The sequence below is a fragment of the Parcubacteria group bacterium genome (assembly GCA_016181765.1).
Taxonomy (GTDB): Bacteria; Patescibacteriota; Patescibacteriia; order UBA2169; family UBA2169; genus CG10-46-32.
This window is the reverse complement of sequence record JACOYR010000001.1, coordinates 112,804-228,146: the sequence shown is the minus strand read 5'-3', so window position 1 is coordinate 228,146 and position 115,343 is coordinate 112,804. Positions and strand designations below refer to the sequence as shown.

The window sequence follows — 115,343 nt, the reverse complement described above, 5'->3', positions numbered from 1 at the left end:
GATTTGTGTGGCCAGGCATGGCTGCGGCAAGCGCGGTCATGATCGGCGCGGTGTTCGGCATTGCGCGCACCGAGTACATTGCCATCGGCCTGCTTGTCCTTACGGGCCTCTTGTTCACGCTCGGGCCCGTGCTCTACCACGTGGTGGAAAAATTCCAGAAAACAGTCATTGGCATATCAGTGCCATGCATATTTATTTTGACGATATATCTCGCGGAGAGGGCGGACTGGGTTGCCCTGGCAAACGGCCTCATAGGAAGGGGAGATGGGTATCTATTCCTGCCGGAAGGCATTGCTTTGGCAGTGTTCCTTTCGGCATTTGCATACTCGGGCGCCGGCGGCAACTTGAACCTCGCGCAATCGTTCTACATCAAGGAAAAGGGGTATGGCATGGGCAAGTACGCGGCAGCCATTACCAGCCCGGTTACGGGCGCATCCCAATCTCAACACACCCCGAGCAGCCGCGCGCGCGTTGAGCCGACCGTTGAAAACGTAAAGCAGTTCAGAGCGTGGTGGAGGAAGATCAACGCGGAGCACGCCCTGGTGTTCTGGATGACCGGAGCCGCGACCATGGTGATGCTCGCGTTTTTGGCGTACCTCACCACGTACGGCGCGCCCAACACCTCCGCAAGCATCAACTTTGTGCTTGCCGAAGCTCGCGGCATTGCGAGCGTTGCGCCGATTTTGGGCACCCTGTTTTTGCTTGCGGGCGGCATTATGCTCTTGGCCACCCAGATCGTGGTGTTTGAATCAAGCTCGCGCATCATTTCCGAAAACATTGCCATACGCCGCGAGTCGCAAGGCAAGGTTGCGCACTCGCGCAGGCTGTTCTATTCCGTGCTCTGGGGCTTTATCGGGCTCGGCGCCATTGTGCTGCTTGCAGGCTTTACGGAGCCGCGCGCCCTTTTGGTGCTTGGGGCGGTCATCAATGCCTTTGCCATGCTCGTGCACGTGACTCTGACGCTCATCCTGAACAAGACGCAACTGGCGAAAGCATTCAGGCCCGCGTGGTGGCGGCAGGGAATTGTTGTGGTTATCATACTGTTTTTTACGGCATTTACGGGAATCGTATTCTGGGACCGCTTTTTCATGTAGTTCAGTTTCGGCTTAACAATGCACACAGCACGAGAGTGGGGCGCTTTCTTTTTGGTTTTTGCAAGCAAAAAGTGGTATACTAACTTTGTTTAATATTCAGACTAGATCCCTCGGCTCGCGAGTACGCTCGCTCGGGATGACAGTCTAGACGTATGCCTCAAACAAAAACACACACCAAGGCGCACCAGGCATGGATTGTTGCGGTTGATATGGGATACGGCCACCAGCGCGCGGCATACCCCCTGCGGGAGCTTGATCACCAAGAGGTCATCAATGCAAACGCGTACCCGGGCATTCCGGAGACGGACCGCAAGCGGTGGCAGCAGTCCCGCACCGTGTATGAGGCGTTTTCGCGCTTTAAAAACATCCCCCTCATCGGCGAGTGGGCGTGGAACCTGTTTGACCGGTTCCAGCGCATTGATTTTTTCTACCCGCGCCGCAACCTCACGCGCCCGAGCCTGCAGCTCAAGCAGACCTATGCGCTCATCAAGCGCAAGCAGTGGGGCAAGCACCTCATTGAGAAGCTGGGAAAAGACCCACACCCGCTTGTTGCCACGTTTTTCATTCCGGCGTTCATGGCCGAGGTGTGGGAGTACCCGGGAGACATCTACTGCATTGTCACGGATGCGGACATTTCGCGCGCCTGGGCGCCTCTTGATCCGGCTGCGAGCCGTATCCACTACTTAACCCCCACCAAGCGCGCGAGCGAGCGGCTCAAGCTCTACGGCGTGCCCGAGAAGAACATCACGCTCACCGGGTTTCCGCTTCCGGAGGAAAACATCGGCCCCCATGAGTCAGTGCTCAAAAAAGATTTGTGGCGCAGGCTTCGGGTGCTGGACCCTTCAGGCACGTTCCACAAAAACTACGGGGACACCCTGGAGCAGTTCCTCGGCAAAAAGCCTGCGTCCGTTGGCGGGGAAGACAAGCGCGTGTGGGTGATGTTCGCAATCGGCGGCGCAGGCGCCCAGCGGGCGCTCGGGTGCCAAATCCTTGAGAGCCTTAGCGTGCACATCAAAACCGGGCGCATCGGGGTGTGTTTGGTTGCGGGCATTCACAATGACGTGCTTGAGTTCTTCAAGCGCAGCATCAGCGAGTTCAGGCTGGACGATTACGTGGGGCATGGCATCAAAATCATTTCTGCGGACCGGAAAGAGGAATACTTCCACAAGTTCAACCTTGCCCTGCGCGAAACAGACATCCTCTGGACCAAGCCGAGCGAACTCTCGTTCTATACGGCCCTCGGGGTTCCCATTGTCATAGCTCCTCCCATCGGCTCACAGGAGTTTTTTAACCGGTACTGGCTTGAGGTGATTGGCGCGGGCATTACACAGGAAAATCCAAAGTACAGCCATGAGTGGCTTTTGGATTATTTGGATAACGGCTGGCTCGCGGAAGCCGCTCTACAGGGGTATTTGGAGGTGCCCCGGGACGGGGTGGAACATATTAAAAAAATTATTTTTGGCACATGAACTGGATTGCCATAGTTTTAGCCGGGCATTTCCTGAACGCGCTCGCGTTTTTGATGGACAAGTTCCTCTTGTCGTCAAAGCGCATTCCTTCGCCGTTTTTGATTCCATTCGGCGTTGTCATTCCGTCAAGCGTTGAAGTTATACGTGCATTGGTTGCGGGCGCCACGTTCATTCTTGCCCTGGTGTTCTTTTTTGCAGGCTTAAAAGAGAATGAAGCTTCGCGCGTTGTTCCGCTCACAGGCGGGTTTGTGCCTGCATTCACATTTGTACTGGCATATTTCTTTTTGGGCGAGCGGCTCGGCCAAACTGAAATTCTCGCGTTCGCGGCTTTGGTCGCGGGCAGCGTGTTAATCACGCTTGAGCGCCGCGGCCGCGGGAGAGCCTTAGGATATGCATATGCTGTCATGGCCGCGTTCGTGTTTGCGGCGTCATTTGTCATCACCAAGCAGGTGTACCTGGAACAGGCGTTCATCTCCGGGTTTGTGTGGTCCAGAATCGGCGGATTTTTGATGGCCTTATCATTTCTGCTGATTCCTTCGGCGCGTTATGGCATATTTCATCAACCCAAACAAAAGGGGACTGGCACCACTGCTGTGTTATTCTTCACGGGCCAGGCGGCAGGCGCTTTGGGGTTTGTTCTGGTCAATTACGCGATTTCGCTCGCATCCGTATCACTGGTCAATGCCATGCAGGGCGTTCAGTATGCATTCTTGCTTATCATGGTTGTGTTATTGTCAAAGAAGTTTCCACGGGTATTGTCAGAACGCTTAACCGGCGGCGTCTTAGCACAGAAGATCGCGGCTATTGTGTTGATTTCAATCGGTATAGGATTAATCGCGTTTTAATTTTTTTTGACAAGGTCGTTGATTGTGGTATACTTATTAACGTTAATCAATGTTAATCAATCATTATATGGTACATCACATACCACTCACCAAAGCGAGAATTAATTTAGGCCAAATTGTGCGCCGTGCGCATGTAAACAAAGAGCACTTTGTGCTGGAAAAAGACGGCATCCCGGTCGCCGGGATTGTTGGCATGGAGGACCTGGATGAGATTTTAGAGATGCATGATCCGGAAATAAAAAAACAGATCAATGAGGGGTACCAAGAGTACCTGCACGGCGAGACAAAGGATACACACGCGCTTTTTGGTAAAAAGAAGAAAAAAGAACACACCGAAGATATTTTGGATTTAGCCGGATTTCTCAAACCGAAAAAGGTGATTTCCGCACTCAAGGCTCGCGAGCTTTTCGAAAAGCACTATGAACGGTTCTAGCGAGTACTTTATTGATTCAAACATTTTCTTGCGCGTCTTGATTAGAGAAGACGAAAAAACATACCAAGAGTGTTCCCGCGTACTGTCGTTGATAAAAAACAGCGATGTGATGGCGTACACTTCTACACTGGTTATGGCAGAGATCAATTGGGTGCTTGCGAACGTATATAAGACGCCAAAGCAGGCAGTGGTGCGGTCTCTGAATGGCATATCCAGGCTTCCCCAGTTGCATATTGTCGATCAGTATTATTTTGAGTGGGGCATGGCTCTGTATGAGGCGCATTCCATCAAATTTATTGATGCCATGATAGGGGCGCATTACTTGATTGCCATTAACCATCTTACTCTCATTTCATACGACAAAGATTTTGACAAGCTCGGGGTTAAGAGAATCACCCCGGCTGAACTCATTAAAACAAAATAACATGCTCAACCACGCAATCTATCTGTTCATCACCGCACTCCTGCTCGCGTTCCTTGAGGTGCAGATTGAGGGCAAGCACGGGTGGGCGAGCAAGCTGCCCACCTGGAAGCCCGGGGAAAAGTGGTATGCAAAGCTCTACCGTAAAGCAATGGGCGGCAAAGAGCTTACGGGCTACCACATCGGCGTATTCGGATTGGTGCTCTTGTTTCTGCACTACCCGTTTTTTGCGGGAAGCGCGTGGTCTCTTGCCGGAGAGCTCTGGGTAATTTCCACGTTCTTCGTCTTCAGCGCAGTGTGGGACTACCTCTGGATTATCATCAATCCGCACTATGGAGTCATCCGCAGGAGGCCAAAGAATGACGTGTGGTGGCACAAGCGCTGGTTTGGCCCGTTTCCGGTTGACTACTATGTCGCATTTGTTTTGTCAGCCGCGGTATTGTACCCCATCTGGTCAGGCGCGGTCGCGCGGGAGTGGGGGATGCTCTGGGGCGTGTTTGCCGCGGGCACTATTCTTACGCTCATTGTGGTAGAATTATTCAGAGGAGACATTGAACGGTAGCGCCACATGCACCCACTCAAGCGCCAGAAGTATCTTAAACGCACGCTGAAAATCACGGGCACCGCAATCATTGTGCTGTTGGTGGGGTTTGTGATTTGGTTTTTGTCCGGGGAGGGGGTAGAGGAGCCGGGCGACATCACGTGGGGGGTTTCGTTTTTCCCGCAGCAGGCAGAGGATTTGGGGCTTGATTGGAAAGAGGTCTACATCGCGCTCTTGGATGATATGCGCGCCAAGCGCTTAAGGCTCGCCGTACCCTGGAGCCAGGTAGAGCGCAACCAGGGTGAGTATGATTTTTCGGATATCCACTGGATGCTTGATGAGGCCGAAAAACGCGGGGCTACTGTCACGTTGAACGTGGGCAGGAAGCTCATGCGCTGGCCCGAGTGCCATGATCCGGGCTGGGTGTACGGCACGCCGCACGAGGAGCTGGACGGCTTGGTGCTCGGATTCCTTGAAGCCACCGTCAACGAGCTCAAGCGCCACGAAAACATCGCTCTCTGGCAGGTGGAAAACGAGCCTACGTTCCTGTTCGGGGAGTGTTATGGCCACGCGCCAACCACAGGGCTGTTTCGCGCCGAGGCAGAGCTTGTGCGGTCCCTGGACGGCCGTCCCATTGCCACCACTGACTCCGGGGAGCTTGGGGGGTGGCTCTCGCTTTCCCGCTCTGTTGACCGCTTGGGGGTGAGCCTGTACCGCGTGACCGACAATCCGATGTTCGGCAGGTTCTACTACCCCCTGCGCCCGGGCTTTTACCAGAAGCGTGCGGCTTTTACCCGCGCAATCAACAAAAACCTTGATGGCGTGTTCCTCTCGGAACTCCAGCTTGAGCCTTGGACGCTGATCCCGCTCCCCCTCACCCCGCTTGCGGAACAGTTTGAGAGCATGAACTACAGCCGGACCTTGGCCACTGTTGATTTTGCCAGGAAAACCGGCTTCTCGGAGATTTATGTGTGGGGAGTTGAGTGGTGGTACTGGCTCAAAGAGGAGCAGCGGGATTCAAGATTTTGGGATTTGGGAAAACAATTGATGTATTCTCCTGAATAGCCTATACTGTGATGGCGGGAGAAATTTCCGCCTTTTGTATGGGCGTAGTAACTAAAACAGGCGACAAAGGCGAAACAGGCCGGTTCGGCGGGGCACGGGTTCCCAAAGACGACCCTGGCGTATGCGCGAACGGGGACATTGACGAGCTTAATAGCGCAATCGGGCTGTTTTTGGCGCGCCCTGACATGTCAGAGCAGGTTATGCATGACCTAAGGGCTGTGCAGTCCGCGTGTTTTACTATTGGCGCTGAAATCGCGACTCCCCCGGATGCGCCGGACGAGTCGCGCTCCTACATCCCAAGGATCGCCGAGGCTGACGTTTTTTTGTTGGAGGAGCGGATTACGGCCATTGAATCTCTGCTTTCCCCGCAGAAGCACTTTTTGCTTCCCGGCGGCGTCCCGGCGGCTGCCATGGCCTACTGGATTCGGACCATAACCCGCCGGGCAGAGCGCTCCGTGGTGCATGCGCATGGTGCGGGGCCGTTCAATCCGCTCATTATCAAGTACCTGAATCGGCTCTCGGACTACTGGTACGTGTTGGCGCGGTTTTTGAACCAGCAGAGGGGCATTGCCGAGCCGGAGTGGCGCGGCGGAATAGGGCCGATTCCTCCGCAGTCCCCGCGCCGCGCGCCCGGAGCCTGACTTATCCACACGGCGTTTGTTTTAGGCTAACCTTGCATGTTTAACAAACACAATATCTAGTGGTATAATCCACAGTGCAAGCACAACCTATTGTGTTTGCGCCTATCTTAGCAACACACTAAGTTGTGCCTATGGACGAACAAAAACAAAAACAAAACTACACCGTGGCTCCCGTAAAAACAGGGGAGTCTTTGGCTGCCAGAGAGGTTGAATCAATCAATGGTTTTTACAAAAAAGTGGTCCTGGAAAAGACCGAGGAAACGCCGTACGGACTTACCGAGCTCGGGAGGAAAGTGTTTAATGACCGCTACAGCCTCAAAGACAGCGCCGGGAATCCGCTTGAGCTCGCTCCCGAGGAAATGTGGCGCCGCGTGGCCCGCACCATTGCCGCGGTTGAGAAGCCGGACGCGCAAAAGGAGTGGGAGGATAAGTTCTACTGGGCCTTGCAGGGGTTCAAGTTCGTGCCTGCCGGCAGGATTTTAACCGGAGCCGGCGCCAAGACCGATGTGACGTTCTACAACTGCTACGTGCTGCCGTACCCCGAAGATTCGCGGGGCGGCATCATGGAGAGCGTCACCACTATGATGGAGATTATGGCGCGCGGCGGCGGGGTGGGCGTCAACCTGTCTTCACTGCGCCCGCGCGGCGCGTACGTAAAAGGCGTGAACGGGCGCGCTTCGGGCGCGGTTTCGTTCGGCGCTTTGTACTCGTTCGTGACGGGCTTGATTGAGCAGGGCGGAAGCCGGAGAGGAGCCCTGATGCTCATGATCAACGACGACCATCCGGACGTTGAGGAATTCATCACCGTCAAGCGCCAGATGGGCCAGATTACGAACGCCAACCTCTCGGTGTGCGTCTCGGACCGCTTTATGGACGCCGTTGCGCGCGATGCGGATTGGGATCTCAAGTGGGACGGTAAGGTGTTCAAGACGGTCAGAGCCGCGAAACTCTGGGATCTCATCACCGAATCAGCGCACGCATCAGGAGAGCCCGGGTGCGTGTTCATGGAGCGCTGCAATAAGGAATCCAATACCTGGTATTTTGAGGACATCATCAGCGTGAACCCGTGCGGGGAGCAGCCTTTGCCCGCGTGGGGCGTGTGCAATTTAGGGGCCATCAATTTGGTGCCGTTCGCCAGAGACGACAACACGGTTGACTGGGAAGCTTTGGGAAAGGCAGTCCGCATTGCCATGCGGTTCGCGGACAACGTGGTGGACGCGACTCCGTATGCGTACGAAGAGAACCGCAGGGCGCAGATGAACGTGCGCCGGACCGGCTTGGGCACCATGGGGCTCGGGGATTTCCTCATTAAGCTCAAGGTCCGCTACGGCAGCGGCGAGGCTCTCGCGCTCGCGGAGCAGGTGTACCGGTTTATCCGGGACGAATCCTACCGCGCGTCCGTTGAGATTGCCCGCGAAAAAGGATCGTTTCCGGATTTTGATAAAGAGAAGTACCTGCAGGGCGTCTACATTCAGCGCCTTCCCGAGGATATTCGGACAAGTATTGAGCAGTATGGCATTCGCAACGGCGTTCTCCAAACCCAGGCTCCGACCGGAACCACGAGCCTCTTGGCAGGGGTTTCTTCCGGCATTGAGCCGGTGTACGATTTTTCGTTTAAGCGAAAGGACCGGATTGGCGAGCATATTGTGTACCACCAGATGTATAAGGAGTACCTAGAACAGCACCCCGGGGAGCCGGTTCCGGATTACTTTGTGAATGCCAAGCAGCTCACTCCCTTGGAGCATGTTACCATGCAGGCAGTCATCCAGAAGTACACCGATGCCTCAATATCAAAGACCGTGAACGCGCCCGAGAACCATACGCACGAGGACGTGAAAGAGTTATACCTAAAAGCGTACGAGCTCGGGTGCAAGGGCGTAACCTATTTTCGGGAGAACTCCCGTGATGTTTCAGTGCTTGAATCATTGGATGCATCCGCGAAAAAACAGGAACAGGCGCATACCGAAGCAGCAACGCCGCACCGCGAGCCCAAGGCGCGGCCCGAGGTGGTGAGCGGAAAGACATACAAGGTAAAGACCGCGTACGGCTCCTTGTACGTGACCGTGAACGAAGGAGAGGACGGCGCGCCGTTTGAGGTGTTCGCGCAAATCGGCAAGGCAGGCGGATTCTTTAACGCGAAATCGGAAGCCGTGTGCAGGCTTGCGTCCCTTGCCTTGCGCAGCGGCATTGCTGCGGAAGCCGTGATTACCCAGCTCAAAGGCATCCGCGGGCCCATGCCCAGCTTCGGCACGAACGGTGACAAGATTCTTTCGCTTCCGGACGCTATCGCAAAAGTTCTGGAACGCCACATCAGGGGCGAGCAGACCCAACTTGCCTTGCATCATGGCGCCGCGGCGCACGGCACTCACGCAGCTTCCACCTCAATGGCGGACCATGGCCACGCGCCCGAGTGCCCGCAGTGCGGGGGCGTGCTTGAAATGGGCGAAGGGTGCCAACTGTGCCGGAGCTGCGGGTATTCCAAGTGTTAGTATTTTCATGCTTGTCGTGACCCCCCATGGCCGAGAAAGGTTCGGTTGGCCATGGGGGAACGTTATCCACAACCGTATGCTTGAATCGCAACTCGGATGTGGTAAGGTAACACTGCGTAACAATTAAATAAATCCTTTCAGGGAAGTCCGGTGCAAATCCGGCGCTGTGCCGCAACGGTGACCCGCCTCAAGGGCGGGGAGTCCGAGTACTGAAAGGTCGTTCGCCGATTCGGCGGACGGTTCCTCGAGTAAGGAAGTGAGCGTTTTGCGCCCATTAAAGACCCTGCTTGAGGAAGCAGGTATTTTTATATGAAAACACTCGCTTCCTATATTGTAGCCGCCATGCTTCTGGTTTTGCCGGTGGCAGGGATTTTTGATTCCACGCGCGCCGCGGTCGCTCCGGAAGTTGGGGCCTATCTCGCGGGCATTAACCCGCAGACCGACTGGTCAGTCATGGCGCGCTCGGCCATCGGCGCAGGAGGCGTTGATGCCTCATTTTTGAAGGCGCTGGACGGGAGTACTGCCAATGATTATGCGACCTATATTCTCGCAATCACGGCCTTGGGCCGCGACCCGCGTTCATTTGGCAACGAAAACTTGGTGTACGGGCTTCGCCAGAAAGCGAGCAACGGACAAATCGGAGATGCGAGCATGGTGAGCGATGATATCTTTGGGCTGCTCGCGCTTCATGCAGCGGGCGTTCCGTCCAATGATTCCTTGGTCGTGCAGACAGTCAATTACCTCAAAACCAACCAGCTTGCGGACGGAGGATGGGATTGGTCCGCTGGTGCCACTGAATCAAGCATTGATTACACGGCCATGGGCATCATGGCGCTTGTTGCCGCCGGAGTTGCGCCGAGCGATGACGCGGTTCTTGGGGCTTCGGAGTATTTGCTTGCGAGCCAGAATGATGATGGCGGATTTCCCCTGGCTTTGGGAGGCGCTTCCAATACGCCGTCAACCGCCTGGGCGCTGTCCGCGCTGTATGCGCTCGGAGAGGATGTCAGTTTTTGGTCGCGGGCCGGGAAAACGCCGGTTGATTATTTGAACGCGCGCCAGCACGCGGGTGGATACTTTTTGTTTGATGCGCAATCTTTAAGCGCTGATTTATTCACGCTGGTCTCCACGTCCTACGCGGCAATAGCGATGGCCGGAAAATACTACCCGGTCGCGTCAATTGCCGCGCCTCCGACCGTTACGTTGCGCATTGAGGGCCAATCGGAAACGATCTGTGATACAGAGGCGCAAGGCAGAACCAGCCTTGACGTCATCAAGTCCGCGGCGGGCCCGTGCGGGTATACGTACGTCATTCAAGATACGCAGTACGGGCCCTACCTTACCACCATCGCGGGCGAGGCAGCTGCTGGCCCGGACGGCTGGTCGTACCTGCCAAACTACGAAATGGCCCAAGTCGGAGCAGGCGATTACGTTATGTCCGAAGGAGACGAGCTTGTCTGGTACTACGGAGCATGGGATGATAAACCCCTGCGCGCGGTGCATGACGTCTCATCAGTCGCGGCAGGGGACGCAACAACCGCGGTTGTGCAGGAGTACTCAAGCGGCTCATGGCAGCCGTTCTCGGGCGCGACCTTAAAACGCGGCAGCGAGTCATTCACCAGCAATGCCGCGGGCCAGGTCAGTCTTGTTTGGAATCAGGAGGGTGCCTTCTACTTGGTTGCGGAAGCGGATAACCGCGTGCGCAGCGGCGCGATTCTCGTTGTCGTCGGGGATGCTCCGGAGCAGGCAAGTTTGCCGCTCTCGGTGACCATTGGCAGCAGTGGCGCCGGCGGCAGCCCGGGGCCCGGATCAACGCCTACGGGCGGCGTGAGCTTCGGCGTGTCCGGAGATTTGAACTTCGGCACCCTGCTTCCGGGCCAGTCCGGAACCCGTCAGGCTACGATTACCAACAGCAGCGCGGGAAGCATCATCACTACCGCATCTGTGTCCGGATCATCGCTGTTCACCGGCAACCTGACCTTGGATAACGTGGCTCCGCCCCAGTGGCAGAAGAGCGTTGCCGGGAACAGGAACGCGCCAGTCGGCGTCACGCTATCCGTGCCCGGCTCCTATGCAAGCGCCGGAGCAGAGAGCGGAACCTTAATTTTTTGGGCGCATAGCGCGAATTAGGTATGAAGCATGCGATCATTGCAATACTGCTGCTCATTCCGTCCGCCGTGCTTGCCGGAAGCTCTTCGGTTGATGTTTCGCGCATTGCGGTGCAAGGGATTACCGGAGAAGTGGCCACGTCCCGCGTGCGGGTCACCAACACAGACACCATCCCCCAGCGCTATGGGCTTTCGGTGCCTGGCGCGTTCAGAGAACGCGCGAGCATGAATCCGGCACAGTTTAGCCTGGCTCCCGGAGAGTCGCAGGACGTGGTGCTGCGGTTTCGTATGCCCGCGGAATCCCAAAAAACACACCTTGCGATTGTTTCTTTGGACAGCCGCCAGGGTTCGGCTCTGAAAGTCGCGGGCGGCATCCGCATCCCCCTTGAGTTCATTGCGCCGCGTGTTGCGGGAGCGTCCACGCCGCGTGCGCCGATCACGCTTCCGAACCTTTGGCATGTTGCGGTATACGCGGTTGACGGCACGTTGATTATCATTGCGGCATACCTGATTCGCCGCCGGAAAGGCGAGAGCCACGGCCATAATTATCAAATCAGTTTTGTATGAAGCAGATTAAGTTTCTTGTTCTCGGAATCCTATTCTTGGTTGCCGGGTTTTTGCTCGGGCTCGGGTTTGATGGCCAATCCGCAACCGGCGAGAGGGGCGAGTACGCGCAAACCGAGCAACCGACCAGCATCATGATTGACACCGGCTCGGAGCTGCTCGGATTTTCTGATCGTTCCGTCGCCGAAGGAGATACGGTATGGTCGTTGCTGGAACGGACCGCCGCCGCATCGGGCGAGCTTTCCGTGGCCGCAACTGACTATGGCGACCTCGGCATCCTCATTGGGAACATCAACGGCTATGAGAACGGCGCTGACAAAAAGTACTGGCAGTACTGGGTGAACAACAAATATGCCGAGGTCGCGGCGGACGCGTACGCGGTGCGGCCCGGAGATGTGATTATGTGGAAATTCACTTCATCCTTATTCAAGAACTATGAATAAAACAAACCTGGTTTTTTTTGGCGCGTTCGCCGCCATGCTCGCGGTTATCGGCCGCATCATCCCGCATCCGTGGAACTTTACGCCAATGGGCTCCCTGATGCTGTTTTTTGGATTTTTGCTTCCGCGGAAGTGGCTCTGGCTTCCGCTCGCGGCCCTGGCTCTCTCTGATGTTATCATCGGGCCGTACCAGTTCTCGGTCATGGCTACGGTGTACGCGTCCTACGCGTTCACGCTCGGCGCATCCTACGCGGCACGGCAGCGCTACTCATTCACGACCGCGCTGGGCGCGAGCATTGCGTCATCGGTCATCTTCTATCTCACCACAAATGCGGCGGTCTGGGCTGCGAGCGGCATGTATTCGCCTGATGTTGTAGGGCTCATGGCGTCATATGCCGCCGGGATTCCGTTTTTTCGGAATTCATTCGCGGGTTATGTCGCGTACAGCGCTTTGTTTTTCGGCGTGTATGAATTCAGCCGGTACGCGCTACAGTACAAGCAGCGAGGGTTTCAAGAGCAGTATCAAGCCGAGCGCTGCCATCAGTAACCCGCCAATGAGGTGGGAGATGCGCGAGTATTTTTGCGTGACGCCGATTTTTTCAAAACTATACAAGGCAATGCCGAACACGATGAAATCATCCAGCATGTAGCCCAGGATGTAGATTGCGTTGTAGAGCTGCTTCGCTGCCCAGGAGAGGTTTGCGAGATCCAGGATTTTGGTGAAGGTCTGGGGAATGCCGATGGAGCACGCGAACTCAAAGATGTTCACGGAAAATGCGATTGCGATGATGCCGAGTGCGCCGAGTATGGTGAGGGGCTTGCTCGCGAAGTCTTTGATTTTTTCCGAAATCCGTTTGCGCTGTTGCGGGTTTGCGATGCTGCAGGCAACCTCGCCGCGGTGAAATTCACGCAAAAAGTAAGCCCCCGCAGCGATTGCAACGAGCCCCACGAGCGGAGTGACGATGTGGTCCAACCCGATGAAATCCCAGGCATACAGCCACAATTGATGGCAACCAGGGCCGCGAGGAACATCACGAGCACCCACATGGCGCAGGGATTGAATCCGTCCACGGTTCCGAGGATCGCGGCGAGCACGGGCAAGGAGTACTGGCCCGGATCAATTATTCTATCCGTGAACGGGATGCGCACGGTTGCGGCAGGGGTTTGCACTGTGCACAACGTTTTGTCATCACAGATCGCGCCCGAGGGGAGCACGGGCTGGTCGGTTTTCCCGCTCTTAGCCGCGTCAACAACTTCGCGCAAGGATAGGGAGGCTGTTTGGTCATTCGCGTCAAGAAGCGCGGTGATTTGCGCGCCCGTGGTTTCTGCGGTGTCAAACCCTTGGATAATAGTACCTTTGAGGTAGATGATGGGCGTGCCTTTTACAAGTTGCAGCGCATTTGTTGCTTCATCAAAAAAAGTCTTTCCTTCCGGGGTGTAGAGATCATACGAGCGCACTACAAAATCATCCCGCTCGGCCGCGAGATCATCAATAAATGCGAAAAAGTCCCTGCAGTGGCTGCAGTCATCCCGCTCAAACACCTCAATCACGGTTCGCTCCGGTTTGGGCGCCTCTTGGGCGCCTGCTGTGAGCGCGGGCAGGCCCAGAACCACAACCAGGGCAAGTACGGCAAGGATTTTTTTCATGTTACTCGCTCTTGGATGTGCTTACCAGCGCCACAATCAGAATCAGCACAAACGCGGAAAACGCCATCACCGGAATAGTGATGTACCCGAAGTGGAAGATGGGGGTTGCGGCGCAGGATACGCCGGAAAGGTCGCACGGAGCGAGCGGATCAAGCGGAGAGAGGCGAGCGCGGATTTGTTCGGTGTAGTGCAACGTTGAAATCAGCGCGCCAATCAAAGAGAGGGGGATGAGGTAGCTCGCGATGCCTTTTGCTTTGCGCGCGAGCGCCGTTCCCACCAGAATCACCTGCGGGTACATAGCTATGCGTTGGTACCAGCAGAGCTTGCACGGAGTCCAGCCCTTGATTTCGGAGAGGTAGAGGCTACCAAGAGTTGCAATCAAGGGTATGATGAAGAGCAGTTCCAGGCTGTACTTACGGACTAATTGCTTGACTGGGTTCAAAAACCGGAGTTTATGGAATCGTTCCACGATCCAGGCAAGGATTGCGAGCACGATGATGATATCCGCGATAAGCGTTAAAACCGAAAGCGTAGTAACCATAGAGTAAAGCGCGAGTGAATAATATGTCAGTATATCAAAAAAAGAGGCCAGATGGAACTGCTGTGTTCCACCCGGCCCCAACTCCGTCTGCGGCGCATTTAGCCGATGCAAGAGACAATTCCGTACTCTTCCCAGCCGAGTGCCACGACGAGCGGGTGCTCGGAAAGAACCGCGAGCAGGCCCTCCTGCGCTATATGGCGGAACGCGCCCCTGTGTTCCGCCTTGAGCCTTTCCAGACCCGCTTCACTCCACGGAAGCGGTATGGGCGGCTCGCCGTTCGGCCGGATGCACACTCTGAATTCCGTTTCTTGGATTCTGGCAAAGGCGAGCGTGCACGCCAGTAGCAGGGGTGTTTTGTTGCTACTAAGAGCCATCGCAGGCCTCCTCTGCGGTGAAGTTGTGAGAGAGCGCTAGGATTTCTTGATTTCAATGGAGTTGCCCCGGTAGTCAATGGTTACCGAGTCTCCATCTCCAATTTTACCCTCAATAATGGAAAGCGCAAGCTCATCCAGGATTTCGTTCTGGATCAGGCGCTTTAACGGCCGCGCGCCAAACGCCTTGTCATAGCCTGCCTCTGCGAGGTGCTTTCTGGCGCTGTCAGCCATAGCCAGTGTAATGCCTTTCTGCTCAAGCCGCTCTTTTACTTGTGCCAGCTGCAAATCAACAATGTCCGCAATCTCGGCTTCAGTCAGATGCTGGAAGATGATGACATCATCCAAACGATTCAAAAATTCGGGGCGGAACATTTTGTGCAAAAGCTTTTCAACTTCCGCTTCCTGGCGCTTCCGGTCGTCCATGTGCTCTTCAATGATGTCAGAGCCCAGGTTTGAGGTCATAATAATGACCGTGTTCTTAAAATTAACAGTCCGGCCCTTGGAGTCGGTCAAGCGCCCCTCGTCCAATACCTGCAAAAGCACGTTGAACACGTCCGGATGGGCTTTTTCAATCTCATCCAGCAACACCACAGTGTACGGCCTGCGGCGCACGGCCTCGGTCAGTTGCCCGCCTTCATCATACCCAACATACCCGGGAGGCGCGCCAATCAAACGGGCGACCGCGTGCTTTTCCATGTACTCACTCATGTCAATGCGGACAATCTGCTTCTCGTCATTAAACAGGAAACTGGCCACTGATTTCGCGAGCTCGGTCTTGCCCACGCCTGTCGGGCCCAGGAACATAAACGACCCAATAGGTTTGGTTTCTTCGGAAATGCCCGCGCGGGAGCGGCGAATGGCATTTGAGACCGCATGAATCGCGTCTTTCTGGCCGATGACGCGCATGGAGATTTCCTCTTCCATGCTTGCGAGGCGCTTCTCTTCTTCGGTCACCAGGCGGTTCACTGGAATGCCGGTCCAGCGGGACACCACCTTTGCAATGTCTTCCTCGTCCACCTCTTCCTTCAAGAGGGGATTGCCCTTCTGCGCTTCCGCCAATTTCAGCTTGGCGCCTTTCACCTGCTTCTCAAGCTCCGGAATCTTGGCATAGTTAATCTCGGCAACGCCCTGCAAGTCGCCGATGCGCTCCTTGCGTTCTGCCTCGCGCTTTAAGCCGTTAATTTCGGACTGGGCGTGCTTAATGGCGTCAATGTGCTGCTTCTCGTTCTGCCAGGCAAGCTCCAGGGACTTGTTCTCTTCCTTGATTTCCGCGATCTGCTTTTCAATCTCCGCAAGGCGCAGCCGGGATGCATCGTCCTTTTCCTTTTTCAGGGCCTCGCGCTCAATTTCAAGCTGGCGCAGCTTGCGGTGGATCTTGTCAATCACTGTTGGCTTGGAATCAATTTCCAAGCGCAACACAGAAGCTGCTTCATCCATCAAGTCAATTGCCTTGTCCGGCAAAAACCTATCCGTCAAGTAGCGGCTGGAAAGATGGGCCGCAGCCACGAGCGCGTTGTCGCGGATGGCAATGCCGTGGTGCACTTCATAGCGGTCTTTGATGCCGCGCAAAATGGAAATAGTATCGGAAACCGAGGGCTCTTCAACGTACACAGGCTGGAACCTGCGCTCCAGGGCTGCGTCTTTTTCAATGCGCAAGCGATACTCCTTCAAAGTCGTAGCGCCGACCGCGTGGAGCTTGCCGCGCGCGAGCGCGGGCTTGAGAATGTTTCCCGCATCCATGGCGCCTTCGGCAGATCCAGCCCCAACCACGGTGTGCAATTCATCAACAAACAAAATGATGCGGCCTTCGGCTGCCTCTACCTCCTTAATCAACGCTTTCAGGCGGTCTTCAAATTCGCCGCGGTACTTGGTGCCTGCAATCATACTTGCCAAATCCAAACCCAGCACGCGCTTGCCGCGCAAAGGCTCGGGCACGTCCTGGTCCACAATCTTTTTTGCAAGGCCTTCAACAATGGCGGTCTTGCCAACCCCTGGCTCGCCGACGAGCACGGGGTTGTTTTTGGTGCGGCGCGTGAGAATCTGCATGATGCGCCGGATCTCATCATCCCTCCCGATCACCGGATCAATCTTGCCGTCACGCGCGAGCGCCGTAAAATCAGTGGTGTACTTTTCCAGCACCTGGTACTTTCCCTCGGGGTCCTGGTCCGTGACGCTCTGGGAACCGCGCACATCTTTCAAAACTTTTTCCGCGTCACTTTTGGAGATGCCCGCAAGCTCTACTATGTCCTTGTCATCCAAAAGCGCGAGCAACAAATGCTCAACAGACACGTACTCATCCTTTAGGCGCTCTGCCTCTTTTTCCGCGCCATCAAAAACCGCTTTCAATTCCGGGGTCAGGTGCTGGGATGATGTTCCGCTCACTTGCGGCTGCCTGGTTAAATTTTCCTGCACAGCCTGTGCCAACTCACCCGGATTTTTGCCCATTTTGGAAAGGATGACCGGCACCAGCCCGCCCGCTTGCCTGAGCAATACCAAAAACAGGTGCCCTGGCAAGAGTCCCTGGTGGTTGAGCGTGCCTGCCAACTGCAAGGCGCTCTCTAAAGCCTCCGCGGCTTTGGTTGTGTAGTTATTGAAATTCATACTCGTTCGGCTGCGGAACAAGAATCTGTACGATATACGGGCTTACTCTAACTCCTGTGGTCCTGCAAATACTGTCTGACTGGTGATTCTAGCGCCCGTATCTCGTACAAATCCCTGTTTCGTAGGATAGGGTATGATATCATATCCTTGATAATTTGTCAATATTATGGCGTGGTTTTAAAAAAAAGAAGCCCCCGCGAGCACCGATGGGTTGGTGTGCGGGGGCGCGGGGAAGATGGCCGAGCGAGTTCATTGCCCGCCTTATTGGCGAGGCGCAGCCATTCCTGGGCCGGCTTGGACTCTTTAGGATCGGGCATACAGAACGTCCGCTTCAGGACGCTCTCTCCTTGTTCGCGGTATCGGCCCGTGTACCTGATCCCATCATGTTCGTACTCTTTTCCGCCGATGAAGTGCCACGTGCTGTGGTTCTCGGTCATGAGCTGCCTCCTTTGTTGCGGCGGTTCCAGGTGAGTGCTTCCACGGCCATCCCCATCATAGCTCCGATGCTCGCGAGGCCAATGACCGCGAGTGCTACAATGATCACCAGCCCGGGAAGCGAAACAGCGGACAACCACTCATGGAGCGTTGTGAGTTCCATACCTGCCTGCCCTGGTTTGAGAAGAACTGCAAGTTTCAGTTTTTTACTATTGCAGATTTTTTATCAATTGTCAATGCATGTTTCTTGGGCATCAGGTCTTTTTTTGCAAACAAGCAGTATTTCGGTATATGATAAGGGCACACCCCTATGCCTAAAACATTAATCTTCATCCTGCTCTTTATTTTCACGGCCGGCATGGCCAAGGGCGTTTCCGACACGCTCCAGTTCCATTACGGCCGCAGCGTGTTCGCGTCACTGCCAAATCAAGAGTGGTGGAATCCGGAAGTAAGCTGGAAGAATAAATACCGGGATTACGATAAAGGCGATACGCGGGAAGCGTACCTCTTTAGCCGGAGTTTATTGGTATGGCGGACTGATGCCTGGCATCTGGCCCAGACCATTGAAACCTTGGGGTGGGTGTTTGCGCTTTTGCTCGCCATCAGTTTGGGGTGCGCGCACCGCCCCGGCCGGGCGCAACTGGCTGGGTTGTTTGTGATGATGCTGGCGGCTTTTTACCTCGGTTTTCTGTTGCTGTACGGCTGGCTGCTGGTGCGGTGATTATAAAAAGAGCCCCCGCCACTTGGATCGTGGCGGGGGCGTGAAGGGCGTGCTAGGCGGTTCGCGAGCGGCGTTTCCGCTTGAACTGCGCGGCCCGTCTGATGCGCTCTACCGTGATGATGCCGTCTCTGGTGAGCGCGTTGAGCAGTATCAGGTTGGGCTGGTGCGCATCACACGCGCCGACTTTGACCTGCACATAGTCCGGCTCGTGTTCGCGGTAGTCCAGACGCGCGCCGCGCGCGAACATGGCCACCACGCGCTCGCCCGCCTCCTTGCACCGCACGAACGCCGCGATATTGTTGAGCATGTAATGACCTTTTCCATCGCGATCGTGCGTGCCACAGACGAAGCAGGAACAGTTGTCCAGGCCCATGCCGCGGGAGCGGAAGAATTCTCCGCCGCCTTCGGGTCTGGTGTCCGGCTGGCCGTGGCTCGGAATGCCGCGCCGCGGATGGTCTTGGAGCTGCGGGTAGATGTTGTTGATGCCGACGGGCGACTCGGTGATGTCCTCGGCGAGCACGAGGCAGCCCTTGTTGCATTCCGGACTCCCGCACTCCACGAGGGTAGCTCCGCCGCAGGACATACGGGGGTAGCCGGAACGGTAGCCGCAGTACGGACATCCGAACTGCTTCCATTCGGCAGCCGACACCGCGATGATGGGTTGCTGCTCCATCGTGGCCACCATGTGATGACCATCCTTTCCTGTTGCGAGGCGCTGCGTTTTCTATAGAGCGTTAACTCAACTTTTGAGTCAAAAGTAAACTACTATAGATCTCGTAGAAAGTCAAATAAAAACGGTTTTTTATCTGACTTTCTTTGTCACGCTAAAGCCCAGGTACTTTCCTATCGCCAACCTGGTTTGGGCTTCAATGGCCGGGATGGAACCGAAGAGAACCATATTAAACGGAAACAATATCCATTGCAAGAGCATGTTCAGAAAAGGAACCAGCGCGGATATACGCGGGTACGTGGCAAGCGAAGCAGACCTTTCGGGTTGGATGGACCCTGAATCCCTCCCGGTTACGGTTGGAGAATGAGGTCGGTTTTACCATCAATTGAGATGGCCACTTCGCGAACAGTCGGGAACTGCAAGAGGGTTTGCGTAATTTGCGCCCGGATGGCGGTAACGCGGCAGGAGCCGCCCATGTTTTCATCAAGCCGGGGGCTGAAGTCAGCTAGAGCTTTGCCGTCCTGGATGGTGAGGCTCTGAATTTCAACCCCGCTATTCAAGGACGTCATAAATCCGGCTTCCTGTTCAACCGGGTTCGGGCCTTTGAGGAGTTCAAGGAGCGCGGCCCGTGCAGAGGCCTCGGTTTTGTGGATGGTGCGCGTTACCGGGAACACTTTTGCGCAGTCAAGTATATCCGGGTCAAGAGTTGTGTTGCTGAAAAAGGCTTGTACGCTCATCTCCTCGCTCTCTGGGTTGAACCGAACCGGAATTTTGATTTCCGCGTCAAACTCCGGCAAGCCCGAGGGGTTGTCTTTTTGCAGAACCAGCATTCCGGTCTCTGTGGCAGGGGATTCAAATTCCAGTGTTGCGAGAAAAGGCACAAAGTTTTCAGTCATCCAATCGCCCTGGGCCTGTGCCGGAGTCACGGCAATCTGGTTGTTGTTCGCATCAAGCAGTTTCATTGGGAATGAAGCTTCAAAGTACCACGCGCCGCGCGCTTCGCCGCGCAAAGTGAGGGGAGAGGAAACAATAGCGTTGTTCTGCGGTTCAAAGAGCTTCACCGGCGTTTCTTCGGCAGTATTGCGGCCATTGTTCGGCGTTTGGGCTTGCGGCGCGCGTAAAAATATTACCCAGACAACGATTGCGATGGCCACAACAACAATGCCGGAAATGACATGTTTAGCACTCATATGTTCGTACTATACCATGCGGTTATCGCAGAGAGAAAGGCGGCAATCCGGAGGTGTGGATTACTTTTCAAACTCCCGGGAGTATACTAGAAGCAGTATGGAGCGAGAAGTCGCACTTCACGTCTATGGGGAGAACCCGGACATGCACAACGAGAGAGTAAAGTTGCGCGAGGAGATCGCGGAGCTTGCTTTTGCAGTTGGTGCTGATCTCTCCGAAGACGAACTGCGGATTGCGGCCGAGGGGGCGCAGCCACAGTCTGATACGGAGGAGGAACACAAAGAGCAGGGGGAAGCGTATGAGCCATTCAGGCTTGCGGAGCGCGCGGCGCGGTATGGATCGCGCGCCCAGGACGCGCCCGAGGACAGCGATGAGCGGCGTATCGCCGGAACCCGGCATCTCGCGCTCCTTGCGGCGCACTACCTGCGCGATTGGCCCGAGCTTAGCCGGGAGTGCCTGGAGTATGCGCGCGACTTAAGGGGCCGCACCCGCGAGTGGCGCGAGCAGGATATTCCAAGGCCGCAGCCAGCTGCAGCGCAGGAATCCATGCGCAGAGCAGCGTGACTTTGTGTTTGGTGCCCTGCCGGGTTTCGTGCTCGGCAGGGTTTTTTCGTCTAAAAGCCCCCAATAACATCCACTATTGACACATGGACCTATCCATGCTAGTATAGGGGTGCCTTGTTTTTCGCATTCTCTTGGCCCGCCGCGAACTCTATAGGCGGGTTTTCTCGTTTGGATGCGGATCGTCGAAAACAGGTGATAAGATAGATGCCAGGCGCCTCCGTTTATTTATTTCTGACGGACTCCTGCATCCAGACTATGGCAAAGAAACTATACGTGGGCAACCTGCCGTACCAGACCACTGAAGACGATCTGTCTCAGGCGTTTGGCGCACATGGCCAGGTTACCAGCACTGCCATCATCACGGACAAGTTCTCGGGACGGAGCAAAGGCTTCGGATTCGTGGAAATGTCCTCTGATGAGGAAGCGCAAAAAGCCATTGACGCGTTGAACGGCACCGATTTCGGCGGCCGCAACATCGTAGTCAATGAAGCTCGCCCTCCTCGTGAGCGCGAGTAATATCGCTTAACGTAAAACCGCTCCGGGTTTGTCCCGGGGCGGTTTTATGGTGCATACTTTCGCTCTGTCGGGCTGGCGGGGCTCGAACCGCTACAGCCCGGCAGAGAGAACGTACGTGTTTAATTGTACAGATAATGCGGGGATTGGTACAATAGTCATACTATGACCGAAGAAAAATGGCAAGCAGTGGTGGGGCGCCTCAAGGATGACTGCGAAATCCTGGAGCATCAAACCGTAAACGGAGAGATGGAAGGAGAAACAACTGAAGAAATTGTATTTGTAAATCCCATGGGAAAGATGAAGCTACGGCGCTCTGTAAAGCCGCGGCTCTTGGAAGAGAAAACCCATTACTCGGGCAGGGTAGGGCAGAGCACGGGAATTGAAAGGGTTTACTCGGATGACGAGTTTGTTGATACCGTGGAGTTGTTTAAAGATGAGTATGGCGAGTGGGTGCCTGTGGATAACTCTAGCTTTGCCTGATTCCCCGCTCCAATATTGTGCGACACAAATATATGGTTTGATGTATGGCACACTTCGGTGCGTTGTTTTGGATTGATGGATGGTTTGATGATTCGCTGTTTTTGCTGAAAATCAATTTTTGGAATTTTCTGATTTTTCCGCTTCCCTAAAAAAAGGAAGCCTCGCATCTCTCATTCCTTGGGTTCAAAGTGAGAGACGCGAGGCTCGTGTGCGGACTCGCCGGGTAGTGGGTCAGCAGTGGTCCGGACACAGTCCGAACCGCCAATTGTCCCGTTTGATGATGTTTGCGGCCGATGTTCCGTTCAGCCACCGTTCCAAGTGCGGCACGCGCGCAAGGCGGCTGTCATAGGCTCTGGCGCAACCGGGCGCGTTGCACACAACATCCGGGAACATGTGCTGCGACAAGTCGCAGACATGCACGTTTCCGTCCGCGAGCCTTATCACAGCCCTGCCGGTTGCAATGGCCTCTCTGATGAGTTGCTCTGATGTGGCCACTCAATTTCTCCCCAGGATTGAGTGCTGCTTGTTGAAGGACGATGCATCTCAATGAGATGGCTCTGCTGACAGTACGTTCATCAGCAGCGCCATTCCATCAAGAGAGTTTTTCCCACAGGTGCCTGAATATCATGACTTGGGTTTGGTAGGTGTTCTGGTCCTCCATGACCACGCCGTGCGGAGAGATGGATTCGTCAAGCGAGATGAGGGCTATCTTTCCGGCGTAGATCAGGGTGTAAGTGGGGCTTGATTCTTCCTGGGAGAGCCACTTGCGCTCGTCCAGGCCGCGCAGGATGCCCCCCGGGCCGATTGAGATGGACTGCACGCGGATGGTGCGGCGGATGCGCTCGTCGTTGAACTCCGGGAACACGCGGGTCAGGGTGTTGCGGATGGTGGATGACGAGTACACGTAGTACTGCTTTTTCTGCGTGGCAGCAGTTGCGTCCAGCACGTCCTGCAGGATGGTGCGGATGCCGGAATCCCCCTCAAAGTACTTGACCTTTGGCTTGTACTCGGATTTCTCGTACAGAGACCGGAGCTCGGGAATGATCTTCTCAATGTCAGCCCTGGTCTGCTCAAGGTCGTTCTGCTTCATTTTGAGCGCGCCCAGGAGGTGGTCAGGGGGCTCTGCGGCAAAGTACCTGCGCTTTTCCTTATCCACAAAGCTTACAAGCCCGTAATCCCCAAGGCGGCGCAGAATGGAGTGGATGGTGGTGCGGTTGATGTCCACTGCTTCGGACAGGGCGCGCACCGGCGCTGACCCGAGTTTCAGGAGTTCTAGGTATACCAGAATCTCTTTATCCGTAAACCCGAATTTTTTTAAGGTAGTCTCAATCATTGCGGTTGTGGATTAATTCTAATTCCCCTATATTACTTGTCAATTTATTTTTTGACAAGGGTGTGGAAATTGATTAATTCTATGCTAACATAAGCCACAAAACTTGTCAGCTTTTTTTCAACACAACTTCGTAAAAATATGTGGGTGTTCGGGGGTGCAAATTTCTCCACTCCGAAGGGTCGCCCGCCTTAGACCACCCACTCGTTCGCTTCACGAACTCGCGGGAACCCGGTTGGCGGGCTCCATCATTCTCGTTGCGAAAATAATGCCCCCTGCAAACCACTAGTCATTTTTACGCCCATGCCGAAAAATGGTATAATTTTTGTATGTTCAAAACAAAAACAAACCGTGAGCAAATGCGTTATTTGCAAATCAGTTTTTTGTTTTTATTTGCAGCCAGTTTTGGCCTGATTATCGCGGAGCGCTCCCGAATCTCGCAGGAGCCAAAACGCGCGCCCGAACCCCTTCCCTTGGCTCGCTATGTGGCCGGAGACGCGGTTGAGCCGGGCCCCGGGATTCAGGATTACCGGGATGTGGTGATTGCGAGCGTACTCCAGATTAATGGGGTTATTGAGGCGCTCGCGGATTCCGCGGGCGTGGTTCCTGATGCGGGCGGCGCGTACGATTCGTTGCTTGCTTCTCCGGTTCCGCCAATCTACCGATCTCTGCACACTTCCCTGATTTTTTTGGCAAAAGAAGCGGCAAAAGGCGAGTTTTCTGACATTAATCTTCTCAAGGAAAAGCAGGCCCTGTTGTACGCGCAATACCCGTGGCTGCCTGCGGTTGCCGATCAACCATGACCCTATCCCGAAAAACGAGCATCATCATCAGCACGATTGGGGTGCTCGCGTGGAGCTCCTTGTTCGCTTTTTTTTATTGGGGTTCGGAGGAATACGGCACATACCCGAACATAGATTTTGGCAGTGTGCGCGGCGCCGCGGTTGAGCGGTTTACACTCTCCGTGCAGGATGTGGTCCTTGCGTCTAGCCGCGCAACCGGCGCGTTTGAAAGCGATACCCTGCTCGTGGCGCGCCGGGCCGGCACAGAGGGTGTACGCGTGTACGTGGTGCGGGATGAGAACCTTTTGTATGAAAAAACATTTGAAAACGGGCGTTTTGAGGCAGTTTGGGACGAAACTCTTGATCGATTTGGGCTTATTAACACCAAAAGCGGAGAATCATTCCTGTTTATCCCTGGGGAGCATACCTACATTTTAGAAATCGCCCCATAGCCCGCAGGCAGTATGCTAAAGTCACTTATTTTTTGGCTCGGAATTTTGGGGGTTCTCGCAAGCTGGGAGCTTGCGCTCGCAGACCCGGGCCGCGTGCTGTACTGGCTGCTTTTGTGCCTGGCCAGCTCAAGCATCGTAAGTGTGCGCTTTTCGGATGACACAAGCCCGTTCCGCGGCATTATGGCAGACCGGATTGCCGTTGTTTTATTCGTGGTGGGAGCATTCTGGTGGTTTTTATGGCTGGATTTTGCCTATATAAAATATGCGGTTCCGTTCCTCGTGTGGCTCGGGCTTATGTACGCGAGCGCACGCTTAAGATCCGAACAGAGCCAGCTGGTTACGGTTCGTTTGGCGCTCTTTTTCGGGGGGACTTTTTTCTGGTCTGTAACCAGTTTTGGCCTGCTCTCGGTGATTGGCTGGGAGGTGTGGGAAACATTGAGTGTGTTCGGGGTGAGTTTTGGCGTGTTTTCCTACACAGGCGTGCGCACGCTCCAACCGCCTCCCGGGAGCGTGTTTAGCGCCTGGCTTGTTCTGCTTTTGCTCGGATTAGAGCTCTTTTCGGTGGTTGCCTGGCTTCCGTTTACCGAGGTGACCCTTGCTTTAGTCCTTACGGTATTGGTTCTGTTCTGTTATGATTTCATCAAATATTATCTTTTCCCCGAGCGGATCAGAAAAATGATTATCATCAAAAAACTGGCGATATACGCGTTTTTCATTCTGATTGTGCTCGTTTCAACTCCTTGGGTATAGGAAATGTAGACAAAAAAGGGCTTTTCTGCTTAAGTGAAAGCCTATTTTTATTAAGGCAGGTAACAAATACTTGGTTTTTTCGTCTTCTTGTATGAGCGGGAAATTCAGCGACCAGTTTCTTATTGCCTCAAGCATTGCCGGTGACGAACAGGCGTTCGGAACGCTGTACGACAAATATGTTGAAGACATATACCGGTTTGTAGTGATGCGCGTCAGGAACACGCACGAGGCACAAGACGTGACCGCTGAAGTGTTCTTAAAAGCATGGCAGTACGTAAGCGTCCAAAAGAAATACATTAAAGATTTCCGCGCCCTTCTGTACCGGATTGCGCGGAACGTGGTCATTGACCACTACCGTTCTTCCCAGAAAGAAGTTGCCGCCTTTGATGAAGATGGCTTGGAGTCGGTTGAAGACATGAGTTCAAACATCGTTGAAAACATACAGCACAACGATGACATGCGCCTGGTGTTCCAGGTGCTGGACCAGCTTTCAGACGACCATCGGGAATTGATTATCCTGCGCTATGTGCAGGACTTAAGCATTAAGGAGATAGCTGAAGCGCAGGGCAAAACCAACGGAGCAATCCGCGTTGCCTTGCACCGCGCCGTTAAGCAGATTAAAACACTGATTCCAGAGGCCTGATTACTATGCGTTTTTCCAGATTTATCAAACAGCTTAGCGCATCCAGAACCACGCTTTATTCGCAAGAATCGTGGCGTTTAAGCGTGCGCGAGGCTCTGCTTGCCGAAATACGCAGAAGCCATGTTTGGCAGGATGCTCCAGCAGAAGTGCGCGACCGCGCATTCTTTTCCCAACTTTTCCATACCTTGTTCGCCCAGGCCATACTCAAGCCTGCGGTCGCTTTTGTGCTCATTTTTGCCGTGGTTTCGTATAGTTCCGTGTCCACGGTCCAGGCAGCCCGCGCGAGTTTGCCCGGGGATGCGCTGTACTCGGTGAAGCTCGGGCTTGAAGCGGCTCAAGTTGGAGTTGCGTTTTCTGAATCAAAAAAGGCAGAACTGGAAATTTCGTTCGCCACCTCCCGTCTGCTTGAAGTGAACCAGATATTAAAGCAGGACACTACGGCTGAAAGCGCACCGCACATTGAACAGGCCATGAAGCGGTTCAGCAATGATTTGCATTCAGTGCAGAAACGGCTTGAAAAGATGGGCCAGGAAGAAAAATCCGAGGAAAAGGTCCTTAAAATTTCTGGGCTGGTAAATACCGCAACTATTCAACTGGCTGAAGATTTGCTGGTGATCAAAGAACAGCTTTCCGAGCAAAAGAGCGCTCCGCAGGCGCCAGAAACTGGCGAATCAGGTTCCTCTCCCAAAGATATGCCACCAGGTTCAGGCGCAGAGCCTGAACCTGCAGGGGGAGCAGATGCAGTAACGTTGCCGGCTGAAGCAGCAAGCAGCACCCAACAGGCGCTGGGAACATCTACAACCACTCCTGCGGTTGCGGAAGAGGGTGTATCGCCAAAAGATGCCCAAGCTGATTCAGCAGCGGGAAGAGATCTCTTGGCGACTCTGGACAGCGCGCTTGATGCGGTTGACCAGGCAAACATCAAGTCCCTTGAGGTGTTTGTGGGAAAAGCCCAAACATCCAAGAGTGAAACCGTGCAGCAGGAGGCGGTTGATAAAATACAGAAAAAGATTGATAAGATTGAAAAGAACATAGATACTGCGCCGGTAGCGCCACCCGCTGCCACTACTGCGGCTTCATCCACACAGCCAGTGCTCATAAAAGTTCCTTCCGCGCCAAGCCAGGTTCAAGAGGCAATTGATGAGGCCAAGAAAATTCTTGATACCAAAGATATGGGCCAGCTGGGGCAGGTAGTGGAAAAAGTAAAAGAGGCAAAAGCAATTGCTGAAGGAACTGAAAAACAGAGCAAAGACACAGAAACTACTAATCCGTCAACACTTGGAACAAGCACTCCAAGTGCGTTTAACCAGAAGATAGAGCAAGAGAACAGCAATCAGGGCGAAACATCTATGGAAGAGTCATTTGGTTCATAAAGCAAATAACACGCTAACATTAGCCAAAATAAAGCTTTGTGTATAACTGTATTGATTCCAAATGGGAAAGCGTGCTATAATAATTGTTGACATCTGAATGAAATCTGCTATAAATAAAAGCGTAAATGTAACGAATGTGCATTGATTTCCGTCTCATATTAGTGAATGAGACGAATTGTTTCCGGTAAAAGTATTGTTTTGTTTGATTTTCTTATTAACCTTTATTAACCAAGCATAGGGCTTTCGCGCCTGATTCGGTTCAGAGTTTTGAAGCGATCAGCCGAGAAAGTCCTATAATAAACAACTATTTCCGCCAGGTCGGCGGGAATACCTAAAAGGAGAACCTATATGAGTGATATCATAAAACACTCTAAAAAGGTCCTGTCAGCTACTTTAACGGTATCCACCATAGTGTGGAGCGTTGGTTTGTTTGCGCTGGCGCCGGTCACAGTCGGTGCAGCAGCAGGCGACCTCATTAAGGGCGCAGGCAATCCGGCAGTGTATCTTGTGGACGCGGATGGCGTGACTATTCACCCATTCCCCCACCAGAACGTGTACACGTCCTGGGGCTTCCCAGCGAACTTCAGTAGCACGTTCACCACGAACCTGTCCGGGTTTACCGTCGGGAATGACGTGGAATTCCGCGATGGCGCGTTGATCAGAGCATTAGAGACACCGGCAGTGTACTTTGTATCCGGCGAAAAACTTCGCCCGATCGTGTCCGCCGAAGTCTTTGAAACGCTCGGATTCAACTACGACAACATCACCTGGCTTCCGCAGTCCTTTTTGGACAAGTATGGCGCAGCCGGTGACATGGTGACTTCAACCACCACGCACCCCAACGGAACCTTGGTAAAGTACGCGAACTCTTCCACGGTCTACCTCTTGCAGGCGGACCAGAAGCGGCCATTTGCTTCCACGGACGTGATTAAGGTGAATGGATACGCGAACATTCCGGTTATTACCATTCCTTCTTCCGAGACCTATGCAGATGGCTCCCAGATTGTGGTAAAGGAATCTTCCGTCACTATTCCTGACGGCGTGGGCGCAGCTCCTGTGGTAACCACTCCTCCGGGCACCACAACGCCGGTTGGATCCGGGTTGACGGTTTCCTTGGCAAGCGATACTCCGGCTGCTGCAACCGTGATTGCTGACTCTTCAAACGGCGGCAATGACGGAGCCCAGGCGTTTATTCCCCTGACCAAAGTCGCTTTGACCGCAGGCTCGGATGGCGCCGTAAAAGTGACGACCCTTAAATTCACGCGCGGCGGCATTTCCGCGAACGCGGATGCTAACTCGCTCTACCTGTTTGAGGGCGATGGCGTGGGTTCCAGCTTTATCGCCGCGTCCAACTCCTACTCATCGGGCGTGGTCACATTCACCAATGCCAGCGGCTTGATTACGGTTCCAGCAGGTTCCACCAAGTACGTTACCTTGCGCATTGACCTTGCTGATGACACGGGTTCCGGCAAGACCATGTACTTCTCCATGAATTCAGCGTCTGACGTTGCAACGGACGGGGCTTCGGTTTCTGGCTCATTCCCGCTTATGGGCAACACCATGAGTGTTGCAACCGCTTCTGACCTTGGGTACGTGACCCTTACGAACGTATCCCCGGCCGCTGCCGCAACCGTGAACCCGGGAACCGATAACCACGAGGGATGGCGCTTCACCCTGGCTGGGACAGACCAGGACATGGAAATCCGGTACATGAAGGTTTCCATGACCGGTTCGGCCTCAAAGACCGATCTCAAGGACTTCCAGCTGCAGGTTGGGGGAGTTAACGTTTCCGAGACCGTAGCAAGCATGAATGACAGCGACGAAATCGTATTCACGTTCCCAACCCCGTACCTCATTGAAAAAGGCAAGACTAAGACCGTATCACTCATTTTTGACGTGGTATCCGGCTCCAGCCGCACCATCCACTTCCAGATGCAGGAGATGTACCACATGAATGTGTACGACAAGCAGTATAATGTGTACGTCAAGCTCAACCGCGCGGATACGTGGACCATTATTGAGTCCAACTCTTCAACCACCAACACCACCGTCAATGCCGGCTCTTTGACTGTTTCAAAGAGCACTTCATCCCCGACCGGCAATGTGGCTGTTGGCGCGACGGGCGTTACCTTGGCTAAATTTGACTTCAAGGCAACCGGCGAAGATGTCCGCATCAACTCCCTTACCGTTACGACTCCTGCCGCTCTGGATGGCATGGACAATGTGAAGGTGTACTTTGATGGGGCCCAGGTCGGCTCAACCAGCGACACTGATGCAACCAACGACGACGCGGCATTCACGTTCGGAGCGAGCGTGGTTATTCCAGCCAGCGTCACAAAAGTGATTGAAATCCGCGGAGACACCAAGAATGCGGCAGGCACCAACTACGCTGCTGCGGCTTCCATCTCCGTAACCTTGTCCGCGGGCTCGTCTAACGCGCGCGCTCTCTCTTCTTCCACAGCCATTAGCACGCCTTCTGTCGCGGGCAACACGCTTACTGGTTCTTCCGGCACCTTGAGTGTCGCTGAAAACACTGGAGTTGGCGATGCGTCTGCCGCTAACCCGACTGGCGTACTTGGCCAACAGAACGTGATCATTGGCTCGTTCGTGATTACGGCCGGCGCGGGTGAAGGCGTGACTGTCACGCAAATCACGCTCACGGACGATGTTGGCGCAACCACTGGCTCCTCCTTAGCTGACACATTCCAGAATATGCGCCTTGAATCCGGCGGCCCGGCTGACGCCAACGGCAACTATGCGGCTGGCACAGCCATTGGCACCACCGTGGGCACGCTCACGGATACCGAAGACACCACCTATAACTTCAATGCCTCGCCGGCAATCAAGCTCGGCGTGGCTAAGCAGATGGTGGTAAACATCTACGCTGATATCTTGAGTTCCGCAACCACGACCCAGCTTAATTCTGTGAATGCTGACACAAGCGGTGTGGTGTACCCGTCAACGGTTACCGCAACCGGGGATGATACCAGCGCTTCAGCCAACGGAACCATGTCAGCGGGCTTACAGAACCTGTATCTGGCGGCCTCCGGCTCCCTCACGGTTGAAAACGTGGCTTCCAGCGCCCAGGTAAAAGCAAACATCATCACCGGCGGCGCCACGGGCGTTGAAGTGTATAAGTTCAAGCTTACGGCGCTTACCGAAGATGTTGACGTTACGCGGTTCATTATCAGCGACACCATTGCCGCGGAAACGCTCAACGCGACCGTTGCAGATGGCAAGCCGACCTCAACGCTCAAGAACTTCAAGCTCTTTGATGGTTCTACGCCGATCGGGTCCACGCTTTCCGCTCTCACCTTGGCAACCGGAACCCCGGTCTTGGGCGGATACGTTGACTTTAACCTCGGAACTTCCAATGCGTACCGCGTGGCCAAGGGCACGGAAAAGACCCTTACCCTGAAAGCGGACGTGAATGTGTGGCCGACCATTTCATCCGGTTCCACGCACACATTCTCCTTGAATGCGACTCCTTTGGAGGATTCTAGCACTACACGTGCCATAACAGCGCGGGGCGTTGGCTCCTCAACCGCAGTGAACGGCCCCACAACCGGTGTTACCGGCAACGCGCTCACCGTGCGCAGGGCATACCCGTTGGTTGAGCGCATGGCCTTAACCTCCACTACGCTTTCCGGTGGTGCAATCAGCCAGAAGCAGGTTGCCAACTTCAAAGTTTCAGCAGTGGGCGGGCAGGTGCGCCTGAAGAAGATGACGTTCCAGGTTTCATGGACAGACACCACCACGAGCACCTTGCTCTCGCTCTCCAACTTCAAGCTCTATCGCAACGGTTCGCTCTTGGGCACCAGCGAGTACGTCATCTTTGACGGCACTGGTACTGCGGCAGGGGATGAGCTTTCGCCTTCCGGCACCGCAACCCTTACATCGCAATCTATGGCGAACGCGGGTTTGGCCAGCCGGGCTGAGAACTCAACGAGCACGTACGTCACAGTTCTCCTGGGTGACCAGCGGACTGGGTACGACAATGCTGACGATGGCGATGGGGAAGAGATCATTGATGCCGGCTCCAGCAACACCTACGAGCTTAAGCTTGACGTGGCGAACGCACATGTGGGAGCAAGCACGGATTCTGACTCGGTCACAGTCCAACTCCTTGGGGACGACACCCAGACCGCGGCCTTGACTCATGACCTCTCCTCTCTCTCGTACGTGACAACCAATTACCGCTACGGCGTGGTTGGCTTGAATGCCACAAACTACAACTTCTTGTGGTCCGACTATTCAGCAAACACTAACGACCATAGCGCGAAATCGTACGCGTCAGCCGCTGCGACCCTCAATAGAGGTACTGGCAAGGACTGGACGCATGGGTACCAGGTGCCAACATCAAGCACCCAGTCCTCTTACATCCCGCTTGACGGTTGGACAATCTCCAAGTCATAAGGGATTCTCTCTCCAGTCAGTTACTACACAACTGATTGCAAAAAGCCCCCCTCCTCTCGCGAGAGGAGGGGGTGCTTTTTTTTGTTGCTCCTGCTATGATGAACCCATGCAAGATGCCAATCAAAAGTTCATAACCGTTTCTCGCGTGCTCCTGTACACAAGCGCAGTGCTCCCGCTTGTGTTGTGGCCAGGATTCACGTTTCCGTATGTCACTATCAGGACCGTATTCTTCCGCATCATCATTGAGATTGTCGCGACGCTGGCTGTGTGGCTTTGGGCTTTGGGACGCATTCGGTTTACGAACCTCAAACAGCAGTACTTTTTTTGGATTTTTTTGGGTCTGCTCATGGTTGAATCCATTGCCGCTCTCTTCGGCGAGGCGCCCTTAGCAAGTTTTTTCGGGGATTTGGAGCGCATGTGGGGAATTTTTACGGTGGGGCATTTATTTTTGTTTTATGTGCTTAGCCGCATGTTTTTTGGGGAGCGGCAGTGGCGCGTGTTTTTCCATGTGTCGCTTATCACGAGCATCGGCGTAAGCATCTACGGCATTCTTCAGCGCAGTCCGGATTTGTTCGGCATCTATCTCTTTGGCGCCGGGGAGGGGACGCGCATTGTTTCAACGCTCGGCAACCCGACGTACGTTGCCATGTATCTGCTTTTCAACATCGCGTTTGCGCTGTATCTTTTGATGCGGACACATAAAGGCAACCGGGCTCGACTGTTTTACCTTTCTGTCATCGCGATAGATTTGTACGCATTCACGCTCACGGACATCCGAGGCGCGTATCTTGGTTTGCTTGCGGGCGCGGCTTTCGCTGGTCTTGCGTATGTATTTCTGGGGCGCCGCCGGATGGCAAAGCAGGCCATTGGCGCGCTTTTCGTGCTGGCGGCATTGGCGCTTGCGCTTGGTTTCCAGTTCCGCAGTTCGCCTCTCGTGCGCACGGTTCCGGTTTTGCGGCGCGTGGTCACCATTTCAATCAGCGACAGCACGTCTCAAACCCGTTTTATCGGGTGGAACGCGGCCATTCAGGGATTTCGCAAGGACCCGCTTACCGGCGTGGGCATGGAGAACTATAACATTCTTTTTAACGAGTATTTTCCGGCAGAGTACTATCTGCTCGCCCCAACGGAAACGTACTTTGATAGGGCGCACAACCAGTTTTTTAACATTCTTGCCGAGTCAGGCATCATAGCGCTTGCGCTGTACATGGGGTTTCCGGCGCTGGTTGGCTGGTACCTGGTTCGCGGGTACCGGAGTCGGCGCTTTGCGCTCGGTGAGTTTCTGCTGTTCGGCGGACTCTCAATCGCGTACTTTACATATTTGTTTTTTGTGTTTGATGATTTCCACTCGCTCCTATTTTTTGCGGCGTTTTTGGCGCTCGTTGAGTTTCGGTACCGCGATAGCGCGGCTTTGCGCAATCACGAGCAGAGCCCCGCAAAGGCAGGGCCGATCACAGCCGCGGTTCTACTCGTGCCGCTCGCGCTCTGGGCGATTGTTGCCCTAAACACCAACGTAATTCGCGCGGCCAGGAACACGGGCCAGGCGTTCCTTACCGAGGATATTGCGGAATCATTGGCCCACTACCGCCGGGCGGTTGCGGTTAACCTCATTCCATCCGAGAATGTAACACTCAATTTTGTTGAGTATTTGATGGGCTTGTCTGAAAAAAACGACCAGATTCAGGCATCCGGAGCCCTTAAAGCGGATATACTCGCCGCGTTTTCCGAAGCAGAACAGGCGCTTTTGCGGGAGATTAAAAAAAAGCCGAATGACGCGGTGTTTTATCTAAAGCTTGGCCAGCTCAACAATACGTGGTTTCTGATTGACGACAACAAGGAGCGCCTTGCCGATGCCATTGGCTACCTGGAACGGGCACGCGAACTTTCCCCGGGCCGCATTCAGATGTATTTGGTGCTCGGCGAGTCATATGTGCTTGCCGGAGAGAGTGAGAGAGCCATTGAAATCCTTAAGCAGGCAGTGGAGCTGGAGCCGCGCTTTGGGGCGACGTATTACTACCTGGGCCGCGCTTTTTTGACGAGCGGCGATCTTTCCGAGGCGTATGACGCAATTGTGAACAAGTCCTTTATTGAGTATGGCCGCCAGCCCGAGGTTACCACCATTGCCTATGTGCTGGCTGAAGAACTTGCCGCGGCCGGCGAGTATCAGAAAATGGTTACGGTGTACGAGCACCTCGCTAAGTTTGAACCCAGAAACGCACGCGCTTACTCGGCCTTGGCCATAGGGTATGTGCTGGCTGACCGGTACGAGGATGCGATTCGGGCGGCTCAAAAAGCCGCGGAACTTGATCCGGGCTTTGCGCCGGAGGCCGCCGTGTTCATCCAAGCGATCCGGGATGGCAATATTTCCGAACTCAAGCAGAGCGCTTTCTAGGCGCGGTACGCGGCAAGCGTCTTTTCAACCATGTGCTGCACGGTGCAGTCTTTTGGCAGTTGCGGAGCAAGGGGGTGCGCGAGCGCTTGGCTGATTTTTTGTGCGAGCTCATCAGGATTGCAGGGTTCTGCAAGGTAGCCGGTTATTTCGTCATGAATGATTTCCGGAACACCCCCAACTCTGGTTGCCACAATCGGGACCCCCGCGGCAGCCGCCTCAAGCAGAACGTAGGGGAACCCCTCTTTGCGGGAGGCAAGCACGAATATATCAAACGCTTTGAGGTATTGGTGCGCGTCCGGAAGCTGGCCTGTGAGATGGACTTGGTCGGCCAGGTTGAGTTTTTTGATTTGTTCTTCCAACTGCGGCCGCAGTTCGCCGTCTCCAACGATGACGAGCTGTGCGTTGATGTCTGCCATTGCGCCAATCAGCACATCTAGCCCCTTGGTCTGATAAAAGTTTGCGATACAGCCGATGAGCGGTGTGTGCTCTGTTATGTTCAGTTGAGCGCGTGCATCTTCTTCTGAAAAGAAGCGTAAAGATGAGGGATCAATGCCATTGTGCACGGTCACTATTTTGTTTTCGTCAATTCCGGCTTTGATTCCGGCTTGTCGGTCAAATTCAGAAACCGCGATAATGCGGTCAACGCGCTTGGCGGTGCCGAGTTCGGCGTGGGTATAGAGCCAGCGTTTGAGCGGGTTCATTGGTTCGTTGAATACGAACCCGTGCGCCGTGTAAATGATTTTGGGCACTCCAAGCGCCTTGGCTGCCATGGAGCCCAGGACCCCTGCCTTTGAACTGTTCAGATGCACAATGTCCGGCTTGAGCTCGGAAATGAGCTTTTTGAGTTCAAAATAGGCTAAAAAATCATTAATAAGGGAGATGGGCCGAACCAGGTGTTTGAGGCTGTGTACGGTCAAATTTTGGCCTCTGGCGCGGTCAAAAAACTTGTCCCCATTAGAAGCTGGGAATCCCTCCTTTTCCTCTCCCGCGGCTATATGAACGTCGTATTGACTTTTATCTAAATTCGTGGCCAAATCAAATATGTACCGCTGTGCGCCCCCGAATTCCTGCTGCGTTACAATGTAGAGAATTGTGGTCATGAATCTGCTTGTTTTTTAGGGCATTTCTGGTACTATTACTGCATGTCAACAATTTTCATCGTATCATGTCAAATCATAAGTATACAATAGGGATCATGGGAGGCGGTTTTGTGGGAAGCAGTGTTGCCTCCTTTTTTGGAGGATCCAATGTGTACGACAAATTCAAGCTTATGGATCCCTTGGAGGAGGTGCTCAAGCAAGAGTTGATTTTCGTGTGCGTGCCCACGCCGTACGAAAACGGGTTCAACCGGAGCGCGCTTGATGACGTGTTTGAAAAAATCGGTTCAATCAACGAGCCGCGCATAGTCGTCATCAAGTCAACATGCGTGCCTGGCACCACGGATTATTTTCAACAAAAATATCAGCATCTTAAAGTTCTGTTCAATCCGGAATTTCTGACGCAGGCGACGGCAGAACAAGATTTCAAAAACCCTGATAAACAATTAGTGGGCTATACGTCAACGAGCCGCGATGTCAGCCGATCAGTTTTAGACATGCTTCCACATGCGCCGTACAAAAAAATCATGTCCGCCGCTTCTACGGAACTCGTCAAGTACGCTGTCAACACATTTTATGCGACCAAGGTCGTGTTCGGTAATATGCTGTATGATTTATGCCAATCACTTGGGGTTGATTACAACGAAGTGAAGGAAGCGTTTGTGTCGGACCAGCGCATTATTGATTCGCACTTTGACGTGCTGCACGGCGGGTACCGCGGGTATGGGGGCAAGTGCTTGCCCAAAGACCTTCTCGCATTGGTTGAACTCGGAAAGAAAAAAGGCGTTGACGTTGGGCTGCTTGAGAAGGTGGATGAGATGAATCAGAAGTACCGCACCCTATGAAACGCGTAGCACTATTTTCAGTGACCTATGATCCCTTCATTGGCGGGGCAGAGGTTGCCATCAAAGAGGTTACCAACCGCCTAGAAGGGTACGAGTTTGATTTGTTTACGGCGCGTTTGAATGTGCGCTTGCCCCGGCATGAGCGCATCGGAAACGTGAACGTGTACCGCGTGGGAAGCGGCCGTTCATTGTTGGACAAGTGGCTGTACCCCTGGCGCGCGGCTCGTCTCGCGCTGCGCAAGCACGTCGAAAAGCCGTACGATATCATTCACGCGGTGCTTGAGACATACGCGGGCTTTGCGGCCTTGTTATTCAAGAGGCGCTGTCCATCCGTCCCCTACCTTCTGACCTTGCAGAGCGGGGATCCGGACGAGTTCATCAACAAGCGGACCTGGTTCTGGAAAAAGACGTACGCGCAAATATACACCAAAACGGACAAGATTACGGCCATCAGCACGTGGCTTAGTAAGCGGGCTCAAAAGTACGGAGCCAGGGTAGAGGATATTGTCATTATACCAAACGCGGTTGACGAGCGTTTTTTTCAAGAAGTCAGCGAAGAGCGGCAACGGGAAATTCGTAAAAGTTGGGGCATCAAAGAAAATGAGTTTGTTGTCATCACTACTTCGCGGCTGGTGCGCAAGAATGGCATTGATATTCTAATTGATGCAATGGAGCATGTTCCGGAGCAGGTGAAGCTGGTTATCGCAGGTACCGGAAAAGACGAGCAGAAGTTGAAGGCTCAAGCTGAAAAGTTCGGAAACAGAGTTTTGTTTCTTGGGCATGTTAGCCACGAGAGCCTCCCGGAACTATTGTGGTCGTCTGACGCGTTCGTTCGCCCTTCGCGGTCAGAGGGGCTTGGAAATTCGTTTCTGGAGGCAACCGCCGCGGGATTGGCGGTGATTGGCGCGCCGGTTGGCGGCATCAAGGATTTGATTAAGGAAGGCATTGTTGAGGCAATTACAGAAAACAATGCGCGGGGAGTTGCCAAGAAAATCAACGATATAAGGAGCCAGCCGCATAGTTATAAAGATGCATTGCAGCCTGCGGGACGGGATGTTGTTAAGCGGCAATTCAGTTGGAATGTGATAGCTCGGCAGTACGAGGACGAGTATCAAAAATTAATCAACCAAGCGCATGTACCAGCCCGTTAAACAATATCTCAAGCAGACACTGGCACAGCATGCGCCGTGGCTGCTTGAGCTTATCCATACCAACAAGACTGGGATTAAATATATTATTTCGGGCGGCACGTCCGCAGTAGTTAATTTGGTTTCGTTGTATGTGCTGACTGATTTGTTCGGCATCTGGTATGTTGCTTCCTCGGTGGTTGCATTCCTTGTCTCTCATATTGCTGGTTTTCTGCTTCAAAAGTTTTGGACGTTCCGGGAGTATGGGTGGCGGCGCATTAAAACGCAGTCAGCCATTTACACGATGATGGGTAGCGCGGAATTTTTTCTGACCCCGATTTTAATCTATGCCCTGGTTGATAAGTTTCATATCTGGTACTTGCTCGCATCCGTGATTATTATGGGTGGCGTTGCAGCCGCGAGTTACGCGGTTAATAAATTTATTACGTTTAAAAAAGAAATTCCACATGAGGGTGCTGATGCTCTCAACTGATGCTTCAATCCTTGAATCCGCAAGCGAAAGCCAAAGCCGGATGAAAGACTATGGAACGCTCGCGGAGCGGCTTGATATTATTGTGTGTACGGTTTCGCCGCACCGGGAGTTTGCGATTTCCGATAGGGTGCGTGCGATTCCAACAAACTCGCGCTCAAAATTGTGGTATGTTTTAGATATGCTGCGCATTGCTAAGCAGTCAATCAATGGAACTGTTGATGTGGTCACGGCGCAAGATCCGTTTGAAACTGGGCTAGCTGGGTGGCTCATTCGCCGCCGCCTCAAGTCAAAATTGCAGTTGCAGGTGCATACCGATTTTTTGAGCCCGTATTTTGGTCGCATGTCGTTTAAGAATTTTATCCGCGTGAATATCGCCAAACGGCTTTTGCCGAAGGCTGATTCAATTCGCGTGGTAAGCGAACGCATTAAGCGGTCTTTAGTTGATTTGGGCTTGCCAGAAGAGAAAATCGCCGTGCTTCCTATTTTTGTCAGCCTTGTACCAAACGAAGCACCGGAAATTGATTTGCACAAGAAGTATTCCCAGTTTGAAACCATTGTATTCATGGCATCCCGGCTTGAGCCGGAGAAAAATATCAGCCTTGCCATCCGCGCGTTTGCTGATGTAGCGCGGGCGAATTCCAAGATCGGGTTGGTAATCGCAGGCAGTGGCTCCGAACAAAAACACCTTGAGCAGCTTGTTGCCATGTATCAACTGCAGGATTCTGTTGTGTTTGAGGGATTTGTTCGGAATCTGGCTCAATACTTTGCAAGCGCAGATATATTCCTAAACACCTCAAATTATGAGGGTTATGGCAGGACATTAATTGAAGCGGCCGTAGCCGGATTGCCGATTATTACTACAGATGTCGGGCTGGTCGGAGAAATTATCAACCAAGAGAACAGCATCGTGGTCCCGGTTGGAGACGGGAACGCGCTTACCGAGGCCATGCTTCGTTTAGTTGCCGACGAGGCTGTACGCGCACAGCTTGGGGCCGTTGCCCGTTCTGTAGTTCTCCAGCTGCCGGACAAGGAAGCACTGCTTGAACGCCAAAAACAACTATGGCAGATGTAAGCAACAAACCATCGCTGATCTTCATCACCCAAAAGATTCATCAAGATGATGATGATTTGGCGTTTATTATTTTATGGATAAAAGAATTCATCAGGCAGGGTATTGGTGTGCAGGTTATTTGTTTGGAGAAAGGCGAGTTTGATGGATCATTCCCGGTGCATTCATTAAGTAAAGAGAATGGCTATGGCACGTTGCGGCGGGCTTGTAGATTTTTGAAATTGATTTTTACGCTTGAGTACGATCGCGTGTTTGTGCATATGAATCCAGAATATTTCACGCTCGGCGGCTGGTACTGGTGGCTTAAGCGCGTGCCCATGTACTTATGGTACACGCACTACACCATGCACGCGCACATGCGCTTGGCCGGGTGGCTGTGCAAGCGGTTATTTGCGGCTACCCGTCAAAGTTTGCCGCAGTACGAGGGGAGCCCCAAAAAGGTCATCACTGGTCATGGTATTGATGTGGATTTTTGGAGGTCTACTCCGTCAGAAAACAATCAATCGCCACAGAAACTGCTTACCGTGCACCGCTTGTGCCGATCAAAGCGCCTTGAGTTCGGCATTATGGCCTTGAAGTACTTGCCGGAAGAGTATTCATTGACCGTGTATGGCAGGGACGTGGAAAAGGATTACGTGCAGGAGCTGCTTGAGCTCGTTACAGCCGAAAGATTGGAACATCGCGTCACATTCAAAGGGCCGCTTCCTATGCACCAACTTAAAGAGGTATACGCGCAACACCGCGTCATGGTGAACATGGCATCCGAAACCATTGATAAGACCATGCTGGAGGGAATGCTCTTTGGTGTGTATCCCATCACCACCAAAACCAATTCAGAGGCAATTGGCTTACCTGCTTCCATTGGGCGTGATGACCCAAAGGAAATTGCGAAATTCATTTTGTCGGAAAAATGGAAACCATATGATTCCGTGTATCTTGCGAACATCGTCAAAGACCGTCACAGCCTATCGTCACTTGTTAGTCAGATGAACGCGTATATTCAGCCCGGAACATAATATGACCAAACAGCCATCCATAGCAATCATCGCAGGAGCGCGGCCGAATTTTATGAAAGTCGCGCCTCTGGTCCGCGAGCTCAAAAAGCAGAAGATGCGCCATTTTTTAGTGAACACGGGCCAGCACTTCAGCAAGAACATGGCTGATGATTTTTTAAAAGAATTCAACCTCAAGCCCGACTACACACTCAAGCCGTCTCACACGTCAAGCAAAGAACAGATGCACGACATCAAAGCCGGACTTGCAAAAATATTCAAAAAAGAAGAGCCGCGCATGGTTATTGTGGTTGGAGATGTGAACGCAACCTTGTGGGCGGCGCAGGTCGCAAAGAAAATGCGTATCTCCCTCGGCCACGTAGAGGCTGGGTTGCGGTCATTCAATAACAAGATGCCGGAAGAGCATAATCGTATACAAACAGACCGGCTGTCAGACCTGTTGTTCGTCACCCAAGAAGAGGGAGTTAAGAACCTCAAGCGCGAAGGCATTACAGGCTGTGTGCACTTTGTCGGGAACATCATGATTGATACGCTCAAACTGTTTATAAAAAAGGCAAAAAAAGTCAGTGGGAAGTATTACTTTTGCACGCTGCACCGGACGGAAAATGTTGACAGCAAAAAAGTGTTTTCCGAGATTATCGCGGCACTTGAGGTCATTGCCGAAGATGCAATCATCTACCTGCCCCTACATCCGCGCACCAAAAAAATGGCGCAGAAGTTCGGTCTTACAAAGAAGCTCAAGGTTGCATGTCATTTACTGCCTCCACTCTCGTATGCACGAGCCGTCTCATATTTGAAGCATGCGCGCTTAGTACTCACGGATTCGGGCGGCGTGCAAGAAGAAACAAGCTACCTGGGCATTCCCTGCCTTACCTTGCGTACGGAAACCGAACGGCCAATTACTGTCACCAGCGGGACAAATATCATTGGCGGCGTTGCGAAACGCTCAATCCTAAAAGCGTACCACGGGGTCAATTTTAAAAAGCGAACGGCGCGCATCAAATACTGGGACGGAAAAACGTCGGCGCGCATTGTGTCCATCATAAAGAAGCAACTGCATGTCCGGTAAATTTTTGTTACTCAAAAAGTATTGGCCGCTTGTCGCGGTTGCCCTACTGGTTGGCACGTTTAGTGTTCTACCGCTTTTCTTTTCGCTGCAGCGAATGGGGGACAGTTTTCAAGGTATCTGGCCGCAGTTCAACGATGACGCGAACTTTTATTTGTCCCGGGCGCATGAGGCATTGGATGGGCATTTGGACATGAACAACCCATACGTGGCCGAACATAAAGACGAGACATACCCGCAGGCGGTTGGTGGAGAACTGTTTATGGCATTTTTTGCCTGGAGTCTGCACATCTCCATCCCCGCGCTCCAGGCTGGGCTGACATTTGTTTCGCCCGCATTGATGGCGGCGCTGTTTTACTTATTGCTGATGTTGTTATACCCCAATCGTGCGAGTTCGTTTGTGCTTTCACTCGCGTTTTTTACGGTGGTGACTGGCGGCATGACCAAACCGATTCACCCGGTCGTATCATTCCCATTGTTGTTGATATTTTTGTTGAGCTGGTTTGGGCTTATTCTCGAAAACAAATATAAGCGATTGCGCACGCTCATGTGCGGCCTGGCGCTTGGATTGCTGTTTTTGACGTATTTTTTCCACTGGTCGTTTTTATTGGTAGTGTTGGGCGTGTACGCGCTGCTGTTGATTGTGCGGCGGGACCATGTTCAGTTCAAGCGGCACCTCGCGATTGCGGCCGTTGCGTTGGTCATTGCGGGGCCCTATTTGGTTCGCGTCATTTTTGGCGTAGAAGCGCCTTTTTACCATGAGATGGCCTTGCGCATGGGCGTGTTTTCCACCCACTGGCCGGAGACGTTTCCGCGGCTCGCCGTTGCTCTGGTATGGCTTGCGTTCTTTATCTTTGTGACACGACATTATTGTTTGCAGCGCGAACAGCGTTCGCACATTCTGTTCGCGCTGCTTATCGCGAATGTCGTCTATCCTAATCATCAAATTATCACTGGCATTACCGTTGAGAATGCGAATCATTGGTCGTATATGCCGATTTTTGTATATTTTCTTGCGGGGCAGTATCTGTTTAACGTCATTTTTAAACATGCGTGGGCAGCGCGGAAGATGTTTGATGCGTCCGTCGCAGGCGCGGTGGCACTCATGGTGGCAGTGCCAGCCTGGCGGCTCCAGACATTCAATTTCCCTCCGTACCAGCGCAGTTTACGGATTGCGGCCACAGAAGAGATCGAGCAGCGCTATACAGATTCTCTGGCGTGGATAAACGGGAATGCGCCGACTGATTCGGTTGTGTTCTCAAATCTCGGATTCATGTGGCTCGTACCTGTGTACACGCATGCGAACGTGTACTACAGCGAGAATGCGTACTATTTATTGGCCAGCGATGCTGAGATTATTGAACGGACTCTCTTGTTTCATTTTTTTGACATTGGTCAATTCAAAGCGGCAAACTTCGGGCTCGGGGAGGTTCCAAGAATTCTATGGACCCAGCCTGCGATGATTGAGCGGAACACGCACTGGTTGCACGACCGCTTGGGGGTTCCATGGACGACCGAGTTTTCGCTTGCGCGCGAGCTCGCGCTTGTGCAATCTACATACGATCGTTTGGCGCAGAATGGCTGGAATCTTGATTTGCTGCGGCGTTATCGTTTGGATTATTTTGTGTGGGATAAAACACTCAACCCGGAGTGGAAGTTAGACCAGTATCCCGATCTTGCTAAAGTATATGATCGTGATGGCATCGCGATATTTATGTTTAATGATATGGCGCATGGAGCGTGAAGCATACCAACTCATGAACGAGCGCGAAGGAGCATTTTGGTGGCACGTAGGAATGCAGCGCATTATTGATGCGGAACTTTCCCGATATGTTCCGCGTGGGCAGGAGAATGTTATTTTGGATGCGGGGTGTGGCACCGGGGGCGTGTTCAATCTGCTTGCGCAGTATGGACGCATATATGGCATCGATCAATCTCCGGCCGCCATTGCGTTTGCTGAAGAAAAGCACATTGCCGAGCGCATTGCGCTTGGCTCAATTACCGAATTGCCGTATCCGGATGCTATGTTTGCTGCGGTGACCTGCCTTGACGTGCTGTACCACGCCAAGGCAGGGAATGATGCGCAGGCGCTTCGGGAGTTCTGGCGGGTGTTGCGGCCCGGCGGCATCCTGATTGTGCGGGAGCCTGCTTACGACTGGTTGCGCGGGCACCAGGATGACGTGGTGTGGACCAAGAAGCGATATGCGAAAAGAGAACTCATGCAAAAGCTTTCGGAGGCCGGATTCTTGATAGAAAAAGCATCCCACGTAAACTGTTTCTTGTTTCCTTTGGCAGTCGCGAAGCGGTTTTCCGAACACTGGTATCCGCAAAAAGATATTGCGGGGAGCACGTTCCGCGCGAACCCAGTCTTGAATTTTTTGTTTAAATGGGTCCTTTTTTTTGAGGCGAAACTCATACTATATGTTAATTTTCCTTTTGGGCTTTCGGTGCTCTGCATCGCGCGTAAAAAATAAGTATGTGCGGCATAAACGGATTTAATTTCAAAGACGATGCGTTGATTCAAAAAATGAACAGCATCACAAAACACCGCGGTCCGGATGCTAGCGGCGTGTTTTTGTCGGACCAATGGTCATTGGGCCACAACCGCTTATCTATTATTGATTTAAGCGAAAAAGGCCACCAGCCCATGGTGAGTGCGGGCAAAAAGTTTGTTATTACTTTTAACGGCGAGATATATAATTTTTTAGACATCAAAAAAGAGCTCCAAACAAAAGGGTATTCATTTGTATCAAAAACAGATACCGAAGTCATATTGTACGCGTACCAGGAGTGGGGGCCGGAATGCCTGCAAAAATTCAACGGCATGTTTGCATTGGCCATTTTGAACACGGAGAGCGAGGAATTGTTCATCGCCCGCGACCGCATCGGTATCAAGCCATTGTATTATTACCATAAAGGCGGTCAATTTATTTTTTCTTCGGAAGCCAAAGCGATTCTTGAACATGATGTGGATGCGCCGCTTAATTATGATGCACTCAATATTTATTTCCGGCTGCTCTATGTTCCGTCACCGCAAACCATGTGGCAGAATGTTTTTAAGCTTGAGCCAGGTCACTACGCACTGGTTAGCAAGGCAGGAGATGTCAAAAAGGCGTGCTATTGGGAAATCAAAAACGAATTACTACTTACCGATAAGGAACAGGCAAAGCGCGAGGTCAGCGAACTGATGCATGATTCAGTCAAGAAACGGCTTATGTCCGACCGTCCGGTTGGGGTATTTTTGAGCGGAGGCATTGACTCAACCATTATTGCGGGCATTATGTCCAACATGTCGGATAAGGTGAACACGTTTTCAATCGGGTTTGAGGAAACCGAAGAAGCGGATAAGTACAACAATGATTTTTTGGTTGCGCGCCGCACCGCAGAGCACTTTAAGACAAAGCACCATGAGTATGTGGTATCCGCAGATGATGTTTTGGATACTCTGGAGAAGGCGGTCTACCACATGGATGAGCCCATCTCCAACCACATTCAAGCGGTCAATTTGCTTCTGGCGCGGCATACGACAGAGCACGTCAAAGTAGTCCTCGGAGGCGACGGGGGAGACGAACTTTTTGGTGGGTATGAGCGGTACTACTACAACGCAATTGTGGGAACCATTCGCCGGCTGCCCGGAGCAAAACTCACGGCCTCCATACTTAGAAAGTCATCATTGCGGGACAAACTGGACGCAAAGCCCGGTGTTGATCGGTATTTGAGCTTTTTCGCGCAAAAAGAAGATACTATTTCGTCGTTCCTAAAAAGCCATAATGACCCATCAGTACTGCCTGTGTATATGCGCGAGCGTTTTTTTAAAACAGTTGATGTTAAAGATTTCACGCGCCAGTTTATGCGGACCGATATCCAGAGTTGGCTGCCTGATGAGTCATTATTGCGCAGTGATAAAATGTCCATGGCGCATGGTTTGGAACAGCGCGTGCCGTTTTTGGATCACCAGCTCGTGGAACTCGCGGACCGCATTCCGGTTGCGTGGAAGCTTGGAAGCAAGGGATTTGGATTTGCGAATGTCGGGAAACACTACCAAGGCAAGGTAATATTACGCGAGGCAATGGCTGAATATTTGCCGGATTTTGTGCGGAATCAGCCAAAATGGGGCTGGTTTTCCCCGGCCGCCAAATGGTTGCGCGGGTCCATGGAGCCGCTGTTCCGCGAGGTACTCTCCGAATCCTACTGCACCGGCACCAAAGACCTGTTTGATTTTAAGGCCTTACAGAAGATGCTTGATGCCCACATCGGCAAAAAACAATATGCCTTGAACACGCTTTGGTCTGTGATGACATTTCAGATGTGGTATCGTACATTTATGGAAAAGTATTCATGAAAAAAATACTCATTATCAGCCCCAAATTCCCCCTACCAACTACAGGTGCGTGCGAGCAGGATAGGTTGTCCGGATTTTTGCAGTTAAAACGTTTGGGTTTTGATGTGCGCATCGTCTCAAAATATTTTGATTGGCAGGATAGGGATGCCATCATGTCATGGGGCCGCGAGCGTGGCATGGTCATTGATTTGATTCCTTATGAACAAAAGAGCTTTTTTCAAAAACTCACGCAGTTTTTGAATCCAATCAATTGGGACGGCGCGGCGTACGAGTACAAGCTTCCCGGCATTCAGCAGGCAGTCAGAACCGCAATCAGCGAGTTCAAGCCGGATGTCGCGTGGTTTGAGTATACGTACCTCTACCCGCTGTATCATATTTTCAGAGAGCGGAACATCCCTATTGTTACGCGGTCAATCAATGTTGAGCCGAGTCACTTTTTACAGGAAGATGGGGTGAGTATCACGAATCTCATAAAATTTTTACCCAAGTGGTATTCAGAATTACACACTATACGCGCGAGCGATTACCTGTTCGCCATAACCCCCAACGAGGAACGTCAATACAAGAAATTGGGCGCAAAACGGGTCGCCACTCTGCCCTTGCGTAGCTTGCCGCGTCTGGCGAAACAGTCGCGGGATATCCGCGAGAGCGACGTACTGCATTTGTTTTTCATGGGCGCTTCGTACAATGTGCACCATAACCGAAAAGCGGCTGAGTTCATTATCAAAGAAGTGGCGCCGGAGGTGGAAAAGCGCGCTCCCGGAAAATTCTTTTTCCATATTCTGGGCAAGAAACTGCCAAAAGATTTATCCGTATTGTGCGTCAACAATATAAAAGAAGAAGGGTTTGTTGATGATCTGGACGCGTTTCTTATGAATGAAGCTGATGCGGCAGTGATTCCTTCCATTATGGGTGCAGGCATGCAGCAGAAGATTTTTGAGCCGCTTGTGTATGGAATCCCGTCAGTCGTGTCGTCGCGTGGCATTGCCGGATATCTGTATCAAGACAAAAAGCACGCTTTGTTTGCTGATACAAAAGATGAATTTGTAAAGCAAATTTTAAAGCTTCAAGACATTAACCTGCGCCGTCAATTGTCAAAAAATGCGTTAGCGTTAAGCCAAGACCTGTTTTCACAAGAGCGACTTGATAGCATTGTCATGGAAGGGTTACATGCGCTATGACACATACAGAAGCACTCACTAAAGCATATGGCGTGCTGTCCCCGTACAGCGACAAGCAGCGATGGGAGTTTAATAACAACCTCGTCCACCTGCTCCATATCACCAAACACATCCCTAAAGAGAGCGCGATTTTAGATGTCGGCTGCGGCATCGGGATTTTGGACGTGGCGCTCATACTACTCGGCTACAATGTCATGGGCGTTGATAAGTACATGTTTGAGCCGAACAACACATTCGGCATCCGTGATATTGAAGGTCTAAAGGCTGTTTGGGAAGAGCATGGATTGTCCATTGTACCTAAAGACATTCTGCGGGATGATGTGGGCGGGACATACGGGGCAGTCATCAGCATTGCAACCATTGAGCACCAAAAGGATCCCAAACGGTTTTTGGGGTGTATGCTTGATGTTTTGGAGCCGGCCGGCCTGCTCTATATTGCAACACCGAACATCAGCCATTTATTGAACCGCATTCGGTTGCTATTCGGTCGCTCGCCCGTTTCCGGCCATTTGCCAAACTTTTTTAACCGCGGAGAGAACTATGAAGGTCACTGGCGCGAGTATACACTAAGCGAATTAGCACACATGTTTGATTGGCTTGGGGTAAGTAGTATACAAACATGCAATGTCCAGAGCATGCGGATTCAACTTTCCCTAGCTTCTGTGCGGTCGTGGTATGTAAGTTTATTTCGGATGCTTGCGTACATGATTCCTGGCACCAGAGATACGAATATTATTATCGGCCGAAAGCAATAGCTATGGAAAAAGTTCGGTGTACCGTGGAAGTGCTGACCTACAATTCAGAACAAACATTAGGCCGATGTCTGGAAAGTGTTAAGGATTTTGATGATATTATTGTTTTAGATGGCAACAGCACGGATCAAACTCGCAAAATTGCAAAACAGTACCATGCTCGGATTGTTCCGCAACGAGAGACGAACAAGCAAAATATCCGTATTGAACACTTTGCCGACGTTCGGAACAAGGGCATTGCATTGGCTAAACATGACTGGTTTTTATATATTGACAGCGATGAATACTTGTCCCAAGCCGCAGTAGAGGAGATTCGAGGCATTATTGCGCGAGGCAAGGATAATATTTACTTTGCGTACAATCTTCCCCGTGTGCCGGTTGTTGGGAAGAAAATAATAGACCGGTTGCGGCCTAGTTATCAAGTGCGTTTTTTCTATCTACCTGCCGTTGAGGGGTTTATAAAACGGATTCATGAGCGCATTACAATTAAGATCGGGTATCAAGTCGGTACGCTTTTGAATCCTGAATATGTGCCGCTTGAGGATATTAGTGTGCTTCAAGAAAAGTGGTCGGGATATATTGACATGCAGCTGCAGGACATAGTTATCACTCCGAAAATCTTGTTTTTAAAAACAAGCGCAAATATTAAAAAGTTTTTTAAGTACTGGGTAAAATATGCCATAGGACTCGTGCGGAGACCTAGAAGCCGCCTGCCATTTTGGTATGAGTACCATAATGCTGCATACCATCTCAGGATAGTTTGGCGGCTTTGGAGATTATATATAACGAAAAAAATATGACGCCCTGGGATTTGTTTTTTAAAGAAAAAATTACTAAGATTTTTAGTGAGCGCAGAACAGTTATTGATATCGGCGGCGGTTTGCGCGTGCTTAAGGGGCGCGGCAACCGATACGATCCCAAGCGCGCGTGGATTGCTCCATATTTTAAAGAGGTTGATTACAAAATACTGGATCCGGTTCCTGATTTTAATCCGGACATTGTCGGCGACATCCATCATCTGCCGTTTGGAGATGCAAGCCAAGAAGCAATACTATGCCTGGCAGTTTTGGAGCATGTGGAAAATCCTACTCAGGCGTTCCAAGAAATGTTCCGGGTGCTCAAGCCGGGCGGATACTGCTTTATTTATGTTCCTTTTTTGTTTTACTACCATGCTGAAGTAGGCTACTATAAGGACTATTGGCGGTTCTCCGAGGACGCAATCCGCCATTTAAGTCGTGATTTTTCACGGGTTGAATTCCAGAATGTTCGCGGTGCCCTCGAAACATGGCTGCACATCAGCCCGCTGGGGAGGATTGGCATATTGCGGGCAATATGCAGGTTGCTCGACAGGACTTTTGGAAAATCACAAAGCAAACAGACGAGCGGATATTATGCCTTTTTAGAAAAATAACTACTCCACTTATGCGCACCACACCATACTCAATTTCTGCGTTCTTTCCCTGCTACAACGACAAAGGGACTATTGCTTCTTTGGTGTTGGAAGTAAAAAAAGTTCTTGAACGCCTTACGGATGATTATGAAATCATTGTGATTGACGACGGATCTACAGATGGCAGCCGTGAGCTTTTGTTGCATCTCCAGCATGATGTTGCCAAACTGAAGCTCGTGATGCACGAAAAAAATCGCGGTTACGGGGGGGCGCTGCGTTCCGGTTTTGCAGCCGCAATTAAGGATTTGATTTTCTATACGGATGGGGATGGGCAGTATGACGTAAAAGAACTGCCCTTGCTTCTGGAAAAGATGTCTGATGATGTGGACATTGTGAACGGATTTAAAATCAAGCGTCATGATCCACTGCATCGCATTCTCGTCGGTTGGTTTTACCAAGAAATAATGCGCCTCGCGTTCTGGCTTCCCATCCGCGATCCGGACTGCGATTATCGTCTGATTAGGCGAAAGGTATTTGATAAAGTCGCGCTCACCAGTAGTACGGGCACCATCACTATAGAAATGGTTAAAAAGTTTCAGCAGGCCGGATTCAAGTTCGCGCAGGTCGGCGTGCATCACTACTTCCGCATGTATGGCACGTCCCAGTTCTTCAATTTTCGGCGCGTATTCCGCACGTTATGGCAACTGATGTTTATGTGGTTTGATTTGATTTTGTTTAAAAAGAAGCTATGAATATAGAGGAAGCATACCAAAGAAAGAACGTTTTGATTACCGGCGGCTTGGGGTTTATCGGTTCCAATTTGGCACGCCGTTTGGTTGCGCTCGGAGCGAATGTCACCATTATTGATTCGTTGATTTGGTCGTATGGCGGGAATATGTTCAACGTGGAGGATATTCAAGATAAGCTCATTATTAACATTGGTGATATCCGCGACCGCTACAGCATCAACCATTTAATCCAGGGCAAAGACTATCTTTTTAATTTAGCAGGCCAGGTTTCGCACATTGATAGCATGAAAGACCCACTCACTGATTTAGAAATCAACGTCACTAGCCAGGTGTCTATTCTGGAAGCGTGCCGGCAGTTTAACCCGGGAATTAAAATCATTTATGCGTCATCACGCCAGATCTATGGCAAACCGCAGTATTTGCCTGCAGACGAAAAGCACCCAATCCAGCCCACAGACGTGAACGGCATCAACATCAATGCAGGTGAGTGGTACCATATTTTGTACAACAACGTGTATGGCATCCGGGCAGCCAGCTTGCGCATGACCAACGTGTATGGCCCGCGCCAGCTGGTAAAGCATAATCGCCAGGGCTTTATTGGTTGGTTTATCCGCCAAGCGGTTGAGGGGAATATCATTCAGCTGTACGGGGATGGCAGCCAGAAGCGGGATTTGAATTTTGTGGATGATGTCTGCGACGCGCTTTTGCTGGTTGGTTCAGACGAACAGGCTAACGGACAGATTTATAATCTTGGAAGCGCGGACATTGTCAGCTTAAAAGAGCTGGCCGAGCTTTTGGTGGAGCTTTCCGGGCGTGGCAGTTGCGAGCTTGTTCCTTGGCCCGAAGAAAAGAAAAAGATAGACATTGGGGATTACTATGGCAGTTTTGATAAAATTAAGAATGATCTTGGCTGGCAGCCAAAGACGCCCTTGCGCGAGGGGCTTGGAAAAACGATTGCATACTACAAAGAGCATTTGGATAAGTATGTGGATTAGAGTATGAAGATTCCATTTTTAAACCTAAAAGAAATTAATGCCAGGCATCGGGATGAGATAATTGGTTCCGTCACTTCAGTCATTGATTCAGGCCATTATATCCTCGGCGAGCGGGTTTCCGCATTCGAAAAAGAATTTGCCGAGTATTGCGGGACCACATACTGCGTTGGCGTGGGCAACGGGTTGGAAGCTCTTGTTTTGATCATCCGCGCGTACAAAGAGCTTGGTATATTTAAGGAAGGCGACGAAATCATCGTGCCTGCGAACACGTACATCGCAACCATTCTTGCAATTACGGAAAATCGGCTCAAGCCGGTTTTGGTTGAGCCGGATATTAATACGTATAATCTTGACGCTAGTCTCATTGAACAGTATATAACCAAAAAAACAAAAGCCATACTTGTGGTTCATTTATATGGCCTGGTTGGTTATTCGGCACAGATACAGGAGATTGCGGATAAGCACGGTTTGAAAATTATAGAAGATGCGGCACAGGCACACGGAGCTGCATATCAAGGCAAGAAAGCCGGTTCCTTGGGAGATGCCGCGGGATTCAGTTTTTATCCCGGAAAGAATTTAGGGGCCTTAGGCGATGCGGGCGCGATTACTACGAATGATGATGCACTCGCCGAAACACTTCGCGCCTTAAGAAACTACGGGAGCCATAAAAAATACTACAACCAGTACCAAGGGATGAACAGCCGATTGGACGAACTACACGCCGCTATATTGTCCATTAAACTTAAATACTTGGATGCAGATAACCAAAAAAGGCGCGCCATCGCCAGGCAATACGCGGAACGTATTGCAAACCAAAGATTAATACTGCCCTCTACAGAGAGCGATGAATCGCATGTGTGGCACCTATTCGTGGTACGCACAAAAGAGAGGGATGCGTTTCAGGAGTATTTGTCAACGCAAGGGATTGGGACTATTATTCACTATCCGGTTTCTCCCCACAAACAAGCAGCATTTGCCGACTGGGCCACCCAGCAGTATCCGGTGAGCGAAGCAATACACGCAACAGCCATCAGCATTCCCCTCTATCCGACATTAAGCAGAGAGGCGATAGATACAGTCATTGCGGCATGCAATAGGTACGCTCCATGATTAACCACAACCCATGAGCTTTAACTCACCACTTTTTTTTCTTTTTCTCGTGATTGTATTTTTGGCGTACTGGAGGATGCACAGAAAAGAGCAGAATCTATTTCTGCTCTTTTCGAGTTACGTGTTTTACGCATGGTGGGATTGGCGGTTCTTGTCGCTCATCCTCATTTCAAGCGCAACGGATTTTATTGTGGGCCAAAAGCTTTATAGCGCACAAACGCGCCGCGCAAAAAAGCACTGGTTTCTGGTAAGTATTTTGGTGCACCTTTCGCTCTTGGGATTTTTTAAGTACTTTAATTTTTTCGTGGAATCACTGCAAAGCCTGCTCGCAGTCGCCGGATTCACGGATGCGTCGCTTTCCACACTGCATATTATACTGCCGGTAGGAATCAGTTTCTATACGTTCCAAACACTAAGCTACAGCATTGAGCTGTACCAAGGGAAAATACGCCCAACCCGTGACTGGGTGCAGTTTTTCGTGTTTGTTTCGTTTTTTCCCCAGCTGGTTGCGGGCCCCATTGAGCGCGCCTCCCATTTGTTGGGGCAGTTTAAGGAAAAGCGTGTTTTTGAATTGGCAAAAGCCTATGATGGCGTGCGCCAAATACTATGGGGGCTTTTTAAGAAAGCGGTGATTGCTGATAACATAGCCGCAGTGGTTGAGCTCGCATACAGGAACCCGGAGACTATTGCCGGGCCCCAGCTTTTTGCGGCTACTGTTTTTTTTGCGGTCCAGATATACTGCGACTTTTCCGGGTATTCGGACATAGCAGTTGGCACGGCTCGCTTGTTCGGGATTGATTTAAGCAGAAACTTCCGGTATCCGTATTTTTCAAAAAACATTTCAGAATTCTGGAGCCGATGGCACATTACACTCACCTCGTGGTTTCAGGATTTTATTTTTGTTCCACTATATATGCGCATTTCGCGCATTAAGGACATTGCCCGTTTTGCTCCGGCAGTTCGCCATAGCGTTTCTTTTTATCTTGCCACTATTATTGGGCTTTCTCTGTTGGGGTTATGGCACGGAGCTGCCTGGACGTTTATTGTGTTCGGATTTTCACAGGCTGTATTTATTATTGTATACCATGCAATTAAAAAGTACTGGGATCGGATGGGCGGATTTTTGCAAATTTCACTTACCTTTTGCATGGTGCTGGTTGGGTTTGTTTTTTTTAGGGCGCAGTCTCTTTCAGAAGCGCTGCATATTTTTGGCACCATAGCCGCCGACGCATCTCCTGAGATGGTTGCCATATTTTTCGCTCCCATGTTTGTTAAAAAAACAATCATGGCGGTGTTGTTTGTGCTGGTGGAATGGAAACAGCGCACCAAAGAGCATGTGCTGCGCATTGAAAAGGCGCCCGTGTTGGTTCGGTGGGGAATTTACTACGCCATTATTCTGTGTTTACTCCTTTTGGGTAATTACGATTACCATCCGTTTATCTATTTCCAGTTTTAGGATATATATATGCAATACACTGTAGATATCCGAGCGTTCCTTAAAACCATGGCATTGTTTTTTGCCCCGGTTTTTGCTCTGGTGGGTTTTGGAATTTTTTTGGCAATTGCCTCCGGTGAAGTTACTACATTGCAGAGTGTTGTAGACAAACAGGCGCGGCCCGAGGAATATTTGTTCGCGCGGCGGGTTGTTTCCGAAGAAACCGCAAAGTACAAGTATTTCAATGTACAGCAGCAGGATGTTGATGTTCTTGCGCTTGGTTCCTCCCGTGTTTTGGAACTGCGACAGGAGGTGTTTGGCGGCGCGTATATTTTTTATAATGCAGGCAATATGCTTATCAGCCTCAGGGATCTAATTGATTTTATTGATATTCTTAAAGAAGAAGATGCGCCGGATATTATTATCCTGGGGGTGGACATGTGGTGGTTTGACAGCTCCCGCATTGAGACGCGGGCGTTTGCAAGAGAGCATGTGAGAGGGGAAGAGGCATACAATTGGCGTTCCTACCTCTACGCAAGCCGGCATTTGTTTACTGCGTTATTGAAAGACCCTTCTTATGTGGCTGCGGTATTTACCAGAAAGGATCCACTTACCAATAATCACGCAATCGGCATTGCGGCTATTGAGAACGGCGACGGATTCAGGCGGGACGGGAGCCGGCAGTACGGCACCTATGTGCGCATGATGCGTGAGGATCCCTCATATGTTGACCGGGAAACCAACCCCGTGGTGGAGCGCGCGGAAAACGGATACCCGCCTTTTGAGCTTGAAAGCTCTTTTGATGAGCGCGGCGTTGCGTTGCTGGATGAGTTTCTGGAAAAAGCCCAAAAGCGCGGCATAACGGTTATTGGAGTTGCGGGTCCGTTTGCGAGCGACGCATACCAGGCGATTATACATTCGCATTATGCTCCGTTTGCAAGCGCTTTCTCGGAACAAATTCCGCCGGTTTTTACGAAGCGCGGATTCCCGTTTTTCGATTTTTCGGACATCAGCGCATGGGGGCTTGAAGATACTTACATGCTGGACGGGTTCCATGCAACCGAGACGGGCATATCCATTTTGTTTACGCACATACTCGATGCATTGTGCAGCGGGGACATATTTGAAGATTGCGCATCCCTGCGCGCCCGGCTTACGAATGTGTTGGAGGATCCGCGCACCACGCCCGCTGAAATGTATTGGGAGGCCGCGCTGGACTGATTGGCGCAGTGTGTTATATTTTAAATAGAACTGCATATGATAGGAATTGACATTATTGCTGTCCGCCGTTTTATCAAGCTTGCGCAGGGTGATTTTCCGCATTGGAAAAAGTTTTTTACGCACGAGGAATGGGAATACGCATTCAACCGCCCGAATCCGTCCGCGAGTTTGGCCGGGTTGTACGCCGCGAAAGAAGCGCTTATGAAAGCTGCGGGCGGGGATCTGGTCGGCAGGTTTGACCGCATTTCCGTTGCGCACCAAAAGGACGGCACGCCCCGTGCCTGCATCGACGGGGAGACGAGCAAACACTTCTATATAAGCATTAGCCACACCGACGAAACCGCGGTTGCGGTTGCGGCGCGCTATGCATAAAACAACATACCATGCAGCGTTGCTTTCTAATTTCACCGTTAAAGGGGTGGAAGAAAAGCTGCGCCAACAGGCCGCGCGTTATGGCATCCCAATCCAGGCGTACCTCGGGGAGTATGGGCAGTGGCAGCAGGAAATTTTAGGAGAGGAGTTGTACGCGTTTAAACTGGATATTATTTATCTGGTAGTGGATTTTGAGGATGCCGTGAGCCAAATATCCCTGATTGACCAGCTGTGCTTTAAAACTTCGGCAAAAATAATTGTATGCACCAAAGTTGACGAATCTGCGGCAGATACAGCGGTAAACGAGGAGCTTGTGCGCCGGTTTAAAAACAATACGCAGGTGCATGTTTTTGATTTCAACCGTTGGATTGCGTCTCTCGGTAAGGACGCCTACTGGAACACAAAGTACCGCGAGCTTGCCGATATGCGGCTCGCGCCGCATGCGTTTGAGCTTTTTGCAAACGAGCTTGTCGCATATCTGGTGCCGCTTGCCGGGAAAACAAAAAAGTGTCTGGTGCTGGATTTGGATAATACGCTCTGGGGAGGTGTTATCGGAGAAGATGGGCTCTCCGGCATCGCGCTTTCGCCGAGTGGCGCGGGATCGCCTTTTTACGAATTCCAGCGTGCCATTAAGCAATTACAGGAGAGCGGCATTATATTGGCCATCAACAGCAGGAATAACGAAGCCGACGTTGCGGAGGTGTTTGCGAAGCATAGGCATATGCTGCTTACGGAAGACGATTTTGCGGCAGCCCGCATTAACTGGAGCAACAAGGCGCAGAACATGCAGGAGCTGGCGCAGGAGCTGAACATCGGCCTTGAGAGCATGGTGTTTATTGACGATGATCCGCGCAATCGGGAACTGGTTGCGTCCGCGCTTCCCGAGATGGCGGTGATTGATCTTCCGCGCGATCCGCGGGAGTACGTGTCTGCGCTGCGTTCGTATAAAGGATTCACACGGTTCAGCATTACAGACGAGGACCGCAAAAAAGCGCATATGTATGCCGACGAAAAAAAAAGGAGAAAGCTTAAAGAGAAATCTATTGACCTTGAAAGTTTTTTGCGGGGGCTCCGGATGCGCATTAACATCCACCCGATCCTCGACGAACATGTTGCCCGCGCTTCGCAGCTTACCCAAAAAACTAACCAGTTCAATCTTACCACGCGCCGGTACCAAGAAGAGGTGCTGGGAGATAGACACTTTGCTGCTTTCGTGTAGAATTCTAGGAAAGAGGATAGAGTGCCAGTTTTTTGGGACGGTCTTGAACCAGCTTAAAGAGATTGCGGCAAAAAAGGTGGTTGGGAAATATCTGCCAACCCGGAAAAATAGCCAGGTCCGTGACTTTTACCGAGATTTCGGGTTTGTAGCACAAGCAGGCGCATCCGGAGAGGAAGACATCTGGGAACACGATTTAAGTGATTTTACGTTTGAGCCGCTGGATTTTATTAGCACATCGGTTGCGCCTTATGAATAAAAAATTATATCTGATTTTGTCGGAGATTCTCGGCATCTCCGCAGAGGACATTACAGAAGAAACATCTGTAGATAACACGCCGAGCTGGGATTCGTTTAACGGACTCATGATTGTGGCAGAGCTTGAAAAATCTTATGGGGTTACGTTTACTATTGACGAAGTTGTTTCCGTTAAAAAGGTCGCAGACATTAAAGCGGCGCTTGATAAATACGCTGTTGAGTATGAGTGCTAATTGGGGCAATAGTAACGTCGGCGACCGGGAATCATTTAACATTACTATAACGCGGGGCATGGTAACGGATTTTGCGTCGCTTACCGGCGACAAGAATCTTCTGCATGCTGACCGCGTTTTTGCACAGGAAAAGGGATTTGATGATTGCGTGGCGCATGGTATGCTTCTTGCTTCTTTATTTTCCCGGCTCGTGGGCATGTATTTTTTGGGGAATGATAATATGTACCTTTCGCAAACCGCCGAATTCCGGAAGCCGGTGTTGGTCGGAGATGTAGTTACGGTCGCCGGGGAGATAACCGAAAAACTTGAATCCGTGTCCCTGCTGCGGATTAAAACTACCATTACCAATGCGCAGGGCGAAATCGCAGTTTTAGGAGAGGCAAAAGTAGGTGATAGACATTATGGCGGATAATAGTATACAAACCACGCTCATCATAGGCGCGTCCAGCTCCTTTGGGAAAGTTATCAGTGAGCGCCTTTTTAAGACAGGCCATAGTTTGGTGCTTACACATTCAGGGGTAGGGGAGTACCGCCCGCCAAAAGGCATTGTTGGATCGGTTATGACGCTTGATGTAACCGACCCAGATGCCGTTGATTCAGTATTGTCGGACTGCGATCCGGTTAATAATGTCGTATACTCGGTTGCCGCTCCGATTGAGTTTAAAAAGTTTTCTCAAGAGAGTTGGGAGGATTATGAGGCGCACTGGCAGACACAGGTAAAAGGATTGTGGCATGTCGCGCAGGCCTTGCTTGCCCACAAGCACCCATTGCGCCGAATTTTTGTATTAGGTTCGGCAATTACGAACCATTCCATGCCGCGTCTGGGCCCATATCTTACGGCAAAGCATGCTTTGGTTGGGTTGTGCGAGGCGCTTGGGCTTGAGCTTAAATATAGGGGAATTATGGTAACCCAATATTCCCCAAATGCCACAGGAAAGGGCCTTTCAAAAGATTTTCCCCGGGTAATGCTTGAGATGGAGGGGTCTTTTGCGGAAAAATTAACTCCGGAAGACATAGCTGTGGATATCGAAAAAGAGTGTCGGCAATAGGGCTGTCTGGACACTAAGTATAATTGGTTTTTTGTTTGATATTTTTTATTAACAATGACACCTTTTGACACTTTTTGACACTTTTGGTAGTATTGGTATATCACTATAGTTATCCACAATATGGTTCAAGAAATCAAAGAAAATGCGGTTTATACGACCCAGGAGGCCCAGGATTTGCTTAAGATTAGCGAAAGTACGGTAAAACGCCTACTAAAACGGGGAATTTTACGTGCCAACAAGGTCGGCGGACAGTATCGTATTATGGGCAAGGAAATTTTGCGCCTCATATCACCTGAATTAGAAAGGAAGTCCGAAGATATATATATGAAAATTAAAAAGCGGGCTGTGGATGTCATCAACAAGTGGCCGCAGTAAGGGGTCGTATGCGCCTGCTCTATATCACTAATTCGCGGATGCCCACGGAAAAGGCGCATGGTCTGCAGATTGCGAAAACCATCGAAGCCCTCGTGCGGGCAGGGTGTACGGTCAGATTATTGATTCCGAGCCGGAAGAACCACATAAAAACAAATATCGCGGATTTTTACAATATTCAGGACGGATTGATGAGCATCGCGCGCGTGCCGGATGTTGTCCGCCTTTTGCAGTACGTAAGTGAATCGCTCTATTTTCCGCTTCAGCGAGTATGGTTTGCGCTTGTTGCGTTTTTCTGCGGCCTGTTCTGGCGCGGAACCGTATACTCTCGCGACATTACTGCAAGTTTTCTCCTGGCGCTCGCCGGGAAGCAGATTGTATATGAAGATCATCAGCCGAAAAGTCGATTTAAGGAATTGTACGAGTTTTTTTTAAAGCGCATCCCTAAAAAAGTAGTGGTTGCAAGGGGGTTGGTTGATGAGTACCGCGCAATGGATATTCCAGAAGCATCGTACGTATGTGCTCCGAATGGTGTTGATATCGCGGAGTTCGATGCGGTGAGTCGGGACGCATCACTCTGGAACCGGGAGTTTGGAATCAAACCTGGAATGCCGGTCGCGCTGTACGTTGGCCATTTCTATAGTTGGAAAGGGGTGTACACGATTGTGGATGCGGCCAAGGACATTCGCGCTGCCGTGGTCTTGATAGGGGGCACCAAAGAGGATTACGCGAAAGTAGCGCAGTACGTCAAAGAATGCAGTATTTCAAATACGTACCTCCGCTCATTCACGCCGCATAAGGAGGTGATACGATTTATAAAATCAGCTGATGTGCTCCTACTCCCTAATACCGCGCACGAGGAGCGCTCGCAGAAGTACACCACACCCATTAAGCTGTTTGAGTACATGGCGTCTGGAGTGCCTATTGTAGCCAGTAGTATCGCCAGTTTTACCCCGTATTTAGCACACAATAAAAATGCGCTGTTATGCGAGCCGGATAGTCCGGATGATCTCGCCCGTTCAGTTAATCGAGTTATGCGCAACCCGGATCAGATTAAACATTTGCCGCGCGCGGCGCGCGAATCAGTCAAGCAGTATACCTGGGATAGCCGCGCGCGAATGATAATGGATTTTATATGAAAGCCGTAGTTGTACAATCCCCAGGCGAAGTTGTTGTCAAGGACGTGCCAGATCCGGTTGTCGGAGATTATGATGTTTTGTGCGAAACACTGGCGGCTTCGGTGTGCGGCGCCACTGATTTCCATATCGTTCATAATGATCCCTATCATAATGTTAGGTACCCGGTAATTTTAGGGCATGAGGGTATAGGTAAGGTGATAGAACGGGGGAAAAAAGTCAAAAATTTTAAAAAAGGTGATGTTATAACGCGGATAATCAATCGTTTGCCTCGCGATAGCGGATATGAAATGCAGTGGGGCGCTTTTGCCGAAAAGAGCATTGCTACCGACTGGCAAGCTATGCGCGACGACGGCCTGGACGCGTCTCTGTGGCATGCATCAACAATTCACCGCGTTTTGCCGGCTGGTTTTGACCCGATTGAGTCAACTATGATTATTACCTGGCGCGAAACCTTTTCGTTCCTAAAGAGAATTGAACCCAAAGCCGGACAAGTCGTTTTAATCATCGGTTCTGGAGCAACTGCGTTTGCTTTTGCAGACCATGCTCGCAATCTTGGTTTAATTCCAGTCGTAGTCGGCAGTCCTGGCAGGAAAGAGTTATTTAGCAAGGCAAACACAAAGCTGTACATTTCTTACCAAGACACGGACTATGTTCGCGCCATCGCATCGGAATTGAACTCTGGAGCAGATATCATTATTGATGCTGTTGGCAAAAGCAAAACTTTGAACCATGTACTCCCTTTACTCAAAAAATCCGGGAGAATAGGGGTATATGGCTTGGATGAGTATCTGGATTACAAAATAGACATAGCCCAAGTGCAAGGAGATTTCAATTATTACGATGGCCGCACCTATGACGAGGGTTCAGCGCACGATGCTATTATTCATTTTATTAAAAATAAAAGATTAAACGCCTGGGATTACCTTGATAAAAATCACGTCTATCCGCTTGAAAAAATCGAGGACGCTCTTGCCGCCGGTAAAACCAGGAAAGTACTGAAAAGCGTTATTAGATTTTAATTGCATGATGAGCTCTTCAATTAAAAATTTAAGCAAGCGCTGGGATTTGGGAGACGTTAAAAAAATCAGGCGTTTTAAGTCCGGCCAAGTTAATGAATCATATTACGTCAAAACTGGACAGGGGGAATATGTACTAAGAATATACCGATACAAAAAGGAAAAAGAGATTGCTTTTGAAACTTCCCTACTGGGGCGCCTTACGGGGTTGCCCGTACCGGAGATTGTTCCTGTACGCGGCAAAGAGATTATTAAGGTTGGTTTGTACCCGGCAATTATTTATAAATATATTCCAGGAGAGAGTTTAAAGAGTATTACTTTAAATCAAAGAAAAGATGTAGGTAAAACCTTAGCCGAAATCCACAGCAGGACCAAGGATTTTAAATGGTCGGGTAAAAGAAATGAATACTATAACTTTACGAGCAACAAAATAAATTTATTCTCCCGGACAGTTGCTAAAAGCAGAATTCCTTTAAAGGGAAGATTTCAGGAAATCAAAGATGATATTATCAGATACAGATTAAGTTTAAGCCTGCCAAACGGCGGAATTCATGTTGATATAAAGCCGGAAAATGTATTGTTTTACAAAGGAAGGCTGAACGGTATTATTGATTTTGATAATTCGTATATTGGCCCGCTAGTCCTTGATTTGGCAAAAACGATGATGTGGTTTGGTCTGTACGATAAAAAGATGAATCTTACATACGCAAGAGATATTTATAGGGGGTATAAAAGCGTACGAAAACTTACGGCCCTTGAATATGAAGCATTATATAAAACAATTATGTTTGCGTATGCCAGCCATTTATTTGATGTCTTTTATATGGCATCTCTAAAGAAAAATACAATGCGATATTTTAGATTTTTAATGAATAATCTTTATTCCAGCTACAAAAATTTTACTGTCTCAAAACAAGATTTTTATGAATACATTGCCTAAAATTAACATACGCGATTTGCGCGAGCGGCTGCAAAAAACAGCTCCAGAAGGGGCGCGCGAAACCTTTGTTGCAAGAACAATCCGTTTTTTTTCCATTTACGTCACCCGGCTGCTTATCCCGACCCCCATTACGCCGAACATGATTACTGTAATCGGCGTTCTGGTGTATCTTGCGGGCATCTCGATGTTTGTTTTTTCCGGTTTGCGGGAACAATTGATCGGCGTTGGTTTGGTGTATGGTTCCATTATTCTAGATGCCTGTGATGGGGAGGTGGCTCGCTGGCGCAAAAATACCGGCTTTGCGGGGAGTGCGTTTGTGGAGCCGTTCAGCCATGACGTGCAATACGCTTTCCTGCTCGCGCCGCTTGCTATTGGCGTGTATATTGCAACGCAGGATATAATCATCTTCGCTGTCGGATTTGTTGGAACATTGGCAAAGCTGTTGACCCGATTTTTACAGGTGAGAATGGATGGATTGATGTCCTTACAAGCATCTGAATCATGGGCCACGTCAGCGCAGTCCGTCCCGAATAAAATGTCTTTCAGCCGCTGGGCATATTGGATTGTCAACCGGAATATATTCAGTTCGGTTGGCATGGTTCTACCACTGCTTGTTTTTACCCTTCTCGGCCGGATTGATATCTTTGTCTGGATGTATGCAATTGGCTTTTTGGGAATACTAGTGCTGCAGTCAGGCAGGAAGGTAGCGCTTATTAATCGCATGAATAAGAGTATATGATCGGAATTATTTTGGCTGCCGGCCGCGGCCAAAAAATTAATGTGCTCGATACGCCAAAGCCACTTTTGCGGGTGTACGGCAAGCCGCTTATTGTTCGGCAGATTGAGCTTTTACAGGAGGCCGGGATACGTGATATTGTGATTGTTGTTGGCTCGTATGCTGCTCTCGTACGAACGGTTGTGAATGAATTTAGTGGTACGGATGTAAACATTCGATATGCCGAAGAGCCGAATGATGATGCCGGTATTTTGCATTCTTTTTCCCGTGCCGCGGAATTTGTCGAATCAGAATGCGTTGTTACTTCCTGCGACCTTGTGTTTGAAAATAATCCCTATCGCGCATTGTCAAAAAAATCTGATGTTGAAGTGCTTGTTGCTAAACACAAAAAAGAGAACGAGTTTTCCGGAGCTCCGGTTTTTGTCAAGACACGGTTTAAAAAACTGCTGAACATGGGCAGAGACATTGCTTCATACGATGCCCTGCATGCCGGAATTCATTATTTTACGAAAAAAGGGATTACTGATTTTTTGGAAATTGCTCGAGCCATGGATCCACATAAAGAATCATCCGAAGTGATTATGAATCTGCATCAAGCGGCGCCGGTAAAAATTTCATTTTTGCCGGACATGCAGTGGTTCGATATAAACGCTGCCGACACCTTGCTTCGCGCCGAAATGTTTATGCGGCGCGCGCATGCGCATGTAGGGCCCGCTCACGAGTTGGCGACACTTAACGATATTGTTCCTACAACTTCGTTTACACATACCAAGACGCAAGAAACCGGCATTATTATAGAACCCGGAATTTTAAAACAGTTAGATAAGGTTCGGATTATAGGTCCCCAACGCGCTGGATCGCACCACATTATTATAACCGACGAAAATGTAGATGCTCTTTTTGGGGATAGCGTGCTCTTGCAATTACAGAACGCGGGGTACCGTGTTGCCAAGTTTGTAATTCCGGCTGGGGAACAGAGTAAAAATATGTCAATATACAATGATCTTGCAGAGAGAATTATCGCGCTCGGGATAGATGAGCAGTCGATCATTTTCGCTCTAGGCGGCGGCGTTGTGGCGAATGTTTCGGGCTTGCTGGCCGCCACTTTGTACCGCGGAATCGGGCTCATACATCTTCCGACTACGATTATGAATATGCTCGATGTATCCATTAGTTTAAAACAAGGGATTAACGGGCAAAAAGGAAAAAATCTCGTGGGTAACTACTATCAGCCGCTCCTTGTGGTTATAGATCCGGCGCTATCCATCCCCGATTCGTTGGTTCGCGACGGGATATCGGAAGCAATTAAGCATGCCATATGCCAGGACCGTGATTTTTATGAGTATCTTCTTAACAACGCGGACAACGTTGCTGATGTTGCATTCCGAAAAGAAGTCATTGAACGGACGATCCAACTTAAAATTGAATTGATGCACGAAGACATGTTCGAGCACAAACGTGCTATGATTCTGCAGTATGGCCATGAGGCGGGGCACGCAATTGAGTTTCTCTCCCGTTTTGATCTCTCGCACGGGCAATCAATTGCAATCGGCATGCGCGTTTCGGCGGAACTCGCAACCTTAATGGAAGCCGGGGAAGATACTGTGGATGCGCATAAGGATATTTTCCGCGCGTATCAGTTGCCATGCAGAATTCCGGAGTACATTAATGCGCAAACAATACTTGATGCGCTTAAGTATAATAAAAAAACAGTAGCCAACGAAGTACGGTTCGTTCTGCCCGATACTATCGGCAAAGCTTGGAAAATAAAAGGCGAGTATGGAATTCCATGTCCCGTAGAATTAATTAAGAAAGCAGTAGAGAATAGCTATGGAGAATAAGTTTACCGCTGTTATTCTTGCCGCTGGCATGGGTACGCGACTGGGTGATCTGACCAAAGACCAGCCCAAAGCACTCACCATGGTGTGTGGTAGGCCTATTATTGAGTACTCAATCGCGTTTGCGCGCGCTTTGAATCCCGAGAAAATCGTGGTGGTCGGTGGGTTCCAGTTTGACAAGCTGAAAGAGGCCGTAGCTTCAATTGATAGGGATGTTGTGCTGGTTGAGAATGCGGAATACGCAACAACAGAACCGCTTGCAAGCCTCGCGAAGGCGCGCGATGAAATAGTCGGCGGATGTATTACGTACAATGGTGATTATATTTACGATAAAAGCATTGCCGGAACTGTTAAAGAACATCTTGACGACCGCATAAAAGTATTCGGCACGAGCCATGAATCGGACGAAATGCAGCTGGACATGATGGTGCGAGTGGATGAACGCAATACGGTTATTAACATGTCTAAGGGGCTTGATACGCACGATTATTATTTTAACAGTATGTGGTATTGTCCGGAGGGGCAGGTTGCGGCATTTTTTGAGAAGGTGGATGATGTTCTGAAGAAAGATAACAACCAGAAGGCGTCTGTTGAGCGTGGTATTTTGGAGTATGTATCGGGCGGCAATAACCCGGCCACGATGGTTGACCTCGGGCCGGTGCGATGGATAGAGATTGACACCAAAGAAGAGTTGTCCCGCGCCGCGGGATTCATTGAGCGTAACTTTAAAGACAATAATTACTTTGTGCCAAAGGGCTCAAGCATCAATCCGAGAGAATCAAACATTAATAAACATATATTAAGAAAATGCAGACGGCTCTTTTGGAATGATCCCAAAAAGATACTATTGTATCCAATTATCAAGAAGGTATTTCCGTACACTTTGGCCGGGTATCGGGTGCTGGGGCAAGTATGCGACGCGGTTGATCATATAGAAAAAAAGGGCATACCGGGTTCCATTGTAGAAATGGGATGCTGGAATGGCGGTATGGGCGCATTAATGGCGTGGCGTGTTAAACAGCATGGAAAAACGAGGCGTGTCTGGCAGTTTGATTCGTTTGAAGGGCTGCCTGAATTCAGCACAGCAGATAAGGATAAGGCAATTCAGAAAGGCGTGCCATTTTCTGATGAGCATCTTGGCAAGCGAAGCACAACCGGCGTGTTCAAAGGAGAGTATAAAAAGGCGCAGGAAATTACGCATTCGCTTGGGGTTGACGACATTGTCTCCATCGAGAAGGGGTGGTTTCAGGATACGGTTCCAGAAGCAAAACGGAAGATTGGGGACATTGCGCTGCTGTTTGTTGATGCGGATATTTATGAATCAACCAAGTATTGCCTAGACGAACTCTACGATTTAGTGGTTCCGGGGGGCATGGTTATCCTTGACGACTACGAAACTTGGACCGGTGCGCGCAAGGCAGTGTATGAATTTTTTACAGAAAGAGAAGTGTACCCGTCCATTCGGTATTATCCGCATGGCGGCCGCCCATTTTTCATAAAATAGTAATCATTAGCATACACACCTATGTTCCATCGCAACCGTTTTTATCTCATTCTTGGAGTCGTTACGTACGCCCTTTCTTTTCCTGTCGCGGCCCAGGCGTACCTGGACGCAGGCACGGGAAGCTACCTTGTTCAGCTTGCGGTTGCGTTTGTTGCCGGAGGACTTTTCATGGTCAAGATATTCTGGCACAGGGTAGTAGCTTTTTTTATCGGCGGCAGCAAGAATAAAGTAACCAGAGAAGACAAAGAGCGCTAGTATGCATGTTGTTACCGCACATCCCAGCTCATTCCGCGACCCAAGTGGGTTTATATATACGGATTCACAGAGCGGAGCGCTCTTCCGGCAGGTGAACAAATCCTACCAGGAGCACTATGACGCGCTCATGTCGTCCGGTCTTTATCGTGAGCTCGTTGCAAGCAGGCAGCTCATTGAGCACAAGGAATTGCCCGCGGAGGAGTCGCCCCGGCACGAAGAACGGTATAAAGTTATTCATCCGAGGAGAGTTCCTTTTATCTCATACCCTTTTGAGTGGAGCTTCAGCCAGCTCAAAGACGCGGCGCTGCTTACGCTCGCCATTCAAAAGAAAGCTCTGGAGCACGGCATGGTTCTCAAAGATGCGAGTGCGTACAACATGCAATTTTTAGATGGAAAACCGATTCTTATTGATACGCTTTCGTTTGAAAAGTATGCCGCAGGCAGCCCTTGGATTGCGTACCGCCAGTTCTGCCAGCATTTTCTAGCCCCACTCGCACTTATGGCCTATACAGACATACGGCTTAGCCAGTGGCTTAGGATACATATGGATGGAGTGCCTCTGGATCTTGCAAGCGCACTATTGCCGTTCCGTACGTATTTTTTGTTCGGTCTGCTCTCGCATATCCATTTGCACGCCAAAAGCCAGGCGCATTTTTCAGGCAAAACCTCTACTGCTGCCCAGCGCCAGATGCGCAAAACGTCACTGCTGGGTTTGTTGGATAATTTGGAATCCGTCGTGCGGCGTTTGCGCTGGCGCCCGCGCGGTACCGAGTGGGCTGAGTATTATACGTTTACCAATTACTCAAATGAATCTTTTGAACACAAGAAAAAGCTTACGGCCGCATTTTTGGAAAAAAGCGGAGCACGAAGTGTTTGGGACGTGGGCGCGAATGATGGAACCTTTAGTAGGATTGCGAGCACTCGCGGCATTGCAACCGTCTCGTTTGATTATGATCCGGCATCAGTGGAAAAAAATTACCTCCGGATGCGGCGCGATAACGATGCGCGCCTATTACCGCTTTTAATGGACGTGCTTAACCCGAGTCCTGATCTCGGCTGGGAAAACAAAGAGCGCGATTCTTTGATTATGCGCGGTCCGGCTGATTGCACGTTCGCGCTCGCGCTTATCCATCATTTGGTTATATCCAATAATGTGCCATTGACCCGCATTGCTTCCTTTTTCAGCAGCATTGCCCGCCACCTTATTATTGAGTTTGTTCCAAAAAGCGATTCGCAAGTGCAAAAGCTTTTGGCAACCAGGCGGGATATTTTCCCGGACTACACGAAAGAATCCTTTGAACGCGAATTCAGCGCATATTTTTCAATCATGGAACGAGCGCCGATTGCCGGCTCGGAACGAATATTATATCTCATGAAAAATAATCATGTAACGCGCAATGCATAACAATATGTTTTTCTCACGTTTTTCACTTAAACGCTCACTTTCCATCGCGCATCCGTTTCTGCTCGCAATATTTCCATTTTTGTTTTTCTGGACCAACAATCCCGCAGAACTTGACTTTTCAAATGTTATTATTCCCATCCTCATGACGCTTGGCATTACGGCAATTGTACTGATCAATGCATACCTGTTGCTGAAAAATCCGCATAAGGCGGCTGTGGGCACCTCGCTGCTACTCATATTCTTTTTTTCGTATGGGTACATCTACGAAGCATTGCTCGAGTTCTCCATTGGCGGTGTTGAATTGGGCAGGGCGCGCTATGTACTGCCTACGTATGGTATTGTATTTGTCACTTTGACGATATCCGTAATCGTTACTCGTAAGCGATTGCGCCTCCTTTCTGAATTTTTGAATGTGGTTGCGGTAGCACTCATAGCGATATCCTTATTTTCAGTTATTCCGGGCTTATTCAAGGAAAAGACTTTCGTACCCCACGCATCTGTTGTTAATTCCGTATCAGTAGCTGATTCCGGCGCAGCAGCATCAAAACCGGATATTTACTATATCATTCTTGATGCCTACGGCAACGAGAAAACGTTGCGCGACTATTATAACTACGATAACAGTTCTTTTATATCGGCATTAAGGAACAGGGGCTTCTATATCCCCGATAAAAGCACCAGCAATTTTGCAGTTACCCATGTTTCTCTTTCTTCTTCGCTTAACATGGAATATGTCAATTATCTGACCGATGTTGTTGCAGGCAAGGACAGAAATTTTGACGCAACCGGCCCGCTTATCGAGAACAACAAAGCTTCGCAGTTTTTGAAAAGCAGGGGGTATTCGTATGTTAATTTCAGGTCAATCTGGGGCCCGCGGCGGCTGAACCCATATGCAGACGCTAATTTTCAAGGAGGAAAATTTGATGAGCTTTCAATGTTGATTATCAATACAACTTTGTTGCGGGCTGGACTTTTATATCCCCCAATACACGCGTATGTATTTAGTGACTATCGTGAGCAGATATTGTATCAATTTAATCAGCTCGCGCAAATGCCTGAGTTTACAGACGTGGAAGGACCAAAGTTCTTATACGCACATATTATGGCTCCGCATCCACCATTTTTGTTTGGACCAAATGGAGAACCTGTGCTGGATACGCCACTACAATTGGCGCCTGAAAATTTTGGCTGGAGTGAAGACGAGAAGCAGCGCTATATAAATCAAGTCACTTTTGTAAACAAAAAAGTTTTGGCATTGGTCGATCAACTACTTACAAAATCAGAGACCGAGCCGATTATTATTATCCAGGGTGATCATGGTCCGTGGTCTACCGCTGGAGAGGATCGATCAACTGGGCGATTTTATAGAGAGCGAATGCGCATCTTGAATGCATATTATATGCCAGGGAATGGAGAGACGAATTTTTATGAAACCATTACGCCAGTAAATACGTTTCGAATTATTTTTAATACGTATTTCGATGGTGATTTCGATATATTGAAAGATAGAAATTATTTTTCCGACTCTGTATCAAATCACAAAACACCGTTTCAGTTTATTGAAGTGACTAGTGATGCGACAGATTGGTCGGAGTAAATAGCCTATGAGTATCTTTCCTCGAGACAACAGAATCAATGACATTATCCGGCTGTCGCGCCGCGCTTTTGGACGGTACAAACTTCAGATTATCCTGTTGACTGGGCTGGGATTTTTAAGCGGGCTTTTGGAAGGTGTTGGTATAAACGCCATTATCCCTCTTTTTTCTTTCATTGCCGGCGGAGATCAAGGAAGCGACATTATTTCCAGGGCGATTAGGCAAGTGTTTTACTATGCGCATATTGATTTTAATCTGGCGTATATACTGATTTTCATCTCCGGCATGTTTGTTTTGAAAGCTGTGGTGCTCGCATTTTTCAATTATGTCCAGATTAAGATTCAAACCGATTATGAAGAACGGACCAGAAACGAGCTCTATGGCGCAACATTCGCTTCCAACTGGGAGCATCTTTTAAAACAGAAGTTGGGGCACTTGGAAGTTATTTTAATGAACGATGTAACGCACGGCGCGCAGATGCTGAAACTTATCAGCACGTTCATTATGGTTACTACCGGCTTAATGATGTATGCAGTGATAGCCATAAATATTTCTCCCTCCGTATCGCTTATTACGCTTACTCTGGGCGGAGTGCTTATCCTGCTCTTGAAGCCGCTCATGTATCGAACCAGAATGGCGGCGCACAAGACAGCCGCCATGAATAAAGAAGTCCAGCATTTTGTCAGTGAAAACCTTCTCGGCATGAAAACAGTGAAGGCAATGTCCGTGGGTCAACAGGTGGTTCGGAAAGGAGCTGGTTACTTTGCCGATCTAAGGAAACTAAGAATCATCGTCTTCTTGTTAAGCAGTGTTTCAAGCATCATCATGCAGCCCATGAGCCTTATTTTTATCAGCGTTGTTTTTTTTGTTTCTTATCAGACCCCCTATTTCAACTTCGCCGCTCTGGCGGCTATTATCTATCTGATTCAGAGAATGTTCCAGTACATACAACAGTTTCAGGGCGCGCTGCATTCTATGAACGAATCCGTTCCATACCTCAAAAGCGTACTTGAATACCGGGACAGGTCGCATAGCGTGTCAGAAATAGATTCCGGCAATGAGCGTGTTGTCTTTAATCATGCATTGGAGTTTACGAATGTTTCCTTTCGGTACAGTGATAGCCAAAACGTCTTAGATGCGGTGAGTTTTTCGGTGGGAAAAGGGGAAATGGTTGGGTTGATTGGCCCTTCCGGGGCGGGAAAAACCACACTGGTTGATCTGCTGCTCCGGTTATTTAATCCGGAGAATGGCTCCATTACTCTGGACGGGAGAAACATTACTGAGTTTGGCTTGCGGGAATGGCGCAGGAATATAGGGTATGTGTCTCAGGATTTATTTCTTATGAATGATACCATTGCCAACAATATTAGGTTCTACAGCAACACGCTTACACAAAGAGACGTTGAGCAGGCAACTCGCATGGCTCATATGTATGATTTTATCCAAGGGCTCCCTAATGGATTTGAAACCGTTATTGGCGAACGAGGTGTTATGCTCTCGGCGGGGCAGCGGCAGCGGATTATTATTGCCCGCGTTTTGGCGAGGAGTCCAAAAATACTCGTTTTAGACGAGGCGACAAGTTCTCTAGATAACGAATCCGAGGCAAAGATACAGAAAGTCATTGAAAATCTCAAAGGTAAAATTACAGTTCTAGCCATTGCGCACCGTCTTTCCACTCTGCGCAATTCCGACAAACTCATTGTTCTTGATAACGGTAAGATTATTGAACAGGGGAGTCCGAAAGAGCTTCTCAAAGACAAAGCGTCTTATTTCTACAAGGTCTATAACATCAGAGATTAAGATTGTATGGATAAAAAGATTTTTATCATAGGCTTTTCAACCCCCATACTCAAAGATGTTGCGTTGCATCTGCGTGATGTGGGCGCGCGCATTATCTATTGGCAGGGATACCGCGATTATTTTAAAACCATCGCGGCGGATAAAGAGCATTTTTCGGGCACCATTTTCCATTACGCGAATGATGCAATCCGGAATATCCCGCCACAGGAAATTGACGTATCCAATTTTGAGCCCCCAAGCAAAGAGCTCATAGAAAAATTGTATCCCTATGAGGGGACTGCGTTGCTGCTTATAAGCAGGATTGATTACTCCGCATGGCCGCTTCCCAAAAAACTGGATTTATATTACCGGTATATCCAGTTTTGGCAGGGTATGATTAAAAGATTCAAGCCGGACGCGATTCTGTTTCCTGATGTGCCGCATAACGGCAATAATTACGTTCTCTACGCGCTTGCCAAACGGCGCAATATTAAAGTTATTATTAGCGAGCAAATTGCCGTGGAAAGCAGAACCACCCTTGTTGATGACTATACAACATCTTCATTGGCAATACGAAATTATTATGACGCGCATAAAGACACAGCCTACAAAGTGGAAGATTTAAGCCCTGATTTGCGCTCGTATTATGGAAAACACAGTAATTCGGTTGCCGATGCAACTCCGGAATACCAAAAGCGCGCGCTCGCACGGCCCGCGCCATTTCGCACTCCGGGCGTTCGGACGATCCTGAAGCACCTTTTGCGTTTGAGCATCTTGCGTGTGGGTTTCTCGTACCTGCGGATGATTTTTATGAAAAATGAAGAGCAAACATTAGATGCGCCTATGCGCGGGTTTAGATACAAGCTGCGCATTAACCAATGGGTAAAACAAAACCGATTACTGGAAAAAGAATATGCGCGATTACATGTTATTCCGGATTTTTCCAAAAAATTTGTGTACATGCCTCTGAACGTCCAGCCGGAGCGGACCACCTGCCCGCAGGCGGGCGTGTATGACGACCAGTTGTTGATGGTGGAGACGGTAGCGCGTTCTTTGCCTGCGGGGTGGAAGTTATATGTTAAAGAAAACCCCAACCAGCTTCGGCCGTCCAATGCTTTTTCGCGCCTGTATCGGCATCCGGGGTATTATGAGCGCATTGCCGCTCTGCCAAATGTCAAACTGGTTCCCCTGGATACCTCAACCTATGATTTGATGCAACACTCCCAAGTCGTTGGAGTTGCCACCGGAACAGCGGGCTGGGAGGGGCTGTTGCGCGGAAAACCGGCTCTGGTCTTCGGTTCGGTGTGGTATATGTACTGCGATGGCGTGTTCAGAATTGCTGACCTTGATTCCTGCCGAACTGCGCTTTCTAATATTGCCGCGGGTTATACACCGGACAAGCAAAAGGTGTTGAATTACCTTATTGCCTTGGATTGCAACAGCATACGCGCCAGGCATTTCCGCACGCTTCGGTACGACGAGAAGGAATACAAAAAAGAAGATTTTATAAGCCACGACGATAATCTTACTAACTTATCCAAAGCCTTGTCCAGCGCTTTGGGTCTTTAATCAGAACGATATGGATACTACTTTACAAAACGCTTCCATACTTATTACCGGAGGGACAGGATCTCTCGGCCATGCGCTGGTGAAAGTGATTCACGAGCAGTATCCCGGCGTGCGGAGAGTTGTTATTTATTCGCGTGACGAGCTTAAGCAGTACGAAATGGCCAAGCAGTATCCGGCCGGGGAGTACGGACGCGACGCCAAAATGCGCTACTTTATCGGTGACGTGCGCGATCAGGCCCGCCTGCGGCGGGCCATGGAAGGCATTGATTACGTAATCCATGCCGCGGCCTTAAAACAGGTTACTACCGCCGAGTACAATCCGTTTGAGTGCATACAGACCAACATTATGGGCGCGCAGAACGTGATTGAGGCGTGCCTTGATTCCAGTGTTAAAAAAGTTGTGGCGCTCTCCACAGATAAGGCGGCAGCGCCTATTAACCTGTACGGAGCATCTAAACTGTGTTCGGACAAGCTGTTTGTGGCAGCCAATAACTTTAAAGGCAGCCGGGACATTGCATTTTCCGTAGTTCGCTACGGCAATGTTATGGGAAGCAGGGGGAGCGTGATCCCGTACTTTATCGAGCGGCAGGGTTCGGGCGTGCTGCCAGTTACGGATCCGCGGATGACGCGTTTTAATATTACCGCAGAACAGGGCGCGCGTTTTGTCCTGGAAACCCTAAGCCGCATGTGGGGCGGGGAGATATTTATCCCAAAGATCCCAAGCTACAAAATTACGGACCTGGCAACCGCGGTCGCGCCTGACTGTAAACAGGAGGTAATCGGCGTCCGCCCCGGCGAAAAACTGCACGAAGAAATGATAACCGCAAACGATTCGCTTTCGGCGGTGGATTTTGGCGACCGTTTCGCTATTATGCCATCCCGAAAAAAGTGGTCCGAAGAGGAATACATTCAAGAATTCGGAGGCAGCAGATGCGCAGAAGGGTTTGAGTATACAAGCGACAAGAACAAAGAATGGCTTTCGGCTGAACAGCTTAGGGAGCTGATTAAAGTACACGTCGACGGCGGTGAGAATATATGATTACCTTAGGCATTATAGGATTAAACGAAGGCAACGGGCATCCGTTTTCGTATTCCGCGATTTTTAACGGGTATGATCCCGGCGAGCTGGAAAAGCGCTGTCCGTATGAGCTGATCCGCGAATATTTGCCCCGTGAGCACCGCAACGAGAACATGCTTGATAGCGCGAAAGTCACGCACGTCTGGACGCAGGATAAGAAGCTTTCAGAAGATGTTGCCGCAGTATCAAAGATTCAGAATATCGTTGATAATTATACGGATTTAATCGGAAAGGTTGATGCGGTCATTCTTGCGCGGGATGATGTAGAGAATCATTTAGAGATGGCAAAGCCATTTTTAGAAAAGCGCGTGCCGCTGTTTATTGATAAGCAAATTGCGGCAACCAAGCAGGAGCTTGTCGAATTCGAAAAGCTGACCGGCCTGGAATATCCGTTTATGGCGGGCTCTAGTTCCCGGTTTACACGGGACGTTGCAAAAGCAAAAAAAGACATAGATCTTGGTTCTGTCCGGACAGTCCACGGCGTAAGCCGGGAATCGTGGATGCGGTATGGGCACCACTTACTTGAGGGAATTGCGGAGATATTCGGATTAGATATTGAGTCAGTCAAACCTCTGCCAGGCAAAAAAGATCACGATATTGTCCAAATTAAATATCGATCAGGTTTGAATGTGATACTGGAGTGCATTAAAGACGCGCATTTGCCCATTCAGTTCACGGTGTTTTCCGCAGACAGAGAGCCGTATGTTGTTCCGTTTACGGATTTCTTCTACAGTTTCCGCAAGATGCTGGAATCATTTGTGAATATGGTTGAAACCGGAAAAAGGCCGGTTTCGTATAACGATACCGTTAAGATAGCAAACGTAATTTTAGAAGGTCAGTATGCATATTAGGGATTTATATTCATTGCAGGGGAAATGTGCGGTGGTTATTGGCGGGGCCGGCAAAATCGGACTCCCCATCAGCGAGGCCTTGGCAGAGGCAGGAGCGAATGTGTGCGTTGCGTCCAAGAGTAAAGAACGGTGTGATGATGCGGCCGGCAGATTAAAGGCGCAAGGTCTGATTGCTGAAGGGTTTGCGATGGACCAGTCAGACGAGGCCAGCGTCGTATCGTGCTTGCAGGAGGTTACCAAGAAATTCAAGACGCCGGATATCCTGGTCAATTGTGCTGTGGAGCGGCCTATGAAGAAATTTTTTGACGATACCGTAGAAAATTGGGATCGCTCCATGGCCGTAAACGCCCGCGGCCTCTTTATCACCTGCCGTGCATTCGCGCGAGCAATGAAAGAGAAAGGCGGCTCAATTATCAACGTCAGCTCAATCTATGGATTGGTTGCGCCGGATCAGAATGTCTACCAAAGGACAGATTTGCAGACAGAGCCGGATTATCCGTATCACAAGGGCGGCATGATTATGTTTTCCAAGTATCTGGCTTCTCTGCTTGCAAAAGACGGCATCAGAGTTAACTGTATTGCGCCGGGCGGGTTGTTTAATAATCAGAGCGAGCGGTTTGTTGAGCAGTATACTAAAAAAGTTCCTCTGGGCCGCATGGCAGAGGCCGATGACATAAAAGGCGTTGTGGTTTTCTTGGCGAGCGATGCTTCGCGCTATATCTCCGGCGCGGTCATACCGGTTGATGGAGGGTTTACGATTACGTAAGCGTATGTATAATTTTCCCAAAACAATCAATATAGGGGGCAGGTTAATCGGCGAAGGTCAGCCAGCACTGATTATTGCTGATATTGGCGCGAATTTTGACCGCAATTTGGATAAGGCAAAGGAGCTTGCTTTGGCGGTCAAACAAGCGGGCGGCGATGTGGTTAAAATCCAAAGCTTTCTCGCGCCCAAGATCGTATCCGGCAAAGGTTTTGCGTCCATGCAACTCAAAGGCGTGCACGGCAGCTGGGGCAGGCCAGTCGATGAAATTTTTAAAGAAGCGGAATTTCCTCGCGAGTGGCATAAAGAGTTTTTTGACTACTGCAAATCAATCGGCATTATGGCATCCAGCGCGCCGTACGATTTTGAGGCGGTTGACCTTATGGAAGAATGCGGAGTTGATTTTTATAAAATCGGCTCCGGGGACATTACCTGGCTTGAAATGCTTGAGTACATTGCCCGCAAAGGAAAGCCGGTAATTCTTGCCACCGGAGCATCAACACTCGCGGAAGTGGATGAGGCAGTTGCCGCCATTGCCGCAACCGGCAATATAGATTTGGCGCTTTTGCAATGCATTACCAATTATCCTTCAAAAATCGAGAGCGCAAACCTAAATGTACTAAAGACGTACCAGGAATCCTATGGCATTATTACCGGATACTCGGACCACACGCCAGGGGACACGGTGGTGCTCGGCTCAATTGCGCTCGGCGGCAAAGTGATTGAAAAGCACTTTACGCTTGATAAGAGCGCGCACGGGCCGGATCATCCGCATTCAATGGACCCAAAAGAGTTTGGCGCAATGGTCCGGAGAGTCAGGGAGATGGAGCAAGCGCTCGGAAGCGCAAAAAAAGAAGTTGTCCCCGAAGAATCGGAAACCGTGATTGTCCAGCGGCGCGGTTTGTGCGCCAAGGTTGATGTCAAAAAGGGCGAGGCATTTAGTGGAGAGAATGTCATAGAACTGCGTCCGGCACTCGGTATTCTGCCGAAACACAAAAAAGACATTATCGGCAAACCGGCTAAGCGCGACATTTCTGCGGGCGAGCCAATTAAGTGGGATGATGTGGCTTAAATGTATGAATACAGAACTTGCAATAATTGTCGCTATCGTGAGCAATGACACGGTGAAAAAATCTGATGCAGTTGTTTTGCTTGAGGGGGATGGTTTGGCGCGACGTGATGAAGTTATTCGAATTTTTGAACAAGGACTCGCGGATTATGTCGTGGTTTCGGGTGGATTTGAGGGAAACCCGGAAGTTGCCATTCCAGCCCCGGGACTTGCTGAGGAACTGTACGCAAGAGACATTCCCAAAGAAAAGATCATTCTTGAATCGGCATCACAAAACACATTTGAACAAGGTACGGAAGTTATGAAAATTATTGCCGAGCGCGGTTGGCAGAAAATCATTCTGGTTGCTTCACACTATCACCAGTTGCGGGCATACCTCACATTTTTACAGGCAATGAAAAACGCCAATCTCAAGATTCAGATATATAATTCGCCCGCACGAGATTTGGCGTGGTTTGCAAAAGTCATTGACAAGAATCGCAAAGAATTGTTTGAAGGCGAGATTCAAAAGATAGAGGAATATTCCGCAAGGGGCCATGTCGCATCAATCCAAGACGCATTCAAATATCAAGAATGGAAAGAGGCGCAAGCATAACGTCATATATGGATATTGCAGTAGCTAAAAAAATAATGGGCAGGAATTTTATTGGGCCGGATGAGCTTAATGCAATCAGTTCACAACTGAGCATTGCGCGCGTATTAAAATCACCGAAAATTCCTTTTTCCGCGCAGACACTTAAAAAGTACCGCGCAAGCGCTGTGTTGATTCTGGGTGTTCCAAAGTTTAAGAGCGGCAAAAATGTAACCATCAACAATATGCGTAATCGGTTCGGGATGAATCCAAAAAAACAGCCGTGTTTTTATAATCAGGACTGGTACCTTAAAGAAAGATTTGCATCTCAGGCTTTGGGAGCGCAATGGCACCTGGTCAGCGCGAGTATCAAATCCGCAACGCGCGGCAAGGAGCCATCGCGCATAAAAGGCCGGAAATTGTTTCCATCAGCAATACTCGCCGCGTTTACCTTTTTTGCGTACTATCTGCACACAAAAGGTGGCACGCTCTGGAAACATGATTTTATCTGGTGTTCAGACACGGATGGCAATGGCGACCAGATATACGTTGGCCGGTATTGCGACTGGAAAGCCAAAAGCAAAAAAGGTTTTAATATTCACCGCCATTTGCGCATCCGCGCAAACTATGGCGCAGCTCCGGAGATTGTATGAGAACCGTTGCACTCATGATAGCCAAAAAAGAAAGCAAGCGTTTGCCGGATAAAAATTTCAGGGATTTTTGCGGCAAACCAATGTTTGTGTGGAATTTGGAAAAGTGCCTTGATTTGTTTGATGAGGTGTATGTAAGCTCTGATTCGGATTTTATTCTTGAAGAAAGCAAAAAGCTCGGCGCCTGCCCCATTAAGCGGCCGGTCGAGCTATGCAAAAGCGATGTGCCGAACATTGATGTGTACCAACACGCTTTTGAACACATGGACAACCCGGATGGCATTGTCGCGGTCAAGGCGGACTCACCGACAACCAGGTCGGAAATCATCCAGCAAACAAAAGAGCTTATGGAGCGTTATGGGTATAATGAAATCATGACCACATACCCAATCCGCGGCTACGAGCCAAAAAATTGCGTGTACGGCTCCGTGTGGGCGCTTTCGCGGGAACGTTTGGAGAATTATCTTGACGCGTGGAATCCGGAGCCGGAACTGCTGATTGTCGACGATGCCGTTGATATCCATACTGAAGAAGATTTTAAAAAGGCCGAAGCCCAGCTGCTGGCCCGTCAAAAGTAATTTGTGCGTATGCAAAACAACACCTACCAAGTTTGGAAAAAAATTCAGCAGCCAATCAATGAGCATGAGTTTTTGGTTGGAAAGACCTTGGCGCATGAACTCGCGGGCAAGCATTACCGCGACATTGCTATCCAATATATTTTTATTACCCCCGAGGATGTGGAAAAGACATTCAAACTCCTTCCATTGGCATGGGATAGTTTTCAAGGCCGCGGTGTGGATCTGGGCGGCGGTATTGCGTGCATTTCCTCCATCATCGCGCGGAAAGAAGAAGTTAAAGACATCCATTGCGTGGAATACACCGAAGAGCTGGTTAAGCTGTGCCAGCCCATTATCAAACAAAGCATTCTTGGCGACCGCGCGGATAAAATTGTTTCCGTGGTTGGGGACTTTAACAATCTGGAGCTTCCGGACGCGAGCATGGATTTTGCGGTTTCCTGGGATTCCATCCACCATTCGTACGAGCCCGTGAAAACACTTTCCGAGTGCCGCCGCGTGCTTAAAAAGGGAGGCAGGCTTGTTATTATCGACCGAGCGCACAACAACAGCACTCCTGATTCGGAAATTGAGCGTATGCTCAATATTGTGTACGACAAAGAGTATCTGCGGAAAAATTACCTTGATGAAAACATGACCTTGACGCGTCGCGACAACGGCGAGCATGAGTGGCGCTATCAAGAATTAGAACATTTTTTTATCGAGTCGGGATTTAAGCTCCTCTCCCGCGTTGCCATAAAAACAGACACTCCAGATAATCGCGCGCTCAAAAACGACGTTGGCGATGTAGAGCTACTCGTGCCGTTTAACATGGGCGGATTCGGCCATCGCAAAGTGGGGTTTGTGCTGGAGGCATTATAATATGCGGAAAACGATTTTTATCACCATTACCAGATCATTCATCACCAGAAACATTTTGCGTTGCGGAGTGTTGGATTTGCTTAAAAAGAAGGGTTACAGTGTTTTTGTTTTTTTTCCAGCCAAGAAGATACCTGCGTATTTGAAAGATGAATTTGAAGATGATCAGGTAACATTAGTTCCGGTTCAGGTTGCTTCAACACGATTGCACCGCATATTTACGAAATTTAGTTTTAGGTATCTGCTTTTAAGCAAATCAGCGAAACATTCCGCGTTTGATTTTAATGAAAACGCCAAAACCCGTTTTGCCTCAAAAAAATTTTTGAAACAGACAAAAATTATCCCTTGGCTGCGTTACCTTTATTTAATACTCATGAGTAAAAGTACAACTATAAAACATTTATACCGGTTTATAGAACAAAAGTTTTTTGCGCAAAAACATCCCCAAATTCAATTTTATTTTGATACATATAAGCCGAATATAGCACTTTCCACATCTTTTGTGTCTTACCTGGATACCAGTTTCATAAAAGAAGCGAAACGGAGAAGGATTCCGGTAGTTTCCATGCCAAAAAGTTGGGACAATATAACAGTGGGATACATGCAATTTTTGCCGGATTATTTTATTGTTCCAAACAAACCATCAAGAGATGCCGGAGTTTACCTGCAGAATATTCCTGCCAGAAGAGTGCGTATTGTTGGCATTCCTCAGTTTGATTGGTATGTTCGGGAAGATATTATTAAAAGCCGCGAAGAACATTTTAAAAAGAAAGGCCTGGATCCGGCGCTTCCATTAATTTTTTTCGGCTCCGAGGGCGTTTGGGCGACACGCGACCACGAAGTTGCGGAAATGATATATGGATGGATGACAAATAACGAATTAACAAAACCTTGCCAATTAGTGGTGCGAGCCCATTACACTAACGCATATATGGATATTTTTAAAAAATTACGAAATAAAAAAGGAGTTGCCGTAGACGACTACCGGATAGTTGATTTTATGCCGGATAGGTGGGATCCAGACAAGGAAGAAATCATTGATTTTGTTAATACGCTTTATCACTGTGATATTATGATTAATGCCGCTTCTACGCTAACACTAGATGCCGCCTGTTTTGATAAGCCAATCATAAACATTGGTTTTGGTTGCGTCTATGAGGATGGGGATAGAAACGGGAAAGACATTACTTCAACGATGTATGATTCTGATCATTTTACTTGGGTATTAGAAACAGAAGCAACAACAAAAGTGGACACTCCAGCCGCATTAAAAGAAGCGATAGACGGCTACTTGCACAACCCGACACACAAAGCGCAAGAAAGGGCATTATTGCGCGAGAAACTTTGTTATAAAGTAGACGGGAAATCTTCCCGGAGAATGGTTGATTATTTAGATGAAATATTAGAAGATGGCTCGCGGAAGCGCCTACCGGCATAATTAATTCATTAAACCAATCCTAACAAGTATATGATTGTCCTTGGAATCAACGAAAATCACAACGCAACCGCCGCCCTCATCAAAGACGGCAGGGTTCTGTATGCCGCATCCGAGGAGCGCATTACGCGTTTGAAAAATGATGTTGGCTATCCGCACCAGACTATCCGGCGGGCGCTTGCGGAAACCGGTTTGGCCGGCCCTGATATTGATTATGTGGTGTACACATCCGCGCTGCCCTTAAGCCCTATTGATTTTAAGATCAAACGGATTACCACATTTAAAATTGCGGATTATGTCCGGGAAATGCATGAGCATTGGAAACCGCTACTGATAGAAAAAAAGCCCTCAACGTTTTGGGAGAAGATTATGCGGGAACCCCGATTCCAAAATCTTGAAAACCAGTACTATGATTTAGGTTTCCTGGAAACGATAACCATCATCGTTGCCATGCTTCGTTTGCGTATTACGCTTCCAATATCGACAAAACCACTCCTGCGGCAGTGGTTACTGCCGACGGCTGGGGCGACGGAGAGAACGCAACCATCTGGCGCGCGGAAAACGGAAAACTGGAGAAAGTCCACGGAATCAACATGTGCAACCTTGCGCGCATTTACCGCTATGTAACCCTTATTTTGGGCATGAAGCCGTTTGAGCACGAATATAAAGTCATGGGGCTTGCGCCGTATGCAAAAGATTATATTATGGAGCCGGCATATAAAGTTTTTAAAGAGACTTTGGTAGTTGACGGAATTGATTTCAAATGGTATAATAAGCCGCCTGATTTGTACTTTTATTTTAGGGAAAAGCTTGAGGGAATGCGTTTTGACGGCATTGCCGCCGGACTCCAGAAATGGGTTGATGAACTAGTTGTCGAGTGGATGACAAACATTCTGGACCATTTGGAGGTTGATAGTTTGGCGTACAGCGGCGGGCTTTCCATGAATGTTAAAACCAACCAGGCGATTGCGGGCATACCACGACTTAAAAATTTTTTTGTGCCGCCGAGCGGGGGAGATGAGTCAACAGCCATTGGGGCCGCGTATTCAGTGTGTGTGGAGCGCAATATTGCCGTTAATCCGCTTTCCCACGGTTATCTGGGTTTTTCTTTGCCGGATGATGAGGTGGCCGCGTTGATTGAGAAATATCACATCAGAAATTCGTATGCAGTCATAGAAAATACCTCAACAGACGTTATTGCGGATTTGTTGGTGGACAATAAGGTGGTTGCGCGGTGCGTTGGACCAATGGAATTTGGCGCACGCGCGCTTGGAAATCGTTCCATTCTCTGCAATCCCTCCAATTACGACAATATCCGGCTGATAAACGAGAAAATAAAATTCAGGGATTTCTGGATGCCGTTTACGCCAAGTATTCTGGATTACCGCGCCAATGACTATCTGATGAACCCGAAAGGCATTGAATCGCCGTACATGACCATAGCGTTCGACACCACGCCGCTCGGGCAGGAGCACCTTGCCGCGGCCATTCACCCGGCGGATTTTACGGTGCGCCCGCAGATGGTGACCCAGGAAGCAAATCCGGACTACTACGGGCTGATCCGGGATTTTGAGAAGAAGACGGGCATCGGCGCGCTGCTGAATACGTCGTTCAATCTGCACGGAGAGCCCATTGTGCGAAACGCGGAAGATGCCTGGCATACATTCACCAATTCCGGTTTGGATGCGTTGCTGCTTAATACAACATTGATTATCAAACATGCATAAGCTACTTATTATCATTCCGGCACGCTACGGCTCCAAGCGGATTCCGCGTAAGAATATCCGCCCGTTTTTAGGCAGGCCGCTTATTGCGTACACTATTGAGCAGGCAAGAAAAGTGAAGTTCGCCGATCGGGTGATTGTTGATACGGATTCGCCGAAGATTGCCGCGTTGGCAAAAAAGCTCGGTGCGGAGGCCCCGTTTTTGCGGCCCAAGCGCCTGGCGCAGGACACGTCGCAGGGCGTGGATGCGATTTTGTACCTACTTGCCTGGCTCAAAAAGGAAGAGGGGTACGAGCCCACGCACGTTATGATTCTGCAGACGACCTCGCCGCTGCGCGAGATGGAAGATATTGCGCGCTCATGGAAGCTTATGCGGGACTCAAACGCAACCACCGTGCTTACTGTATGCCCTACGCATCCCCGGTTGTACCATTTGGACAGCAAGCAAAATATAGTTCTGGCGAATAAATCAGCACACCCGTCAACTAACGCACAAGATTGGCCTAAGGGATATTTATTGAATGGTTGTTTTGTGTATATTGTTAAAGTAAAGGCGCTTTTGAAAGAAAAACAGGTGGTTACCAAACACACCAAGGCCGTTGTCTGCGCTGCGTGGCGTTCGGTTGATTTGGATACTCCGGAGGATTGGGTGGTCGCGGAACTTTTGTTTAAGAACAGAAAGAGCATTAAAGCGCGCATTAAACGGATATGAAATTGAGATTTTTAATCGTGGGCTTGGGGTCCATGGGAAAACGCAGGATTCGGAACCTACTCGCGAACAACGAGCGCGATATCGTTGGCTTTGATATCCGCCCTGATCGGAACGAGGAAGCAAAGTCAAAATACGGAATCAAAATCATTGCCGATTTTAAAGATATTTCCCCGGATGATTTTGATGTGGTGATTATTTCGACATCTCCGGAGGCGCACGGGGATTACATCCGTTTCGCGCTCAAGCATAACAAACACTTTTTTGTTGAGCATCCGGTTAATGATGATGGTTATGAAGACATTTTTAAATCCGCGGATTTGGATATTATCAAAGCGCCTTCGTGTACTATGCGTTTTTATACCCCGATTAAGATGATGAAAAATATTTTAGAAGAAGGCAGAATCGGTAAAATTTTGGCGTTTCAATATCATATGGGCCAGTACCTGCCGGATTGGCACCCATGGGAGGATTATCGCGAGGTGTATTTTTCTAAAAAAGAAACCGGCGCGTGCCGCGAAATGCTTCCATTTGAGCTGATTTTGCTTAATTGGCTGATGGGTTCAGCTGTTGCAGAAATTTCAGGATCCGTGGAAAAAGTTTCTGATCTGGACATGGAGGCGGATGATATGTTTATGGCAAATATCAAATACGAAAACGGGATTAGGGGAAATATTATGATCGACGTTATTTCCCGCAAGCCGTTTCGGACGTTGCGCGTGTTGGGCTCGGAAGGTATTCTTGAGTGGGAGCGGTTTGATTCGGAGATTCGCGTGTATGACGCGGAATCAAAAAAGACCGAAATAATTTCCGTGCCCAAAGGACATCCAGAAAAAGGCTATGTCAACGAAGAAGAGATGTATAATGAGGAAATTAAAATCTTCGTGGACGCTATTAACAGTCAAGGAGAATATCCTTACACTTTTAAAGAGAACAGCCAACTGCTTAAAACCATGTTTGCTTTAGAAGAAAGTTCGCGAACAGGAAAACGAATTACCGTATGAAGCACGCACGCGCACAAACTATCAAGATAGGAAGAAAAAAAGTCGGATATGGCCATCCTACTTTTATTATTGCCGAGGCAGGGGTCAACCACAACGGAAAGCTTGATGTGGCATTACGGCTCGTGGATGCCGCGGCCATTGCCGGCGCTGATGCTGTAAAGTTCCAGACGTTTAAGGCCGCGGAAGTGACAACTGCAAGCGTTCCTATGGCTGCATACCAGAAAAAAAATATCGGTAAAAAGCAAAGCCAATTGGAAATGCTGCGTCCGCTGGAGCTTAAAGAAGAGTATTATGAAAAAATAATCAAACGCTGTAAAAAGCGCGGCATACTATTTTTATCAACCCCGGGAAGTGGATTCTCATCAGTTGATTTTTTGCAAAGGCTCGGCGTTAAAGCATTTAAAATAGGCTCCGGCGATCTTGCGAATTTACCGGTTTTGGAATATGCTGCTAAATTTAAAAAACCAATGATATTGGGAACTGGAATGTCGACCTTACAAGAAGTTAAGGATGCCATTCAATGCATTAAGAAAGCGGGGAATGATAAGATTATTGCTTTACATTGCACAACCAGCTATCCATGCCCTTTAGGCGATGTTAATCTTGCGGCAATGCAAACCATGATGCATGAATTAGGCGTATTAGTTGGGTATTCCGACCATACGCTCGGCATCCATGTGCCGATTATGGCGGCAGCACTCGGGGCATGTGTTATCGAAAAACATCTCACCCTCGACAAACAGGCAGAGGGCCCGGACCATGCCGCGTCCCTTGAGCCGGAAGAATTTGCTTGTATGGTGAGTGCGATCCACGAAACTCCGGCCATACTTGGATCATCCCAAAAAAAGCCGGTTGTCTGCGAAATCCCCATGATTAAAAACGCACGGAAAAGTTTGGTTACGACGGCCGTTATAAAAAAAGGCGAGCGCTTTACGCGGACAAACATCGGAATTAAACGGCCGGGGACTGGATTGCCGCCGCGTTATTATTCCGTGTTGCTTGGGAAACAGGCAGTAAAGGACATTGCTGCTGATATGTTACTTACCAAAAAGCACTATGGCAAATAAGAAAACAATACTCATAACCGGTGTCGGCGGATTCCTCGGGTCCCATGTTTGCGAGCGTTTCGTGAATGCAGGGTATTCGGTTGTTGGGCTCTACCACAGCACCAAAGAAAAGGCGCGCCATCTTGAGTATAAAAAGAATTTTAAACTTGCAAAGGTCGATATTGCCAATGCTCGGTCTGTATCGAACATTGTTAAACGCATTCAGCCGGCGGGCGTGGTGCATGTTGCGGCTCTGCATTCCCCAAAACCAATAGAGAGCGTTCAGTCGTTTTTTAAGGCAAATGTGCAGGGCACGCTCAATCTGTTGGAGGCGTGCAGGCTGCACGGCGTGAAAACGTTTGTGTATAGTTCTTCAATGAGTATATACGGAACCGGCGTTACAGAATTGCCGGTCCGCGAAACCCATCCGGCGCGGCCGTATGATTTTTACAGTTTTACCAAACTGCTCGGAGAGCAGTCGTGCGAGTTTTACGCGAAAACGCACAGCATCAATGTTGTCGTACTGCGGTATGTCGGCGCGTACGGCCTACGGCGATACTGGGGCGCGCTGGCAAACTTTACCAGCAATGCGCTCCAAGACGCGCCAATCAAGATTGATAATAATATCAACTGGGACATTGTAAGCGCGCCGGACATTGCCCGCGCAAATGAGCAGGCGTTTAAAAAGGCAGGGACGCTCGGGTTTGAAATCATTAATATCGGCAGCGGCAAAGAGGTGAATATAAAAGAATTGGCGGAGAAAATTATTCGGATAAGCAAATCTGCCTCCAACATTGTATGTGGCACAAAGCTGGCTAAAAATCCCGCATCACACTTCTATTTTGATATTGCCAAGGCAAAACGATTGCTGGGATTCAAGCCCACGCCGCTGGATAAAGGATTACAGCAATATATCGGCGAACTTAAAAAGTACAATGTATGAAGATCGTCATTCACCAACCAGAGTATCTCCCGTGGCTTGGATTTTTCGACAAACTCACCACGTGTGATTTGTATGTTGCACTGGACCATGTTCAGTACCAGCGCGGGTTCATTAACCGGAATCGGATTAAGACTCCGCATGGAACCCATTGGCTGACTGTTCCCATTATGCACAAATTTCACCGAAGCTCTATTAACACGGTGCTAATCAATAACCAGACGGACTGGAAACGTGAGCATTTGCTTACGCTGCAGCATAATTATGCGAACGCCCCTTTCTTTAAAAAGCATGCAGATTTTTTTACGGAGACCTTTAGCCGCGACTGGCAAAATATTTCCGATCTTGATATGCACCTGATGCAGTACCTTATGAGCATGCTGGATATAGCGGTTCCCATTCAAAAATCATCCGAGCTCGGAGTTGAGGGCAAAAGCACAGAGTTGCTTATTACTATCTGCAAAAAAGTGAATGCAGATTTCTACCTTTCCGGGGAAGGTGGAAAAAATTATATGGATTTAAAGAGATTTGAAGAAGAAGGCATAGCAGTCGAGTTCCAAGATTTCAACCATCCCGTGTATGAACAGCAGTTTCCCCAGGACGGTTTTGCGCCAAATATGTCCATTGTAGATTTACTCTTTAATTGTGGGCCAAAAAGCCGCGAGATACTTAGCCAAACACTATGAGAAAAATAGCAGTCATAACCGGAGCGCGGTCTGAATATGGCATTTTAAAGCCCGTGCTTTCTGCCATTCAAAAACATCCCCGCCTTAAACTGCAGCTCGTGGTTGGCGGCATGCATCTTTCGAAACAGTTTGGCTACACTATCAACGAAATTAAGAAAGACGGTTTTCGAGTTGCAGCAACATTTAATACACTCCTTACGGGCGACACCGGCGCGCGCATGGCGCAGTCCGCCGGAACGGGCATAATCCAGTTTACCAAGATTTTTAAACGCCTGAAGCCGGATATCGTTGTGGTGCTTGGAGACCGGGAAGAGCCGTTTGCCGCAGCAGTTGCCGGGCTCTGTTCCGATATTCCAGTTGCGCACATAGCCGGCGGAGAGGTGGCAACCGGCGGCCATATTGATGAGGCAATCCGTTTTTCCATTACCAAGTTTTCGCATATCCACTTTGCGTGCACTAAGCAATCCGCGGAGCGGATTAAAAAGCTGGGGGAAGAGCCATGGCGCGTCCACCGAACCGGGTCGCCTGCGCTGGATACCATTCTGCACGCGCTCTTGCCAGGCAAAGATGAGCTTGCTAAAAAGTATAAGATTGATTTTAGAAAACCATATGCATTAGTGATTCAGCATCCATTAACGCTTGAATTCGGCGCACCTCCGCATGAAATGCGCATGACCTTGGGGGCGCTTAAGGAACTGGATGTGGCAAGTATTGTGGTATATCCGAATTCAGATACCTATGCCCGGCGCATGGTGAGCGACATAAAAGCATTTGAGAAGCTTCCGTTTATGCATGCGTACAAAAACGTGCCTTTCGAAGATTACCTTGGGTTGCTGAAGCACACTTCAGTTATTGTGGGGAATTCATCCTCGGCAATTATAGAGGCGCCCTCATTCAGAGTTCCTGCGGTCAACATTGGTCCGCGGCAGGGCGGCAGAGAGCGCGCCGGAAACGTTATTGATGTGGATTATAATAAGGAGCACATACGAAAAGCGATAAAAAAAGCGTTGCATGATACGCGGTTTCTGCGAAAGGTCAAACACCTTAAGAGCCCTTACGGAGACGGACATGCGGCAAAAAAAATCGTCGACATACTGGATACAGTAAAAATTGACGAAGCATTACTCCATAAAAAAATAACCTACTAACTATTATGATTCCACTCACCAGACCAAATTTACCCGACCTCTCATCAATACATAAAAAGATGGAGGAGATGTTCCGCTCGGGCATGATTACCGAATTTAAGTTTACTCGGGAATTCGAAGATCGTTGCGCGCGTTTTTTGGGCGTAAAGCACGTTGTTGCCGTGAATAGCGGAACCAGCGCGCTTCTTTTAACGCTCAAGTGCATGGATTTGAAAGGCGAAGTCATACTTCCGAGCTTTACGTTCACATCAGGTGGTCACACGCTCCTCTGGAATAACCTTAAGCCCGTGTTTGTTGATGTTGATCCCGGCACTTTTAACGTGGATCCGGACGTCATTGAGAAAAAGATCACCAAAAAAACATCCGCGATTATGCCCACGCACGTGTTTGGAAATCCGTGCGACATTAGGGCAATAGGGCGTATCGCAAAAAAGCACAAGCTTAAAGTCATCTATGATGCCGCGCACGCGTTCGGGGCGCGCTACAATAAAAAATCAGTGGCCCAGTTCGGCGATGCCGCCATTTACAGTCTCACCCCGACAAAGCTGCTCACCACTGCAGAAGGCGGGCTTATTGCAACCAACAACAGGCAGCTGGCGCACAAACTGCAGCTTGCCAAGCACAACGGCGACAGCTTTAACCGGAATGAGGAGTTTTTGGGGTTGTCTGCCCGTATGAGCGAGCCGAGTGCTATCCTGGGTATTGAGGGGTTGAAGATTTTGCGCACGGCAATCAAGGAGCGTCGCGCCAAAGTCGCGCGTTACAAAGAAGAGTTGGCGTCAGTTGCCGGGATTTCTTTCCAGGAAGTGCTGCCTAATGCATTTTCGGTATACAAAGACTTGGCAATAGTAATTGATAAGAAAAAATTCGGCGCGTCCCGCGACCAACTGCTTGCCGAACTTAAGAAAAACAATATTCAGACCAAGGCATATTTTGATCCGCCGCTGCACCAAAAGAAAGTCTATGTGAAGTATAAAAATGTGCCTTTGCCGGAAACCAACAGGCTCGCACGCGCTATTCTGGATGTCCCGCTGTATTCGCACATGCCTAACAGCGAAATAATGCACGTATGCCGGGTTATTAAGAATTTATACAAGAAGAACGTATGAATATTCTTGTTATTGCATCGCATGCTGATGATGAAGTACTTGGTTGCGGTGGTTCAATTGCGCAATACGTCAAAGACGGACATCACGTGTACGTCTGCATTGTGACGAGCGCATACACGCCGGATTGGTCCGCGGAGTTCATAACAAATCGGCGTCGCGAGATAGAAGATGCGCACCGCATACTTCAGATTAAAAAGACGTTTCTTTTAGATTTGCCCGCCGCAAAACTGGATACGATTCCGCAAAAAGAGCTGAACAACGCTTTGCTGGACGTAGTTAAAGAAATTAATCCGGATGTTGTTCTCCTTCCCCACGGAGGGGACTTAAACAAAGATCACCGATTAGTTTTTGAGGCAGGATTGGTCGCAACCAGACCGCTCCATGGTCTGCGCATACAAAAAATCCTGTGCTACGAAACCGTATCAGAAACCGAGTGGGGGAGAATCCTGGGGAATTTTGTTCCCACCTATTATGTAGGGATTTCGCAGGAGGGTCTGCAGGTAAAGCTAGGCGCAATGAAGGCATATTCTTCTGAAATGCGGGAGTACCCCCACCCGCGGTCCTTGGAGCTTCTGGAAGCACTGGCAAAAGTTCGGGGTTCTGAGGCCGGGGTTGCGGTTGCTGAAGCGTTTATGCTCGTACGGGGAGTTGAGCATTCTAATAACACGTAACAAGAACTGTATGCAATCACGATTTGATTCATGGGAAGCTCCGGTTATTGAGGAAGGAAAACCCACCCGCTGGCACTGGGTTGTGCGGCATGTGCCGCAGTTTATACTGGGTTCCCATACCGATATTGGCGCTTTTACCTACATAAATGCTAAGAACGGGGTTGATATCGGGGACCATGTCCAGATTGGGTCGCATTGTTCGATTTATTCAATATCAACCATTGACGGCAAAGAGGGGAAAGTGACGCTTAAGAAAAATTGCAAAATCGGGAGCCATTCGGTTATTATGCCGGGCGTTACCATAGGAGAGAATGCCATTGTCGGGGCTTTCTCCTTTGTAACCAAAGACATTCCGGATAATGTTGTTGCGTATGGCGTTCCTGCGAAAGTCATGCGCAACCTTGAAGCAGTATAGCTTGGCGGAAGAGTATTTATTATTTGTTATTAAGCGGCGTGAACTGTATGAAAAATGAATTTATCGGCAAACGGATTTTAGTGACCGGAGGAACGGGCACCATCGGGTCGGCGATTGTGCGCCAGCTTTTAACCTACAATCCGAAACAGGTCCGAATATATAGCCGGGACGAGAGCAAGCAGTTTGAGCTGGAACAGGAGCTTGGAGGCGATTCGAGAGTCAGGTTTTTGGTTGGCGACATCCGGGACAAGGAGCGGCTCAATATGGCCATGGAAAATGTTGATATTGTATTTCATGCAGCCGCGCTTAAGCATGTTACCTCTTGTGAGAATAATCCGTTTGAGGCGGTTAAAACCAATGTGCAGGGAACGCAGAACGTGATTGACTGCGCATTCGCGAACGATGTCGAAAAGGTCATCGGCATTTCAACGGACAAAGCGGCAAGCCCTATGAGTGTTATGGGATGCACCAAGCTTCTTGCGGAGAAGATTATGCTTGCCACATATTTTTACAAAGGCGCGCATAGGACTAAGTTCTGTTTTGTGCGTTTTGGTAATGTGCTGGGCAGTCGCGGTTCCGTAGTGCCGCTCCTGCAAAGCCAGATTCGGCAAGGCGGACCCCTTACTATTACCGACCCAAGCATGACCAGGTTTTTTATGACTATTCAGGATGCAGTCAGCCTTGTGTTTAAGGCCGCAACACTCATGAGGGACCGGGAGATTTTTATTTTTAAGATGCCTGCCTTGAAAATTAAAGATCTGGCAAAAGCGGTTGTGGAGCTGGAAAACGGTGGCAACAGCGCGGCGCTGAAGGTTGCCATTAAGACGATTGGCAAGCGGAACGGAGAGCGCATACACGAAAAGCTGCTCACCGCAGAGGAGGCAGAGAATTCTCTCGAAACCAAGGACATGTTTGTTATTGTTCCACAGGAAGTTCCGGATGCCAAAAAAAAGGCACCGCTGTATCCCGGCGCAAAAAAGGGGCAGGTTACGGAGTATAGTTCCAAGAATGTTAAAAAGCTTTCTGTGGATGAAATTAAAAAAATGCTGCAGCGGATGCAGCAGAACGGATAATTTTTTTGCCATGACCCTCCTCCTCACTATTTCACGCGGCGCAATTGCGCGCAACATGCTGCAGAACGCGTTTTACGATTCGGTAAAGCGGCGTTTTGAAAAGGTTGTGATTGTGACGCCCGCGGCGCATGACGCGCGCTTTCGCGAGGCGTTTGGCGCGCCCAACGTGGAAATGGTTTCCATGCCCGTGGAACAGGATACGTTTTGGGACACGCTGGTTACGCGATTGTATAAGTTCCTGATATTCAACGAGAGTACTGTTGGCCGGGGATTATACTGGTACATAGAAATATCTGGGAGGCTTGCGTGGATTTTTAAGCTGGTTAAGTTTACCGCGATCCGGATGGTGTTCCAACCCCTCTCACATGTCTCCTGGGCGCGCCGCGCCTTGCAGCGACTTGATTATTTGTTTTTACAGAAGCAAGCAGTCGCGCACTATAAGCAGTTATTTGAAAAATACCAGCCAAGTGTCGTATTTGCTACCAATATTATAGAAGAAGAAGCAATCATAAAAGCGGCGCGCCGCCAACAGATTCCGGTTTTTGCCATGCCAAAGACGTGGGACAACCCCTCAAAACGCTACTTCCGTGCAAAAGCCGATAAGGTGTTCGTGTGGAGTCCGTATATGAAGGAGCAAATGATGCGGCTTCAGGATTATCGAGATACCGAAGTGGAGGTGATGGGCATACCCCAGTTTGATTACTACACGGACCGTTCCCGGCATGAGTCGCGCGAAGATTTTTGCTTGCGGGTGGGGCTTAATCCAAAAAAGAAGATTATATGTTTTGGTTCAGAAGGAAAAGTGATGCTGTCTGATGTTCCTATTGCGGAGATGCTATCTGATTTCGTGGACAAACGCATGTTGTGCCAAGACTGCCAGCTGTTTATCCGCCCCCACTTCGGATACAAAAATGACGAAAAAAAGTTTGGTTCGCTGGCAGGCAAGCCCGGCGTGGTTATAGATACATACAATCATCCTTCAAAGGGATTTCGAGATGAGTGGGACTATTCCACGGGACACATGAACCATTTTTTAAGTGTGGTGCGCCATGCCGATGTCCTGGTGAATACCGGCTCAACACTTACGCTGGATGCGGCAGCGCTCGGCACGCCTACAGTACTTATTACCTTTGATGGATACGAGAAAAAACCATTCCATGCCAGCAGCGCGCGCTGGTATGTGTGCGATTACTATACGGAGCTTATGCGCTACCGCCCCGCTTTGGTTGCGCGTGACCCCGAATCGCTTCGCGAAACCATTAATACGCTTCTGCGCGAATCAAACCGGCTGGCGGACAGCCAGAAGGCGGTATGCGCGCGCCTCTGCTTTAAGTTGGATGGTAAGAGCGGCGAACGGTATGCGGACGCCGTAGCGTGCGGTGCGCAAGCACACTATGGAAAATAACAACAAGGCATTTGAATCAAAATGGGCATCTGCGCTCAAGGGCGGCTATCAGGAAGAGCGTTCCGTGTTTGTGCCACAGGGTTATGTTCCGCATACGCAGCGCCAGTTTATCCTGTTCCGTGAGTTTGAGCTGATTGCCGAGATTGCGAAAAAGCACGGAGTAAAAACAGCGCTTGAAATCGGCTGCGGACGCGGCACCATGGCGCTGTACCTTAACCGCTATTTTGGCGTCCGCGTTGCGGCAACCGATATTTCGGAGGACGCGGTTGCGCTGGCAAAAGAAAATTTCGCGCTCCACAACGGCGAAGGAGACATTCTCCGCGCGGATGCGGCAAGGCTTCCATTCGCGGATGATTCGTTTGATATGACCATGTCCGTGGGCCTGCTTGAGCATGTTCCGGACTATATGTCGCTTTTGCGCGAACAGTACCGCGTCCTTAAAAAAGGCGGGGTGCTGGTTTCCATCAACATCCCTAAAAAGGCATCAGTCCAGGCTCTTAACCGTATCTACCGCGCGGCGCGTAGGATTGCCCACCATAAAGAGGAGCACAAAAAAGATTATTTCCGAACCAGTGAAACTCCGGCCCAGTATGCCGCAAAAGCGCGGGCAGCGGGCTTTACGGACGTGTATACATTCCACGCAAACCCGTTCCCCATATTCACTCCCGTCAGCCAGCCCGCCGAACAGCGCCTTGCCGCATTATACGAACGCATATTCCGGGTTCGCGATCGTTTTCTGCAGCATCCTTTTAAAAGTTCTGCTTTGCTTTCCCAAGAACATTTTATGGTGGGAGTTAAATAGCAAGAGTGTGATTAGCAGTGATTAAACAATACATGAATATTCAACCTTCAAGTGAATCAGTTGGAATTTATAACCGTTTTCAAGGTTTTCCCGGTTCTGAACATATTGGCAAGCCCGTGAGCATAGATGCGCTTATCAACATTTGCAGGGACACGAATCCTGAGAGGATTTTGGAGATGGGTGGCGGTATTGGCGCGTTGAGCTATACTCTGTTAAAACATTCCAATGCTTTTCTGGATATCTACGAAGATAATGAATTTTGCCGCAGGGAGCTTAAAAAGAATTTAGCCGAATTTGAGGGTCGTTTCCAGATCATTGATACCTACCGGATGCTGCCGCCAGGAAAATATTATGGCGTGGTGGTTATTGACGGCGGCAACGGGCTCGTGGGGGACGGAGGGTATCCTCTGGCGGCGCAGTTGTTTTTGGAATATCTGGATTCAGTAGATGCGGTATATATAGAAGGGTACCGCGGGCTGCAGCGCGATCTGGTCCGCCGGGCGCTCCAGAAAAAGTACGTATGCGCGTTTCGGGTGCACAAGCAAATATACGTCCAAGGCAAAAAATGGGTGGGCGGACTAGAAGTGCGCTGCAAGCGCTCGCATTCAGCGATTGCGAGGTGGCTGGATTTCATGTTCTGGGAAACGCTTGTTTTTACAAGGAAATACTACTTTAAAGTGCGCGGCTGGTTTTCTTAAATTTTCAGCTTCACAGATGATACCATGGGCATTCCAAAAACAATTAGAGTCATCCCGCGTTTGGATGTAAAAGGCCCCAACGTCATAAAGGGCGTGCATCTTGAAGCGTTGCGCGTGGTCGGCGATCCCGAGGACATGGCAAAGCGCTATTATGAAGGGGGCGCTGACGAGCTTATCTATATGGACATTGTTGCCAGTTTGTACGGCCGCAACAATTTGCTGGATATCGTGGAAAAAGCTTCAGAGCGCATATTTATCCCGCTTACCGCAGGCGGCGGCATCCGGTCCATTGAGGATATTAAGCGCATTCTGCGCGCCGGGGCGGACAAGGTCGCCATTAATACCTATGCGGTTAAAAACCCCGCATTCATCACCAAAGCGGCGCATGCGTTCGGGGCGCAGTGCATTGTGGGATCCATTGAGGCAAAGCGCGTTGGCGAAGGAAGGTGGGAGGCATACACGGACAACGGCCGAGTTGAAACCGGCCTGGACGCGGTTACGTGGGCCCAAAAACTTGTTGATCTTGGGGCCGGGGAGCTGCTTGTTACCTCAATAGACCAGGAGGGCACTGCTAAGGGGTATGATGTGGAGCTCGTTGCACGCATCGCGCCGCACGTTCCGGTTCCGGTAATTGCGTGCGGCGGCGCTGGAAAGCCCAAAGACATGGTTGAAGTCATTACGGCGGGATGCGCGGACGCGGTGTCTGCGGCGCACATATTCCATTACAACAAGCACTCCATTCAATCAGTAAAAGAAGCGTTACGGAATAATTCCATACCGGTTCGGATATGAAAAAAATACTCATCATTGACTACGGACTCGGCAATTTGTTCGGCCTCAAAAAAGCGCTCGCGTACGCGGGCGCAGACGTTTCCCCATCCGAACATCCCGAGGATATATCCGGCGCGGATGCGCTGGTTCTGCCCGGAGTGGGCGCATTTGGAGACGGCATGGCTGAATTTGAAAAGCGGGGTTTTAAACAAGCTGTTCTTGATGAGGTCAAGGCCGGCAAGCCGCTTTTGGGAATTTGTTTGGGCATGCAATTTTTATTTGACAAGAGCTATGAGTTCGGGGAGCAGCAGGGGCTTGGCATTATCCCCGGTGAAGTAAAAAAGATTTCAGTTCCCAATGAGCCGTTCTGTAAAATTCCGCACATCGGCTGGAACACGCTTCTGCCTCCAGACGGGGATGAATTTCGCGGCCACTTGCTTAAGGGAATAAAGCCGGGCTCGCAGGCATATTTTGTTCATTCATATGCCGGATATCCTACTAATTTAGTTGACGTAGCAGCCAATACGTGGTATTGTAAAAGTTCAATTCCAGCTGTAATTGAGAAAGAAAATACCTACGGAGTCCAGTTCCATCCGGAGAAAAGCGGCACTCTCGGCATTCAGATTTTCAAGAATTTTTTTTCACTCGTATGATACGCCAAGAACCAAAATACGGCCTTCCGCAAGAGGTAAAATTCTGCAAGCGGTGCGTTATCCCGAACACCAGGCCCACGGCCTCAAACGAGTACACGCACCAGGTAGCGCGCGGGCACGACTATATTGAGTTTGATGAAGAAGGCGTATGTAGCGCGTGCCGGTTTTGCGATGCAAAATTTGACGGAACCATAAATTGGAAAGAGCGGGAGGAAGAATTATGTGCGTTGCTGGATAAGTACCGTTCAAAGGACGGCTCATACGACTGTTTGGTTCCGGGGAGCGGAGGCAAGGACAGCGTGTACGCGTCCCACATCCTCAAGACAAAATACAATATGCACCCCTTAACCGTGACCTGGGCGCCGCATTTGTACACGGATATCGGATGGAAGAATTTCCAGAACTGGATACATATCGCAGGGCACGACAACTATTTGTTTACCCCGAACGGGGAGGTGCACCGCCTGCTCACCAAGAACGCTTTCTTGAACCTCTTGCACCCGTTCCAGCCGTTCATTCTGGGGCAAAAGACGTTTCCCATTAAAATGGCGGCCCGGTTCGGCATACCGCTGGTGTTCTACGGCCCAAGCCCGGGAGAAAACGGAGGCAACACGCCCATTACGCAGAACAGGTATATCTTGAAAGAAGCAGAAAGCACGGGCCACAAAAGTTCGGGATTTCGGCTTGATTATGTGGATGATACGACTGATTACGACAAAATATATCTCGGCGGAAAAAAGGTTTCAGAGTATCTGAAGGCGGGTGTTTCAGAAGGGGATTTATCACCGTACCTGCCGCTTGACCCGCGGCTTGCGCGAGAATCGGGAATTGAGTTTCATTTTTTAGGGTACTATCTCAAATGGATTCCGCAGGAGTGCTATTACTACGCCGTAGAGAACGCGGGTTTTGAAACAAACCCCATGCGCACCGAAGGCACGTACACCAAGTATGTAAGTTTGGATGACAAGACAGACGGGTTTTTCTATTACACTACGTACATCAAGTTCGGCTACGGCCGCGCCACACAGGATGCGGCGTCGGAAATCCGGCATCGGCACATCACGCGGGAGGAGGGCGTTGCGCTGGTAAATCGGTTTGACGGGGAGTTCCCCAAGAAGTACTTTAAGGAATTTTTAGAGTACGCTGATATTACGGAAGAGAAGTTTTGGGAGACGGTTGATACATTCCGCGACCCGTTGCTCTGGAAGAAAGAAGGGGATACCTGGCAGTTGCGGTACAAAGTGAGTTAACAGATGCATATGCGCGACCATGATGTAATTTGGAAGAAGACACAAGAAGGCGTGTTTGTGGTTGCGGAAATTGGAAAGAATTTCATCCAGAAAGAAGAGGATGATCGCAAGGTGTATCTTGAAAATGCTAAGAATTTGATAAAGGCGGCAAAAGACGCGGGCGCCGACGCAGTCAAGTTTCAGACGCACAATGTAGAAGATGAGCAGCTGAATATTCAGATTACGTCTCCGCATTTTGACGGCGCAGACCGATATTCTTGGGTAAAACGAAATACCGAAGCAACTCCGCTGGAATTCTGGAAAGCATTGAAAGAGTACGCAGACAGTTTGGATATCGTGATGTTCACGACGCCTATGAGCCGGGGCGCGGCACAGCGCGTTGCATCTCTTGATTTTCCACTTTGGAAAGTTGGCTCCGGGGATATGCTGGATTTCGTACTGCTTGATTATCTCGCGGAAACAAAAAAGCCCATTATCCTTTCTTCGGGTATGAGCACTATAGAAGAACTGGATCGGTCCGTGGCGTTCCTTAAAGAGCGGACTGATAAGATTGCAATCCTGCACTGCGTCTCAAAATATCCGTGCCCGCCGGAAGAATTGTTTTTGGACACTATTCCATACCTTAAGAAGCGGTACGGCGTGCCGGTTGGGTTTTCCGACCATTCACTGGGATATGATGCGGCGCTTGTGGCAGTTGAGAAGGGTGCGGCTATTATTGAAAAACATTTTACCGCAAGCCGTGATTTATGGGGTTCGGACCACAAGGTTTCGCAGACTCCGGATGAGTTGCGGGAAATGATACGGGCCATTCAGAAGACTGAAAGGCGCGATAGTGCGCCGTATGGTTTGGGAATTAAGGAGATGGATGAACACGAAAAGTCATTCCGCCCGGTATTCAGGAAGTCGCTTATGGCCGGACAAGACATCCCGTCAGGGACAGTTATCACCAAAGAGATGGTGTATGCCATGCGGCCGCAGCAGTACGCAGGGGGTTTACCCTCCGAGGAGTATGAGAATGTTGTCGGCAAGAAAGCAGCAAAAGATTTTAAAAAATATGATCCCATAACCGCTGATTCAATCAGTTAAGCAATATGAAGAAGAGAAAAGTTTGTTTTGTCATCACTTCCAAAATCCACTACGGCCGCAGCAAGCTCGTGCTTCTCCACTTGCGCAAGCGCGCGGACGTGGAACTTTCAATCGTGGTTGCCGCCTCCGCGCTCTTGGATATGTATGGAAATGTTTTGGATGATTTGGAACGTGACGGTTTTGCCGTCAACAATAAAATTGTCATGACGCTTGAGGGCGGCAACACGGTTGCCATGGCGAAAACAGCGGGTGTTGGCATTATGGAATTTACGACCGCGTTTGATAACCTCAAGCCCGACATTGTTGTGGTGCGCGGAGATCGGTACGAGGTGCTCTCCGCCGCAGTGGCTGCCGCATACCTTAACATTCCGGTTGCGCACCTAGAGGGCGGGGACGTTTCTGGCACCATAGACGAGAGCGTGCGCCATGCCATTAGCAAGCTTAGCCACATCCATTTTCCCACTAATGAACAGTCGGCAGAGCGCATTATCCGCATGGGCGAGAATCCGAAGTATGTGTTCAACGTGGGTGCGACTGACATTGAGTTCGTGGCGCGCAATCGGTTCCGCGTTTCAGAGAAGCTCATCAACCAGCTCGGCGTGGGGGATGTTGTTGATATTGACAAGCCGTTTCTGATAGCAATGCAGCACCCGGTTACGAGTGAGATTGGCGCTAACCGCGCTCACCTTACAGAAACGCTTGAGGCCGTCCGTTCGCTTAACATTCCGACTGTTTGGTTCTGGCCGAACGTGGACGCGGGCGCGGACGAGGTTTCCAAGGCAATCCGCGAGTTTCGGGAGCTCAAAAAGCCGCACCACATGCGGTTCCTCAAGCATTTGCCGCCGGAGCAGTTCATTGGGCTTCTCAAGCGCGCGTCATGCCTCGTTGGCAATTCATCGGCCGGCATTAAAGAGTGCTCATATCTCGGGGTTCCGGTGGTGAACATCGGCACGCGCCAGAACCGGCGCATGCGGGCTGGAAATGTGGTTGACGTTGGTTACGGCAAAGCTGAAATCAAGCGCGCCATCAAGCGGCAGGTTAGCCACGGGCCATACGAGCCGTCATCCATCTATTACAAAAAAGGAACCAGCGCCAAAATCGCGCAAACGCTTGCCAAGATAAAATTGTATTCGCAGAAAAAGTTTGTTGACTAGTATGTACAAAGATAAGCGCATTATAGGCATTATCACGGCGCGGGGCGGCTCAACAAGCATTCCGCGCAAAAATCTTGCCGAGCTTTCCGGCAAGCCGTTGATTTGGTATACGATTGATGCCGCGCAAAAAAGCCGGTTGCTCACACGCACCGTTGTCTCAACAGATAATCAGGAAATCGCGCGGGTAAGTCGTGAGTACGGAGCTGATATTCCGTTTATGCGGCCTGTTGAACTCGCACAAGATGACACGCCACACCTTCCTGTTGTCCAGCATGCGCTTGCATGGCTCAAGGATAACGAGGGACAAGCATATGATTATGTAATGATTCTCCAACCAACTTCACCTCTGCGCACGGCGGACGATATTGACTCGGCTATCAAAAAAGCAGTTGAGACAGATGCGGATTCCGTGATGAGCATGGTTGCGCTTTCTGATTTTGACCCGGTTAAGGTTAAAGAGATAGACGGCGACGTTATCCGCCCTCTGTTTGGCGATGAGGGCGCGTCATCCGCCTTGCGGCAGAACGGCAAAAAAGCATACAAGCGCAACTGCGCCATTTATCTTACTAAGACGGAGCATATTATGAACAATGATTTGTTCGGCACGGTGTCGCGTGCATATAGTATGCCGAGCGAGCGTTCTGTTGACATCAACGAGCCGCAGGATTTGGAGTTTGCAGAGTTTTTACTTTCAAAAAAAGTATGAAAATTCTTAATACCATAGGAGATCAGTTTAATCCTGAGGCGAAAAAGATTTTAGAGCAAGCCGGAGAAGTTGAGTATCGCGCGCTTGCGCAAGACGAGCTTAAAGGCGCAATCAAAAATTGTAACGCAATTGTCGTTGGCCTTGGATTGCGTTTGGACGCGGGCATAATTGATGCCGGACCTAATGTAAAGCTTATCGCAACCGCAACAACCGGACTGGACCATATTGATGTTTCGTACGCGCAAGAGAAAGGTATTGAAGTATTAAGTTTGCAGGATGAAGATTTACGTGAAGTCACCGGAACCGCGGAGCTTGCGTTTGGATTATTGCTTTCACTTGTGCGGCGCATTCCGGAATCATTTGACGATGTCAAATCCGGAAATTGGAGCAGGGAAAAATTTTTAGGCAATAACCTTTCCGGAAAGATGCTCGGCATTGTTGGACTTGGCCGTTTGGGTTCCATGGTGGCACAGTATGGCAAGGCATTTGGCATGCGCGTTATAGCGCATGATCCACACAAGGAGGAGTCTGATAGCGCCAAAATTGTTGATTTTAATATGTTGCTTTCGGAGTCCGATGTTGTTTCCATCCATGCGCCTCTCAACGAAGAGACCAAGGATTTATTTAATAAAGAAACATTCAGACAAATGAAATCCGGTGCCTATCTCATCAATACCAGCCGCGGAGCACTAGTGAATGAATCGGATTTATTGGAAGCGCTGGAGCATAAAATCATCGCCGGATATGGGGCCGATGTTCTAGTAGGAGAGACTGAATTTGGAAACAATGCGTCCAACCACCCAATCGTCAAATATGCCAAATTGCACAACAATGTTGTCATCACCCCCCATATCGGCGGGTTTACTCAAGAATCTAGAGCTGTAACTGATTTGATTATTGCAGAAAAAATTGTTCGCGCACAGTAAAGTAATACTTGTCGATTATAATAATTAAATGTATTATTCACCCTATGTCTTATAAATTCTGTTCAATCTGCGGCGGCCGACTCAAGCTGCGGCCGGACGATAATCTCGCGTGCACGAAGTGCGATTTTGTGAACTACCGAAATCCTCGTCCTACGGCAACAGCTTTGGTGCTGCACAAGAATAAACTACTTTTGACCAGGCGAGCCCGGGCGCCGTATAAAGGATCATGGGATTTGCCTGGAGGCTTCATTGACCGCGGAGAAGATCCAAAACGCGCGGTGGTGCGGGAGCTGAAAGAAGAGACCAGGTTGGACATTAGCGTAAAGAAAATTTTTGGCATTTACCCGGATGAATATACGCACGGCTCTGATTCGTTTCACACCCTGTGCATCATTTATGTTGCCGCGGCGAAAGCCAGCTCGCTCGGGGCGTTTGACGACGTGTCTGAGAGCAAGTGGTTCGCGAAGAAAGACATGCCGAAAAAAATAGCTTTCAAGAGCAACCAGCGCGCCATTAAGGATTTTCTAAAAATATGGAAATAAGAGACCTGTCGTACTACTTTGACCTTTCAAATTTCAAGCACAAAACGCTATTTGAGAATAGCGAGTATGTGTTTGATTTTATCAAGCGTCTTGAACAGTACATTAAAGACAACCTCAAGCCCGAGATTCTAGGGGAGGTTATGGACGGCGCGTTTATCGGGAGTAATGTCTATCTTGGCAAAGGGAGCGTGGTACAGCCCGGGGCATGGGTGGCAGGGCCCGCCATTATCGGAGAGGACTGCCAGATTAGGCATGGCGCGTACGTTGGCGCCAACACGCTCACCGGCGATCACGTAGTCATTGGCCATGCATCCGAGGTGGGCAGTTCCGTGTTTCTGAATGAGTCGCGCGCCCCGCACTTCGCGTTTGTAGGGAATAGTATTTTAGGCAACAAGGTCAATTTGGGCGCCGGCACCAAGCTCTCCAACTTAAAAGTCACCATGGACGAGATTGAGGTCGCGGGCGTCAAAACCGGCCTGGAGAAAATCGGAGCCATTATTGGGGACGGAAGCTCGCTCGGATGCAACACCGTGACCCAGCCCGCCACATTCATCGGCAAGAATGTGTATGGCTACCCGGGCGCAGTGTTGCGCGGGTTTATTGAATCAAACAAAATTGTCAAACTCCGGCAGACGCAAGAGGAGGTGTTGTTTGATCCTAACCATTAACCTCATGGACCAAAAAACAGCGCTCATCACAGGGATTTTGGGCCAGGACGGGCCGTACCTTGCCAAGCTCTTGCTTACGAAGGGCTACAAGGTGTATGGCATGATCCGGCGGTACACGAATCCGAACTTTGAGAACACGGATTACCTCGGGGTTACGAACCAGATTGAGTTTGTGAGCGGGGACTTAACCGATGAATCCTCCTTGATTCACGTCATCAAAAACATCCGTCCGGATGAGGTGTATAATCTTGCGGCCCAGTCGTTCGTAGGCTCTTCGTGGCATTTGGCAAAACTTACCACCGAGGTGAATGCGCTCGGGGTGCTGTACCTTTTGAATGCAATCAAGTTGCACAGCCCGGCCACCAAATTTTACCAGGCATCAACCAGCGAAATGTTTGGGCATTCCGGCAACGGCGAGCCTCTCAACGAAGGGTCGCCATTCGCGCCCCAGAGCCCGTATGCCATCAGCAAGCTGTATGCCTACTGGATGGTGAATAACTACAAAGAATCATACGGCATGTTTTGCGCCAACGGCATCCTCTTCAACCACGAATCACCAATCCGCGGGCGCGAATTTGTGACGCGGAAAATCACGGACGGCGTGGCGCGCATCAAACTCGGAAAAGCGAGCGAGTTGCGGCTCGGAAATCTTGATGCCAAGCGCGACTGGGGGTTTGCCGGGGATGAGGTGGAAGCCATGTGGCTCATGCTCCAGCAGAATGAGCCGGATAATTTTGTGGTTGCGACCGGGGAGTCGCATTCGGTCCGGGAGTTTGTGGATGCCGCGTTTCGGCATGCGGGAATCACGGATTGGGAGCGCTATGTGGTTATAGACCCGCGTTTTAAACGGCCTTCGGACGTGAAGGACCTGTGCGGGGACTACCGAAAATCCCAGCACATACTTGGCTGGGAGCCGAAAGTTTCATTTAGTGAGTTGGTTGCGATGATGATGGATGCGGACCTCAAGCGTTTATCATAGCTGGTAGTACTCTTTGTACCAGGCCACAAATTTTTTGATTCCTTCTTCTAGCCGCGTTTTGGGTTCAAAATCCAGGTCGCGTTTTGCTTTTGTAATGTCCGCAAAGTTTTCTAAAAAGTCCCCGGCTTGCATGGGCAGGAGATTTTTTTGCGCTTGTTTTTTCAGCTCTCGTTCAATCAGCCCAATCATAGCGCCAAGCTCTTCGCTGGCGTGGTTGCCGAGGTTGTAGATTTCGTACGGCTTCGGATTGTCAATCACGGCCAGGGTTCCTGCCACAATGTCATCAATGTATGTGAAGTCGCGCTTCATGTTGCCATTGTTATAGACATCAATAGGCTCGCCTTTAGTGATTGCCTGGGTCCACTTAAAGTAAGCCATGTCAGGCCTGCCCCAAGGGCCGTAGACCGTAAAAAAACGCAAGGCAGTCATATTGAGGCCGTACAGCGTGTGGTAGGTGTAGGCTAAGAGTTCAGTTGCGCGTTTTGAGGCACCGTATGGGTTAATAGGTTCGTCAACTGCCTGGGATTCGCTCCAAGGAACCGGATTGTTCCCGTACACCGAAGAGCTTGAGGCAAATATAATGTTTTTTACGCCATGGTCGCGTGCCGCTTCAAAAATATTCAGTGTGCCCTGAATGTTTGTTTGCACGTATTCGGCTGGATGATCAATGGAATAGCGCGCTCCTGCTTGGGCCGCGAGGTGGCACACTATGTCAATTTTTTCTTTACTGAATACATCGTTGAGTGAGTTCCGGTCCGTGATGTCAACGCGGTAAAGTTTGTAATTGTCGTACTTTTCCAAAATCGCATTCCGGTCTTCTTTGAGTTTGGGGTTATAATAGGAGTTGAAGTTGTCAATGCCAACCACAACATCGCCCCGGTCAAGCAGGGATTTGGCAACGTGGAATCCGATGAATCCGGCAGAGCCGGTTACAAGCACAGTCATACCGATTTAAAGTAATCAATGGTCTTTCGCAATCCGGTTTCAAGGTCAGTGTTTGGCTGCCATTGCAGTTTTTCTATGGCGAGCGAGATGTCCGGCTTGCGGCGGTGCGGGTCGTCAGAAGGCAGTGGCTTAAAGGTCAATTTGGATGTTGATTGCGTCAAGCGGATCACGGTTTCGGCCAGAGAGCGCATGGAAATTTCCGCGGGGTTGCCGAGGTTTACGGGCCCGGTAAACCCATTGCCGTTGTTCATCATGGCAATCAAACCCGAAACCATGTCATCAACATAGCAGAAACTGCGGGTTTGGTCCCCGGTGCCGTAGATGGTGATGGGTTCATTTGCCAGGGCCTGGAGCACGAAATTCGGCACCACGCGGCCGTCATTTTTTGCCATTCTGGGCCCGTAGGTGTTGAAGATGCGCACCACGCGGATATCCACACGTAGCTCTCGGTGGTAGGCGAATGAGAGCGCTTCCGCGGCGCGCTTACCCTCGTTGTAGCAGGAGCGTTCGCCGATTGGGTTTACGTTGCCCCAGTAGGATTCATGCTGGGGATGTTCCAGGGGATCGCCGTAGATTTCGGACGTTGAAACGTAGAGGATTTTCGCATTTTTACGGTGCGCCAGGTCAAGCAGATTCTTGGTGCCAATGAATGCGGTATTCAAAGTCTTGATGGGGTCTTTTTGGTAGTGCACCGGCGCTGCGGGACACGCGAGGTGAAAGATTTGGTCAATGCTGTCGCCAACCTTGATGGGTTCCTCAATGTCGTGCTTTACAAATACAAAGTTCTCGTTGTCAATAAACGATTTCATGTTGGCCAAGGACCCGGTTTGGAAGTTGTCCACGCCCAACACGCGGTGGCCTTCGTTCAAAAGTTTTTCAGTGAGATGGCTTCCGATGAATCCGGCGCAGCCGGTGATTAAGATGGTCATATGAATGGGATTTTGCAGGGTGTTCGGGTGTATAAATTTTTCAACTCCGAAGGGTCGCCCGCCGATTCGGCGGGCTCCATGCATTCTCGTTTCAAAATTTACACACCCTGCACACCTGTTAAAATTTTAGTATTCTCATTTACAAAATTTTCCACAGTGAACTGCTGGACCGTCTGGCGGGCTTGTTGGCCGAGCTTTTGCCGAAGCGCCGCATCATCCAGGAGATTTGCGATGGCGCTTGTCATCTGGACATTATCATTATAGCGCACGAGCATGCCATTCTCATCATTCACAAATTCCGGATTGCCGCCTGCCCGGGTTGTCACAATCGCGCGACCCGCTGCCATTGCTTCAAGCAACACATTGGACATGCTTTCGTAGAACGTGTTGAGCACGAATACGTCAGTTGCGGCGTACAGCTTCTGCTTTTCTTGCCTATCTGTCACGTTCCCAAGGAATAAAACAGAATTACCAATCTTTTGGTCATTTACCAATTTTTTAAGCTCCTGTTCGCTCGGGCCAACGCCTGCGATAACCAGTGTTGTGTCCGGGTGGCTGGCAAGAATATCAGGCATGCTCTCAATTAGAGCAGAAATTCCTTTCCAAGGAACCAGACGCGCCATGGTCAGTATGACGTTTTGCTTGAAGCCATGTTCTTGTTTGAAAGCTTCTCTGTCAAAGTCAAAAGAGGATTGCGCTTCAACCGGATTTCGGATGACTATCACCTTGCTTGCATCAATCCCGATTGTTTGGAGGAAATTTTTGAGGAATTCACTGTCCGTAATAATTGTCCGCGCTGTTTTGAGAACAAAATTCCTACGCCACATCAATAGTTTCGTCCTCACGCCATGGGGCCTGTTCTGGAATGTGGCTATATCATCATCCGTCTCTCCGGCATTAAAGGCGCTTTCCCAGGCCGAGTCTCCGCTGAACCGCTGAATCAAAGGTTTGCGGAGTATTTGTGATGCGATTGCGGCGGCAAAGCCGCTTGAGTACGTATCCAGGGAATAGATGATGTCAGCGCGTCGGCCAAGCCAAAGCGTCTTAAACAGTGTCATCATTAATCGCAAGGGTTGGGGGATTGCGAGTGGTATCCGATTGACGTCATACGGCTGGCTCGCTCCATCATCCCTGCCAAACGTCAATACACGGCATTCGTATCCATTTCCCGAGAGCGCACCAGCCAATTGTTCAACAATTTTACCTGGTCCGCCGATTGCGGGCGGAAACACGCCGGTGCAGAATAAAACGCGTGGTTGTCCAGCCATAGGTTAGCGCCCGGCTCCGGCGAGCACGGTTTTAATGGTTTTAAGGATGATGGTGATATCCAGGAATAGAGAACGGTTTTTGATGTAGTACAGATCGTACTGAAGCTTTTTCAAGGAGTCAGGCCGGCTTGCGGAGTGGTATTCCCCGGAGATTTGGTCCCAGCCAGTCAAGCCCGGTTTTACAAGCAAACGTTCGCGGTAAAACGGCACGTCCCGTTCCAGTTGTTCCACGAATTCAGGCCGCTCCGGCCTAGGGCCCACAAAGCTCATTTCGCCCTTGAAAATATTAAACAGCTGCGGAATTTCGTCCAGCCTGCTCTTGCGCAGGATTCTGCCGAGCCTAGTGACGCGGCTGTCGTCTTTTACCGCGAGCTGGGGGCCGTGCTTTTCCGCGTCTGGGACCATGGTCCTGAATTTGATGGCCCGGAATGGTTTTGCGTTTTTACCCAGGCGCGTCTGTGTGAAAAAGACGGGCCTGCCGTGGAATATCAAAATAATGAGGCCTATGAGCGGAATCAAGGCAATACCGAACACAAGGCCGATTGCCGCGGCAACCATATCAACCGTGCGTTTTCCAAGGTCGTAGAGCCGTTTTTTGCCCTCCTGGAGGTTTTCCAGGAACCAGAACTGGTCTATGGTATCCAGGGAAATGCGCTTGGCGATTGCCTCGTAGAACCGGTCCAGGGCGATAAATTCCAAAGGTTCGCCCAAGTGGCGGTAGAGGTTAGCGATGAGCTGTTTTGATTTCCGGCCTTCGCTATCCAGCACCACAACCGAGATGCGGTGATGAGCGAGCACTCCGGAGAGCTGGCCCGGGTCGCGGTAGTCCGCGAGGTTCCCGTGGTGGTCGTTTGCGTTGTGGTTCAAAATCGCCGCAATCTGGTACCCGAACTGCGGGTTGTGGTCCAGAAGCTCGGTGAGTTCCCGGGCAATGGCGCCCTCCCCGATAATGAGCACATTGCGCTTGAGCGCGGTTTTGGAAATCCACCTATGCGCGAGCTGGCGCCAGCCCACGAACAGGACAAAGAACAACACTCCATTCAGCACCAGAATCGTTTTAGGGGCCAATTGGGCCTGCGGGAGAACGTAGAAAAAGGCAATAGCAAGCAGGATATTGACTCCCATGGCCTGGCTCGCGGTGGCGTAGAACCGCAAATCGTTCCTGATGTTGTTGAGGTCATAGACCCCGGTGATATAGAAGATAATGATCCAAATGGCAAAGGCAATGGAAAACACGGGCCAGTGGCTTGACCAGTCTTGGCCCGAGATAATGGACTGGTTTCTTGCGGAGAGCGCCAGGAACAGAGAGGCATAAAGAAGTGCAATATCCCCCAAAAACAGGATAAATTGTCGGAATTTTTCAGTCATACAACATCACTAATCTACCCAATTTTTTGCATTTTGTAAAGCTTGAGTGCGCTTGGACTTAATTTGTTCACTATGTGGATAACTTTTCACTTGACTGTCAAGAATATGGTATACTGGATATGGATAAAAATATTTATCCACAATTTTATTAAAACGCTTAAAGCTAAACTATGCTTAACCAAATGCATATGAAAATAAAACAACACACGAGAGTAGCTCTGCAGAGTGCGCTGGCTACTTTTTTTGTTGCCTTGGTTGTGGTTACTATGACCAGTGCGGCCACCACCATCGGCAACAATGTCTCAACCGGGACGGTTACTGCCACGGGTATTGTTGACATAACCGCCAGCGCCGACACCCCGCTGACAGTTAATGGCGCCACATCATCAACCACGTTTGCGGTATACAACTCCAGCACCGGCGATTTGGTGAATATAATTGACGGGCAAACCGAGGTCTTTACGGTTCTGGATGGCGGCAATGTGGGCGTTGCAAGCTCCACGCCAAATGCCACGCTCGCGGTTCAAGCGGCAGCAGGGAAGACGGCTTTCATGGTTGGTTCAACTACCGCGGAATTACTTACTATTAATGCAAGCGGCGTGACTGTTGGCAATGAAGATTCTCTGGCTTTTGCTGATTTGAGGTGGGAGGGTGATTCACTCAATAATTTATTCATGGTTGATGCATCGGCTGATAGGGTCGGTATCGGATCCAGCACTCCGCAGGCACTGCTTTCGATAGGCGATCCGCAAGCAAACGCCACTTCATCTATTGATGTGGGTTTGCCCTGCTTCCGTGTTAAGTCATACAAAGCCGATGGTACGGTTATTAACTACTACATGTGGCCGGATGTGGACAACACGCTCGGCGGATGGGCGACTTCCACCACCAGTTGCTTCTAAGGCATAGGTATTCATGAAGAGTAACCATAACACATACCTATGAGAAAAATATCCATAGCAGCGCTGGTCGCCCTGCTTATTACTCCGCTTATGTTCAGTGTTGCCGTTCAGGCTGCAACCACGGACTTTACAGCAGACGCGAACATTACCGTAACCGGCGTTACTATTGACGCAACAACTGGCGCTACGGTAGACATGATTATCTTCAGCGGCTCCACAACAGAATCATGGTCATTCTCAAGCGGCACGTTCAGCGTTACCAATCCCGGCACGTTCAATGTTGGTTCATCTGATGTTGCGGTGCGGTCAATTCAAATTGATAACAGCGGCATCAAGGTTACGTGCTCCGGAAACGGCAACCCGGGAACCACTCAAATAACGCTCCCCACTACAGCTGCGACGTATACAGTGGTTCCTCGTTCCAATGATTGCGGCGGAGGCGGCGTTTCCACGGGCGGCGGAGGTGGAGGTGGCGGCGGCGGCAAAACAACCCAACAGACGTACAATCCGACAACAGGAGAATTGACCACTAGCGAGTCAGCTTCTGCAGCACCGGCGGCATCAGCTCCTGCGGCTTCAGGGGACACGAACCTCGCGAATGTCAAGTCAGACGCCGCAAGCATCGCGCAGAGCCTGAAAGCGGACATTGCGGCCAGAGTGAACAAGGTTGTTGATGCGGCGCAAGAGGCTTCGTATGATAAATCAATCGTGAGCAAGGTTGTGGCAAGCGAGCCGAGCGTTTCAAGCGCAGTGCGGGAAAAACTGGTGAGTTTCGTGACCTACGGGACGCCGACGACCACCACGCTGGGCGCAGGTGAGCGCGGAGGAGTCGTGAACTCGTTCAAAGAAGCGTTCGGACGTTTGCCGGCGAGCGATACTGACTGGGAAGATGTGGTAAAGATCGCAAACGGCCGCTGGCCCGGGCAGACGGATACGGACCGCGAGGCAACCGCAGAAGCGAACTTTAGAGTCATCTACAAGCGCGCTCCGGTGCGGACCAATGCGCGGGATGACGCCGCAGTGGTGGTGATGGCGTATGGCTTGCGCCCGAGCGGCCGGAAGTTGGACAGCGAAAAGGCAGCCATCAAGAGCTATGAGGCAATCTTTAAGCGCACTCCCGAGACTGCAACTGCCTGGGACGCGGTGCGGGCGATCGCCTACAGCGGCGCGACCAGATAGCCAGAAAGTATAGTTTGATGTTATAAAAACAGCCCGCCGATTCGGCAGGCTGTTTTTGATTGGTAAGATTGTTTTGTCGGCGAGTACGCCTCCTCGCAATGACAATCGTTTTAGTGTTCGCCGAGTTGGCGCGCCAGCGCTTCTTTGCGGCCGAATCCCGCATACAAGACCGGAATGATGACGAGGGTCAGGAATGTCGCGGACAGGAGGCCGAACACAATGGTAATACTCAAGCCGCGCCAGAGCTCGCTGGACCAGATGAGCGGAAAAATGCCCGCCACCGTGGTGAAGGTCGTTAAGAGTATGGGTTGGACGCGGGAGGTGCCGGCATCAATGATCGCATCCAGGAATTCTTTGCCTTCCGCGATGTTGCTGTTGATTTTATCAATCAGCACAATGGCGTCGTTGACCGCGATGCCGGCGAGCGAGACCAGGCCAATGAATACGGGAAACGAAAATGGCTGGCGCGTTGCCATCAAGCCCGCGATAACGCCGATCATGGCCAAGGGCAGGGTGAACATGATGATGAACGGCTGGCGGAACGAATTGAACTGCAGCACCAGAATGATGAGGATCAAGAGCACCGCAAGGATCATGGAGTAGAACATTTCCGTAAACGACTGCTGGATATCCTCCACTTCCCCGCCGATTTCAAGGCTTATGCCCTCGGGCAGGGCACTGCCCTCGCGCGCCTGGTTGAAGGCGTCAAGAATGCCCGGCACGCTCGCTCCCTCAGCTGCCTCCGCGCGCACGGTTATGACTTTGTCGCCATTGCGGTGGCTGATGGATGCGGAAGCGGGCTCAAGCGAAAGGCGCGCCACCGAGGAGAGGGGAATGGCGGCTCCGGACGGCGTTTCCAGGATGATGTGCTCCAGGCTTGAACTGGTGCCAAACGCCGCATCATCATACTTGACCATAATGTCAACGTCTTCCCCGGCAATGGTTGCTGTGGACGCGGTGGCCCCAAAAATGGCCGTGCGCGCGGAGGCGGCCACGGCCGCGATATCCAGGCCGTAGTAGTTGGCTTTTTGCTTGTCTATGGTGTAGGTAAATTCAGCCGGGGATTCGCTGATGCTCGTCTCCACATTGATAGCGCCCGGGATACTTTCAAGCGCCGCAGTGATATCGCGCGCCGCCTCGGCGAGCGCCTCGCTGTCGTTGCCGATGATGCGCATTTCAATGGGCGCGCCCGTGGGGGGCCCTGCGGACAATTCCTGCACGCGGACCGTCCCGCCCTGGATTGCTTCAAGCTCTTTGCGGACCGCATCCGCGACTGCAAAACTCGTGCGCTCGCGCTCGCCTTTATCAACAAGGTTGACCGTGATGGTTGCGCGGTTGCCGGAGTCTCCGCCTCCTGATGAGAACGCATCCGTAAGGCCAAGCGAAGCCGAGGTGCCGAGGTTGGTGACGTAGTTCTTGAGTTCCGGAATGCGGGCGACGACGCGTTCCGCCGCTTGCGTGATGCGGTCCGTTGAGGCGAGCACGCTGCCCTCCGGGAGTTCCACGTTGATGACGAAGTAGTCCAAGTTGATCCGGGGGAACATTTCTATTTTCATGAGCCCGGAAATAGGCAGGGCAAGGCTTACCATAAAGAGCACCCACACAGCCGCGAGTATGGCGCGCCGCTTTTTCTTGCTCGGCAGGATGCCTACAAGGAGCCGGGCGTAGGGCTCTTTGTTGCTCTCAATGAGCCTATGCACAATGCCTCGGCGAGTTTCGGCCTGTATTTTTTTCGTGCCGTTCTTGAGGGCGCGGGAGATAATGGTCGGCAGGATCACGAGCGCCACGAACAGGGAGGCGAGCAGGGTCCAGGTAATTGTTTTCGGCATGTAGGAGAGGTAGTCTCCCACAATGCCGGAAACGAGGAGCATGGGCAAAAACGCGGCAACCGTGGTGAGGGTTCCGGATACAATGGGCCACTTGTAGGCCGCAATGCTCGCCAAGGCCGCGTCCCGGGAATTCATGCCGTGTTTTTCCATAAACTCGTTGATGCCCTCAATGATGACGATTGAGTTGTCAACCATAAGCCCGAGCGAGAGCACCAATGCAAAGAGCACGATGCCGTTCAAGGTCATGCCCTGGATCTGGAGCGCGATAAACGCCGCGAGGAACGCAATGGGGACCGAAAGCCCAGTGATCACGGCTTCACGGAACCCGATGACCAGGGCGAGCAGAATGAAAATCAGGAGCATGGTTTGGATGCCGTTTGTTCCGAGCGTTGCGAGATCGTCCCTGATGAAGACCGCGTTGTCGTTGGTTTTTTCAACATGCAGCCCGTTGGGGAGCGATTGGTTCGCCTGCAGGGTTTCCACGGCCTCCTTGGATTCATCAACAATGTCCAAAATGTTGCCGCCGGTCCGCTTGAAAATTTGGAGCGAGATGGTGTTCTGGGGTTCCTGGCCCGGAAAACCGATGCGGGATTCGGTTCGCTTGGACGCCGTGGTATCCAAAATCCGGGCAACGTCTGAAACATACACCGGAGTGTTTTGCGCGGTTGCGATGACCACGCCCGCGAGCTCTTCGGCGGCCTGGAAAGAGCCCTGCACGCGGACGTTATAGGAGAAGCCGTCAATATCAATGCTGCCCGCGGGAACGTTTATATTGGCCCTTCCGATTGCTCCAGCCACCTGGCCCAAGGAGATGCCGAAGTTCGCAAGCCGCGCGGGATCCGCGATGATTTGGAATTCGCGCGCGGTTCCCCCGAGAATCGGAACCTTGGAAACTCCTCTGATGTTTTCAAATGCGGCCTGCAGGGTTTCGGCGAAATCTTTTAGTTCCTGGCCGCTATAGCCGCCCACCAGGCTGTAGGTGACGATCGGGAAGTCATTGGCGCGTATCTCGGTGACCACGGGGTCAAGGGCGTCCGAGGGCAGGGACGGCGCGGCCTCGCTCACCGCGTCCTCAAGCTTGCGGATGCTTTCCGCGAGGTCTGCTTCGGCCTCGTACTCAACAAAGATGGAGGAGATGCCCGTGTTTGAGCTTGAGGTGAACCTGCGCACCTGCTCCAGGGTTGCTATTTTGTCTTCCAGTTTGTCCGTGACGAGGGCTTCCACATCCTGGGGTGTGGCACCCGGGTATACGGCGCTCACGACGGCAAAAGGAATTTGGACTTCCGGGTCAGCTTCGCGCGGCAGGGTGAAGAGCGAGAACGAGCCCAGAAGGATGATTGCCCCAAGAATGAGGTAGGTGAGCCGGAATTTGGCAATGAAAAATCCGAATAGCGACCTCGCTTCGCGCTCTGCTTTGTTGCGGTGGTTATTGGTCAGCATACACCTCTTGCCCGTCCCGGAGCCCGCGGTTCCCTTCAACAATCAGCTCGTCTCCCCGTGCGAGCCCCCTCGTGATTTCAATGTCAAGGCCTGCGGTTGCCCCGGTTTCAACGAGGACTTTTTTCGCTTTTCCCTCTTGCACGACAAACACGTACCGCTCGGCTGGGGCAATGGAAACCGCTTTGAGCGGAACAAGGACGCTTTCGTTGGTTTCTTTGTTTGCGGGGGCGAGCGGAATTTCAACGTTGACGAACGTTTCCGGAATGAGGTCCTTGTTAGTGTTGTCAAAGGCGATTTCCATATTGATTTTCCGGCTGAACGAGTCTGCGGTTGGATCAATGCGGCTTATGACTCCATAGAAGGTTCCCTCTATCACCGCGGCGTCCCCGATCCGGACGCGCTTGGCCAGTTCAAGGGAGAGCCCTACTTCAATGGCGGCCAAATCAGTTTGCGACACTTCGGCGATTTTTTGGCCGGGCGCGACTTTGGTCCCGATTTCAACGTAGCGCGCCGTGGCCGTGCCGCTGATGGGCGAGCGCACGGACAAATCCGCAACTGCCTGGGACGCCAGGTTGCGGCTTCCAGACGCGCTATTGAGCGACGTTTGGGCGCCCGCAAGCTCGCGGTCGTAGCCCGCACGGGCGCTTGAAAGCTGGGCTTCGGCGGAGTCGCGGGCAATGCGGCTGGCCTCCAGCTGGTTTTCCGCGGTTTTGGCGGCGTTTTGGAGCGCGGTTTGCTCTTTTTGCTGGCTGGTTTTTATAGCGCCAATTGCGTCAAGGCTGATCGTGACCAATGCTCTGTTCTGGGCCACGCCCGTCTTTAAGCTGACCATTGCGGTTTGCTCGGCCTTCAGCTCGCTTTCCGTAAACAGGAAATTCGGAGCCGTGTACTGCAATACCGCGACCGCGTCATTGGCGGCTGCGAGCGTTTGCCCGAGTACGCCCGCGAGCTCCGCGAGCCGCTCTTTGATGTTTTCCTCGGAAGTTTCTCGGAGAATCTGGCTGTTATAGCCCGCTTTTGCGGTTTTCCAGCTTTCGCGCGCACGAACCAGGGACGCGGGGTCGTTTATGGAGAGCGTGGGTGAAATATCTTCCAATTGGCCCGTTCCCTCGGCCCGTATGATGTAGTTGATGTCATCCAAGCTTGCCTGCACGCCTGCAAGGTTCGTGTGGTACGAAACCAGGGCATCCTGGATGGTTTTTTTTAACTGCTGCTCGTGGATGGGCAGGGTGGCTTGGTAGCTTTCCTCGGCGCTCGCCAAGCTTGTTTCCGCGCTTGCAACGGACTGGTTCGCCTGTTCAACAGAAATCTGGGCCAGCCTTACCGCTTCTTGGGCGGATTGCTTGGCTGCGGCAACGGACTGCGCCACGTTTTGGTAGTTTGCGCTGGTAGTCTGGTAGCTGGTAAGCGTGCTGCCGTCGTACAAAGTCGCAAGCAGTTGGTTCGGGGAAACGCTGTCGCCCACACTAAAGAGCAGTTCCTGCACCGTGCCTCCGGCAAGCGCTGACACATCAATTTTAGTCTTTGCGGTTACCACGCCAGCCGTGGAAACAATCTCCCCCGAGGCCTGGTCGCCGACTGAAATGGTTTTGACCTGTATGGTTTTAAGCTCTGATATGGCTGGCGCGTCAGATGCCTTGCTTGGCTGTAAGGCTTGTTTTGCGGCGGCTCCCACGGCAACCGCGAGCGCTGTGCCAACCACGAACATGGCAATGCGGAGGCGCTTGAGCCGTTTTTCCTTATTTGGCATGGCGTTGACGAAATTCATACAATAATCAAGTAATGGACTATACCACAGCGCCGTGCAAAAATCAAGGTACCCCATTTGCATAGGGGCCGCGGATTGGGTACAATTAAGCAATGCACCAGGCAACCATTGAGCGAGTATTGGCACGGATTATTAAGGCGTGTTTGTGCCTTGCGGTTTTGGCGCCGCTTTTGCTTTCGGCTGATTACTTTTTTCCGGCCATTTTTCCGAAAGCCGTGTACTTTCGGCTTTTGATTGAGGTCGCAGTGGTTGCATATGTTGCGCTGGCAATCTTGTCACCGGCGTTCCGGCCGCGCTACCATGTGGCGTATGCGGCGCTGGTTGTGTTCGCGGCCTTGGTGCTTTTGACTTCGCTTGCGGGCGAGAACTTCAGTTACAGTTTTTGGGGCAACTACGAGCGCATGGATGGCATCTTCAGCTGGCTGCACTACTGGGCTGTGATTGTTATCGCTCCAAGCGTACTGCGGAGCCGCAGGGACTGGCTCGTGCTACTCTCTTGGTCCATTGCCGCGGCAAGCTTGATATCGGGCTATGGGTTCCTGCAGCGCGCCGGGGTTGCAACGTTTGGGCCCTTGACTATTTATGAAACTGACCTCGGCCGTATTACCGGCACCATTGCAAATCCCGCATTCCTCGCGGTATACCTTTTGTTTAACATTACCTTTGCGCTGATCATAATCATTGAGCGCTCAATCGGCATGTGGTGGCGCGGCTCGGCCGGAGCTGCATTGGTTTTAATTTTTAGCGCGTACCTTTTAACTGGAGTGCGGGGCGCGTTTCTCGGCTTTATTGCTTCGGTTATTATATTTTTCCTAGGCACGCTCCTGTGGGGCACTACCGCGCGCATAAAACGCAGGGTGGGGCAGGGATTTTTCGCGTTCGTTGTGGCGCTCGCCTTGCTCTATGGCTTGGTGGGCAAGAGCGCACTCGTGACCCAGAACTTCGGCCGGCTCTTTAGGATTGACCTGGCTGACTCAACCATCCAGACGCGTTTGGTTTCCTGGCGCGGGGCTGTGGCCGGGTTTAAGGACAACTTCTGGTTGGGCGTGGGACCGCAAAAATTTGACGTGGTGTTTAACCAGTATTTTGACCCCGCGTTTTACGGGCTTGTAGGGGATGAGACCTGGTGGGATCGGGCGCACAATATGGTGCTTGAGGTTGCGGTGACCATGGGCATTTTCGGGTTGCTTGCGTACCTTGGGGTGGGGATTGCGCTCGCATACAGCTTGTACCGGATGGGCGTACGCGAGCTAGAACACCGCATGGAAGCGCTCGTTATTCTGGCGTTTCTGGCCGGCTACTTCATCCAGAATTTATTTGTGTTTGATACGGTCAGCTCGTACGTAATGCTTACGGCGCTCGTTGGCTACATTGTGGCGCGCACTGGCAAAGCCGGGGACGCGGGAGGCGCGCTTGGGCGCTTGCTTTCCGGAACTCTTGACCAGGCGCGCGAATTCCTTCCCCGCATTCCGGAGCGGCACTGGTGGGTTGGCGGGCTGGTAGCGCTCGGGCTCATGGCGCCGGTCGCATACGCGGGCAACATCAAGCTCGTCACCCACAACCGGCTGTTGCTTACGAACCTTGCGTACGCGCAGGCCCAGCCCTTTTCAAAAACCATGGAAAGCTACAAAACAATTTTTGAACTTTCCGGTTTTGACAGCCGCGAAGTGGGCATCAAGCTCTCGCAGTACCTAGGCCAACGCGCTCTTTCCGGGGAACTGACGGTTGCGGAACTACAGCGCGGGTACTCGTTTCTTATGGATGCGCTTGACCAGATTATTGAGCGCAATCCCAAGGACGTGAGGCTTTTGCTCTCCTACGGGAACACGTTAAACGTGTACGGCGAGGTACTGCGGCAACAGCAGGATGCGCAAGCCTCGCGACGCGTCCTGCAGAAAGCCGAACGCATCCTTACGGAGGCGGCAGAACTCGGGAGCGCGCGGCAGCAGGTGTTCCACTCGCTCGCGAACACCTACTTGATTATGGGCGACCGAGAAAAGGGAATTAGCACACTTGTTGCGACCACAGAGATTAATCCGGACAACGGGATAACCCATTGGTTATTGGCGTTCGCGTACCTGCAGGCAGGCGAGTATGGGCCCGGCATTGCAAGCGCGGACGCAGCCCTTTCCGCGGGCTACACGTTTCGGAGCGAGAGCGAAGCCCAGCCGGTCGCTTCCGCGCTTGCAGGGCAGGGCGATTGGGAGCGCCTGCTCCGGCTTTACCAAAAAGTCGCGAAAGATACTGGAAGCGGCAATGCATACGCAAAAGTTGCGGCGACTCTCGCGCAGATGGGAAGAACCGAGGAAGCCATTGTTGCGACAGAGGACGTGGTAGCCGCTGATCCATCGCTCAAAGGCCAGGTTGATGATTTTGTGCAAAAAGTGAAAAGCGGGGCCGCTGATTTTATCAGTGAGTAACGGGCATGCGGCTTAAGAAGAAAGAAAAAATCATACTCGCTCTGGGCGCGTTTGGGGCATTGGCGCTCGTGGGGGGAGCCGGGTTTGGAGCATACCAAAAGCTAAAGCCGGATGTTGTGGTTCTGCCCAACATTACG

General features: G+C 50.5%; 114 protein-coding genes and 1 riboswitch (2 of these 115 only partly in view). Of the genes, 97 read left to right on the top strand and 17 right to left on the bottom strand.

The window, feature by feature from the left end:
* From HYT31_01170 to HYT31_01110, 13 genes are all read left to right on the top strand, one after another.
* Window positions 1–1,094: the 3' portion of an Nramp family divalent metal transporter gene (locus tag HYT31_01170; GenBank protein ID MBI2050401.1), read on the top strand. 316 nt of this gene lie to the left of the window's left edge; the window shows 1,094 of its 1,410 coding nt (coding positions 317–1,410); the start codon falls outside the window, past its left edge; its stop codon occupies window positions 1,092–1,094.
* A 152-nt stretch (window positions 1,095–1,246) separates the two neighbouring features.
* The gene (locus HYT31_01165; GenBank protein ID MBI2050400.1) at window positions 1,247–2,563 is read left to right on the top strand and encodes a hypothetical protein; all 1,317 of its coding nucleotides are present in this window, start codon (window positions 1,247–1,249) and stop codon (window positions 2,561–2,563) included.
* Window positions 2,560–3,408, top strand: a complete 849-nt coding sequence (locus HYT31_01160; protein MBI2050399.1) for an EamA family transporter — start codon at window positions 2,560–2,562, stop codon at window positions 3,406–3,408. Before HYT31_01165 ends, HYT31_01160 begins: the two co-directional genes overlap by 4 nt.
* A gap of 67 nt (window positions 3,409–3,475) precedes the next feature.
* Window positions 3,476–3,841: a type II toxin-antitoxin system Phd/YefM family antitoxin gene (locus tag HYT31_01155; protein MBI2050398.1), complete on the top strand. Its 366-nt coding sequence runs from the start codon at window positions 3,476–3,478 to the stop codon at window positions 3,839–3,841.
* Window positions 3,828–4,265, top strand: coding sequence for a PIN domain-containing protein (locus HYT31_01150; protein MBI2050397.1), 438 nt, complete (start codon window positions 3,828–3,830; stop codon window positions 4,263–4,265). The genes HYT31_01155 and HYT31_01150 overlap by 14 nt, the downstream gene beginning before the upstream one ends.
* Before the next feature lies 1 nt (window position 4,266).
* Window positions 4,267–4,824: a hypothetical protein gene (locus HYT31_01145; protein MBI2050396.1), complete on the top strand. Its 558-nt coding sequence runs from the start codon at window positions 4,267–4,269 to the stop codon at window positions 4,822–4,824.
* Between the two features lie 6 nt (window positions 4,825–4,830).
* Complete coding sequence (locus HYT31_01140) at window positions 4,831–5,868, top strand: hypothetical protein (protein MBI2050395.1); 1,038 nt, start codon at window positions 4,831–4,833, stop codon at window positions 5,866–5,868.
* A gap of 38 nt (window positions 5,869–5,906) precedes the next feature.
* A complete protein-coding gene (locus tag HYT31_01135) occupies window positions 5,907–6,509 on the top strand; it encodes a cob(I)yrinic acid a,c-diamide adenosyltransferase (protein MBI2050394.1) in 603 nt (200 codons plus the stop codon).
* 131 nt (window positions 6,510–6,640) lie between these two features.
* Window positions 6,641–8,998 (top strand): adenosylcobalamin-dependent ribonucleoside-diphosphate reductase, encoded by a 2,358-nt coding sequence (locus HYT31_01130; GenBank protein ID MBI2050393.1) that lies wholly within the window; start codon window positions 6,641–6,643, stop codon window positions 8,996–8,998.
* 141 nt (window positions 8,999–9,139) lie between these two features.
* Window positions 9,140–9,208, top strand: a riboswitch (cobalamin riboswitch).
* Window positions 9,209–9,307: 99 nt separating this feature from the next.
* Window positions 9,308–11,125, top strand: a complete 1,818-nt coding sequence (locus tag HYT31_01125) for a DUF4430 domain-containing protein (protein ID MBI2050392.1) — start codon at window positions 9,308–9,310, stop codon at window positions 11,123–11,125.
* A gap of 2 nt (window positions 11,126–11,127) precedes the next feature.
* On the top strand, window positions 11,128–11,670 hold the full coding sequence (locus HYT31_01120) for a hypothetical protein (GenBank protein MBI2050391.1): 543 nt from the start codon (window positions 11,128–11,130) through the stop codon (window positions 11,668–11,670).
* Complete coding sequence (locus HYT31_01115; protein ID MBI2050390.1) at window positions 11,667–12,110, top strand: DUF4430 domain-containing protein; 444 nt, start codon at window positions 11,667–11,669, stop codon at window positions 12,108–12,110. The genes HYT31_01120 and HYT31_01115 overlap by 4 nt, the downstream gene beginning before the upstream one ends.
* On the top strand, window positions 12,103–12,654 hold the full coding sequence (locus tag HYT31_01110) for a hypothetical protein (protein ID MBI2050389.1): 552 nt from the start codon (window positions 12,103–12,105) through the stop codon (window positions 12,652–12,654). The genes HYT31_01115 and HYT31_01110 overlap by 8 nt, the downstream gene beginning before the upstream one ends.
* Here HYT31_01110 and HYT31_01105 read toward each other — a convergent pair.
* From HYT31_01105 to HYT31_01080, 6 genes are all read right to left on the bottom strand, one after another.
* Complete coding sequence (locus HYT31_01105; GenBank protein ID MBI2050388.1) at window positions 12,595–12,876, bottom strand: hypothetical protein; 282 nt, start codon at window positions 12,874–12,876, stop codon at window positions 12,595–12,597. The two genes, HYT31_01110 and HYT31_01105, sit on opposite strands and share 60 nt — an antisense overlap.
* Window positions 12,873–13,754, bottom strand: a complete 882-nt coding sequence (locus tag HYT31_01100; protein MBI2050387.1) for a hypothetical protein — start codon at window positions 13,752–13,754, stop codon at window positions 12,873–12,875. The genes HYT31_01105 and HYT31_01100 overlap by 4 nt, the downstream gene beginning before the upstream one ends.
* A gap of 1 nt (window position 13,755) precedes the next feature.
* The gene (locus HYT31_01095; GenBank protein ID MBI2050386.1) at window positions 13,756–14,295 is read right to left on the bottom strand and encodes a disulfide bond formation protein B; all 540 of its coding nucleotides are present in this window, start codon (window positions 14,293–14,295) and stop codon (window positions 13,756–13,758) included.
* 98 nt (window positions 14,296–14,393) lie between these two features.
* A complete protein-coding gene (locus HYT31_01090) occupies window positions 14,394–14,669 on the bottom strand; it encodes a hypothetical protein (GenBank protein MBI2050385.1) in 276 nt (91 codons plus the stop codon).
* 36 nt (window positions 14,670–14,705) lie between these two features.
* Entirely contained in the window at window positions 14,706–17,270 is a 2,565-nt protein-coding gene (clpB, locus tag HYT31_01085) for an ATP-dependent chaperone ClpB (protein MBI2050384.1), read from the bottom strand.
* A 433-nt stretch (window positions 17,271–17,703) separates the two neighbouring features.
* Window positions 17,704–17,868 (bottom strand): hypothetical protein, encoded by a 165-nt coding sequence (locus HYT31_01080; GenBank protein ID MBI2050383.1) that lies wholly within the window; start codon window positions 17,866–17,868, stop codon window positions 17,704–17,706.
* A gap of 147 nt (window positions 17,869–18,015) precedes the next feature.
* On the opposite strand from HYT31_01080, the gene HYT31_01075 reads away from it, so the two are divergent.
* Window positions 18,016–18,426, top strand: coding sequence for a hypothetical protein (locus HYT31_01075; GenBank protein ID MBI2050382.1), 411 nt, complete (start codon window positions 18,016–18,018; stop codon window positions 18,424–18,426).
* A 52-nt stretch (window positions 18,427–18,478) separates the two neighbouring features.
* Here the strand turns inward: HYT31_01075 and HYT31_01070 are convergent, their stop codons facing one another.
* Entirely contained in the window at window positions 18,479–19,111 is a 633-nt protein-coding gene (locus HYT31_01070; GenBank protein ID MBI2050381.1) for a hypothetical protein, read from the bottom strand.
* Window positions 19,112–19,446: 335 nt separating this feature from the next.
* Window positions 19,447–20,286: a GerMN domain-containing protein gene (locus tag HYT31_01065; protein MBI2050380.1), complete on the bottom strand. Its 840-nt coding sequence runs from the start codon at window positions 20,284–20,286 to the stop codon at window positions 19,447–19,449.
* 97 nt (window positions 20,287–20,383) lie between these two features.
* Here HYT31_01065 and HYT31_01060 point away from each other — a divergent pair, with 97 nt between their 5' ends.
* The 3 genes from HYT31_01060 (at window position 20,384) to HYT31_01050 (ending at window position 21,844) form a co-directional block, all read left to right on the top strand.
* Window positions 20,384–20,848 carry a hypothetical protein gene (locus tag HYT31_01060; protein ID MBI2050379.1) on the top strand — a complete coding sequence of 155 codons (465 nt, stop codon included), beginning with the start codon at window positions 20,384–20,386 and terminating at the stop codon, window positions 20,846–20,848.
* A gap of 255 nt (window positions 20,849–21,103) precedes the next feature.
* The gene (locus tag HYT31_01055; protein ID MBI2050378.1) at window positions 21,104–21,364 is read left to right on the top strand and encodes an RNA-binding protein; all 261 of its coding nucleotides are present in this window, start codon (window positions 21,104–21,106) and stop codon (window positions 21,362–21,364) included.
* A 162-nt stretch (window positions 21,365–21,526) separates the two neighbouring features.
* The gene (locus tag HYT31_01050) at window positions 21,527–21,844 is read left to right on the top strand and encodes a hypothetical protein (protein ID MBI2050377.1); all 318 of its coding nucleotides are present in this window, start codon (window positions 21,527–21,529) and stop codon (window positions 21,842–21,844) included.
* A gap of 231 nt (window positions 21,845–22,075) precedes the next feature.
* On the opposite strand, the gene HYT31_01045 is transcribed toward HYT31_01050, so the two are convergent.
* Both HYT31_01045 and HYT31_01040 read right to left on the bottom strand, forming a co-directional pair.
* Complete coding sequence (locus HYT31_01045) at window positions 22,076–22,339, bottom strand: hypothetical protein (GenBank protein MBI2050376.1); 264 nt, start codon at window positions 22,337–22,339, stop codon at window positions 22,076–22,078.
* 97 nt (window positions 22,340–22,436) lie between these two features.
* Complete coding sequence (locus tag HYT31_01040) at window positions 22,437–23,177, bottom strand: hypothetical protein (GenBank protein ID MBI2050375.1); 741 nt, start codon at window positions 23,175–23,177, stop codon at window positions 22,437–22,439.
* Window positions 23,178–23,503: 326 nt separating this feature from the next.
* Between HYT31_01040 and HYT31_01035 the strand changes: the two genes are divergently transcribed.
* From HYT31_01035 to HYT31_01005, 7 genes are all read left to right on the top strand, one after another.
* Window positions 23,504–23,977, top strand: coding sequence for a hypothetical protein (locus tag HYT31_01035; protein MBI2050374.1), 474 nt, complete (start codon window positions 23,504–23,506; stop codon window positions 23,975–23,977).
* On the top strand, window positions 23,974–24,408 hold the full coding sequence (locus HYT31_01030; GenBank protein MBI2050373.1) for a hypothetical protein: 435 nt from the start codon (window positions 23,974–23,976) through the stop codon (window positions 24,406–24,408). Before HYT31_01035 ends, HYT31_01030 begins: the two co-directional genes overlap by 4 nt.
* A gap of 12 nt (window positions 24,409–24,420) precedes the next feature.
* Window positions 24,421–25,158: a hypothetical protein gene (locus tag HYT31_01025; protein ID MBI2050372.1), complete on the top strand. Its 738-nt coding sequence runs from the start codon at window positions 24,421–24,423 to the stop codon at window positions 25,156–25,158.
* A 91-nt stretch (window positions 25,159–25,249) separates the two neighbouring features.
* Entirely contained in the window at window positions 25,250–25,801 is a 552-nt protein-coding gene (locus HYT31_01020) for an RNA polymerase sigma factor (protein ID MBI2050371.1), read from the top strand.
* Window positions 25,802–25,806: 5 nt separating this feature from the next.
* A complete protein-coding gene (locus HYT31_01015; GenBank protein MBI2050370.1) occupies window positions 25,807–27,174 on the top strand; it encodes a hypothetical protein in 1,368 nt (455 codons plus the stop codon).
* A 348-nt stretch (window positions 27,175–27,522) separates the two neighbouring features.
* Window positions 27,523–31,590, top strand: a complete 4,068-nt coding sequence (locus tag HYT31_01010) for a hypothetical protein (GenBank protein ID MBI2050369.1) — start codon at window positions 27,523–27,525, stop codon at window positions 31,588–31,590.
* Window positions 31,591–31,696: 106 nt separating this feature from the next.
* On the top strand, window positions 31,697–33,982 hold the full coding sequence (locus HYT31_01005) for an O-antigen ligase family protein (GenBank protein MBI2050368.1): 2,286 nt from the start codon (window positions 31,697–31,699) through the stop codon (window positions 33,980–33,982).
* Here the strand turns inward: HYT31_01005 and HYT31_01000 are convergent.
* Window positions 33,979–35,082, bottom strand: a complete 1,104-nt coding sequence (locus HYT31_01000) for a glycosyltransferase family 4 protein (protein ID MBI2050367.1) — start codon at window positions 35,080–35,082, stop codon at window positions 33,979–33,981. The two genes, HYT31_01005 and HYT31_01000, sit on opposite strands and share 4 nt — an antisense overlap.
* 95 nt (window positions 35,083–35,177) lie before the next feature.
* On the opposite strand from HYT31_01000, the gene HYT31_00995 reads away from it, so the two are divergent.
* From HYT31_00995 to HYT31_00655, 69 genes are all read left to right on the top strand, one after another.
* Window positions 35,178–35,924, top strand: a complete 747-nt coding sequence (locus HYT31_00995; GenBank protein ID MBI2050366.1) for a UDP-glucose/GDP-mannose dehydrogenase family protein — start codon at window positions 35,178–35,180, stop codon at window positions 35,922–35,924.
* Window positions 35,921–37,075 (top strand): glycosyltransferase family 4 protein, encoded by a 1,155-nt coding sequence (locus HYT31_00990; protein MBI2050365.1) that lies wholly within the window; start codon window positions 35,921–35,923, stop codon window positions 37,073–37,075. Before HYT31_00995 ends, HYT31_00990 begins: the two co-directional genes overlap by 4 nt.
* On the top strand, window positions 37,059–37,544 hold the full coding sequence (locus HYT31_00985; protein MBI2050364.1) for a GtrA family protein: 486 nt from the start codon (window positions 37,059–37,061) through the stop codon (window positions 37,542–37,544). Before HYT31_00990 ends, HYT31_00985 begins: the two co-directional genes overlap by 17 nt.
* Entirely contained in the window at window positions 37,519–38,616 is a 1,098-nt protein-coding gene (locus HYT31_00980) for a glycosyltransferase family 4 protein (protein MBI2050363.1), read from the top strand. Before HYT31_00985 ends, HYT31_00980 begins: the two co-directional genes overlap by 26 nt.
* Complete coding sequence (locus tag HYT31_00975; protein ID MBI2050362.1) at window positions 38,604–39,629, top strand: glycosyltransferase family 4 protein; 1,026 nt, start codon at window positions 38,604–38,606, stop codon at window positions 39,627–39,629. Before HYT31_00980 ends, HYT31_00975 begins: the two co-directional genes overlap by 13 nt.
* A 1-nt stretch (window position 39,630) precedes the next feature.
* Window positions 39,631–40,695 carry a UDP-N-acetylglucosamine 2-epimerase (non-hydrolyzing) gene (gene wecB, locus HYT31_00970; GenBank protein MBI2050361.1) on the top strand — a complete coding sequence of 355 codons (1,065 nt, stop codon included), beginning with the start codon at window positions 39,631–39,633 and terminating at the stop codon, window positions 40,693–40,695.
* Window positions 40,685–42,436, top strand: coding sequence for a hypothetical protein (locus HYT31_00965; GenBank protein ID MBI2050360.1), 1,752 nt, complete (start codon window positions 40,685–40,687; stop codon window positions 42,434–42,436). The genes wecB and HYT31_00965 overlap by 11 nt, the downstream gene beginning before the upstream one ends.
* Entirely contained in the window at window positions 42,426–43,166 is a 741-nt protein-coding gene (locus HYT31_00960) for a class I SAM-dependent methyltransferase (GenBank protein MBI2050359.1), read from the top strand. Before HYT31_00965 ends, HYT31_00960 begins: the two co-directional genes overlap by 11 nt.
* 2 nt (window positions 43,167–43,168) lie before the next feature.
* Window positions 43,169–45,034 (top strand): asparagine synthase (glutamine-hydrolyzing), encoded by a 1,866-nt coding sequence (gene asnB, locus HYT31_00955; protein ID MBI2050358.1) that lies wholly within the window; start codon window positions 43,169–43,171, stop codon window positions 45,032–45,034.
* Window positions 45,031–46,215: a glycosyltransferase family 4 protein gene (locus HYT31_00950; protein MBI2050357.1), complete on the top strand. Its 1,185-nt coding sequence runs from the start codon at window positions 45,031–45,033 to the stop codon at window positions 46,213–46,215. The genes asnB and HYT31_00950 overlap by 4 nt, the downstream gene beginning before the upstream one ends.
* Complete coding sequence (locus HYT31_00945; protein MBI2050356.1) at window positions 46,212–46,970, top strand: methyltransferase domain-containing protein; 759 nt, start codon at window positions 46,212–46,214, stop codon at window positions 46,968–46,970. The genes HYT31_00950 and HYT31_00945 overlap by 4 nt, the downstream gene beginning before the upstream one ends.
* 2 nt (window positions 46,971–46,972) lie before the next feature.
* Window positions 46,973–47,767, top strand: coding sequence for a glycosyltransferase (locus HYT31_00940; GenBank protein ID MBI2050355.1), 795 nt, complete (start codon window positions 46,973–46,975; stop codon window positions 47,765–47,767).
* Window positions 47,764–48,378, top strand: coding sequence for a class I SAM-dependent methyltransferase (locus HYT31_00935; GenBank protein ID MBI2050354.1), 615 nt, complete (start codon window positions 47,764–47,766; stop codon window positions 48,376–48,378). The genes HYT31_00940 and HYT31_00935 overlap by 4 nt, the downstream gene beginning before the upstream one ends.
* An 11-nt stretch (window positions 48,379–48,389) precedes the next feature.
* Window positions 48,390–49,109 (top strand): glycosyltransferase family 2 protein, encoded by a 720-nt coding sequence (locus tag HYT31_00930; GenBank protein MBI2050353.1) that lies wholly within the window; start codon window positions 48,390–48,392, stop codon window positions 49,107–49,109.
* Window positions 49,106–50,101, top strand: a complete 996-nt coding sequence (locus HYT31_00925) for an NAD-dependent epimerase/dehydratase family protein (GenBank protein ID MBI2050352.1) — start codon at window positions 49,106–49,108, stop codon at window positions 50,099–50,101. The genes HYT31_00930 and HYT31_00925 overlap by 4 nt, the downstream gene beginning before the upstream one ends.
* A 3-nt stretch (window positions 50,102–50,104) precedes the next feature.
* Window positions 50,105–51,211, top strand: a complete 1,107-nt coding sequence (locus HYT31_00920; GenBank protein ID MBI2050351.1) for a DegT/DnrJ/EryC1/StrS family aminotransferase — start codon at window positions 50,105–50,107, stop codon at window positions 51,209–51,211.
* Between the two features lie 13 nt (window positions 51,212–51,224).
* Window positions 51,225–52,667 carry an MBOAT family protein gene (locus HYT31_00915; protein MBI2050350.1) on the top strand — a complete coding sequence of 481 codons (1,443 nt, stop codon included), beginning with the start codon at window positions 51,225–51,227 and terminating at the stop codon, window positions 52,665–52,667.
* Between the two features lie 9 nt (window positions 52,668–52,676).
* A complete protein-coding gene (locus HYT31_00910; GenBank protein ID MBI2050349.1) occupies window positions 52,677–53,867 on the top strand; it encodes a hypothetical protein in 1,191 nt (396 codons plus the stop codon).
* 36 nt (window positions 53,868–53,903) lie between these two features.
* Window positions 53,904–54,239: a 4'-phosphopantetheinyl transferase superfamily protein gene (locus tag HYT31_00905; protein MBI2050348.1), complete on the top strand. Its 336-nt coding sequence runs from the start codon at window positions 53,904–53,906 to the stop codon at window positions 54,237–54,239.
* Window positions 54,232–55,458 (top strand): HAD-IIIC family phosphatase, encoded by a 1,227-nt coding sequence (locus tag HYT31_00900; protein MBI2050347.1) that lies wholly within the window; start codon window positions 54,232–54,234, stop codon window positions 55,456–55,458. Before HYT31_00905 ends, HYT31_00900 begins: the two co-directional genes overlap by 8 nt.
* 43 nt (window positions 55,459–55,501) lie before the next feature.
* A complete protein-coding gene (locus tag HYT31_00895; protein MBI2050346.1) occupies window positions 55,502–55,714 on the top strand; it encodes a hypothetical protein in 213 nt (70 codons plus the stop codon).
* Complete coding sequence (locus HYT31_00890) at window positions 55,707–55,946, top strand: acyl carrier protein (GenBank protein MBI2050345.1); 240 nt, start codon at window positions 55,707–55,709, stop codon at window positions 55,944–55,946. Before HYT31_00895 ends, HYT31_00890 begins: the two co-directional genes overlap by 8 nt.
* On the top strand, window positions 55,936–56,358 hold the full coding sequence (locus tag HYT31_00885) for a MaoC family dehydratase (GenBank protein ID MBI2050344.1): 423 nt from the start codon (window positions 55,936–55,938) through the stop codon (window positions 56,356–56,358). Before HYT31_00890 ends, HYT31_00885 begins: the two co-directional genes overlap by 11 nt.
* Window positions 56,348–56,995 (top strand): SDR family oxidoreductase, encoded by a 648-nt coding sequence (locus HYT31_00880; GenBank protein MBI2050343.1) that lies wholly within the window; start codon window positions 56,348–56,350, stop codon window positions 56,993–56,995. The genes HYT31_00885 and HYT31_00880 overlap by 11 nt, the downstream gene beginning before the upstream one ends.
* Window positions 56,996–57,115: 120 nt before the next feature.
* Window positions 57,116–57,370, top strand: a complete 255-nt coding sequence (locus HYT31_00875; protein MBI2050342.1) for a helix-turn-helix domain-containing protein — start codon at window positions 57,116–57,118, stop codon at window positions 57,368–57,370.
* 8 nt (window positions 57,371–57,378) lie between these two features.
* Window positions 57,379–58,506 carry a glycosyltransferase family 4 protein gene (locus HYT31_00870; protein ID MBI2050341.1) on the top strand — a complete coding sequence of 376 codons (1,128 nt, stop codon included), beginning with the start codon at window positions 57,379–57,381 and terminating at the stop codon, window positions 58,504–58,506.
* Entirely contained in the window at window positions 58,503–59,525 is a 1,023-nt protein-coding gene (locus HYT31_00865) for an alcohol dehydrogenase catalytic domain-containing protein (protein ID MBI2050340.1), read from the top strand. Before HYT31_00870 ends, HYT31_00865 begins: the two co-directional genes overlap by 4 nt.
* A gap of 4 nt (window positions 59,526–59,529) precedes the next feature.
* The gene (locus HYT31_00860) at window positions 59,530–60,462 is read left to right on the top strand and encodes a phosphotransferase (protein MBI2050339.1); all 933 of its coding nucleotides are present in this window, start codon (window positions 59,530–59,532) and stop codon (window positions 60,460–60,462) included.
* Window positions 60,446–61,201, top strand: coding sequence for a CDP-alcohol phosphatidyltransferase family protein (locus tag HYT31_00855; protein MBI2050338.1), 756 nt, complete (start codon window positions 60,446–60,448; stop codon window positions 61,199–61,201). The genes HYT31_00860 and HYT31_00855 overlap by 17 nt, the downstream gene beginning before the upstream one ends.
* Window positions 61,198–63,039: an NTP transferase domain-containing protein gene (locus HYT31_00850; GenBank protein ID MBI2050337.1), complete on the top strand. Its 1,842-nt coding sequence runs from the start codon at window positions 61,198–61,200 to the stop codon at window positions 63,037–63,039. The genes HYT31_00855 and HYT31_00850 overlap by 4 nt, the downstream gene beginning before the upstream one ends.
* The gene (locus tag HYT31_00845; protein ID MBI2050336.1) at window positions 63,029–64,540 is read left to right on the top strand and encodes an NTP transferase domain-containing protein; all 1,512 of its coding nucleotides are present in this window, start codon (window positions 63,029–63,031) and stop codon (window positions 64,538–64,540) included. The genes HYT31_00850 and HYT31_00845 overlap by 11 nt, the downstream gene beginning before the upstream one ends.
* A 48-nt stretch (window positions 64,541–64,588) precedes the next feature.
* Window positions 64,589–64,795: a hypothetical protein gene (locus HYT31_00840; GenBank protein MBI2050335.1), complete on the top strand. Its 207-nt coding sequence runs from the start codon at window positions 64,589–64,591 to the stop codon at window positions 64,793–64,795.
* A 1-nt stretch (window position 64,796) separates the two neighbouring features.
* On the top strand, window positions 64,797–66,200 hold the full coding sequence (locus HYT31_00835; GenBank protein ID MBI2050334.1) for an SAM-dependent methyltransferase: 1,404 nt from the start codon (window positions 64,797–64,799) through the stop codon (window positions 66,198–66,200).
* A gap of 4 nt (window positions 66,201–66,204) precedes the next feature.
* On the top strand, window positions 66,205–67,797 hold the full coding sequence (locus HYT31_00830; GenBank protein MBI2050333.1) for a hypothetical protein: 1,593 nt from the start codon (window positions 66,205–66,207) through the stop codon (window positions 67,795–67,797).
* Between the two features lie 7 nt (window positions 67,798–67,804).
* Entirely contained in the window at window positions 67,805–69,595 is a 1,791-nt protein-coding gene (locus HYT31_00825) for an ABC transporter ATP-binding protein (GenBank protein ID MBI2050332.1), read from the top strand.
* Between the two features lie 6 nt (window positions 69,596–69,601).
* Window positions 69,602–71,143, top strand: coding sequence for a hypothetical protein (locus tag HYT31_00820; GenBank protein ID MBI2050331.1), 1,542 nt, complete (start codon window positions 69,602–69,604; stop codon window positions 71,141–71,143).
* A 10-nt stretch (window positions 71,144–71,153) separates the two neighbouring features.
* The gene (gene pseB / locus HYT31_00815) at window positions 71,154–72,182 is read left to right on the top strand and encodes a UDP-N-acetylglucosamine 4,6-dehydratase (inverting) (GenBank protein MBI2050330.1); all 1,029 of its coding nucleotides are present in this window, start codon (window positions 71,154–71,156) and stop codon (window positions 72,180–72,182) included.
* Window positions 72,179–73,072 (top strand): hypothetical protein, encoded by an 894-nt coding sequence (locus HYT31_00810; GenBank protein MBI2050329.1) that lies wholly within the window; start codon window positions 72,179–72,181, stop codon window positions 73,070–73,072. Before pseB ends, HYT31_00810 begins: the two co-directional genes overlap by 4 nt.
* The gene (locus tag HYT31_00805) at window positions 73,062–73,838 is read left to right on the top strand and encodes an SDR family oxidoreductase (protein ID MBI2050328.1); all 777 of its coding nucleotides are present in this window, start codon (window positions 73,062–73,064) and stop codon (window positions 73,836–73,838) included. The genes HYT31_00810 and HYT31_00805 overlap by 11 nt, the downstream gene beginning before the upstream one ends.
* Window positions 73,839–73,842: 4 nt before the next feature.
* Complete coding sequence (locus HYT31_00800; protein ID MBI2050327.1) at window positions 73,843–74,907, top strand: N-acetylneuraminate synthase family protein; 1,065 nt, start codon at window positions 73,843–73,845, stop codon at window positions 74,905–74,907.
* Window positions 74,894–75,499, top strand: a complete 606-nt coding sequence (locus HYT31_00795) for a YdcF family protein (protein MBI2050326.1) — start codon at window positions 74,894–74,896, stop codon at window positions 75,497–75,499. The genes HYT31_00800 and HYT31_00795 overlap by 14 nt, the downstream gene beginning before the upstream one ends.
* Before the next feature lie 8 nt (window positions 75,500–75,507).
* Entirely contained in the window at window positions 75,508–76,128 is a 621-nt protein-coding gene (locus HYT31_00790) for a hypothetical protein (GenBank protein MBI2050325.1), read from the top strand.
* Window positions 76,125–76,703, top strand: coding sequence for a hypothetical protein (locus HYT31_00785; protein MBI2050324.1), 579 nt, complete (start codon window positions 76,125–76,127; stop codon window positions 76,701–76,703). Before HYT31_00790 ends, HYT31_00785 begins: the two co-directional genes overlap by 4 nt.
* A gap of 9 nt (window positions 76,704–76,712) precedes the next feature.
* A complete protein-coding gene (locus HYT31_00780) occupies window positions 76,713–77,561 on the top strand; it encodes a class I SAM-dependent methyltransferase (protein MBI2050323.1) in 849 nt (282 codons plus the stop codon).
* Window position 77,562: 1 nt separating this feature from the next.
* Window positions 77,563–78,996, top strand: a complete 1,434-nt coding sequence (locus HYT31_00775) for a hypothetical protein (protein ID MBI2050322.1) — start codon at window positions 77,563–77,565, stop codon at window positions 78,994–78,996.
* 476 nt (window positions 78,997–79,472) lie between these two features.
* A complete protein-coding gene (locus tag HYT31_00770; GenBank protein ID MBI2050321.1) occupies window positions 79,473–80,720 on the top strand; it encodes a carbamoyltransferase in 1,248 nt (415 codons plus the stop codon).
* Entirely contained in the window at window positions 80,713–81,429 is a 717-nt protein-coding gene (locus HYT31_00765; GenBank protein MBI2050320.1) for an acylneuraminate cytidylyltransferase family protein, read from the top strand. The genes HYT31_00770 and HYT31_00765 overlap by 8 nt, the downstream gene beginning before the upstream one ends.
* Complete coding sequence (locus tag HYT31_00760) at window positions 81,426–82,430, top strand: Gfo/Idh/MocA family oxidoreductase (GenBank protein MBI2050319.1); 1,005 nt, start codon at window positions 81,426–81,428, stop codon at window positions 82,428–82,430. The genes HYT31_00765 and HYT31_00760 overlap by 4 nt, the downstream gene beginning before the upstream one ends.
* Window positions 82,427–83,497, top strand: coding sequence for an N-acetylneuraminate synthase (neuB, locus tag HYT31_00755; GenBank protein MBI2050318.1), 1,071 nt, complete (start codon window positions 82,427–82,429; stop codon window positions 83,495–83,497). The genes HYT31_00760 and neuB overlap by 4 nt, the downstream gene beginning before the upstream one ends.
* Window positions 83,487–84,419 carry an SDR family NAD(P)-dependent oxidoreductase gene (locus HYT31_00750; protein MBI2050317.1) on the top strand — a complete coding sequence of 311 codons (933 nt, stop codon included), beginning with the start codon at window positions 83,487–83,489 and terminating at the stop codon, window positions 84,417–84,419. Before neuB ends, HYT31_00750 begins: the two co-directional genes overlap by 11 nt.
* Complete coding sequence (locus tag HYT31_00745) at window positions 84,416–85,102, top strand: WbqC family protein (protein MBI2050316.1); 687 nt, start codon at window positions 84,416–84,418, stop codon at window positions 85,100–85,102. The genes HYT31_00750 and HYT31_00745 overlap by 4 nt, the downstream gene beginning before the upstream one ends.
* The gene (gene neuC, locus HYT31_00740; protein ID MBI2050315.1) at window positions 85,099–86,250 is read left to right on the top strand and encodes a UDP-N-acetylglucosamine 2-epimerase (hydrolyzing); all 1,152 of its coding nucleotides are present in this window, start codon (window positions 85,099–85,101) and stop codon (window positions 86,248–86,250) included. The genes HYT31_00745 and neuC (HYT31_00740) overlap by 4 nt, the downstream gene beginning before the upstream one ends.
* 5 nt (window positions 86,251–86,255) lie before the next feature.
* Complete coding sequence (locus HYT31_00735; GenBank protein ID MBI2050314.1) at window positions 86,256–87,359, top strand: DegT/DnrJ/EryC1/StrS family aminotransferase; 1,104 nt, start codon at window positions 86,256–86,258, stop codon at window positions 87,357–87,359.
* A complete protein-coding gene (locus HYT31_00730) occupies window positions 87,356–88,030 on the top strand; it encodes a PIG-L family deacetylase (GenBank protein ID MBI2050313.1) in 675 nt (224 codons plus the stop codon). The genes HYT31_00735 and HYT31_00730 overlap by 4 nt, the downstream gene beginning before the upstream one ends.
* 10 nt (window positions 88,031–88,040) lie before the next feature.
* The gene (locus HYT31_00725) at window positions 88,041–88,445 is read left to right on the top strand and encodes an acyltransferase (protein MBI2050312.1); all 405 of its coding nucleotides are present in this window, start codon (window positions 88,041–88,043) and stop codon (window positions 88,443–88,445) included.
* 47 nt (window positions 88,446–88,492) lie between these two features.
* Window positions 88,493–89,518 carry a polysaccharide biosynthesis protein gene (locus HYT31_00720; protein MBI2050311.1) on the top strand — a complete coding sequence of 342 codons (1,026 nt, stop codon included), beginning with the start codon at window positions 88,493–88,495 and terminating at the stop codon, window positions 89,516–89,518.
* Between the two features lie 10 nt (window positions 89,519–89,528).
* Window positions 89,529–90,923, top strand: coding sequence for a CDP-glycerol glycerophosphotransferase family protein (locus HYT31_00715; protein ID MBI2050310.1), 1,395 nt, complete (start codon window positions 89,529–89,531; stop codon window positions 90,921–90,923).
* Entirely contained in the window at window positions 90,913–91,725 is an 813-nt protein-coding gene (locus tag HYT31_00710) for a class I SAM-dependent methyltransferase (protein ID MBI2050309.1), read from the top strand. Before HYT31_00715 ends, HYT31_00710 begins: the two co-directional genes overlap by 11 nt.
* A 176-nt stretch (window positions 91,726–91,901) precedes the next feature.
* Window positions 91,902–92,423, top strand: a complete 522-nt coding sequence (locus tag HYT31_00705) for a hypothetical protein (protein MBI2050308.1) — start codon at window positions 91,902–91,904, stop codon at window positions 92,421–92,423.
* A gap of 24 nt (window positions 92,424–92,447) precedes the next feature.
* Window positions 92,448–93,215, top strand: coding sequence for an imidazole glycerol phosphate synthase subunit HisF (gene hisF, locus HYT31_00700; GenBank protein ID MBI2050307.1), 768 nt, complete (start codon window positions 92,448–92,450; stop codon window positions 93,213–93,215).
* Complete coding sequence (gene hisH / locus HYT31_00695; protein MBI2050306.1) at window positions 93,212–93,847, top strand: imidazole glycerol phosphate synthase subunit HisH; 636 nt, start codon at window positions 93,212–93,214, stop codon at window positions 93,845–93,847. Before hisF ends, hisH begins: the two co-directional genes overlap by 4 nt.
* Window positions 93,844–95,097, top strand: a complete 1,254-nt coding sequence (locus tag HYT31_00690) for an N-acetyl sugar amidotransferase (protein MBI2050305.1) — start codon at window positions 93,844–93,846, stop codon at window positions 95,095–95,097. Before hisH ends, HYT31_00690 begins: the two co-directional genes overlap by 4 nt.
* A 9-nt stretch (window positions 95,098–95,106) precedes the next feature.
* Window positions 95,107–96,183, top strand: coding sequence for an N-acetylneuraminate synthase family protein (locus tag HYT31_00685; GenBank protein ID MBI2050304.1), 1,077 nt, complete (start codon window positions 95,107–95,109; stop codon window positions 96,181–96,183).
* A 5-nt stretch (window positions 96,184–96,188) separates the two neighbouring features.
* The gene (gene neuC, locus HYT31_00680) at window positions 96,189–97,337 is read left to right on the top strand and encodes a UDP-N-acetylglucosamine 2-epimerase (hydrolyzing) (GenBank protein MBI2050303.1); all 1,149 of its coding nucleotides are present in this window, start codon (window positions 96,189–96,191) and stop codon (window positions 97,335–97,337) included.
* A 1-nt stretch (window position 97,338) separates the two neighbouring features.
* Window positions 97,339–98,043, top strand: coding sequence for an acylneuraminate cytidylyltransferase family protein (locus HYT31_00675; protein MBI2050302.1), 705 nt, complete (start codon window positions 97,339–97,341; stop codon window positions 98,041–98,043).
* Window positions 98,040–98,969: a hypothetical protein gene (locus HYT31_00670; GenBank protein ID MBI2050301.1), complete on the top strand. Its 930-nt coding sequence runs from the start codon at window positions 98,040–98,042 to the stop codon at window positions 98,967–98,969. Before HYT31_00675 ends, HYT31_00670 begins: the two co-directional genes overlap by 4 nt.
* A 44-nt stretch (window positions 98,970–99,013) precedes the next feature.
* Window positions 99,014–99,511, top strand: coding sequence for an NUDIX hydrolase (locus tag HYT31_00665; GenBank protein ID MBI2050300.1), 498 nt, complete (start codon window positions 99,014–99,016; stop codon window positions 99,509–99,511).
* Window positions 99,502–100,179 (top strand): glucose-1-phosphate thymidylyltransferase, encoded by a 678-nt coding sequence (locus HYT31_00660; protein MBI2050299.1) that lies wholly within the window; start codon window positions 99,502–99,504, stop codon window positions 100,177–100,179. The genes HYT31_00665 and HYT31_00660 overlap by 10 nt, the downstream gene beginning before the upstream one ends.
* Window positions 100,180–100,183: 4 nt before the next feature.
* Window positions 100,184–101,158: a GDP-mannose 4,6-dehydratase gene (locus tag HYT31_00655; protein MBI2050298.1), complete on the top strand. Its 975-nt coding sequence runs from the start codon at window positions 100,184–100,186 to the stop codon at window positions 101,156–101,158.
* Here the strand turns inward: HYT31_00655 and HYT31_00650 are convergent.
* The 4 genes from HYT31_00650 to HYT31_00635 form a co-directional block, all read right to left on the bottom strand.
* Window positions 101,153–102,103 carry an SDR family NAD(P)-dependent oxidoreductase gene (locus HYT31_00650; GenBank protein ID MBI2050297.1) on the bottom strand — a complete coding sequence of 317 codons (951 nt, stop codon included), beginning with the start codon at window positions 102,101–102,103 and terminating at the stop codon, window positions 101,153–101,155. The genes HYT31_00655 and HYT31_00650 overlap by 6 nt on opposite strands.
* A complete protein-coding gene (locus HYT31_00645; protein ID MBI2050296.1) occupies window positions 102,100–103,032 on the bottom strand; it encodes an SDR family oxidoreductase in 933 nt (310 codons plus the stop codon). Before HYT31_00645 ends, HYT31_00650 begins: the two co-directional genes overlap by 4 nt.
* Window positions 103,033–103,130: 98 nt before the next feature.
* Window positions 103,131–104,300, bottom strand: a complete 1,170-nt coding sequence (locus HYT31_00640; GenBank protein ID MBI2050295.1) for a glycosyltransferase family 4 protein — start codon at window positions 104,298–104,300, stop codon at window positions 103,131–103,133.
* Window positions 104,301–104,303: 3 nt separating this feature from the next.
* Complete coding sequence (locus tag HYT31_00635; GenBank protein ID MBI2050294.1) at window positions 104,304–105,668, bottom strand: sugar transferase; 1,365 nt, start codon at window positions 105,666–105,668, stop codon at window positions 104,304–104,306.
* A gap of 188 nt (window positions 105,669–105,856) precedes the next feature.
* Between HYT31_00635 and HYT31_00630 the strand changes: the two genes are divergently transcribed.
* Entirely contained in the window at window positions 105,857–106,570 is a 714-nt protein-coding gene (locus HYT31_00630; protein MBI2050293.1) for a hypothetical protein, read from the top strand.
* A 39-nt stretch (window positions 106,571–106,609) separates the two neighbouring features.
* The gene (locus HYT31_00625; protein ID MBI2050292.1) at window positions 106,610–107,749 is read left to right on the top strand and encodes a hypothetical protein; all 1,140 of its coding nucleotides are present in this window, start codon (window positions 106,610–106,612) and stop codon (window positions 107,747–107,749) included.
* Between the two features lie 110 nt (window positions 107,750–107,859).
* On the opposite strand, the gene HYT31_00620 is transcribed toward HYT31_00625, so the two are convergent.
* Both HYT31_00620 and HYT31_00615 read right to left on the bottom strand, forming a co-directional pair.
* Complete coding sequence (locus HYT31_00620; GenBank protein MBI2050291.1) at window positions 107,860–111,018, bottom strand: efflux RND transporter permease subunit; 3,159 nt, start codon at window positions 111,016–111,018, stop codon at window positions 107,860–107,862.
* On the bottom strand, window positions 111,005–112,786 hold the full coding sequence (locus HYT31_00615) for an efflux RND transporter periplasmic adaptor subunit (GenBank protein MBI2050290.1): 1,782 nt from the start codon (window positions 112,784–112,786) through the stop codon (window positions 111,005–111,007). The genes HYT31_00620 and HYT31_00615 overlap by 14 nt, the downstream gene beginning before the upstream one ends.
* Before the next feature lie 92 nt (window positions 112,787–112,878).
* Between HYT31_00615 and HYT31_00610 the strand changes: the two genes are divergently transcribed.
* Window positions 112,879–115,206 (top strand): O-antigen ligase family protein, encoded by a 2,328-nt coding sequence (locus HYT31_00610; GenBank protein ID MBI2050289.1) that lies wholly within the window; start codon window positions 112,879–112,881, stop codon window positions 115,204–115,206.
* Between the two features lie 5 nt (window positions 115,207–115,211).
* A protein-coding gene (locus tag HYT31_00605; protein MBI2050288.1) for a hypothetical protein crosses the window boundary here: on the top strand, window positions 115,212–115,343 show its start. Its footprint extends 540 nt past the window's final position; only the first 132 of its 672 coding nucleotides appear in the window; the start codon lies at window positions 115,212–115,214; its stop codon lies off the right edge, out of view.

Bases quoted from the DNA above. Each gene is read 5' to 3' on its own strand.
- HYT31_01165 (MBI2050400.1), top strand. From the start codon at position 1,247: ATGCCTCAAACAAAAACACACACCAAGGCGCACCAGGCATGGATTGTT.
- HYT31_01160 (MBI2050399.1), top strand. From the start codon at position 2,560: ATGAACTGGATTGCCATAGTTTTAGCCGGGCATTTCCTGAACGCGCTC.
- HYT31_01155 (MBI2050398.1), top strand. From the start codon at position 3,476: ATGGTACATCACATACCACTCACCAAAGCGAGAATTAATTTAGGCCAA.
- HYT31_01150 (MBI2050397.1), top strand. From the start codon at position 3,828: ATGAACGGTTCTAGCGAGTACTTTATTGATTCAAACATTTTCTTGCGC.
- HYT31_01145 (MBI2050396.1), top strand. From the start codon at position 4,267: ATGCTCAACCACGCAATCTATCTGTTCATCACCGCACTCCTGCTCGCG.
- HYT31_01140 (MBI2050395.1), top strand. From the start codon at position 4,831: ATGCACCCACTCAAGCGCCAGAAGTATCTTAAACGCACGCTGAAAATC.
- HYT31_01135 (MBI2050394.1), top strand. From the start codon at position 5,907: ATGGGCGTAGTAACTAAAACAGGCGACAAAGGCGAAACAGGCCGGTTC.
- HYT31_01130 (MBI2050393.1), top strand. From the start codon at position 6,641: ATGGACGAACAAAAACAAAAACAAAACTACACCGTGGCTCCCGTAAAA.
- HYT31_01125 (MBI2050392.1), top strand. From the start codon at position 9,308: ATGAAAACACTCGCTTCCTATATTGTAGCCGCCATGCTTCTGGTTTTG.
- HYT31_01120 (MBI2050391.1), top strand. From the start codon at position 11,128: ATGAAGCATGCGATCATTGCAATACTGCTGCTCATTCCGTCCGCCGTG.
- HYT31_01115 (MBI2050390.1), top strand. From the start codon at position 11,667: ATGAAGCAGATTAAGTTTCTTGTTCTCGGAATCCTATTCTTGGTTGCC.
- HYT31_01110 (MBI2050389.1), top strand. From the start codon at position 12,103: ATGAATAAAACAAACCTGGTTTTTTTTGGCGCGTTCGCCGCCATGCTC.
- HYT31_01100 (MBI2050387.1), bottom strand. From the start codon at position 13,754: ATGAAAAAAATCCTTGCCGTACTTGCCCTGGTTGTGGTTCTGGGCCTG.
- HYT31_01095 (MBI2050386.1), bottom strand. From the start codon at position 14,295: ATGGTTACTACGCTTTCGGTTTTAACGCTTATCGCGGATATCATCATC.
- HYT31_01090 (MBI2050385.1), bottom strand. From the start codon at position 14,669: ATGGCTCTTAGTAGCAACAAAACACCCCTGCTACTGGCGTGCACGCTC.
- clpB (MBI2050384.1), bottom strand. From the start codon at position 17,270: ATGAATTTCAATAACTACACAACCAAAGCCGCGGAGGCTTTAGAGAGC.
- HYT31_01080 (MBI2050383.1), bottom strand. From the start codon at position 17,868: ATGGAACTCACAACGCTCCATGAGTGGTTGTCCGCTGTTTCGCTTCCC.
- HYT31_01075 (MBI2050382.1), top strand. From the start codon at position 18,016: ATGCCTAAAACATTAATCTTCATCCTGCTCTTTATTTTCACGGCCGGC.
- HYT31_01070 (MBI2050381.1), bottom strand. From the start codon at position 19,111: ATGGTGGCCACGATGGAGCAGCAACCCATCATCGCGGTGTCGGCTGCC.
- HYT31_01065 (MBI2050380.1), bottom strand. From the start codon at position 20,286: ATGAGTGCTAAACATGTCATTTCCGGCATTGTTGTTGTGGCCATCGCA.
- HYT31_01060 (MBI2050379.1), top strand. From the start codon at position 20,384: ATGGAGCGAGAAGTCGCACTTCACGTCTATGGGGAGAACCCGGACATG.
- HYT31_01055 (MBI2050378.1), top strand. From the start codon at position 21,104: ATGGCAAAGAAACTATACGTGGGCAACCTGCCGTACCAGACCACTGAA.
- HYT31_01050 (MBI2050377.1), top strand. From the start codon at position 21,527: ATGACCGAAGAAAAATGGCAAGCAGTGGTGGGGCGCCTCAAGGATGAC.
- HYT31_01040 (MBI2050375.1), bottom strand. From the start codon at position 23,177: ATGATTGAGACTACCTTAAAAAAATTCGGGTTTACGGATAAAGAGATT.
- HYT31_01035 (MBI2050374.1), top strand. From the start codon at position 23,504: ATGTTCAAAACAAAAACAAACCGTGAGCAAATGCGTTATTTGCAAATC.
- HYT31_01030 (MBI2050373.1), top strand. From the start codon at position 23,974: ATGACCCTATCCCGAAAAACGAGCATCATCATCAGCACGATTGGGGTG.
- HYT31_01025 (MBI2050372.1), top strand. From the start codon at position 24,421: ATGCTAAAGTCACTTATTTTTTGGCTCGGAATTTTGGGGGTTCTCGCA.
- HYT31_01020 (MBI2050371.1), top strand. From the start codon at position 25,250: ATGAGCGGGAAATTCAGCGACCAGTTTCTTATTGCCTCAAGCATTGCC.
- HYT31_01015 (MBI2050370.1), top strand. From the start codon at position 25,807: ATGCGTTTTTCCAGATTTATCAAACAGCTTAGCGCATCCAGAACCACG.
- HYT31_01010 (MBI2050369.1), top strand. From the start codon at position 27,523: ATGAGTGATATCATAAAACACTCTAAAAAGGTCCTGTCAGCTACTTTA.
- HYT31_01005 (MBI2050368.1), top strand. From the start codon at position 31,697: ATGCAAGATGCCAATCAAAAGTTCATAACCGTTTCTCGCGTGCTCCTG.
- HYT31_01000 (MBI2050367.1), bottom strand. From the start codon at position 35,082: ATGACCACAATTCTCTACATTGTAACGCAGCAGGAATTCGGGGGCGCA.
- HYT31_00995 (MBI2050366.1), top strand. From the start codon at position 35,178: ATGGGAGGCGGTTTTGTGGGAAGCAGTGTTGCCTCCTTTTTTGGAGGA.
- HYT31_00990 (MBI2050365.1), top strand. From the start codon at position 35,921: ATGAAACGCGTAGCACTATTTTCAGTGACCTATGATCCCTTCATTGGC.
- HYT31_00985 (MBI2050364.1), top strand. From the start codon at position 37,059: ATGTACCAGCCCGTTAAACAATATCTCAAGCAGACACTGGCACAGCAT.
- HYT31_00980 (MBI2050363.1), top strand. From the start codon at position 37,519: ATGAGGGTGCTGATGCTCTCAACTGATGCTTCAATCCTTGAATCCGCA.
- HYT31_00975 (MBI2050362.1), top strand. From the start codon at position 38,604: ATGGCAGATGTAAGCAACAAACCATCGCTGATCTTCATCACCCAAAAG.
- wecB (MBI2050361.1), top strand. From the start codon at position 39,631: ATGACCAAACAGCCATCCATAGCAATCATCGCAGGAGCGCGGCCGAAT.
- HYT31_00965 (MBI2050360.1), top strand. From the start codon at position 40,685: ATGTCCGGTAAATTTTTGTTACTCAAAAAGTATTGGCCGCTTGTCGCG.
- HYT31_00960 (MBI2050359.1), top strand. From the start codon at position 42,426: ATGGAGCGTGAAGCATACCAACTCATGAACGAGCGCGAAGGAGCATTT.
- asnB (MBI2050358.1), top strand. From the start codon at position 43,169: ATGTGCGGCATAAACGGATTTAATTTCAAAGACGATGCGTTGATTCAA.
- HYT31_00950 (MBI2050357.1), top strand. From the start codon at position 45,031: ATGAAAAAAATACTCATTATCAGCCCCAAATTCCCCCTACCAACTACA.
- HYT31_00945 (MBI2050356.1), top strand. From the start codon at position 46,212: ATGACACATACAGAAGCACTCACTAAAGCATATGGCGTGCTGTCCCCG.
- HYT31_00940 (MBI2050355.1), top strand. From the start codon at position 46,973: ATGGAAAAAGTTCGGTGTACCGTGGAAGTGCTGACCTACAATTCAGAA.
- HYT31_00935 (MBI2050354.1), top strand. From the start codon at position 47,764: ATGACGCCCTGGGATTTGTTTTTTAAAGAAAAAATTACTAAGATTTTT.
- HYT31_00930 (MBI2050353.1), top strand. From the start codon at position 48,390: ATGCGCACCACACCATACTCAATTTCTGCGTTCTTTCCCTGCTACAAC.
- HYT31_00925 (MBI2050352.1), top strand. From the start codon at position 49,106: ATGAATATAGAGGAAGCATACCAAAGAAAGAACGTTTTGATTACCGGC.
- HYT31_00920 (MBI2050351.1), top strand. From the start codon at position 50,105: ATGAAGATTCCATTTTTAAACCTAAAAGAAATTAATGCCAGGCATCGG.
- HYT31_00915 (MBI2050350.1), top strand. From the start codon at position 51,225: ATGAGCTTTAACTCACCACTTTTTTTTCTTTTTCTCGTGATTGTATTT.
- HYT31_00910 (MBI2050349.1), top strand. From the start codon at position 52,677: ATGCAATACACTGTAGATATCCGAGCGTTCCTTAAAACCATGGCATTG.
- HYT31_00905 (MBI2050348.1), top strand. From the start codon at position 53,904: ATGATAGGAATTGACATTATTGCTGTCCGCCGTTTTATCAAGCTTGCG.
- HYT31_00900 (MBI2050347.1), top strand. From the start codon at position 54,232: ATGCATAAAACAACATACCATGCAGCGTTGCTTTCTAATTTCACCGTT.
- HYT31_00890 (MBI2050345.1), top strand. From the start codon at position 55,707: ATGAATAAAAAATTATATCTGATTTTGTCGGAGATTCTCGGCATCTCC.
- HYT31_00885 (MBI2050344.1), top strand. From the start codon at position 55,936: ATGAGTGCTAATTGGGGCAATAGTAACGTCGGCGACCGGGAATCATTT.
- HYT31_00880 (MBI2050343.1), top strand. From the start codon at position 56,348: ATGGCGGATAATAGTATACAAACCACGCTCATCATAGGCGCGTCCAGC.
- HYT31_00875 (MBI2050342.1), top strand. From the start codon at position 57,116: ATGGTTCAAGAAATCAAAGAAAATGCGGTTTATACGACCCAGGAGGCC.
- HYT31_00870 (MBI2050341.1), top strand. From the start codon at position 57,379: ATGCGCCTGCTCTATATCACTAATTCGCGGATGCCCACGGAAAAGGCG.
- HYT31_00865 (MBI2050340.1), top strand. From the start codon at position 58,503: ATGAAAGCCGTAGTTGTACAATCCCCAGGCGAAGTTGTTGTCAAGGAC.
- HYT31_00860 (MBI2050339.1), top strand. From the start codon at position 59,530: ATGATGAGCTCTTCAATTAAAAATTTAAGCAAGCGCTGGGATTTGGGA.
- HYT31_00855 (MBI2050338.1), top strand. From the start codon at position 60,446: ATGAATACATTGCCTAAAATTAACATACGCGATTTGCGCGAGCGGCTG.
- HYT31_00850 (MBI2050337.1), top strand. From the start codon at position 61,198: ATGATCGGAATTATTTTGGCTGCCGGCCGCGGCCAAAAAATTAATGTG.
- HYT31_00845 (MBI2050336.1), top strand. From the start codon at position 63,029: ATGGAGAATAAGTTTACCGCTGTTATTCTTGCCGCTGGCATGGGTACG.
- HYT31_00835 (MBI2050334.1), top strand. From the start codon at position 64,797: ATGCATGTTGTTACCGCACATCCCAGCTCATTCCGCGACCCAAGTGGG.
- HYT31_00830 (MBI2050333.1), top strand. From the start codon at position 66,205: ATGTTTTTCTCACGTTTTTCACTTAAACGCTCACTTTCCATCGCGCAT.
- HYT31_00825 (MBI2050332.1), top strand. From the start codon at position 67,805: ATGAGTATCTTTCCTCGAGACAACAGAATCAATGACATTATCCGGCTG.
- HYT31_00820 (MBI2050331.1), top strand. From the start codon at position 69,602: ATGGATAAAAAGATTTTTATCATAGGCTTTTCAACCCCCATACTCAAA.
- pseB (MBI2050330.1), top strand. From the start codon at position 71,154: ATGGATACTACTTTACAAAACGCTTCCATACTTATTACCGGAGGGACA.
- HYT31_00810 (MBI2050329.1), top strand. From the start codon at position 72,179: ATGATTACCTTAGGCATTATAGGATTAAACGAAGGCAACGGGCATCCG.
- HYT31_00805 (MBI2050328.1), top strand. From the start codon at position 73,062: ATGCATATTAGGGATTTATATTCATTGCAGGGGAAATGTGCGGTGGTT.
- HYT31_00800 (MBI2050327.1), top strand. From the start codon at position 73,843: ATGTATAATTTTCCCAAAACAATCAATATAGGGGGCAGGTTAATCGGC.
- HYT31_00795 (MBI2050326.1), top strand. From the start codon at position 74,894: ATGATGTGGCTTAAATGTATGAATACAGAACTTGCAATAATTGTCGCT.
- HYT31_00790 (MBI2050325.1), top strand. From the start codon at position 75,508: ATGGATATTGCAGTAGCTAAAAAAATAATGGGCAGGAATTTTATTGGG.
- HYT31_00785 (MBI2050324.1), top strand. From the start codon at position 76,125: ATGAGAACCGTTGCACTCATGATAGCCAAAAAAGAAAGCAAGCGTTTG.
- HYT31_00780 (MBI2050323.1), top strand. From the start codon at position 76,713: ATGCAAAACAACACCTACCAAGTTTGGAAAAAAATTCAGCAGCCAATC.
- HYT31_00775 (MBI2050322.1), top strand. From the start codon at position 77,563: ATGCGGAAAACGATTTTTATCACCATTACCAGATCATTCATCACCAGA.
- HYT31_00765 (MBI2050320.1), top strand. From the start codon at position 80,713: ATGCATAAGCTACTTATTATCATTCCGGCACGCTACGGCTCCAAGCGG.
- HYT31_00760 (MBI2050319.1), top strand. From the start codon at position 81,426: ATGAAATTGAGATTTTTAATCGTGGGCTTGGGGTCCATGGGAAAACGC.
- neuB (MBI2050318.1), top strand. From the start codon at position 82,427: ATGAAGCACGCACGCGCACAAACTATCAAGATAGGAAGAAAAAAAGTC.
- HYT31_00750 (MBI2050317.1), top strand. From the start codon at position 83,487: ATGGCAAATAAGAAAACAATACTCATAACCGGTGTCGGCGGATTCCTC.
- HYT31_00745 (MBI2050316.1), top strand. From the start codon at position 84,416: ATGAAGATCGTCATTCACCAACCAGAGTATCTCCCGTGGCTTGGATTT.
- neuC (MBI2050315.1), top strand. From the start codon at position 85,099: ATGAGAAAAATAGCAGTCATAACCGGAGCGCGGTCTGAATATGGCATT.
- HYT31_00735 (MBI2050314.1), top strand. From the start codon at position 86,256: ATGATTCCACTCACCAGACCAAATTTACCCGACCTCTCATCAATACAT.
- HYT31_00730 (MBI2050313.1), top strand. From the start codon at position 87,356: ATGAATATTCTTGTTATTGCATCGCATGCTGATGATGAAGTACTTGGT.
- HYT31_00725 (MBI2050312.1), top strand. From the start codon at position 88,041: ATGCAATCACGATTTGATTCATGGGAAGCTCCGGTTATTGAGGAAGGA.
- HYT31_00720 (MBI2050311.1), top strand. From the start codon at position 88,493: ATGAAAAATGAATTTATCGGCAAACGGATTTTAGTGACCGGAGGAACG.
- HYT31_00715 (MBI2050310.1), top strand. From the start codon at position 89,529: ATGACCCTCCTCCTCACTATTTCACGCGGCGCAATTGCGCGCAACATG.
- HYT31_00710 (MBI2050309.1), top strand. From the start codon at position 90,913: ATGGAAAATAACAACAAGGCATTTGAATCAAAATGGGCATCTGCGCTC.
- HYT31_00705 (MBI2050308.1), top strand. From the start codon at position 91,902: ATGGGTGGCGGTATTGGCGCGTTGAGCTATACTCTGTTAAAACATTCC.
- hisF (MBI2050307.1), top strand. From the start codon at position 92,448: ATGGGCATTCCAAAAACAATTAGAGTCATCCCGCGTTTGGATGTAAAA.
- hisH (MBI2050306.1), top strand. From the start codon at position 93,212: ATGAAAAAAATACTCATCATTGACTACGGACTCGGCAATTTGTTCGGC.
- HYT31_00690 (MBI2050305.1), top strand. From the start codon at position 93,844: ATGATACGCCAAGAACCAAAATACGGCCTTCCGCAAGAGGTAAAATTC.
- HYT31_00685 (MBI2050304.1), top strand. From the start codon at position 95,107: ATGCGCGACCATGATGTAATTTGGAAGAAGACACAAGAAGGCGTGTTT.
- neuC (MBI2050303.1), top strand. From the start codon at position 96,189: ATGAAGAAGAGAAAAGTTTGTTTTGTCATCACTTCCAAAATCCACTAC.
- HYT31_00675 (MBI2050302.1), top strand. From the start codon at position 97,339: ATGTACAAAGATAAGCGCATTATAGGCATTATCACGGCGCGGGGCGGC.
- HYT31_00670 (MBI2050301.1), top strand. From the start codon at position 98,040: ATGAAAATTCTTAATACCATAGGAGATCAGTTTAATCCTGAGGCGAAA.
- HYT31_00665 (MBI2050300.1), top strand. From the start codon at position 99,014: ATGTCTTATAAATTCTGTTCAATCTGCGGCGGCCGACTCAAGCTGCGG.
- HYT31_00660 (MBI2050299.1), top strand. From the start codon at position 99,502: ATGGAAATAAGAGACCTGTCGTACTACTTTGACCTTTCAAATTTCAAG.
- HYT31_00655 (MBI2050298.1), top strand. From the start codon at position 100,184: ATGGACCAAAAAACAGCGCTCATCACAGGGATTTTGGGCCAGGACGGG.
- HYT31_00650 (MBI2050297.1), bottom strand. From the start codon at position 102,103: ATGACTGTGCTTGTAACCGGCTCTGCCGGATTCATCGGATTCCACGTT.
- HYT31_00645 (MBI2050296.1), bottom strand. From the start codon at position 103,032: ATGACCATCTTAATCACCGGCTGCGCCGGATTCATCGGAAGCCATCTC.
- HYT31_00640 (MBI2050295.1), bottom strand. From the start codon at position 104,300: ATGGCTGGACAACCACGCGTTTTATTCTGCACCGGCGTGTTTCCGCCC.
- HYT31_00635 (MBI2050294.1), bottom strand. From the start codon at position 105,668: ATGACTGAAAAATTCCGACAATTTATCCTGTTTTTGGGGGATATTGCA.
- HYT31_00630 (MBI2050293.1), top strand. From the start codon at position 105,857: ATGAAAATAAAACAACACACGAGAGTAGCTCTGCAGAGTGCGCTGGCT.
- HYT31_00625 (MBI2050292.1), top strand. From the start codon at position 106,610: ATGAGAAAAATATCCATAGCAGCGCTGGTCGCCCTGCTTATTACTCCG.
- HYT31_00620 (MBI2050291.1), bottom strand. From the start codon at position 111,018: ATGCTGACCAATAACCACCGCAACAAAGCAGAGCGCGAAGCGAGGTCG.
- HYT31_00615 (MBI2050290.1), bottom strand. From the start codon at position 112,786: ATGAATTTCGTCAACGCCATGCCAAATAAGGAAAAACGGCTCAAGCGC.
- HYT31_00610 (MBI2050289.1), top strand. From the start codon at position 112,879: ATGCACCAGGCAACCATTGAGCGAGTATTGGCACGGATTATTAAGGCG.